This window comes from Streptomyces sp. NPDC002643 (genome assembly GCF_053592555.1).
The window spans coordinates 1-112,150 of record NZ_JBSFVY010000012.1; the positions used below are offsets into that span (position 1 = coordinate 1).

Here is a 112,150-nt window from a genome sequence, read left to right on the forward strand (position 1 = left end):
ACAGCCGGCTCAGCAAAGTTCACGCCATCCAACCCCCGAGCAGTACGTCCGCCTGCGACGGACTGACACACCGGCCCGGCCCCGACCCGCCCCACCCGCAGGCGAACGGCGGCCACCCCCCACCCGCAGGCGCCCGCAGGCGAACGGCGGCCACCCCTCACCCGCAGGCGAACACACCCCTCACCGCGGATCAAGCGTCGCGAAAGCCTCGTCCAGCAGCCCGACGAGATCCAGGCCCCCGTCCGACGCACTCCAGTGATCAATGGCCACGCTCAGACAGTCGATCGCCGCAGCCGCACGCACGGACTCGGCCAGCGTCGGCCCCTCCGCACCACCACCCCGACGCTCGGCCAGCGCCCGAGCCAGCCCCGGCCGCCACCCATGCTGCTTCTCCGCCTGCCGCGCACACAACGCCGGCGTCTCCCGCACCAGCCGCGCCGTGGCCAGCGACCCCACCGGGTCCCGGTGGTACCGCTCGATGACCGTATCGAGCGCCCGCCGCAACGCCGTCCAGTCGTCCTCATCGGCCGGCCGCGCCAGCAACGCCTCCGCCACCCAGTTCCCATGCGTGTCGAAGGCCCCGAGGACGGCGTCCTCCTTGGTGCCGAAATAGCGCAGGAACGTACTCCGTGACACCCCGGCCGCCGCCGCCAGATCGTCCAGCGTCACCTTGTCGAAGCCCTCACGCCGGAACAACTCAAAGGCCACCCGCGCGAGTTGGGCCCGTACGGCGGCCCGCGCGATGTCCCTGGTGTTCGTCCGTGCCGCTTCGCTCACCCCGCGATGCTACCGCCCCTCCCCGACCCTGGCTTGCAGGTGTGGATCTCAGTGGCTAGCGTGACACTCAGTTTCACATACGGCACTTCCTCTCACTAACCCCCCGCCCAAACGCCCTGCCCGCATGGAGCCACCCCCATGACCCAGCCCCACCCCGGCAACCACCCCCACTCACACCCCCACCCCCACACCCACACCCTCGGCCTCATAGGCACCGGCATGATCGGCAGCGCGGTCGCCCGCCTGGCCGTCGCCGCCGGCCTGGACGTCGTACTGAGCAACTCACGCGGCCCGGAAACCCTCACCGACCTGGTAGAAGAACTCGGCGCCCAGGCCCGCGCCGCCACCCCGGCGGAAGCCGCCCGCTCCGCCGACCTGGTCGTGGCCACGATCCCGCTGCACGCGTACGAGCGGCTGCCCGCCGCCGAACTGGCCGGCAAGACGGTGATCGACACGATGAACTACTACCCGGACCGCGACGGCCGCCTCGCCGAACTGGACGCGGGCGGCGTCACGTCGTCCGGGTTGGTGCAGCGGCACCTGGCCGACTCGTACGTGGTGAAGGCGTTCAACAACATCGACTTCCGGCGGCTGTTCACCAGCGCGCGCCCCTCCGGCGCGGCCGACCGCAGCGCCCTGCCGATCGCGGGCGACCACGCGGCGGCCAAGGCGGAGGCGACCCGCTTCCTCGACGCCCTCGGCTACGACGCGGTCGACATCGGCCCGCTCACCGAGAGCTGGCGCGGCGAGCCGGGAACGCCGGTGTACGTCCAGCCGTATCTGGCGCGGCGGCCGGAGGGGCTCAGCCAGGAGGAGGCCGGCCGCTGGTTCTTCGAGACGCCGGGTGTGCCGTTGCCCGCGGCCCGGGTGAGGCAACTGACGGACGAGGCCGACCGCCGCCCACCGGGCAGCACCCCGATGACCTTGACCGACTGACTGACGGACCAGGCCACGCCCTCCCACACACACAAGGAAAGAGCGCTAATGCCGACGACTCCCACCCCCCTCCCCATCCACGCCACCCCTCTCCCCATACACACCACCCCCCTGGACATCCCCACCCCCGACGGAACCGCCGACGCCCACCTCGCGCACCCCGCCGACGGCGCCCCGCACCCGGCCGTACTGCTGTACATGGACGCCTTCGGCGTCCGCCCCCACCTGAAGCACATGGCGGAGCGCCTCGCGGCGGCCGGTTACGTCGTACTGCTGCCGAACGTGATGTACCGCAGCGGTCGGGCGCCCCTGGTGGAGCTGCCCGAGTTCATCAACCCGGCGGAGCGCCCGGAGATCATCGAGCAGATCCGCCCGGCGATGCGGGGGCTGACTCCGCAGGCGGCGATGCGGGACGCCACCGCCTACCTGGACTGGCTGGAGGCCTCGCCGCTGACGAACGGCGGCCCGGTCGGCATCACCGGCTACTGCATGGGCGCGGCCTTGGCACTGCGTACGGCGGGGACGTATCCGGAGCGGGTGGCGGCGGCGGCCGGTTTCCACGGCGCGTACCTCGCGACGGACGCACCGGACAGCCCGCACCTCCTCGCCGACCGCATCACCGCCGAGCTGTACTTCGGGCACGCCGACAACGACGCCACGAACCCGGCCGAGCAGATGGACCGCCTGGACAGGACCCTCACCGCGGCCGGCGTCCGCCACCGGGGCGAGGTCTACGCCGGCGCCCACCACGGTTTCACCCAGGCCGACACCGCGATGCACAGCCCGGAGGCGACGGAACGCCACTGGACGGCCCTGCTGGAGCTGTTGGACCGCAACCTCTGAGGGGCCGGGTGCCAGGCCCTAGCTGCCGCAGGCGGAATCCGATTGCGCGGCGCGACTCGGAGGCCAAGAATCGCCGGATGCGTGAAGTGAGGCTGTCCGACGGGGTGATCACCCTTTCCCCGCTGCGCCTGGACGATGCGGAGGCGCACCTCGCGGGTGAGGACGAGCCGCTGGTTCGCTGGCTCAGCGGCGGTCCCGGCACCCGCGAGGGCGTCGAAACCTACATCCGGCACTGCCGTGAGCAGTGGGACACGGCCGGGCCGCTCCGCGCTTTCGGCATCCGGGTGGGCGCCGCCGAGGTACTCGCGGGGACGATCGACCTGCGCTTCACCGCGGACGGCTTGGCTCCCGGCCAGGTGAATGTCGCCTACGGCCTCTACCCGACGTGGAGGGGGCGCGGCTTGGCCACGCGCGCGGTTCTCCTCGTCTCCCGCTACGCGGCGAGCGAAGGCGGCGAGGAGGCGGTGATCCGGGTGGAGCCGGAGAACGGAGCGTCTGCCGCGGTCGCCCGGCGGGCGGGGTTCGCACCCGCCCGGTACACGGAGGATGAGCACGGGACACGCCACGACTGGTACGTCCGGGACCTGCGCATCGACACTCGATGACGGATGACGACGGCCCGACCGTCGCGGGCCGGGCCCTGACCACGACCGTCACCGCCGGCGTCTCACGGGCGATCAGCCGACGGCGATGGTGAGGCGTACGAGGCGTACGAGACCAACCAGGCCAACCAGACCAACCAGAGCAGCCGGCCCAACGAAACGACCGGACGACTCAGCGCACCCGGTCGATGAACTCCGCCAAGGTCCGTGTCACCGCGTTCCGTTCCGTGGACGCGAACAGCGGGTCCAAGTGGTTCATGCCCTCGTCGGACTCGTAGACCGCGTACGGGATGCGGGACTCGGCGACGACGCGGCGGTTGCTGTCGAGGATGGTGCCGTGGGAGTAGCTGGTGTTGAAGGCGTACAGCGGGACGTTCAGGGCGGGGGCGTGCCAGAGCCGGAGGCCGAGGGAGCGGGTCAGCTCGGTGTCGGTGTAGGCGTCGGCGACGTCAAGGTCCACCGACAGACGCGCCGGCCAGTACCACTCCCACGCGCCGGGCACGGGACCCGCGTACGACTGAGCGACCCGCGCGAGCGGCGTCATCCCCTCGTCGATCCACCCTCGTACGCCACTGTCGCCGGCGGCGTCCGCGATGCGGCCCGAGTGGACGGTGATGTCGTTCGGCCAGCCGAAGGAGGTGTCGACGAGCATGCCCAGCTGGGCCGCGTTGGTGATCGGATACGGCAGCCGCAGCGCGTCCGGCATCCGCTCCTGGAGGACGGAACGGCCCTCGGGGTCGTGGTGGGCGTACCAGCCGGCGAGTTGGTACCAGATCTGGGTGCTCTCGGCGCGGTCGCCGAGGCCGACGGCGCTGAGGGCCATGTCGAAGACCTTGCCGCCGTCGATCGCCGCGAGCCGCTGCCGCACCTCCTCCGGCGAGTCCTGCACCGGAGTCCCGGTCCCCTCGAACGCCCCGAGCACACCGCCGTCGACGACCGCGAGCCCGACGAGGTCCCGGTAACCGGCCTGCCCGTCGAAGTCCCAGGCGGCGTACGTCAGCGCGATGGTCGCGCCCCAGGAGTGCCCGCCGAGGACCACGCGCCGACGCCCGCCGTTCCGTGCGGCCAGCACCACCGTCCGAAGGTCCTCCAGGAGGAGCCGCAGTCCCCAGCCGCCGACGAACCCGGACGCCGCCGGGTCCAGCGACCGGTACCGGCCGTCGAGGTAGTACGCCACCGGATCGGCACCCGTCAGGAACCCGCTGCGGTCGGACAGGTTCTCCTCGCGGCGGTCCAGCGCCCACACCTGCACCCCGGGCACCGCCGCGACCAGGTCCCGCGCCATCAGCCGGAAGTCATTGGCCGCCCCGAACAGCCCCGGCACGAGCACCACCACGGTCCCGGCGTCCTGGGGCCCGACCTTGAGCACATGCACCCGGTCACTCCCGACCGGCCCGCCCCCGGCCCCCACGGCCACCGGAACATACGGCTCCACAACTCCACCGTACGCACCACGCACGCCACCGGAGGCCCCGGGCGCCCGCCCGGTCGCGGCCCAGGCACCGGTGGCTCCCGCCCCGGCTCCGACACCGGCCAGCGCCAGCCCTCCGGCCAGCCCGCCCAATATCGCCCGGCGCGATGGCCCGCTTCCACACATCTTCGTCTTCTTCATCTTCGGTCGTCTCCTAGGGAGTTGGGGGGGGGTACGACACTGCCCCCAGCTTCCACCCGCCCCTCCACGGCCCTCTCGCCGGGGTCGATCAAGAAGGCCCCGGCGCTACGATCGGGCGCGTGAACGGCGGCGGAGGCGGAGAACGGACGGCACCGACCCCGGCGTCGGAGCGGCCGAGGCAGCGGCGGGACGCCCGGCGGAATCGGGAGCTGCTGACGGCGGCGGCCCACGAGGTGTTCGCCGAACAGGGCCTGGACGCCCCGCTGGATGTGATCGCCCGCCGCGCCGGAGTCGGCAACGCGACCCTCTACCGGCACTTCCCCACCCGGGCCGCCCTCATCGACGCCGTCTTCCACGACCAGCTCGCCGACACGATGGCCGTCGGCGAGCGCGTCCGGGACGCCCCCGACGCCTTGTCCGGCCTGACCGAGTATCTGCGGGCCGTCTTCACCACGCTCGCCGCCGACCGGGGCACCAACGACCTCATGACCACCCAGGTGGAGGGCGTGGAGGTGCTGGACGCCGTGCACGCGCACAACCGGCGCACGATGGAGCACCTGTTGGCGCGCGGCCGGGACGAGGGCACCGTGCGCCCCGATATCACCACCGAGGACGTCCTGTTCGCCCTCGCCGCCCTCGGCCGGGCGGTCCCCGCGCTGACGTCCGCGACGCACGCCGACGCCTGGCACCGCCCCCTCACCCTCCTCCTGGACGGCCTGCGGACCGCACCGAGGCCGCCGACGGCTCTCCCCGGCCCCGTCCTGACCGCCGCCCAACTCTCCGATGTACTAAGGGAGTTGGGCCCAACGGCCTAGGCCCCTCGTCCAGGCCCCTGTCCAAGCAGGTCGGGCGAAGTCCGCTGCGGTTCGGCAGCGCCCTGAAGGGGCGCGGGGCTCTGACATATGCGGCGGAGCCGCATATCGGCACGGCCAGCGGAGCGCTCAGGCGTCTTCGTCAACTGTGATCGCGGCCGCCGGGCAGACCGCCGCCGCCTCCCGTACGACCGGCCGCTGACCGGCGTCGGGCTCGGCCTCCAGCAGTACGACGATGCCGTCCTCCTCCCGCTGGTCGAACACCTCGGGCGCGAGCAGCACACACTGCCCGGCACCGCAGCACTTCGCCTCGTCGACATGAACCTTCACGGCCGTACCCTCTCTCCCCGCGCCCGCACGTCGCCCGTCACCACCGCACCGGCACTTCCCGCAGCCCGCCCACCAGCAACCCCTCCACCTTCTTCAACTCCTCAGCGGATACGGCTAGTTCAAGGCCCGGCAGCTTGCGGAGCAGCACCTCCAGGACGACCTGGAGTTCGGTGCGGGCGAGGGCCTGGCCGAGGCAGGAGTGGGGGCCGGCGCCGAAGGTGACATGGGGGTTGGGGCTGCGGGTGAGGTCCATCTCGTCGGCGGCGTCGAAGACCCGTTCGTCGCGGTTGGCGGAGGACATCCCGCAGAAGACGGTGGTGCCGCCGGGCAGGGTCCCGCCGTCGAGGTCGACGTCCTCGCCGACATAGCGGCGGATGCCGAAGCCGCCGAGGTTGGCGTCGAAGCGGAGTACCTCCTCCACGGCCGTACGGATCAACGACCGGTCGGCGAGGAGCTGTTCCCAGCGGCTGCGGTCGGCCAGCAGCAGGGCGACCATCTTGCCGATCATGTTCGCGGTGGTCTCGTGGCCGGCGACCAGCAAACCCATCCCGGTGGCCATGAGTTCGGGCTCGGTGAGCCGCTCCTCCTCGGGGAGGCCGGCGCTCTCCACGATGAGCATGCTGAGCAGGTCCTCGCCCGGTTCGGCGCGCTTGGCGGCGACCAGGTCGGTCATGTACCGGGCGAACTCGGTGTGCGCGGCCCGGGTCTCCTCCTGGGTGAACCGGCTGACGTTGAGGAACGCGTCGGACCAGTGGGAGAAGCGGTAGCGGTCCTCGGCGGGGGCGCCGAGCAACCGGCAGATGACGTACACCGGGAGCGGGAAGCCGAGGGCGGCCTTGAGGTCGCCGGGCGCCCCGCGTTCGACCATCCCGTCGACCAGGGACTCGGCCATCTCCGTCATCCCGGGGCGCAGGGAGGCCATCCGCTTGGCGGTGAAGTACCGGCCGACCTGGCGGCGCCAGCGCTGATGGGGCTCGCCGTTCTCGGGGATGGCCACCTGGTACTCGGGGTCGGCGTCGGCCGCCGCCCCGCCCGCGCCGTCGGCCGCGAGCCTCGGGGCATCGTCCCCGGCGCCCGGACGGGCGAAGCGGGGGTCGGACAGCATCGCCCGCACATCGGCGTACCGGCTGAGGAATGTGGCCCGGTCACCGCTCGGCAGTTCGACCGTCGCCACCGGGCACCGCTCCCGCAGCCGCTCCCATTCGACGGGCGGGTCCAGGGGGCCGGGGGTGGCCATCGGCAGTCGTACGACGTCGAGGGCGGGATCGGGGCCGGGGGTCTGCTGGGCGTCGGGGCTGGTCTCGACCTGGCTCATGGCGACATCTCCTGGTGGGGGTGCGGACCTCGACATGCACGCTACACATGTCGTGCATCATGCATCAACGGTGCATCATGCACTCTCCATGCATGGCGCAATTTCGCCGTATCGCGACGTAGGCTGTGGGGATCGCGGAGGTAAGGCAGGCTTAAGGAGACAGGCGTGGATGCCCGAGAGTCGGGGGAGCGCATCGAGCGGGAGCTGATGATCCTGACGCGCAACCGCGATATGTCGACTCCCCGTGGCGTCCGTGGCGGCGGCGCCCTGGACCGCAGCGCCTATGTCCTGCTCAGCAGGCTGGAGGCGCAAGGGCCCATGTCGATCCCGGACTTCGTGGAGGCGTTCGGCTTCGCGGCGTCCACGTTCACCCGGCAGACCTCGGCGCTCCTCCGCGACGGCCTGGTCGAACGCACCCTCGACCCCGCCGGTGGCGTCGCCCGCAAGTTCCGCATCACCGACGAGGGTGTCGCCCGCCTCGCCGAGCAGCGCGAACTCTTCGTCATGGGCCTCACCGAGGTCCTGGCCGACTGGCCCCGCGCCCGCCTCGAACGCTTCGTCGACGACCTCCTCCAGTTCAACACCGACATCGAACGCGTCAGCGGCCGAGCCTGGCCCCGCCCGGCCGAACAGCGCGAGCGACGGGCCGAGCAGCGCGAGCAAAAGGCCGAGCCCAGGACGTGAAACATCCCGCCGTCCCGGACGTGAAAACCTCCGGCCGCCCCGGACATGAAAACCCCCGCCTGACGGCCCTTCGACGAAGGACCGGGCGGGGGAGTGGGGAGAAGAGAAAGAGCCGCGTGGACGTCAGCTGACGCAGAGGACTCCACCGAGGAGGCACAGGCCCGACGGCGAGGTCGCGTCGGAGGTGTCGCCCGAGCTGTCCGAGCCGCCGGTGTCCGACGAGGAGCCGCTGTCCGACCCCGTGCTCGTGTCGCCGCCGGTCTCCGTGCCCGAGTCCGAACCGGTGTCCGTGCCGCTCTCCGTACCGGAGTCGTCCGTGGCGGGCGGTGTCGTCGCCTCCGTGGACGGGGTACTCGACGCGGAGTCGTCCTCGCTCGTACCGCCGGAGTTCGAGGAGTCGGCGGTGCGGGACTTCTGGGTCGAGGGGGTCGACCCCGACGTCTGGGGCGAAGTGCCGTTGTCCCGGCTGGAGTTGGAGGTCCCGCCGCCCGACTGGTCGTAGCCGTCGTACGCGTAGCCGTCGGTCGTGGGAGACCGGGAGCCCGAGGTGTCCTCGGTGCGGCGTACGTCGTCCGGCTGCGTGGCCGGCGTACGGCCGTACTGCGAGCCCTGCTCCTCCAGCTCGCCCAGGTTGTCGGCGTCGGGGGCGGCGGCCGCCTGGGTGCGGTCGGCGCCCTGGCGGTCCATGCCCATGACGGTCAGCCCACCGCCGACCAGCGCCACCGCCGTGGCGACGACGGCCTTGCGCTGGTTCTTCTTCCAGCGCGCCATCTGACGCCGGCGGGCCGCCCGGCCCTGCGGAGCGACGGGCACGCCCTCCACATCCTCCACGCCGTTTACGCCGTTCACGTCGTTCACGAAATCGCCATCGGCTTCACGGCGGTTGTCGGCGAGGCCGTCGACGTCACCGGCGCCGGGCGTCCAGCGAGCGGTGGCCCCCTCGACCGCAGCCAGGGCCGCCGTCTCCGCCGTCCCAGCCGCCCCCTCCGTCCCCGCCGGAAGGCCCGCGTGCGTCGGCTGTGGCGTGAACTCGCCCATCAGGTCCGACGGCTCCAGCGCCGCGTGGCCGTCGTGCCACATGCCACCCGACGTCTCGTACTCCCAGACCGCCGGGGCCGCGGTTGCGCCCGGAACCGCGGGAAGCATAAGTGAGCCGGTGTCCGTGCCGGTCGCCGCGCCCCTCTCCGGCGGGCCCGCCGCCATGGACCCCGTCGCCATCGCCCCCGGGGCCGTCGGCCTCGTCGCCAGGATGTCGGTCGGGGCTATGTTCGGCGCTATGTCGGGCGCGTAGGCGCCGCAACCGGGGCAGACGAGAGCGCCGTTGAGATGTCGGCGGCATGAGGAGCAGTAGTCCATCGAGGTCTTCCTGTGTCGGCACGCCGTCGACCCGGCGGGCCGCGGCCGCCCGGTCACTGCACGTTCGCACGTGGGATCGAGCGGAATCGAGCGGTCAGCAACGCTAACGAGGCATTCTCAGGGCTGTGTGCAGCCTGTGTGATGCTCCTGCGGGGATTCTCGGGGGACTTCGGGGGCCCGATCCGGCCACCTTTCGGTGATTCCGGCCCCAACAGGCAACCCCCGCACGGAGTTCACCCCTCTCACAGTGTGCTCACAGACCCGGCCGGGCGTTCGTTCGTGGGCTGTCCAGTCCGATGCCGCCGACCACGGCACTCGCAGACGAGGAACAGATGACCAGCCAAGCACGTCACGCAAGTTCAGCGGGTACCCCCGAGACCCCCGAGTCCCCCGCGACTCCCGAAGTACCTGAAGCATCCGCGCCCCCCGTACGCGGACGCCGGTTCAAGCGCCCGGGGCTCGCCGCCCTCGCCTCGCTGACCGTCGTCGCGGCGGTCGCCGGTGCCGCACCGGGCGCGGGGGCCGCCCCGGCCGCGCGCACCACCCCCGGAACACCCCAGCTCAAGCTGATCGCCGCGAGCAACTCGGTCGTCCTCGACCGCTACGACTGGAACAACGGCGTCAGCCTGGAACTGGGCACCTACCTCACGGTGGACGGCGCTCCCCTGGAGTTCCGGGTGACGCGGAAGTCGTACAAGGACCCCGTCGTCGCCCAGCAGATCCTGCGCGACGGGAAGAAGACGAAGACCAGAACCCTGCCGGCCGGCACGGTCACCGACCACGCGGGCCTGCCCGGCTTCCTGGAGATCTCCCTCAAGAACACCGCCGGGGAGGAGGTCGTGAAGAAGGCGGCCGAGTTCTGCCCGAACAACGCCTCGGGCCGTATCCGCCCCGACGCCCCGTCGACCTCGGCGTATCCGCAGAGCTGCTCCAGCAACCCGTGGACGCTGGGCTCGGTATGGGGCGTGGAGAAGGGCTGGGCGGTCAACACCACCCAGTTCCGCTGGGACGACACGGTGGACCTGGCGCCGGGTGAGTACACGGCCGAGGTGGGTGTCGCCAAGAAGTACCGCGATCTGTTCGGCATCCCGGACGACCGGCCGACCATCAAGGTGACGGTACGTCAGTACGACGAGGGTGGCGACGGCGGCGGAGCGGGCCTGGCCGCCGACAAGTCCGCCGCCAAGTCTTCCGCGCACCACGGCTCCGGGCATGGTTCGGGGCACGCCGCCTCGGACCCGTCCCAGCCCCCGATGCACGGCTACGGCCCGCGCGGCGAGGACTTCCCGATGCAGCCGGCCCTCCCCAACGCCCTGGTGGACCGGGGCACGGCCGACCACCTCGGCGACGGCCCCGGCCACACCGACGGCTCCCGGATCGCGCCGGCGCTGCAGCCCGCCGCCAAGCGCCCCTCGGGCAAGGCGGGCGCCCCGGCGAACACCCCCAAGCCGGACCTGCGCTCGCTGCCCGCCTGGGGCATCGCCATCACCGACGGCGAGGACGGCGACGTACCCGGCAAGGACTACCTCGCCTTCAGCGCCAACGTCTGGAACGCGGGCCCCGCCCCCCTCGTCGTCGACGGCTTCCGCAAGCCGGGCGCCGACCTGATGGACTCGTACCAGTACTTCTACGACGCCGACGGCACCCAGGTCGGCTACGCCCCCGCCGGCACCATGGAGTGGGACCCGCGCGACGGCCACGAGCACTGGCACTTCACGGACTTCGCGAGCTACCGCCTGCTGAGCGAGGACCAGGCCAAGGAGGTGCGCTCCGGCAAGGAGGCGTTCTGCCTGGCCAACACCGACGCCATCGACTACACGGTCAAGAACGCCAACTGGCACCCGGAGAACACCGACCTGGGTTCCGCCTGCGGCGAGGAGGACGCCATCTCCGTACGCGAGGTCCTCGACGTCGGCTCCGGCGACACCTACACCCAGGAGCGCCCCGGCCAGTCCTTCGACATCACCGACCTGCCGAACGGCACGTACTACATCAAGGTCATCGCCAACCCCGAGAACCGACTCCAGGAGACCGACACCACCAACAACGTCGCCCTCCGCAAGGTCGTCCTCGGCGGCACCCCCGGCGCCCGTACGGTCCAGGTCCCGCCCCACGACCTGATCGACGCGCCGTAACCCACGGGGTCGGTACCGGGGATCACCGCAACAGGGTGATCCTCGGCGGCCACACCACGTTCCTGGCCTCCAGGAGCGCGGGGCCGAGGTGCAGCGGACAGACGGGCAGCGGAAAGTCCACATGCCGGGCGATCTCGAACCGCGCCTCGGCCTCGCACGACCGCCGCTGCCCGGGGACGGCGATCCTTCCCTGGCACCTCGGCCCGGTGGGGTGGTCATCCATGTCCCGAACGTAGCGATGCGTTCGCGAACCGGAACATTCCATGTCCACTTCTCAGCCGTACGAGACCGCGCCGCACGGCCAGTGCGGCCATTCGGGTGAATTCTGCCGCCCGGGGCCGCGATGCAGTGTTCCCCGCGCCCCAAAGGGGCGCGGGGCTCTGACATTTGCGGCTCCGCCGCGCGGTCGCGACCAGCCACGACGGCGCGACAGCCGACTGACGACCTATCGCGGCCCCGCGGCGGAGCCGCAATCAGACACAGCCAGCGGAGCGCCCAGCGCTCACGCCTTGGCGTCGGCGACCCGCGCCTGCTCGGCGGGCCCCTCGGTGGCCGGGGCCGACGTACCCGGATTCGAGGCGTTCGGCCGGCGCTTCGGGATGAAGGAGGCGACGACGAAGGCCAGCAGCGCGGCGCCGGCGCCGATGGCCATGACGACCTTGAAGCCGTTCTCCGAGGGGAGGGCGTAGCCGCCGAAGTCGGTGGTCATCTGGGCCAGGATGACGCCGGCGAGGGCGCTGGCGAAGCTGGTGCCGAGGGAGCGCATCAGGGTGTTGAGGCTGTTGGCCGCGGCCGTCTCCGACTCGGGCACGGCCCCCATGATCAGCGCGGGCATGGCGCCGTAGGTGAAGCCGACACCGCCGCCGATGATGCAGCTGACCAGGACCAGGTGCCAGACCTCGGACATCAGCACGATGTTCAGCGCGTACCCGGCGGCCACGATCAGCGCACCGATCATCAGCGTGACCTTCGGACCCTTCGCCTTGGTGATCCCGGCGGACACGGCGGACATCGCCATCATCACCAGGCCCTGCGGGGCCAGCACCAGACCGACGGTCAGCATGGACTTGCCGAGGCCGTAGCCGGTCTGCTCCGGCAGCTGGAGCAACTGCGGCAGCACCAGCGACATGGCGAACATCGAGAAGCCGAGCGCGACCGAGGCGAGGTTGGTGAACAGCACCTGCGGGCGTGCGGTCGTACGCAGATCCACCAGCGGCTGCTTGGCGCGCAGCTCGTAGAAGCCCCAGCCGGCCAGGATCACCACGGCGGCGGCGAACAGCCCCAGCGTCGTCCCGCTGGTCCAGCCCCAGTCGGCACCCTTCGACACGGCGAGCAGCAGCGACACCAGCCCGGCCGACAGCCCCAGCGAACCGACGAGATCGAAGCGGCCGCCCGTACGCACCTTCGACTCGGGGATGACGGTCAGGACCAGCAGGAAGGAGACCACGCCGAGGGCGGCGGAGGTCCAGAAGAGGATGTGCCAGTCCCAGTTGTCCGCGATGAACGCGGCGGCCGGCAGCCCGAGCGCACCGCCGACACCGAGGGAGGCGCTCATCAACGCGGTCGACCCGGCGAGCCGCTCGGCGGGCATCACGTCCCGCATGATGCTGATGCCGAGCGGTACGACGGCCGCCGCGAGCCCCTGCATCCCCCGACCGATGATCATCGGTACGAGCGAGTCGGCGAGCGCGCAGACCACCGAACCGGAGACCAGCAGCACGATGCTCACCAGCAGCATCCGCCGCTTGCCGAACATGTCGCCGAGCCGCCCCACGACCGGCGTCGCCACGGCCGCCGCCAGCAGGGTCGCGGTCACCGCCCACGCGGTGTTCGACGCCGACGCGTCCAGCAGCCTCGGCAGCTCCGGAACGATCGGGATGACAAGCGTCTGCATCAGCGAGACGACGATCCCGGCCAGCGCCAGTACCGCCACCACGGCGTTCGGCCGCACGGGGGACGACGCCCCCGTGTCGGCGGGTCGGGCAGGGGTGTGGGACATGGCGATGCCTCCGTCGGGCGGGGTGGGGTGAGTGCGAGATTGCTTGACTTACTCAACGATAAGAAGGTTGGTTGACTTACGCAAGTTAATTCGGTGTGAATCGCTTCACGGGAGCGAGGGGTGGGGGGGTGGTGGGTGTCGGAGGGGGCGGGGGTGGCGCCCGGGAGGTTGGGGCGGAGGGGGAGTGGGGGGTGAGGTGGGGGAGGTGTGGTGGCCATGGTGGGGATTCCTGTCCGAGTCGACGGCGCCCTCTGGGCGCGTCCGTCGGGCGGTCGATATGCCGGAGGCCCGGCGGTGGAAGGGGGGAGTCTCCAGCCGCCGGGCCCGTCGGTCACGCCGTTCCCCGTCCCCACGGGTAGGCGCGCGGGGTCGCCTCCGCTCAAGGCGACCCGCACCAGGTGCCGGCTTCGATTTGCCGGGCTCCCTGTTGCTTGACTTAGGCAATCACATTCGACTTACTTAAGTCAAGCAAGCATCTTGATCTTTCTTGGGTCGGGGGGTGGGCCGGGGTGGGTCAGGGATGGGCCGGCATTGGGTCGGACCGCAGACCGGGCCGGGGTGGGGCGAGTCGGGTCGGGCCAGGCGGGCCGGGATCGGCCCTGAACCGGGCTGGTCCGGGGCGGGGCTGAGGCGGGTCGACTAGGGCGTTTCTGACGAATCTTGAAGCTGCTTCCCGGCTGGAATGGCTGCGCCCTGCGAGGCGATCGCCGCCGCCTCACGAGGCGCCTCGCGCCAGGCCGATCGGTCGTCCAGCTGCCGACCAAGAGCCATCAGAAGCGCCCTGGTCCGGGGCTGGGCCGGAGCGGGCTGGGCTTGGCGGGTGCTGGGTCGGGGCCGGGCGGACCGCCGACCGGGCCGGGGCTGGGCCGGGACTTGGTCGGGCCGGGCCGGGCTGGGCCGGGACTTGGTCGGGCCGGGCTGGGCTGGGCCGGGACTTGGTCGGGCCGGGCTGAGCTGGGCCGGGGCCCCGGGGCGGGGCTGAGGCAGGCCGACTGGGCCGGGTCGGGACTCGGTCAGGGACTGGCCGGGGGCGGGACTGGCTCGGGGCGGGACACGGCCGGGGCCGTGCCGGGGTGGGGCCGAAGCGGGGGCGGCGGGCGGCGTTACTCCGACCGGGTGGCATACGGCGCGCGGCCCCGCACGCAGGGTGACAAAGCGGGCGCAGCCCGGCATCCCGGCAGGGAAGCTGGCGTCATGAAACCCCCCATCACGAGGTGGCTCGCCGTCGCGCTGCTCGTCTGGCTCGCCGTCGTGCCCGGGACGGTCGCGGCGTCCCCGGCCGGCGAGGGGTCCGGGGCCTTGGGCGGGAGACCTGCCCCGACCGCCGACGACCCACTGCCGGCACTTGAGAAGGCCGCCCGCCCCCTGCGCACCGCCGAACCCTCGGGCCCTCTCGACGACCTGCGTCACTTCGGGCGGGCGATCGGCGACGCCGCGCTGGTCGGCATCGGCGAGGCCGCCCACGGCTCCCACGACTTCGTCACCTTCAGACACCGGGTCCTGCGATACCTGGTCAAGGAGAAGGGCTTCCGCTCCTTCGTCCTTGAGGCCAACTGGAGCGCCGGGCTCCGCCTGGACGACTATCTGCGCACCGGTCGCGGCGATCCCGCCCGGATCATGTCCGAGGAGTTCCAGAACGCCTTCCTGCTGCTGCACAGCCAGGAGTACCTGGACATGATCCGCTGGATGCGCGCGTACAACGTCGCCCACCCCGACGACCCGCTCAGATTCGCCGGCAGCGACAACGGCTACGCCGGACCGGAACTGTACGACCGGGTCGTCGACTACGTCCGGCGGGCCCACCCCGACCTGCTGCCCGCCGTCACCGAGCTGTACCGGGGGCTGCGCCCCACCCTGCCCGTCGGCGAGTGGATGCGCACCGCCGCGACCGCGCCGCTGGACGAGCGCCGTGCACGGGCCGAGCGCACCGGCCGCGTCCTGGCGCTGCTCCGTAGCCGCGAACCTGCGAAGACGGACGAACCCGCGAGGACGGACGAACCCACGAGGACGGACGAACCCACGAGGACGGACGAACCCACGAGGACGGACGAACCCACGAGGATGGGTGGACCAGCCAAGCCGGACGATCGCGCCGAGCCCGGTGGACCAGCCAAGCCGGGTGATCGCGCCAAGCCCGGTGATCCCCTCAAGAGGGGTGGACTCGCCGAACCGCATGATCCCCCCAAGACGAGTGGACCCCTCAAGACGAGTGATCCCACCGAGGCGGACGACGATCACGTCTGGGCCGTCCAGCACGCCACGGCCATCGACCAAGTGGCGTGCTTGTATGCCTTCGATCTGGCGGACCCCGCGGTCGCGCCGGAGGCCATGATCTACCGCGACACCGTCATGGCGGAGAACGCCCTGTGGTGGCACCGTCACCTCGGCCACCGGATGGTGCTCGGCGGGCACAACAGCCATCTGTACACCAGCAGTTCCACCCCTCTCCTCCCCGTCACCCAGGGCGAGGTGCTCCGGAAGCGCCTGGGCGAGGGCTACTTGGCGGTGGGGCTCTCCTTCGACCGGGGTGCCGTGCACGCCACCGAACAGGGCTTGCAGAACCCGGTCGACGACGACGTCAAGCGGTTCGAGGTCGCGCCCGCCGCTCCCGGCTCGGTCGAGCACACGCTTGACCGGGTGAGTCACCGCGACTGGTACGCCGACCTGCGCAGCACACCACCCGCCGCCCGCCCCTGGCTGGACACCGCCTGGCCCAAACGGGAGATCGGCACGGACTACCCGCCGCTCGACGACCAGGTCAACCTGCTGAGATCGGCGGATCTGGTGGTGCACCTGCACGAGATCGGACCGAGCCGAAGGCTCGACCGTGACCCGCCCGGCCAGCGGCTTCGCACGCTCGGTCAGCGGCCTCAGGCATCCGAACAGCAGCAGCCCCACACACCCGGCGTGCCGGTCGACCCGCTGCCCGCCCACACCGCCGGCGTCCCCGCCACCCCGCTGCCCGCCATGGCAAACGCGCAGGAAGACGCCCAGCAAGACTCCCAGCAAGACCCCCAAGAAGACACCAAGCAAAGCGCCCAACACAGCTCCCTGGAAAGCGCCCTGCAAAAGGCCGCCCGCCCCCTGCGCACCATGCAGCCCACCGGCCCCTTCAACGACCTGCGCCCCCTGGGAAGGACGGTGGGCGACGCCCAACTGGTCGGTATCGGCCAGGCCGCCCACGGCGGCCACGACTTCCTCGCCTTCCAGCATCGGGCGTTCCGGTACCTGGTCGAGGAGAAGGGCTTCCGCTCCCTCGTCCTCGAAGCACCCTGGAGCGCCGGGCTCCGCCTGGACGACTACGTACGCACGGGTCGCGGCGATCCCGCCCGGATCATGTCCGAGGAGTTCCAGAACGCGTATCTGTTCATGCACACCCGCGAGGTCCTCGGCATGATCCGCTGGATGCGCGCGTTCAATGTCGCCCACCCCGACGACCCGCTCGGATTCGTCGGCAACGACAGCAGTTACGCGAGTCCCGATCTGTACGACAGGGTCGCCGACCACGTCCGCCGGACCCACCCCGACCTGCTGCCCGCCGTCACCGAGTTGTACCGGGGGCTGCGCCCCACCCTGCCCGCCGGCGAGTACATGGTGGCGTACATCAACGAGCCTCTGACCGTACGGCGGGAGAAGGCCGAACGCACCGGCCGCGTCCTCGAACTGCTGCGCGCCCGGAAGCCGGCCGAGCGCACCGAGGCCGGGGACGACCACACGCGGGCGCTGCAGAACGCGGATGTCATCGACCAGGTCGCACGCCAGTACGCCTTCGACTACGACGACCCGGCGGGCGCACGCGAGGCCATGGCCTACCGCGACACCGTGATGACGGAGAACACCCTCTGGTGGCTCCGCCGGACCGGCGACCGGGCGGTGCTGGCCGCCCACAACGGCCATGTGTACCTGGAGGGTTACGACCCGGACTACCCCGTCATCCAGGGCGGCCTGCTCCGCCGCGCGCTCGGGAACGGCTACCGGGTGGTGGGTCTGGCCTTCGGCCGCGGCTCCTTCCACGCCACCGACAAGGGCGTCGGCGATCCCCGCGACGAGGACGTGCAGACGTTCCACTCGGGGCCCATCGCCGCCGGCTCGGTCGAGCGCACCCTGGACCGGGTGAGTCACCCGAACTGGTATCTCGACCTGCGCACCGCGCCGACCACCGTCCGCACCTGGCTGGACGCCGCCCTCCCCAAACGCGAGATCGGCACCCACTGGCCCCGCGACCCGGACCGGGTCAACCTGCTCAGGTCGATGGACGCGTTGGCGTACGTGCACGAGATCCGCCCGAGCGGCCTGCTCCCACGCGCCTGAGACATGCTGACGCCCCGGCGACTGAGAGAGGCCGACCCGACGCGGGATGCGTCGAGTCGGCCTCTTCGGGTGGTGCTCGTGGTGCTCAGCGGTGCCGGGCGGGGAGTCCCGTCGCCCTGGCCGTCGTCGGCCGGTGGTGTCAGGTCCTGCCCGTCCCTGCCCGTCCCTGCCCGTCAGTCCGTGCCCAGCTCCATGGCGGCGCGGTCGAGCAGTTCATCGTCGTCGGACCCGGTGACCTCGCCGCGGGAGGCGATGGCCTCGGCGCCGCCCTCGGGCATCTCGGCCATGGTGCCGATGAGGCCGGTGGCGGCGGCCTGGGCGGCGCCGATCGCGGCGGTGCCGCCGGTGCCGATGAGGCCGATCGCGGCGTACTGCTCCAGCTTGGCGCGGGAGTCGGCGATGTCGAGGTTGCGCATGGTGAGCTGGCCGATGCGGTCGACGGGGCCGAAGGCGGCGTCCTCGGTGCGCTCCATGGACAGCTTGTCCGGGTGGTAGCTGAACGCCGGGCCGGTGGTGTCGAGGATGGAGTAGTCCTCACCGCGCCGCAGCCGCAGGGTCACCTCACCGGTGACGGCGGCGCCGACCCAGCGCTGCAGCGACTCACGGATCATCAGCGCCTGCGGGTCCAGCCAGCGGCCCTCGTACATGAGGCGCCCGAGCCGCCGGCCCTCGTTGTGGTACTGGGCGAGGGTGTCCTCGTTGTGGATGGCGTTGACGAGGCGCTCGTACGCGGTGTGGAGGAGGGCCATGCCGGGGGCCTCGTAGATGCCGCGGCTCTTGGCCTCGATGATCCGGTTCTCGATCTGGTCGGACATACCGAGCCCGTGCCGCCCACCGATGGCGTTGGCCTCCATGACCAACTCGACGGCGGTCTCGAACTCCTTGCCGTTGATGGTGACCGGACGCCCCTGGTCGAAGCCGATGGTCACGTCCTCGGGAAGGATCTCGACCTCGGGGTCCCAGAACCGCACACCCATGATGGGCTCGACGGTCTCGATCCCGGTGTCCAGGTGCTCCAGGGTCTTGGCCTCGTGGGTGGCGCCCCAGATGTTGGCGTCGGTGGAGTACGCCTTCTCCGCGCTGTCCCGGTACGGCAGGCCGTGCGCGACCAGCCACTCGGACATCTCCTTGCGACCACCCAGCTCGGTGACGAAGTCGGCGTCGAGCCAGGGCTTGTAGATGCGCAGATGGGGGTTGGCGAGCAGCCCGTACCGGTAGAACCGCTCGATGTCATTGCCCTTGAAGGTGGACCCGTCGCCCCAGATCTGGACGTCGTCCTCCAGCATGGCCCGCACGAGCAGCGTCCCGGTGACGGCACGACCCAGCGGCGTGGTGTTGAAGTACGCGCGCCCGCCGGACCGAATGTGGAACGCCCCGCAGGTCAGCGCGGCCAGCCCCTCCTCGACCAGCGCGGCCTTGCAGTCGACCGCCCGCGCGATCTCGGCACCGTAGGTCTTCGCACGACCGGGCACCGAGGCGATGTCGGGCTCGTCGTACTGCCCGATGTCGGCGGTGTACGTGCACGGCACGGCACCCTTGTCGCGCATCCACGCGACCGCCACGGACGTGTCAAGCCCGCCCGAGAAGGCGATGCCGACGCGCTCGCCGGCCGGAAGAGAGGTGAGGACCTTGGACATAGAAAGATTATGCATGCCAACGCATGATCATGCAAAGCCGGGTTTACGTGATTCAGGTCCCATCGGGCTCCCAACGGGTATGGGGAGCCCGATCGGGCGTGGTCTGTCACGGCAATGGGCATCCAGGAGCGGCTTGCTGTAGTGAGACGTCCACAAGGGCGGCTCCCGCAACACGTCCGAGTGACGCGGTGTCAGTCGAGTTCAGGGAAAAGGGATGCCGTGGTGGCCTGGCGTGTGGTCTGCGGACGGGGGCTGGCCTGCGCCAGGCCGATGTTCTCCGTCACGATGCGCGGCCAATCGGTGAGGACCTCTTTGCCGACCACCAGTTCGTCCAGCAGGCCCATGTAGAGAAGATCGACTGCTCTCCGGACATCGGCTTTCCTGCACTGCCACTGCTCTTGGCCGTCCATGATCGCGTAATGGTTCACATGGATGTTGAACTCATCCTCGAACATCCTCAATTCGAGTCCCACCAGGTGCAGCTCGTAGATGGCGTCAGACATCTTCGAGCCTCCGCCGGTCTTCCCCCAGTATTCCTTGATCTCCCACAGTGCGACTGGGTTGAGCAAGTCGGGGAGGGCTCCGTCGAGCCGTCTTGGAGACACCCAGATGTGGTCGTCGGCGAGTAGTGTCGCGCGGCTCTGGGGGTTGGTGTTCACCGAGACCCCGGCCTTTTTGCATTCGCGGTATATGATCGCGTCCACCGTGTTGACAAGAACCTTCGGCGACTTGTGGTATCCGTCAAGTTGGACGCCGTAGCTCTGTAGTACCTGATCCGAGATGGTGGCGTAGTCGGATTTCGCCTCCAACTCGGTTCGCATCAGGGAAAATATCGCGTCGGACACCTCCCGCCTCTTGCTCCAGTAGGCGGACAGACGCTGCAGAACATCTTCGCGCTTGTTGAGGTACAGAACCAAGGCGTCCGCTGCGGCCGTCTCCGCGGAACGGAGGAGGTTCATGATTTCCGTCGGCGAGATCTTGTCGGCATATTTGCGTTGCGCTGCCGGCTGATCGGCCAGCATTCGCACTACATGCCAGAACGGGTCATCCCAGCGAGGGGCGGCAAAACCGCTTTCGCGCTTCAATTCGGATTGTCCTCGTTGTTTTCAGGATGGTCGGGCAGGAGACTTCCTGGACTGACATCGAGCGCGCGTGCGATTCGATAGATGTTGATCAGGCTGATATTGCGCTCGCCGCGTTCTACGCTGCCGATGTATGTGCGATGGAGTCGTGCGGCCTCCGCCAACTCCTCCTGTGAAAGTCCGGCCTCTTCGCGAAGCTTCCTTGCGTTACGGCCGAACTTGACCAAGACCAAACGATCATCCACAAGCCCTGTAGACTGCCCGCGTGACGACGATGGGTCTACAGACTATGAGTAGCAATCGCCTCGCAGAAGGGCGATCGTTCCTGAAGTGGGCGGGGGGTAAGACTCGATACGCTGATCAGCTCGTCGCCCTCGCGCCGCCGTTTGAAGGCCGGTACTTCGAGCCTTTCATGGGGAGTGCCGCGGTTTTCTTCGAACTGGGGCCCAATGAGGCGTCTCTGTCTGATGCGAATCAGGAACTCGTTATTTGCTTTCAGCAGGTCGCGCGAGACCCGGAGAAGGTCATGGCGCTTCTTGATGGAATGCCGAACAATCGCGAATACTATAACGATCTCCGAGCCAAGGATGTGGCCGCACTTTCCGAGGCTGAGCGTGCGGCTCGGGTGATCTATCTCAACAAGACCGGCTTCAGAGGTCTTTGGCGAGTCAATCGCAAAGGTCAGTTCAATGTACCGTATGGCGAATACGATCGACCTTACTACAATCGAAAGACTCTACTCGCCGCTGCCGAGTCGCTTCAGGGTGTTGAAATCAAACACCGTGACTTCATACAGGCTCTGAACGAGGCCCAGGCCGGCGATTGGGTCTACCTCGACCCGCCGTATATTCCACTCGGCGGGTGGGCCGACTTCAAGCGATACACCCCCGAACAGTTTGGGGAAGAGGATCAACAACGGCTTGCTGTGGCCATGTCCGAAGCGGCGGGGCGTGGCGTCCATGTGACCCTGTCGAACAGCGAAACGCCGCTGACCAGAGAGATCTTCAAGGACTTCCATGTGACGCGCATGGCCACGCGTCGTGACATCAATCTGCAATCTCAGAAGCGGGCGAGCTGGGACCTCATTTTCACTTCCTACGAGTTGCCGAAAAGCGAAAAGGAGGGAGGAGAGCTCGCGCTGTTCGATTGATTGGGTAACTCCGTTCCTCCAAGGCGAAGACGATCACGGACGGGGACGGGCGGCGCGGGGAGTGCGGGGGGTACGGGACTGGGGACACCGTCACGTACACGAGTTCCCGGCGGTGGCCCGGGACCCGTGGTGCTCGGAGTCGGATCACCGTACGGGTGGGCGAAGTCGTCGATGAGCCAAGCGAGTTGGAGCATTTCCTGACCGCTCGGTGGGGGATGCACGGTGTCTTCTTCGGGCGGTCGATGTTTCTGCCGAACGCCCATCCTCGGTGGCCGTTGCACCGGGCCGAGCTGGTCGGGTGCGAGGAGGATCTGGTGGTCGCGGCGGGGCTTCCGGCGCCCGTGGGGCCGCCGGTGAGTGCGCTGTACTCGCCCGGCGTACCGGCCCGCTTCGGACGCCCTGCCCGGCCGGCGGGCCTTCCGACCCCCTGATTCGACCTCCTGATCCGACGGCCGGACGGCCCTGTCGTCGGCGCGGCCGACAGGGGGCCAGCCATCCTCCCCCTGCTCGCCCGCCATCCCACCCACACGCGCCCACCACCCCCACCCCCACCCCCAGCGCCTACCATCCCCACCCATGGCGATGTTCGTGCATCTCACCTCGGCGGCCAACGCGCCCCGCATACGGCGGGCCGGAGTTCGGGCCGCCTCGCGGCGCGGGGAGCGCGGGGTGTACTGCTTTCCGGTGCTGCCCTCGTACACCCTCACCCACCAGTGGCTGCGGGAGCTGGCCCGGTTCGGCAGCCGGGGTGGGCTGGTGGCTGTGCATGTGCGGCTGGACGACGGCGAGCCGGTGGTCGTCGGACATTACGGCGGGCGGGGGCAGGGCACACCGGCCACCGTCACGGCCGCCGAGGCGGTGCGGCGGATCTCGGCGTTGGAGGACCCCCGGGGGTGGGAGGTCTTCGTACCCCGGGCGATCACGGCGCGCGAGGTGCATCGGATACGGGCGGCGCCGCAGGTCGTCGGGTGGCGGTATCTGCCGGACGCGCACGGCACCCGGCCCTGCACCTGCTACGGCTGCCGGGTACGCGGCGGCTACGGCGCCCGGCGGCTGCGCGAACGCCTGCCGCACCCCCTCGACGGTCCCCCGCCACCCGTCCCGGTCCTGCTCGCCCGGATCGCGGCGGCGGCCGGCGACCCGGGCGACACCGTCGCGCTACGAAACACGCTGCACTGGTTCGGCATGCGCCGCCGGGGCCCGATCGACCGACTCGCCCACCTCGCCGCCCACCCCGACCCCGGCGTACGGGAGGATCTGGTCTGGGCACTCTCCCACTGGACCACCCCCGGCGTCGGCCAGCTCCTGGACCGCCTCGCCGACGACCCCCATCCGGACGTCCGGGAGGCGGTGGAGGCGGTACGGGAGGAGGCGTGAGCCACCGCGTCCCGCCCGCCGACAGGCCCGCCGCCCTCGGCGCTCAGGCCAGCTCCGGTGCCGCCGTACCGACGGTCCCAGACGTGGACGGGGACGTGGACGGGGACGTGGACGGCGGAGCGGGAGCCTCCGAGTCCGGCGGCGGGACGGGGGCCTCCAGGTCCCTCCGCCAGGCCTCCGCCACACTCGCCGGGACCTCTCCCAGCAGGCCGTCCTCCTTCGTGAGGGCGAGGGTGCGGTTGTACGCCCCGCCGCCGCAGCCGTCCGACTGGTGGCGGAGCGGTACGGCGATGGAGGCGTCGACGACCGGGGCGGCGCTGTCGGCCTTGGTGACCCGGAAGCGGACAGGGCCCGTGGCCGGATCGGCGTCCCGGGGGAGGGGGAGGTGCAGACGCGTGACGTTCCCCGGCGGCAGCGTCCCCTCCTCGCACTCGCCCCGCGCGCAGAGTTCGTAGGCCGCGCCGACGAGGTCGCCGTATCCCTCCCGTACGAATATCAGGCTCACCCCGGAGTCGACCCCGTACCCGGCGCACGGTACGACCGATGACGTGCAGGCCGCCAGGACCAGGGTCATGGCGGCCGTGGTCAGGAGCAGGGCAGGTGCCGCGCGGAGCGTCGGGCGCGCGACCGGCCTCGGCCCCGGCCCTGCCCCCGGTCTGTGCGGCACCGGCTGCGGCACCCCACCCCGCTCACCCGGCATCAACTCGTGGCCGTCCAGCTGTGCGCCACGTCGACCACCAGGCGGTCGTCCAACTGCAGGACCCGGAACGGCAGTCGGGCGCGGACGCCCAAACCGACCTGGGTCTCGCCCTCGAAGCTGCCGCCGAAGCGGGTGTCGCGGAAGGTGCTGTACCCGGTGACGTTCACGCCGGGCAGGTTCTCGCCCACGTGGCCGGGGTAGACGACCCCGCCGCCCTCCGGGTCGTAACTCGGTGCCGCCACCCGTATCTCCAGGATCGCGCCGCCGCTGACCGGGATCAGATCACCGGAGCCCATCTGACGGAACTCGTCCACGTACTGGACGTAGTAGCCGATCTCGTCGCCCCCGCCGGGGACGTCGAACACGATGCGGTCGTAGCAGTCGTGCCGGCCCGTCCTGACGTCGTCGAGCGGCACGGCACCGACCCCGGGCGTGCCCTTGACCCCGCTGCCCCAGCCCGTCGGGCAGGCGGCTACGGCCTTCGCCGCCGTACCGCCCGCCGGCGCGGCCCCCGCGCTGCCGGCCGCCGCCACCGACGCCGTGCCCGCGAGCACGAGCACGGCAGCGACCGTTCCCATACGTCGATTGCCTCGCATGATTCCCCCTGTTCCCCCTTGATCGCGTAATTGGGCAACCGGATCAACCAGATCAATCGGTTGCGTAACGCTGATATGGGTGAGACGACCGAGGGTCGTGGAAGGTTGTATGCCGCGTCGCGTGTACTCGTACGGCAATTCACCGGATCGAGTGACAAGGGGCGCCGAAGGGGCACGCCTCCTGGGAAGAATGCCGGGCGTGACGGAAACGGAACAAGACGGCACCCACGCGGATCAACCCGGCGCCCGCTTCGACGGTATGGCGCTGTACGACCTCCAGCACGTCCGTGACGCCCTCGCCCCACTGCTGGACGAGTCCCGATCCGCCTCGGACGGCGCCTCCCTCACCGCCGCCGATCTCGAACCGTACGACCAGATGCACTACCTCGGCCGTCACGCCCTCGACAACGCGGTCGCGCGGCTCGGGATCGTGTCCGGGGCGGAGGTCATGGACATCGGTGCGGGGCTGGGCGGCCCCGCGCGGTATCTCGCCGACCGGTACGGGTGCCGGCTCACGGCGGTCGAGCTGCAACCGGAGCTGCACCGGCTGAGCCGGGAACTCACCGCGCTGTGCGGGCTGTCGGGGCGGGTCAGGACCGTACGGGCGGACGTCCTGACCCTGGGCGGGGAGGAGCGGTCGCGGCGCTACGACCATCTCGTGTCGCTGCTCGCCATCCTCCACATCCCGCGCCGCGACGAACTCTTCGGAGTCTGCCGGGAGTTGCTGCGCCCCGACGGCACCTTCTACATCGAGGACTTCTACGCCCGCCGCCCGCTGACCGAGGACGAGCGCACCGACCTCGCCGGTCTGGTCGCCTGCCCGTACCTGCCGGACGAGGACCGTTACCGTGACGACCTCGCCCGGGCCGGTTTCACGGACGTCGACTGGACCGACGCCACCGGCCTCTGGCGCCCCTGGGTACGCGACCGGGCCGAGGCCTTCCGCGACACCTACGAGGACCGCGTACGCCTCCACGGCGAGCCGCTCGCCGCCCGGCTGCTGCACTTCTACACCACGGTCGGCGAGCTGTTCGCGGGCGGCGGGGTGGGAGGCGTACGGGTCACGGGGCGGCGCCCGGGATGAGCGTCGGCGTCAGCGCGTGGCCGGGGCCGGTGAGGGGACCTTCCTCAACAGTGGTGCCCCCGTGCCCCGTCCCGTTCCCGGTCCTCCGCCGCCCGGCGTCCTGCTGATGAACTGGCTGTTCATGCTGTCGTCGATACGGCACAGGACGCCGGTCGTACGGCCGGGGGCGGCGGCGGGGTCGAGTTTGGCGGTGAGGGCGGCGAGCTTGTCGTAGAGGGTCTTGCAGCGGGCCCCGTCGGCGGAGAGATGGGAGCCGGTGGCCTCGTACAGGGCGTCGAGGATCACGACCAGGTTGTGGCCGGAGAGCAGGACGTCCTGCATACCGGCGTCGCCCTTGATGATCCGGCCGGTCGGCAGATTCGGGTGGGCGGTGAAGCGGCCGGCCCTGGCGGGGCCGGGGCCGATGCGGTCGTAGGGGTCGCGGGTGCTCTGCGTCCACGTCGGCTCCCAGACCCCGAACGCCGTACGGGCCATGAAGGTCCAGGTGTCCTCGTGGCAGCGCAGGGTGATGTAGGAGACGCCCGCCGCGCGTTGGAGGGTGGTGTTGTGGTCGGCCAGGGCGACCCGGTTGGCGGCGAGCGCGGCGAGCAGGACCTCGCGGTCCTCCTCGCGCCACCGCCGCTCCTGCTCCTCGCGCTGGGCTTTCAGGTCTCGCTTGAGCTGCTGGTTCCTCGCGTACTGCTCGGCGAACGTCTTGACCAACGTCATGAACATGGGCGCCTGCTGGGGTCGGGCCGGACATACGGGTGTCGCATACGGGTATCGAGTACGGGTGTCGCAGCGGCCCAACGAGGCCGCACGGAGCTTGGTCACGCCGAGGAGTTCGGGCGGTGCCCCGCCTTCTCGGGCCCGTACGAGGCGCGTTGAGCGTTCCGCTTGTCGACGGCTCGTCAACTCGGCTCGGAAAACGACCTGTTGACGCACGCCCCTTCCAGGTAACCCCCAAGGTCATGAGAATCCGGTGACGCCCTGCCCCGAGTGGGAACGGAACGTTAAGGTCTGCCGTATGAACGCACGGCTGGCCCTGCTCAGCACGGTGGATCGGGGTGTCGCGGAGAGCGAGGTCTTCCGGCTGGCACTTCAGCACGTGGTGGGGGAGTTGGGCGCCCTCGGGGGAATGATCCATCTGCGCGGTCCGAGGTCCGCGCTGAGACTCGTGTCGACGGCCGGCCTACCGCCCGCCATGACCGCTTCCTGGGAGACCGTCGACCAAGGGGGCCCGCTGCCTCCGGCCCGCGTTCTCCACCACGGCCGCCAGAGCCTGTGGACGCCCGTCCACGCCGTCGACATCACCTGGCCCGGCACCGGGCTCGCCGCCCTGCCCCTCTCCACCGGGGCCGACCTCCCGGCCGGTGCGCTCACCGTCCTCATGGGCGACCAGGGGGAACCCACCCGCCGGCAGTGGGAGTTCCTGCGGGCGGTCGTCACCTGGGCCGAGGAGCGGATGGCCGAGGTCTCGTCGGCGCCGGGGCACCGCTTCCCGAGCGGGGCCGGTGCGAAGTCGCCGACCGGGGCCGATGCGGAGTCGTGGAGCGAGGCTGGTCCGCAGCCGTTGACCGAGGCCGGTCCCCAGCCGTCGACCGAGGCTGGTCCGCAGCCGTCGACCGAGGCCGGTCCAAGGGACGCGCTCAGCCGGGCCCTCCGCCACATGACCGACGGGTTCCTCGCCATGGACGACGCCTGGCGGATCACCTACGCCAATCTGGAGGCCGAACGCAAGATCGGCTTCTCGGCGGAGGAGCTGACCGGCCGGGTGCTGTGGGACCTGGCGTACGCTCAGCAGATCCCCGGCATGGAGAGCCGCTGCCGTGCGGCCGCCAGCGAGGGCAGAGCCGCGAGCTTCGACGTGGACATCCCCTCCAGCGGCCGCCGCTGCCACGTCAGGCTCGTCCCCGGCCCCGACGGCTACACCATCTACTGCACCGACGTCACCGACATGCGGCGGCTGGAGGACGCCCGCACGTCCGCCGAGCGCGCCGCGTCCGAACGGGCCGTCCGTATCGCCGCGTTGACGGCCGCGCTCGCCAAGGCGACGACCTCGCAGGAGGTGATCGACGCGGTCGCCGGCCGGGTGCTGCGGCCGTTCGCCGCCACCGGACTCATCGTCCAGGCCTTCGTCGGCGACCGCCTCAAGAACGTGGGAGCCGTCGGCTACACCGATGAGTTCCTCGCCCTCGTCGACGACCGCCTCCGCAGCCCGTCCAGCCCCTGCTGGGAGGTGATCGTCTCCGGTGAGCCGCTGTTCTTCGCCTCCCCGGAGGAGTACCTCGCCTACGCCCCGGGCGACGCCCACCTGGCCGACCACGCCGGCAAACAGTCCTGGGCGTTCCTGCCGCTGACCGCCTACGACCACACCTTCGGGGTGTGCGTCATCGCCTTCGACGACCCCCGCGCCCTCACCGGCGAGGAACGCGCCCTGCTCAACGCGATCAGCGCCCTCCTCGCCCAGTCCCTGGAACGCGCCCGCCTCTACGACGCCGAACGCACCCGCTCCCGCGAACTCCAGCGCGCCCTGCTCCCGCAGGCCCTGCCGAACCTGCCCTCCTGCGAGTCCGCCGCCCGCTATCTGCCCTCCGCCGAGGGCATGGACGTCGGCGGCGACTGGTACGACGTCATCCCGCTCTCCAGCGGCCAGGTCGCCCTCGTCGTCGGCGACGTCATGGGCCATGGCCTGCCCGAGGCCGCCACCATGGGACGGCTGCGCACCGCCGTCCACACCCTCGCCGATCTCGAACTCCCGCCGGACGAGATCATGACCCACCTCAACCACCTCGTCGCCGGCATGGGCGAGGAGTCGTACGTCACCTGCCTGTACGCCCTGTACGACTCCACCACCCAGATCTGCTCCCTGGCCCGCGCCGGACATCCGCCGCCGGCGCTGATCCACCCCGACGGCACCGTCCACTTCCCCGAGATGGCCGCCGACCCGCCCCTCGGTGCCGCCGAACCGCCCTTCGAGACCCTGGAACTGCACGTCCCCGACGGCAGCCTGCTCGTCCTCTACACCGACGGCCTCGTCGAGTCCGCCAAGCGTGAGATCGACGAGGGCATGGCCGCCCTGGCCCGACTGCTGCGCACCGCGCACGCCGACGGCACCACCGTCGACCTGGAGCGCCTGTGCGACACCCTCACCGAGGGGCTGCTCCCCGCCGGGCACCAGGCCGCCGACGACGCCGCGTTCCTCGTGTCCCGGCTGCACGCCCTCACCGACGACCGCATGGCCTCCTGGCCCCTCCTCGACGACCCCCGAGCCGCCGGCCAGGCCCGCCGCCACGTCCGCGAACAGCTCACCGAGTGGGGCCTCGACGACCTCGTCCCCACCACCGAACTCCTCGCCAGCGAACTCGTCGGCAACGTCGTACGCCATGCCAAGGGCCCTGTCCGCCTACGGCTCCTGCACGGCTCCGAGCTGACCTGCGAGGTCTTCGACGGCAGCCTCACGATGCCCCGCATCCGCCGGGCGACCGACACGGACGAGGGCGGCCGGGGGCTTCAGCTGATCACCGCCCTCTCCCAGCGGTGGGGCACCCGTTACACCCCGACGGGCAAGTGCATCTGGACGGAACAGCCCCTCACCGGTCCGGACGCGAGGGGCCACCGCTCCGAGTCCGGCGGTCCGGAGTTCCTGTTCCCCATGGACTTCGACGGCGAGTTGGACGCACTGACGTTCGGCGAACTGTGTGTGGAGCCGGGGTGGAGGGAGGCCGCGGAGCCGAGGGCGGGAGAGGGGCCGGAGGGGGCGGACGGGTGCGAGGGCCGTCGTCGTGGTCGGTAGCCGCCGCTGGGCTTGCGGCTGACGGTGGTGGGGGCGCGGCTACGGGCGCCGTGACCGGGGGCGCTGTGGCCGGGGGCGCTGGGAGCGGCTGGGTCACATGGCGCTCATATCGCCCATATCATCCACATCGCCGATCCGCTCCACGCGCTCGTTGACGCCGTTGCGGAGTTCGCCGAGGGTTGTGCCGGGCGGGGCGACGGTCGGCGGGGTGGTCGGCGGCTGGGTCTCGTCCGCGCAGGTGGTGCCACGGGCCGGGACGGTCAGATCGACGAGGTAACCGGTCACCGCGTCCGTCGCACAGGCGCTGCGCCCGAACGCGGTGTGCCCCTCGGCGTCGAAGGTGAGCAGCCGCCCGTTGTCGAGTTGCCGCGACAGGGCGACCGCGTCCTGGTACGGGGTGTCCGGGTCCCTGGTGGTGCCGATGACGAGGATCGGTTTGGACCCCCTGGCCCGGAACGACCCGTCGTACCGGCTCACCTTCTCGCCCTTCCACTGCGCACACGCGGTGGCGTGCTGATGGTCGTACGTCGGCGGCCCGTACGCCATCGCCGGCCCGAGCAGCGGAGCGTCCGCGGCATTGGCTGCCACATTCCGCCTCAGCAGACGCACGCTCCTCGGATAGTCCTTGTCGACGCACTCGACGGCCACGTTCGGCCCGAGGAAGTCGAAGCTGGCCGGGGACGGCGGACGCAGCAGGAAGGAGGTGTTGTCGCGGAGCCGCGCCTTGCGCAGGGCCTCGCCGAGGGAGGGCCAGATGACCTTGCCCTCGTTGATGTTGAACATCAGCCGGTAGACGAGGGTGTAGCCGTTGGCCTGTCCGCCGCCCGCCGTGGGCACGGGATCGGCGTCGAGATCGGCCTTCAGCTTCTCGAACGCGCCCCTGGGGTCCCCGTCCCCGAACCCACAGGTCGCCTGATCGGCGGCGCACCAGTCGAGGAAGCGGCTCATGGCCCCGTCGAGCGCGAGGTACTGCGGGCGGTCGTAGGCGTAGGGCATGTTGGCGTAGTGCTCCGGGTCGTAGGCCCCGTCGAGGACGAGCGCCCTTACCCGCTGGGGGAAGAGGGCGGCGTACACGGTCCCGATGTACGACCCGAACGACCGTCCGTAGTAGGTCAGTTGCTTCTCGCCGAGCGCCTGTCGCAGCAGATCGATGTCACGGGCGACGTACTCGGTGCCGATGTAGGGGAGGATCTCGCCGGCGTTGTCGACGCAGGCCTGATCGAAGTCGGCGGCCTGGCGCACGGCGGAGCCGAAGAGAGCCGGTGCCGGCCCGGTCGGCACCCCCTTGGCGGCGGTGACAGCGGCGGTGTACCGCTGGTCGTCCCAGCAGGTCAGCGCGGAACTCCGCCCGACGCCGCGTACGTCGTACCCGAACACGTCGAAGGATTCGCGGAGTTCGGCGGGCAGGTCGTCGTAGTTGTTGCGGACGAAGTCCACACCGGAGTTGCCGGGGCCGCCCGGCTGCATGAACAACGTCCCCTTGCGCTTGCCGGGGTCTGCGGCCCTCTTCCGCACGACCGCGAGGGTGATGGTCCTGCCCTCGGGCTCCCGATAGTCGAGCGGCACGACGGCGTCGGCGCACTCGTAACCGCCCTGGCAGTCGGTCCAGATGAGGGTGGGTACGGGCGGGGTGTGCGTGCTCGGGTTGGCGGAGGTGTGCGTGCCCGGCGCGGCCACGGCCTGGGCGCCCGTCCCGGCGATGACGACGGCGGCGAGGGCCGCACCGCCGACGACTCTCAGCCGCCTGGAGCGTCTGCCCCTGCCCCTGCCCCTGTTCCTGCCCCTGCCCCTGTCCCTGTTCCTGTCCCTGTACTTCTCTGTCCCCATTGTCTGCTTCCCCCTGGGCGTGAAGTGGTCCCCAAGTGCCCACTGGTCAAGGTGGGTTGAGGGACTGTCTAGCGCAGAAGAGGGCAAAAAGGCGAGAGTGGTGCCACAGTGGCAGGATTTCCATGAGATTTCCCCGCTACCGCCCGGTACGCGCCCGCTGTCCGGGTCACGGGAGGCGCTGAGTAACCTGGGATCACTCCTGACCGGCCCGGTCCGCCGATCAGCGACCGTCTGCCGAGACAGGACCGGTACTGGTCAGACCCCCCCACCACCGAAGGACCAGCGCAGTGTCATCGCTTTCGAAGAACACCCGCCTCCGCACTCGCCCCCGCCCCCGTCTCCGGATAGCCGTCGCCTCCATCGCGGTGGCGGTGGCCGGCCTCGCCATGGCGGGCCCGGCGGCAGCGGCCACACCGCAGGTGTCGGCGACGGCGTCGGTGACGGCGGAGAACGAGACCGTCGCCGTCCCCACATCATTCGTGGACCTCCCGACGACCGCCCTGGCGTCCGACGCCCAGCCCCAAGAGATCACCCTCACGTACCGCAACGAGTCGACGAAGCCCCGCGAGGTCGCCCCCCAACTCCTCCTCGAATCCCCGGACCAGGGCCCCTTCCTGACCCCGACCGACATCAAGCTGGAACACCGCACGCCCTCCGGCTGCTGGGAGCCGGTCGAACTCGGCACCCAAACGGGCACCCTCTTCACCGACTTGGTTACGTCGAATCGTGAACTGGCCGCCGGCGAAACCCTGACGGAGACGTACCGCGTGACGGTCACCAAGGCGGGGGTAGAGGGCACGGTCCACCCGAGGGTGGCGCTGTTCGACTGACGGGCGTCGCTCGGCGAGCACGGTTATGGGGCGCCCTCCGCTATGGGGGCGCCCCTTTCGCACGCAGGCGTTACGCCCGCCCTTCCCATGCCTGGGGCCGTGCCCGGCGGCAAGGCGGGGAACTGGCGGCGCTGGTGCGGCATCAACATGCCGCCCCCGAACTGGCTCACCACCGAGGTGCGTGCTCACAAGGCACGGTGATGTGGACCGGGTCGAGATCGCGACCCTCCGCGCCTATGTCGAAGCGCTCGGCGGCCGACTGCGTGTATTGCTTTCATCATGGTTCCTCGCTGTTCCTCGCTCGATCTGGTGCGGTTGTGGTGCGACGTGGTTAACGACGGGGGCGGGTATCGGCTCGATGACGTCAGCCCAGACACGGTCGCTCCACGGGTTGCCCTCCACTCCGAGGCGTGCCGCGACGATGTCGTCGAGGAAATGTGCCTGAGCCACCGCGACCGCTTCGTCGGGCAACCACAGCGAGTCGCACTCGGCGCACAACAGGAAGGATGTCCCGTCGGCCTTGAAGCGGTACGGGCGGACCCAGTCCTGTTCACAGCGGGGACAGAGGAGTTGGGCTGGCATGACCAGCACAGTGGGGGCGCCCTCCTGGACAGTGGCTGCTCCACCCGGCCCGCGTGGTCACGGCCGGGCGGAGCGAACCTTCTCATACCGGCTATTCGTCGGCGTTCAAGTCACCCTGGGTGGGCGACATGCCCAGGCGTCCGCCACGCGACTCGGCTACGCGTAAGGCGTCGCTCAGACACTCGGCGAGTCGGACGGCCGTGAACCGCACCTCGGTGTACGGGGGCGAGGGGGCGTCCAGCACCTTCCGCGCGTAACCGAGTACCTCCGTGGCGAGGGTCAGTTGTCCGGCCTCCATCTGGTCCGCGAGGCGGGAGACGTACCCGCCTTCACTGTCCGTCGCGACGTAGCAGGGCTTGCCCTCGGGCGAGGGCCATGGGAGGAGACGGAGGGTGGTGGCGCGTGCGTCCGGTGCCATCGACTCCGTCGTCGCCATCGCCTTCGGCAGCACCGTCGGCGTCGATGGCTTCCTTACCTTCGTCGGCCGCGTCGGCTCCATCAGACGGTCACCTCTCCCATGCCGATGAGGTGGTGGTCGAGGTCGATGCCGAAGTCGGCGGCGAGTACGAGGGCGAGGCGGCGGCGCTGCTGCTGGGCGGCCTCGTGTTCGTGGGCGGCGAGGTAGGGGCGGACGAGACGGTTGGCGGTGCCGTCGAGGGGGTGATCGAGGCCGTAGGGGGAGCGGTGGAGAGGGAGATGTTCGGGGTTGGGTACGGCGGTGGGGTGGGGCGGGCGCGACGGGCGTACGGGATGGTGTCCGGCCCGGCGGGTTCCGGTGCCGGGGGCGAGTAGAAGGCTCAGCCAATGGGCGGTACGGCGGATAAAGTTCCGCATGTCGGTCTGCTCCATTCAGATCGGCCACGCCCCGGGGTCCTGGCAGACCGCCGGGGTCTTCGCTTGCCCTCGACAATAGACCAAGGCATAACGAGTCAGGTAGCGCTATGACTCGGTAGGGAGGGTCAGGACTCTCACCGATCAGTTATGACCAGATGTGACCATCTAGTGTTGCTCTATGGTTGACGATCAGGAGTGGCGCCCAGACCCCGCATCCCGGATCTACGTGTACGTGCAGATCGCGGACCACATCGCAGAGCAGATCCGCTCGGGAAGCCTCGCGGTGGGCGCCCGCTTGGCCTCTGAGCCTGATCTTGCGGCGCAGTTCGGTGTCGGCATCAACACGCTTCGCCGCGCGATCCGAGAACTGCGCGAGCGCGGCATCGCCGACACCGTGCCCGCGAAGGGGACTTACGTCATTGGGACGCCCGAAGCACCCGCCGAAGAGGACGAGGCCGCTGACTGACTCGCTTGTGGACGACCCGGGGTTCATCGCCGGTGATCCGCGACTGGTGAAGCTGTGCGCCGACGCGTTCGAGGCCGCTTGGGAACAGGCCACCCCGCACGAGGAGTACAAGCCCGTCTGACCCATGCCAGCCTCATCATCGTCCAGCGTCCAGGCGGCCCGGCAGGCTCTCGTGGACCGCCTTCGCGAGTTGTGCCGGGACGCCGGGCTGGAAGGCAAGCAACTCGCCGCGGCGTGCGGATGGCACCCCTCCAAGGTGTCCCGGACAGCCACCGCGAAGGCATCACCGTCCGCCGACGACATCCGCGCCTATTCGCCGAACTTCGTGCCCGGCCTGATCCAGACGTACGGCTACACCGAGGACGTGCTGAGGGCCGCCCAACGGCGGCGCGTCGAGATCGATGACGTGGCCGATGCCGTGGCCGCGCGAATGGAACGTCAACGCGTGCTGTACGAGGGCCATCGCCGTTTTCGCGTTCCTGGTCGAACAAACCTGGGCTTCGGGATCAGCTCAGAGCCTTGTTCACCTCGTAGATGGTGGGTCGATCCTCGGGAGTGTGGCTGAGCATCGCGTCGATCAATTCGCCCAGCTCACCAGGCGCCTTCACCGGCCGACGCCGGCCGTTCGCCACGGCCTCTCGCTGCACGGGGCGCGGAGCGTCGTCCGGATACTCGACCGCCCGCCAGCCTGTGGCTGAGATCAGCAAGGAAGCGCCGAGTGCGTAGATATCCGCTTCCGGCGTCGGCTCGGCCTCTCCGGTGTCGAGTACGCTGCGGGCGATCTCCGGCGCCTCGTAGTGGACGAGGCAGCCGCGGAACGGGAAGTCGTACCCCTCGGGTACGCTCTCGCCTCGGGCAAGGGCAAGGTCGATGAGGTACGTCCGCTCCGGCCCGATGATGAAGTGCGCGGGCTGCACATCACCGTGCGCCCAGTCCTTTGCGTGGAGTTCGGCCAGAGCCTCGACGCAGCCCAACGCCACGCTGGTGTGCGGCGCGATGGAGGAGCCCGGCCTACGGCAGGGCTCCCACAGTTGGTACAGGTCCGGCCCCTCACGCCACGGCTGGAAGTTCCAGGTCCCGTCTTCCCACTCGCCGTACGCGAAGTCAGCGAAGCCGAGGCGATGCAGCACAACACCCTCGCGCGCGGGCGCGAGAGCAGTCCAGGGCTGGGCGGGCCAGTCGGCCGTGGCTTCGATCGGATAGCCGACTTTCACGGCGTGGTGGCCCCGAGGACCCTCCACCTCCCAGACCATGGAGCCCCGACGATTGAGGACCAGGCGCTGAGACGTGGGCATGAGCGCGTCGAGTACCACGATCGGCAGTTCAGGGGTTGAGATGGGCAACTCGCCTCTCCTTCCGGGCGAACGCGGCCGACCACGTGTCGAGGTCGGCCGCGTCGCTGCTGTGGTGTGCTACGCCTGTCCGTACGGTCGGCCGCAGTCCGAGTCGCACTGCGCGAGGTTCGAGCCGTCGACGGTCCACAAGTCGTCGAAGACCATGAACCCGGCCGCCTTCATGGCGTGTACCGAGGCTGTCACCATCTCAGGGTCACGGCCTCCCCCGCCCGGCTTCGGGTTGTGGTGCAGGAAGCGGCCCGCGTACCGCTCGCACAGCTCCGCGTACTCCTTCGTGTGCAGGATGAGCGCGTGCAGGCCGAGGTCCACGTCATCCGACGGAACCATGGGGACGGTAGCGGTGGCTGCGGTGACCATGAAGGCAACCGCCTGGTCCGCGATCCGCTCGGCACGCTCGGGCGACTGCCCGTTGTGGACGACCACGAAGTGGGCGAGGCTTTCGAACAACTCCTCACCAGCCACCGCGCGACCGGTCTTCTGATCGTTCGCTGTTGCCGTCATGCGTCTACTCCTTGTGTGTGGCGGTGCGTGGGTTGGATGGCCGGCCCCGAACGGGGAACGTGGGAACCGGGGAATGGCACCCGTCCGGGGCGGCCCGTCTACTGGCCCATGGCGAGAGCCTTGCCGATCACCAGGCCGCACGAGCCGCTGATCGTGATCACGAACAGGACTCCTGCGTACCGGCCGATAGCGCGCATCACAGCCCGTCCCGGCTATTGCCGTTCTTGATGGCCAGGCGTGCGCTCAGTTCCTCTCGCGCACTCGGCGGTTTCACGTCGTCCGGGATGGCGTCCCACTCCGCGCCACCGCCGATCGGCCTTATCCGCACACGGCCGCCGACCTCACCCATGACGACGCCGATGCGGTTCGTGGCGGTGTCCTTCGCCAGTTCACCGATGTCTGGCCTGGTCTGCTGGTTGCTCGCCATGGAAAGGAGCATCGCGATTCGGGGACCGTCAGCAAAAGGCCAGGCTGATTACCCAACTTGGGTAGCATCGCGGCAAGTAGATACCCAACGACGTTGCGTAGCCCTCGCAGTGGGGAGCCACCCAATGCCCGACGCCGACCGGCCGCAAGAACTGCCTGCCAGGCTGCTCACCGATCCCGAGATGATCAATGCGTGCCGGGTACGGGACTTCGCCAGGGTCTTCCGGCTGGTGAAGACCAAGGCGGGCATCTACCCCTCGATGATCGCCAGACGCTGTGAGCTGACCCCCAGCCGTGTCGGCGAAGTGATCGCAGGCCGACGCCAGTTGCAGCACATGGACGTGGTCGAGCGCATCGCGGACGGCTTGCGCATCCCAGGGCACATGCTCGGGCTGGCGCGTCGACCGTGGGAGACGCCTCAGGCTCTCGTCGTAACCGAGCGCGAGGCGCCGGAAGCACCAGAGCCCGAGCAGCAGACACCCATGTCTCTGCCAGGACCCGACGTAGACAGCATCCTGGCCATGGCCACTCGAACGAGCCTCAACGCAGCCACACTTGAAGCCTTCCGCTCCTCCATCGAGGACTACTGGCGACGGGACAACCAGCACGGCGGCGAGGCGCTGAGGCCGGCCATCGTCGGCCAACTCCGCCATGTCGTTGGACTCCTGAAGGAGAACCGGCCCCCTTCCATCCAGAACGGCCTGTACGGAATCGCAGCCGAACTGGCTCGCCTCACCGGCTGGACCTACTTCGACGCCCGCCAGTACAACCAGGCCCGCGCGTACTTCACCGAGGCCCTGCAACTGGCCAAGGAAATCGATGACCGGCAGTTCATGGCCAATGTGCTGGCCTGTATGAGCTTGCAGGCGACCTACCAGGACAAGCCTGCGGATTCGCTGGCACTTGTGACGGCCGCCCAGGACCAGGCCCGCTCAGACCTGGGCACCACCCCACGCGTCCTGTCCATGCTGTCCATGCGCGAAGCTTTCGCTCACGCCACCCTCGGCAACCGGGACTCCACCCACCGGGCGATCGGAGAAGCCCACCGCCATTACGAGCAGATCCAGGCCAGCGACCCCGACCCTTCATGGGTCACCTACGTCGACGAGCCGAAGCTCATCGTGGACACGGGCATCGCGCACGGCCGACTCGGCGAAGCAGCCATCGCTGAACCCTTGATCGCGGACGCTTTGCAGCGCGAAGACCACACCAACCAGCGCGGCCGTGCGTTTCACTCGTTCTGGCTGGCGCGTACGCAGTTGGATCAGGGCAAGCTCGACCAGGCATGTCACACCGCACGAGCACTCGAACCCGCATCAGCGGTGACCTCCGAGCGAGTGTCAGGCCACCTCAGGGAGTTCTACGGTCAGTTGGCCCCGTACAGGCAAGAGCCCGTAGCTCTGGCCTTCGAGGCGAGGCTACGGGAACTCCTGCTACCAGTCAGCGGATCGATTCATCCATGAGCAGGTACAACAGGCCGACGAGTGAGCCGCTGCTCACGACCTCTCGACGGTCGATCATGCCCCGCACCTCCGAGAGGGCGATCCACTCGATGCGGTCGGACTCGTTCTTCTCCGTGGGCGGTCCCGCGTAGGTCGCGCCATCCACGCGGAAAACGTGGTGCTGCGAGTCGGTGATGCCGTTGGCCGGCTCGGCGTAGATCAGGGGCTTGATGGGGCCGGGGCGCCAGCCCGTCTCTTCGAGGACTTCGCGGGCGACCGCCTGTTCCGGGGTCTCGCCCTCCTCGATCAGTCCCATGGGCAGTTCCCAGGCCCACGAGTCGGTGATGAAGCGGTGCCGCCACATCATCAGCACTTCCTGGCGATTGTTGACCACGGCGGCCACGGCCAGGTGCCGGAGGCGAACGACGTGGTATTCCCACCTGCGCCCGTCAGGTTGCTGGACGTCAACCAGACACAGGTTCACCCACTTGTTGGTGTAGATCTGTCGCTCACCGTGGGTCTTCCACTCCATACCTGCGGCCCCTCTCGATCGGTCACCAGGATCTCAGACCGACGGAGCGACGGACACAGGTTGGCTCATTTCACGTCAGCCGGGGATTCCCCCTCTACCGTCGAAACGTGACAATCGGTCGGCCGTCGAAACGGTGACCATCGGCGTTGGCTTCGGCTTCGGTGTCAGCGACGGCTTCGGCGTCAACAGCAACAGCAACAGCGAACAAGGGCAGGCGCGTGTGATTCGGGTCGTGGTGGTGGATGACGAGGCGCTGGTGCGGTCCGGGTTCCGGCTCATCCTCGGTGCGGCGGACGACATCGACGTGGTCGCGACCACCGGCGGCGGCGAAGCCGTCGAGACCGTACGACGGGAGCGGCCCGACGTCGTGCTGCTGGACATCCGGATGCCCGACGTGGACGGGCTCACCGTGCTGCGGCGGGTGCGGGCGCTGCCCGAGCCGCCCGTCGTCGCCATGCTGACCACCTTCGACGCCGACGAGTACATCCTCACCGCCCTCCGCTCGGGCGCCGCCGGCTTCCTGCTCAAGGACACCGAGCCCGATCAACTCGCCCAGCTGGTGCGGTCGTTGGCGGCCGGGGGCGTCGTGATGTCACCCAAGGCATCCCGCGCCGTCTGGCAGAGCCACCCCGGTGCCGCCGATCCCGCCGACGAGGACGAGGACGTCGCCCGGGTGCGGCGGCTCACCGAGCGGGAGCGCGAGGTGCTGGTGCTGATCGCCGAGGGGCTGTCCAACGGGGAGATCGGTGCCCGGATTCATCTCAGTGGGGGGACCGTCAAGGACCACGTCAGCGCGATCCTCACCAAGCTGCGGGTCGCCAGCCGCGTACGCGCCGCACTGCTCGCCCAACGCGCCGGCCTCCTCGACGAGGACCGAGGGCCACACCCTGCGGGCGGACAGTGAGCAGCGCCAAGGCCGGCGCCAACGTCGAAGAACGGCCCGGCGCACGGGCCAGGGCCCGCGTCTGGCGGGCCCGGATTCCGGAACCCGTACTCGACGGCCTCGTCGTCCTCGTCGCGGTCGCCGATCTGTGGATCGGACTGTGGGACGAGTCCCCCCTCGGCGTCGGGCTGGCCCTCGCGGGATGCGTCGGGCTCGCCCTGAGACGCCGAGTCCCCCTCCCCGTCTTCCTCTGCACCCTCCCCGCCGCGCTCATGCAGGACGTCGTCTTCGCCCCGTTCGCCGCCCTGTTCACGCTCGCCGAGCGGTCCCGGAACCGGCGCCTGCTCGCCGTGTGCGCCGTACTGTTCGCCGCCGCCTCCGCCACGCCCTGGCCGGTGAGCGAGTTCAGCTCGCACGAGCGGACCATGACCCTGGTCAACTTCTTCTACACGCTCGCCACCGCCGCCGCACCCGTCCTCCTCGGCCAACTCCTCCAGGCCAGACGGGACTTGGCGCGGCGACTCGTCGAGATCGAGGAAGCCCGCGAGCATGAGCGGGTGCTGCACTCCCAGGCCGTACTCGCCCGCGAACGCGCCCAGCTCGCCCGCGAGATGCACGACGTCGTCTCGCACCAGGTCAGCCTCATCGCCGTACAGGCCGGGGCGCTCCAGGTCGCCGCCAAGGACCCGGACGTCAAGGCGGGGGCCGGCACCATCCGGTCCCTCTCCGTCGACACCCTCGACGAACTGCGGCACATGGTCACGCTGCTGCGCGCCTCCGGCGGCCGGGCCACCGAACTCGCCCCCCAGCCCACCCTCGCCGACCTGCGTCAACTCCTCGACACCAGCGGCATCCCCGCCGAACTCACCGGCGAACTCCCCTCCGACATCGCCACCCCGGCCCAACGCGCCGTCTACCGCACGGTCCAGGAAGCCCTCACCAACGTCCGCAAGCACGCCCCGGGCGCCACCGCGACCGTACGGCTCTGGCACGAGCCCGGCGCGTACGGCGTGACCGTCGCCAACACACCCCCGACCCGCCCCTCCCTCCCCCTCCCCGGCTCCCACCAGGGGCTCATCGGCCTCAAGGAGCGCGCCGAGCTTCTCGACGGCACCCTCACCTCCGGCCCCACGGACGACGGGGGGTACGAGGTGAGCCTGCGGGTCCCGAGGCCCGCCTTCGAGTAGTACCGAGTACCGATCAGTACTGGCCGTGGTACGGAAAGGGCGCGCGCCGATCTCGGCGCGCGCCCTTCTACGAAACGCGCGGCTCAGCGGCGCCTGCCGCACCTGCTCACATCGATCCGCACCACCTGCGGATCGTGATCGCTCGCCTGGTCGGCGAACTCCGCGTTGATGTGGACGACGTCGTAGGCGTAGTGGGTGATGGAGGGGGTGGTGAGGATGTGGTCCAGGGTCTGGGAGTTGCCGTCGAAGACGTAGGTGTAGCGCTCGGCGGCGGGGAGGGTCGAGATCAGCGGGGTCAGGACCTCGCCGTCCGTCAGCGCCGTGGTCGTCTGCGAGAACTCGAAGTCGTTCAGGTCGCCGAGGACGACCGCCTTGGCGTCCTTGTCGGCGGCGAGGAGGGACTTGACGAAGGTGTTCACCTCGGCGGCCTGGGCGTGGCGCTGGGTCTCGGAGCTGCGGGTGGGCTCCTGGTAGCGGCCGTGGAGGGGCTGGTCGCCGCCCTTGGAGGCGAAGTGGTTGGCGATGACGAAGACCGACTCGCCCTGGAACGTGAACTCGCCGACCAGCGGCTTGCGACTGCTGGCCCACGCCTCGCTCGTCGGGTTGATCCGGCCGGGGGAGTGCGTGAGCTTCGCGCCCTTCCTCGTCTTCACGACCTCCGTGGCCGTCGTCGCGTCACCGGCCGCGCGGTCGGTGAACGACACCCGCTTGGGGTTGAAGAGGAAGACCTGACGGATGTTGCCGCCGGGCTCGCCGCCGTCCTTGTTGTTCTCGGGGGAGACATAGCGCCAGCTGTAACGGGGGCCGCCGGCCGCGCGGATGGCGTCGGTGAAGCGGGTGAGGGTGGCCTCGGCGGTGACCGTGCCGTCGTTGGTGGCGCCGTTGTCGTCCTGGATCTCCTCCAGGGCGACGATGTCGGGAGAGCTGAGGTTCTTCGCGACGCCCTCCGCGAGCCGCGCGAACTTCGCCTCGTCGTCGAGGGCGTCCAGGTTCTCCACGTTGTACGTGGCGACCGCCAGCTCGTTGCCCTTCTGCCGGCGGGTGACCTCGGGCGTGAGGCCGCCCGCGACGAGGGTGCCGAGCTGGGTGGCCTGGAGGTTGTAGCCCCCGTACGTCGAGTAGTCGAGCGGGCCGGCCGTCGTGCCGGACAGCGCGTCGCCGACGTTCGCCTGCGGGAAGGCGGTGGCGGTGTCGAGGGACATCACCTTGATACGGCCGGTGTTCTGCTGGTCGTAGGAGGAGTAGAGCGTGCCGCCGCGGGCGCTCGGGCTCTCCTGCGGCTTCACCGTGACCCACACCTCGTCGTACTCGGTGGTCGCGCCGACCACCCGGACGTCGGTCGCCGACACCCGCTCGCCCTCCAGGGACTCGTAGAAGTCCAGCGCGTAGACGGTCGGTTCGAGGGGGAGGGCTTCGATGCTGCCGCCGTCGGCCGTGGGGACGTAGGCGGAGGGTACGGAGCCGGCGTCGAGGGTGACGGCGGGCGGGAGGGCGTTGCCGGAGGAGAGGACCGTCGTGGTCGGGCCGGTGATCTCCGTGAGGGACTGGCTGGTGCCGCTCGGGTGGTACTCCGTCACCTTGCCGGTGACCAGGACCGAGTCGCCGACCGCGACCGTGGGCGTGGTCGAGCCGGTGTAGACGAAGACGCCCTCGCTGGTACGGGCGTCGGTGTCCGGGGCCGTGTCCTGAATCCAGAAGCCCATCGAGCCGGACGTGCGTACGCCGGTGACGATGCCGGGGACGCGCGTGACCGTCTGCCCGGCGAGCGGGGAGAGGCGGGTGGTGCCCTGGATGTCGTGGATACGGGTGGTGCCGGGGGTGGTCGGGTCGTCCCCGCCACCATCCCCATCGCCATCCCCGTCTCCGTCACCCGAACCGGGGGTTTCGCCCGCCGAGTTGACCGGTGACGGCGTACCGGAGGTCAGATCCGTCGCGTTGTCGTCGGTGTCGGCGAGGGAGGCGGCGCGGGCCACGGACGCCGTGTTGGAGGCGCCGGTGACCGGGCCGGTGCCCTCGCGGACGACCGCGCTGCCGTAGCCGACCAGGTCCACGATGCTGCCGTCGGCCGCGCAGTCCGCCGCCGTCTTGCAGGTCAGGGCCGTCGTACCGGTGACCAGGGCGATCGTGCCGCTGGTGGCGCTCATCGCGATCGAGCCGGTGGCGTCGGGGGTCGGCAGGGCCGTCGTACCGCCGCTGCCCGCCGCCTCGGCGACCAGGAAGCGGCCGCCGGGGGCGATCGAGCCGGACAGCTGGGTCACCTGCCACTGCGAGGACGCCGACGGGGAGCCGGGCAGGTACTGCACGCTCAGGCCCGACAGGTCGTAGGCGGCGGAACCGGCGTTGGCGAGTTCGACGAAGTCACGGATCAGGGTGGCGCCCGAGTTGCCTCCGCCGCCGTACACCTCGGCGACGACCGCCGTGGCGGACGGCGCGGCGAACGCGGCGGGCAGCGCGGTGAAGGCGAGCGCGCCCGCCGCCCCCACGGATATCAGCGGGTACGCGATACGGCGGGCGCGGGGTCTGGGCCCTGAGGTTCTGGACAAGTCGGCGGTCTCCTCGTGCTTCCAGGTACTTCGGGTACGTCCCTGTGGAGCGGGTCGTTCTGCGCGTGGGGGAGTCGGCTCAAGTTACGCGCGTAGAGGGGGTGTCGCCAAGAGGTCGCAGGTTAATTCCCGGGAACGACGGGGTGGGAGCGGGGCGTTGGGGTGCCGGTCGGCGTCCGGTGGGTCAGGCGTCCGGCGGTTGGGCGCTCGGCAGCCAGGGGGCGAGGGCGTGGTCGACGGCTCGGACCACCATCTCGTCGTCCAGCCGTACGCCGAGCATGAAGCGCTGGAAGAAGAGCGGGCCGAGGAAGTGGGAGACGATGTCGCGGGCGTTCTCCTCCGCGCCGGGGCGGAGTTCGCCGCGTTCCGCGGCGGTGGCGAGGACGGTCGCGAAGAGTTCGTCGGCGTGGCCGAACATCTCCTCGCGGATGTGCCGTACGTCCTCGTCCCGCTCGGCCCGTTCCATCACGGTGGCGATGACCGATGCGGAGACGGGCTGGTTCAGCCAGTTCGCCTGCTCCTTCAGGTGATCGATCAACACGTCGCGGATCGGGCCGTCGGTCACCGTGAACAGGGGGCGGGCGTCGGAGGTCAGCGCGTCCAGCAGCAGGCTCTGCACATCGGGCCAGTGCCGGTAGAGGGTGGCCCGGCCCACGCCCGCCCGTTCGGCGACGGCGGCGTGGGTGACCGCCGCCGGACCGCCCTCGATGAGGAGCTGGGTGGTGGCGGCCAGGGCGGCGGCACGGCTGCGGCGGGCGCGGGGGTCGTTACTGGTCGCGGGCATCGGAGCGCCTTCCTTCCGGCAACTTGTGAGATGTGTTGCCTCGTAAGTACCACATAAATCTATGAGACATCTTGACTCGCAACTTCAGTGCGATACATACTGTCTCACAGGTGAGGGGCATGGACAGCGCCAAGTCCCTCTGCGCCAAGTCCCTTGGAGCCCGAAGGAGGCACCTTTCATGTCCATGAACGAGAACGTCATCGCCCTCCGTTTCGCCGACCGGGCCACGGCCTACCAGGCGCTCAGCGACCTCAAGCACCTCGACTCCGCGACCACGGAGATCCGTGGCGCCGTACTGATCGAGCGCCTGGACGACGGCAGCGTCCGCGTCCCCGAGGGCCTGGAGACCATGGCCGGGCGGAACACGGCGGTCGGCGGAATCGTCGGCTCACTGGTCGGCATCCTCGGCGGACCGCTGGGCGTGCTGATGGGCTGGGGCATAGGCGCGCTGATCGGCGGGGGCCACGACTACAGGCGGGCCGCCCGTGCGGGCGACGCGGTCGAAGCCTTCTCGCGGCATGTGCCGACGGGCGGTACGGCCATCCTCACGGAGGCCGGGGAGGCCGACACCCAGGCCCTGGACCTGCTGGCCATGCGGTACGACGCGGTTCTGGAGCGCCGCCCCGCCGACGCCGTACGCATCGAGCTGATGGCCATGGAGGAGGCCGCCGAGCGGATCAGGAAGGACGAGCAGAAAGCCGCCGAGCGCATCCGCAAGGACGAGGAGAAGGCCCGGCGCGAGCAGCGGCGGGCGGAGGCGGAGCGGAAGGTCAAGGACGGGGTGGCGTCGCTGAAGCGGAGGATCGCGGCGTAGCCGACGCCACACGGCCCCATGGACGCGGGGCACACTCCCCCCATGCCCCGCACAGGTGAGGGCGGGTCACCCAGAGCCCGCCCTCACCGCCTCTTCGCCGGCGGCCGCCGCCACTCTTCCGTCACCGGCCGCCGTAGCCATCTCCCCGTCACCGGCCGTCGCCGCCACCTCCCCGTGACCGGCCGCCGTCGCCGCCTCCCCGGCGTCGGCGGTCGCGGCCCCCGGCTCCCCGTAGAACTGCGCGTACCAGCGGCGCAGCGCCCTGATGCCCTTCTCGTGCGGGAGCAGGACGGGACGTGGCTGGTGGATCTTGTGGTCCCAGATCTGGACCTCTTCCCGCACCTCCCCCAGGGCCTCCCTGCGGAAGACGACCTTGAGGAGCGGGATCAGGAAGGGGGCGAGGGCCGGCTTGCGGAGGTAGTACAGCATCCGCAGTTCGCTGGTGCGGTCGTCGACGGGCGTGCTGAGGGCGACGGCCGTGACCGACAGCGCCGGCCCGTGCGTACGGACGACCATCACGCCGGGCCCGTACATGAACGCGTCGAAGGTGTTGTCGATGTCCCACCCGAGCACCCGCCGCCGGATACGCCCGCGCACCTCGGCGAACGGCCCGTCCACCGTCCAGTCCTGGACGGGCGGTTCGCTCTGACCGTGGATGAAGTGGAAGTGGGACTCGTCGACGATGTTCTCCCGCATCTCCTGGATGTGGATGCGGGCGGTGCGGACGTCGTCGATGGGGGAGGAGAAGTCCTTGGACGTCGCCTCCGGTACCTCCGGCACCTCCCAGGCCGGTTCACCCGGCCCGGCGTACACGAAGACCAGCCCGCTGTGCTCGCGGACCGGGAAGCCGCCGATCGACACCTTGGGCGTACGGACGGCGAACGGCGCCTCCACGCAGCGCCCGTCCGCCCCGAACCGCCACCCGTGGAACGGGCACTCCACCGTCCCGTCCACGACCTTGCCGCCGACGCCGAGATGGGCGCCGTAGTGGGGGCAGTGCGCGTCCCGTACGGCCGCCCGCCCGTCCGCTCCCCGGAACGCGATCAGCGCCCGCCCGAAGTAGTGCAGACTCACGACCTTCCCCGGCCGCAACTCGCCGCTGCGCAGCACCGCGTACCACCCGTACGGCACGGCCGGCATCGGGTACTCGTCGGCGCGGGGGTCGCGGGGGAGGGCGGTGATGTCGCCCTGCGGGTGATGAGTCCGCGGGTGATGAGCCTGAGGGTGATGAGCCTGAGGGTGCTGATTCCGACGAGGAGTAGGCATGCCGGGATGCTAACCGGAGGGATCTGCTCCCGAAAGGTACTGGAAACGTCAACATCCTCTGGGAGTAGAGGAGTTGGCCGTAGGCCGTCGGTTGTTGAGGTTGGCTACGGCGCCCCGAAGGCCGCGATCAGCACGTTCATGGCGACCTCGTTCATGTCCTGGCCCTTGGCATCGGTGGAGTTGACGCTGTAGACGAGGGTGCGGGAGCCGTCGCGGGTGGCGGCGATGGCGGTGTTGTAGCCCCAGCGGCCACCGGTCTTGCCCCAGACCTCGCGTCCGCCGAGCTTCTTCATGGACAGTCCGACGGAGTACGAGGCGGGGGCGCCGGAGGTGAAGTCGTCCACCTGCGGCAGCGTGAACATCTCCTCCAGCAGCGGCCCGCGCGGCACGATCCGCCCCCGGAACAGGGCGTTCGTGAACCGCTCCAGATCGGAGGTGGTCGAGATGAGGGCCCCGGCGGCCCAACTGTCCGTAGTCCCCCACACGGTGACATCCCGCAGACCGGTGGTGGTGGTCGTCGCTGTGCCGCCGTCGAGGCGCTTGGTTATGGTCATGGTCATGGTCTGGTAGCCGTGGTTGTGGGGGCCGAGTATGCGCGGGTCCTCGCCGGGGAGGTAGGTGTCCCGCAGCCCGAGCGGCTTCGCTATGCGCCGGTCGACCTGGTTCTCGTACGAGTCCCCGGTGATCCGCTCGATGATCAGCCCGGCGATCGTGTACCCGATGTTGAGGTAGTGCTGCGCCTCGCCCGGCGCGAACTCGGGCTCCTTCGACGTCGCCGAGCGGACCATGTCCTCCGGGTCGTGGACGCGGAAGCGGTTCTCGTACGCCCCCTCGACCGTCGTCCAGGGGAAGTCGGGCGCCGGGATACCGGACGTGTGATCGAGCAACTGCCGTACGGTGACGTCCTCGTACGCGGCCGGGATCAGCTCCGGCAGATACGAGCGGGCGGTGCGATCCAGATCGAGCCGGCCCTCGTCGACCAGTTGCAGCGCGACGGCGGCGGTGAACACCTTGGTCACCGAGCCGGTCCGGAACCGCCCGTTCGGATCGGCCGGGCGGTTCGTCTCCAGGTCGTGCACACCGGAAGCACCGCGCCAGGTACCGCCGGTTCCGCCCACCCGAACGAGGGCGGCTGTCGCGTGGGCGGAGGGGAGGCCTGCGATGGCGTCTTCCAGGACGGCTCGGGTGGTGGGGTCGAGGGAGGGGGCGGGGGAGGGAGCCGTTGACGTGGTGGAGGACCCGGTGGCGGATGCGACAGCCGGCAGGGCACCCGAGACCACCGTCACGCCCAGTACGAGCGCGGCGGCCGGCAACGTGCGAGTCGTTCTCTTCATGGTCAACTCCGAGGATGTGAGCCGTGGTTGGGACCGTTCGCGGATGGCTCCATCCTCCTGACCAGCGTCTCTTCACGGATCGCCCGCGCAGGGGGTCTTGCGGGGTGAGGCACGGCCGGTTTCTCACCGCCGCGGGGGAGTCACGGGGCCGGGGCGATCCCCCGTGCGGGGCAGTGGCGGGGGCTGGCACAAGTTCCGTGAATCGGTTGCTGACGTAACGTCAGTGGCATGTACTCAGATGACGGGACTCTGTTCGCCGACTTGCTGGAAGTTGGTCTCGATGTCTGCCGCACACCCCTCCTTGACGCGAGCTCTGGCCGAGACTCTGGTCGATGTCCTCTGGCTCATCGAAGCCTGTGAATGCGAGGAAACGGATCGAGACGATGCCACCAGGGTTCTGGAGGGCGTCGCCCACGTGGTGAGCAGGCTGACACATGAGCAGGAGGACGAGTTCCTCAGCCTGCTCGCCACCATGGCCCGCGAGGAGTCCGATCCGTCGCGGCGGGTGTTTCTGGAAGAGTTCCACGCCGGCTTCGGACTGGTGGAGAACCCGGGCTGATCCCAAGCCTCAGGACAGCAGGACCCGTTCCCCTTCCTCGACGCGAAGGAGCAACAGATCGAACGCCGGGCCGTCAGCCGTGTTCCGGTACTCGCCCGCGTACTGGTAGCCGAGCCGCGCGTACAGGCCCTGGCCGCGCTGGTTGGAGGGCAGCGCGAGCAAGGACGACCACGGATGCCTCACATGGCCCTCGATCTGACGGCGCAGGGCGGGTACGGACAGGCCCGACGCCTCCGCGCCCGGATTGTCGACCAGTTCGGGGTGAGCGTCCGCCCAGATGTCCGCGAGAACGTCGAGCATCGGCGGAACCTTGCCGGGCCCGTAGGTGCGGATCACCACGTCGGTACGTGTGCTCGGGGTGGTCACCGTCACGGGCCGGTCAGGGGGCGGCACCGCTTGGCCGGCCTCCCCTCGGTCAGTTGGCGTCGGCGTCGTGCAGATGGGCGCCCGCCGAGATCAACCCCGTCTCGTACGCGCAGATCACCGCCTGGATGCGGTCTCGGAGGCCGAGTTTGGCGAGGATGTTGCCGACGTGGGTTTTCACGGTGTGGTCGCTTACGGTCAGTTCGGCGGCGATCTCGGCGTTGGAGAGGCCGCGGGCGAGGAGGAGCAGGGTCTCGTGTTCGCGGGTGGTGAGGGTGTTGAGGCGGGGGTGCGGGCGTTGGGGGCGTGTGGGGGTGGGGCGGGTGTACTGCTCGATCAGGCGCCGGGCCACCGACGGGGCCAGCAGGGAATCGCCGTGCGCCACCACCCGTACGCCGTGCACCAGGTCGTCCCGTCTGACGTCCTTCAGCAGGAAGCCGCTCGCGCCCGCGTGCAGCGCCTCGTAGACGTACTCGTCGGAGTCGAAGGTCGTCAGCATCACCGTTCGGCAAGCGATCGGGGTGCCATTGGCGTCGGCCCCGTCGCCCAGCGCGGTGATCGTCCGGCATGCCTCGATGCCGTCCACCCGGGGCATCCGGATGTCCAGCAGGGCTATGTCCGGCGCGTGGCAGCGTACCGCCTCGATCGCCTCCGCGCCGTCGCCCGCCTCCGCGACCACCTCGATGTCCGGCTGGGCGTCGAGGATCATGGCGAAGCCGCTGCGTACCAGTTCCTGGTCATCGGCCACGACTACTCGGATCGTCAACGGGAGACCTCCGGGACAGGAGCCGACGGTCGCGGTGCGGACGGCTGGGGTGCGGATGGCTGGGGTGCCGTCGGTACGGGGATGCGTACCCGGACCTCGAAGCCCCGACCGTCCGGACCCGGCCCGGCGTACGTCGTGCCCCCATGCGCCGCCGCCCGCTCGCGAATCCCGACGAGGCCATGGCCCGACCTGTAGCCAGTTCCTGCCCTGACACCGGCCTGCGGACCACTACCGTCATCCGTGACGCTCACGCTCAAGTCCCCTTTCTCATAAGTGAGTTGAACGGAAACGGTACGGGCACCAGCGTGCTTCACCGTGTTCGTCAGCGCCTCCTGCACGATCCGGAACACCGTCGTGGCGGTCGCGGCGGGCAGCGGTCGTACGGCGTCGCCCACGGTCTCGTACGACACCTGGAGTCCGCTGCCTGCTCGTACCCGGTCGAGTAGCGGTGGCAGGTCCGCAAGCCCCGGCTGCGGCTCACGCGGTTGCTCGCCGCCGGGGCCGCTCGGTTCGGGGGAGGCGTCCGGCTCCCTCAACAACCCCAGCATCCGCCGCAGTTGGACCATGGCGTCCCGTCCCGTCTCGGAGATCGCGTCGAAGGCGGCCTCGGCCTTCTCGGGGGCGGTGCGTACGGCCACCGGGCCGGCCTCCGCCTGCACGATCATCAGGCTCACGGCGTGGGAGAGGATGTCGTGCATCTCCCGGGCGATACGGGCGCGCTCGCGGGCGGCGGCCCGTTCGGCCTCGATGCGATGGGCGCGTTGGCGGGCGGCGGCCAGCCGGCCGAAGGCGTACGCGGCGGCGAACACGAAGTAGGAGAAGGTCAGTTCGCGGGCGGTACGGGAGTTGATCGACACCGCCACCGGTATGGCGATCAGGAGCAGCAGGCCCGCGATCAGGCGTTCGCGGGGTGGGCAGAGTACGGCGATCGTGTACGTGATCACCAGGCCGGTGTACGGCAGCGGCTGGCCGGGGCCGTCGAGAGCCAGCCTGTAGAGGCCGCTGGTCGCGAGGATCGCCAGCAGTACGGCCATGGGTGCGCGCCGCCGCCACACCAGCGGCACCACGGTGAGCGTGGTCAGCCCGTACGCGGCCCAGGTCGCCGGCGGCAACGAGGCCGCACGCGGTACGACGAACGGCATCGTCATCGCGGCCTGCACCAGCAGGGCGATGCCGATGTCGAGGAGGAGGGGATGCGCCGCCTCCAGCTTCTGGCCCCGCTCCCACCAACCCCGCGTCGCACCGCCGAACATGCCCCACGCCGGGGTCCGTGCGCCGCCCGCGCCGCCAGGGCTCCGCGCGCTCCCCGGGTTCCAACCGCTCTCCGTGCTCCCCGTGTTCCCCACCCGCCCCACCGTAACGGCCGTACGGGGGACGCGCGCTGCCCGGGCGGCAACCTCCGGCGGCGTACGACAGCAGGGGCGGGACCCCTCACGGCAACCGGGGCTTCCGCCACGGTCGCCGCCGAGAGATCCCGCCCGGGTCGCTTCAGCGGACGATGCGCGCGGTCAGTCGGCGAGGACGTAGCCGTACCAAAGGCTCCCGATCTTGCGGCAGGTGTAGTCGTAGACGTTGGAGGCCGCCAGGTAGTAGTCCGCGTCGGCCCAGCAGCGGGACGAGGTGGTGTAGGCCTCTCCGGTCTGCTGCCAGGTCGCCGCCACCGCCGAGACGGACGTGTCGGCCGACGTGGCCGCCTGGGCGGTCATCGGGACGGCGAGGGCGGCGGCCGCACCCATCGCGATGGACGCGGCGGCCAGGCTGAGCTTGCGCATGGTGTGCTCCTTTGTCGGAGGGTCCTTTGCTGCCCGTACCTGCGTGGCACCCGACGTACGAGCCCGCCCCCACTCCCCCTCGTTCACGGTGACCGAACCGGTCACCGTGCCCGGCGGGGCCGGGCTCGTCCGCGCGGGACCTTGCGGTAACCACCGTGCCGTCGCCGCCATCGGGAAACCTTCGGAAAGTCTTGAATCCTGCTTGGGCCCGCTGATCAACCGCGGATAGACCAGGGGAGGGGGACGAGACCAGGGGTGGGGTGACCGTGCGCTTCGGTGTTCTGGGTGTGGTCGAGGTGTGGTACGACGGCGGATCACGCGCCGGTAAGCCGTTGGACGTGGGGCACGCCCGGCAGCGCAGGGTGCTGGCGGCGCTGCTCGTCGACGCCGGCCGGGTGGTGCCGTCGGACGCGCTGGTGGAGCGGGTGTGGGGAGAGCGGGCGCCGCGGCGGGGCCGGGAGGCGCTGTACGGGTACATGTCCCGGTTGCGGCAGGCGCTGGCCCCGGCGGGAGCGGACATCGTACGGGAGCACGGGGGCTACCGGGATTCATTCGCAGTGCACCGGCGTTCAGGCCGGTGGTGAAGCGAATCTGTCGTCGTGACGCGGAGCGTCACGGCGTCGTGCCCGCGAAGCGGGGCAGGGCGTGCGACTGGTCAGGCTTCATCACGGAGGGCCGGCGGAAACGGGCCGGGATCACTTCCTCCCGGAACATGGTCACGAAGGCCGCGAAGATGTGCGACAGGGAGCCGATACCGATCAATAGGGATCTTCGCACTGCGGACTCCTGATCCACGCGGGTAGCGTCCTTGCCGTGCAGCTCAGGTACGCCTTCCGTCTCTACCCCACCAGCGGTCAACAGGCCGCGCTGGCACGGGCGTTCGGCTGTGCCCGCGTCGTCTACAACGACGCCGTCCGCGCTCGGCGCGAGGCCCACGCCCAGGACCTTCCGTATCCGAAGCTCGGTCTGCTGTCCCGCCTGCTGATCACCGAGGCGAAGCGGCGGCCCGAGCGGGCCTGGCTGGGCGAAGTCTCCGGTCGTGTTGCAGCAGGCGCTGCGCGACTGCGAGCGCGCCTACACCAACTTCTTCGCCTCCCTCAAGGGTGAGCGCACGGGGGCGTGGGTGGGTGAGCCGCGCATGAAGTCCCGCAAGGACGCACGGCAGTCGATCCGTTTCACCGCGAATGCCCGCTGGTCGCTCACCGCGTGCGGGAAGCTGAATCTGCCCAGGATCGGGGCGGTGCAGGTGAAGTGGTCCCGTGCGCTGCCCGCGGTGCCCTCCAGCGTCACTGTCGTCAAGGACGCGGCCGGAAGGTACTTCGCCTCCTTCGTCGTCAACACCGACCCGGCCGCCGACGCCGCGCGGATGCCGGAGACCGACCACACCATCGGCATCGATCTCGGCCTTGCCCACTTCGCCGTCCTTTCTGACGGCACGAAGATCGGCTCTCCGCGCTTCCTTCGGCGTGCGGAGAAGAAGCTCAAGAAGGCCCAGCGGGAGCTGGCCCGCAAGCAGAAGGGGTCCAAGAACCGTGCCAGGGCCCGGGTGAAGGTGGCCCGTGCCCACGCCAAGGTCACCGACGCACGCCGCGAGTTCCACCACCAGCTCTCCACAAAGCTGATCTCCGAGAACCAAGGGATCGCCGTGGAGGACCTGGCGGTGAAAGGACTCGCGCGCACGAAGCTGGCCAAGTCCGTGCACGACGCCGGATGGGCCTCGTTCCTCAGCATGCTGGAGTACAAAGCCCAGCGGTACGGCCGCACCCTGGTCAGGATCGGCCGGTACGAGCCGACCTCCCAGACCTGTTCCACCTGCGGCGCTGTGGACGGGTCCAAACCCCTGAGCGTCCGGGAATGGACGTGTACCTCCTGCGGCACTGTCCACGACCGGGACCACAACGCCGCGATCAACGTGAAGACGGCCGCCGGACTGGCGGTATCGGCCTGCGGAGCGCTGGTAAGACCAGGAGCGATCCCGGCACAGCGCGAAGAAACAGGAAGCCACGGATTCCCGACCGGACACCGTGCCGCGTAGCGGCACAGCAACGATCGAGAAGGCCAGAATCTCCGGGCTTCAGCCCGGAGAGCAAGTCAACGCATGCACGACCTGGTCCGCCTCTACGCCACCGAACTCGGCCACGACAGGCCCGCCGACCTCCGCCGCACGGCGCAGGAACGCGTACTCGACTTCTACCTCCACACCGCGAGCCGGGCCGTCACCCTCGTCGACCCACGCCGCACCCTGCCCGCGCCCACCACCCAGGCACCGCCCACCACCCTCGACTTCACCGACTACGCCGAGGCCGTCGCCTGGCTGGAGGGCGAACGGGACAACCTCGCCGACGCGGTGCGCCTCGCCCAAGACATCGGTCTGCACGATCACGCCTGGCGACTGCCGGGCGTCCTGTGGCCGTTCTACTTCCTGCGCGGCCACCACACCGACTGGATGTCCACCCATGAGACCGCCCTGTCCGCCGTCGGACATCTCGACCGTCCCGAGGCCCACGCCGAGACGGTCCACAACCTCGCCACCGGCCTGTGGCAGTCCGGGCGGTACGGCGACGCCGCGCAGGCCTTCGAGCAGGCGGTCGAACTGCGCCGGCGGCTGGGCGACGTACCCGGCGAGGCCGCCTCCCTGGGCAACCTCTCCATCGTCTCCTACCTCGGCGGCCGTTACGACGCCGCCCTGACGTACGGCTTCCAGTCGCTGCGGCTCAGGCGCCAGGAGGGCAACACGCACAGCGAGGCGGTGGCCCTGACCCTGCTCGGGGGTGTCCTGACCCGGGTGGGCCGCCCCACCGAGGCCCTGGACTACACCCACCGCGCCCGGACGCTGTTCCACGAGGCCGGGGACCGCCACAGCGAGGCCGGCTGTCTGATCAACCTGGGCATCGTCCACGAACGGCTGGGCCGCTACGACGAAGCCCTCGACCTCGCCCACCAAGGGCTGTCGGCGGTGCGCGAGTTACGTCACCGGGCCCGCGAGGCCATGGCCCTGTGCGTCCTCGGCACCGTCCACACCCGCCTCGGCGCACACCAGCGGGCGCTGGAACACCACCGAGCGGCCCTGGACGCCGCCGACGGTCTCAGCGATCCCGGCCAACTCGCCATGCTCCACAACGAACACGCGCTGAGCTGCCACGCCGCCGGACGCCTCGACGACGCCCTGTTCCACTACCGCACCGGCCTCACCGCCTCCGAACAGGCCCGTGAACCCTACGAACGCGCCCGCGCCCACCAGGGCCTGGCCGACACCCTCAGGGCACTGGACCGCCTCACGGAGAGCCACGACCACCAGCAGAAGGCCCACACCCTCGTCGCCGAACTCGGCATCCCGCCGCTGCGCTCCCCCGCCGCCGAGACCGCCGCCGAGACCGCCGCCGAGACGGACGATCTCCCGGGCTGATCCGGTTCACGGTTCACGGTTCACAACCCCGGAACCGTCCGGCCCGTCGGAGCGGCATCACACCCCGGCCGCCGCCTCGGAGCGCCTTGGAGCGAGGCCGTAAAGGGCGTCTGAACAGCTGCTACGCAGCCGTTCGGCGCCCTTTTCACCGTCTCACTGTGGTTCATCTATGTGAACAGATTCCACGTGCAGATGTATTGACGTGTTCAGGCCACCCTGCCGACACTTCCGGAAGACGTCAAGAAAGCGCTTTCTCGCCGTGCTCCGCCCCACCCGCTCTGGAGATGGAGATCAGTGATGCGCAAAAGACCTGTCGCGGCCGTCGCGGCCCTCGTGGGATGTGCCAGTGGAAGTCTGCTGGCCGGCGCGCTCGTCGCGCTGACCGCCGCCGGTCCGGCACAGGCCGCGACCGCCCGCTATGAGGCGGAGACCTCCCCCGCCGTCTGCACCGGCACGATCGATTCCGACTGGACCGGCTACTCGGGCACCGGTTTCTGCAACGGCACCAACTCCACCGGCGGATACGCCCAGTTCACCGTGACCGCACCCGCATCGGGCACGGCGACCCTGGCGTTCCGCTTCGCCAACGGCACCACCACCGCCCGCCCCGCCGATGTCGTCGTCAACGGCTCCACGGCCACGACGGCGTCGTTCGAGAGCACCAGCACCTGGACCGGCTGGACGACGAAGACACTGACCGTGCCCGTGGTGTCCGGCAGCAACACCATCCGGCTCAACCCGACCACCTCCGCCGGTCTCCCCAACGTCGACTACCTCGACGCGACCGTCCCGGACGGCACCACCACACCCCCGTCCGCCGCCGCCCTCTACGTCGCCCCCAACGGCACCGACAGCGCGGCCGGCACCTCCTCCGACCCCACCACCCTCACCTCGGCGATCAGCCGTGTCACCGCCGGCGGCACGATCTATCTGCGCGGCGGCACCTACGCCTACTCCTCGACGGTCACCATCCCGGTCGGCAACGACGGCACGGCCGCCGCCCGTACGACGCTCGCCGCCTACCCCGGCGAGACCCCGGTGCTCAACTTCTCGGCCCAGAGCGAGAGTTCGTCGAACCGAGGACTTCAGCTCAACGCCTCGTACTGGCACATCAAGGGGCTCGTCGTCGAACGGGCCGGTGACAACGGCATCTACGTCGGCGGCAGCGACAACGTCATCGAGGGCACGGTCACCCGCTTCAACCGCGACACGGGCCTGCAACTCGGCCGTATCGCCTCCAGCACTCCCAGCAGCGAGTGGCCGTCCGACAACCTGATCCTCAGCGCCGAATCGCATGACAACGCCGACTCCGACGGCGAGGACGCGGACGGCTTCGCCGCGAAGCTCACCACCGGCACCGGGAACGTCTTCCGCTACGCCGTCGCCCACAACAACATCGACGACGGCTGGGACCTCTACACCAAGACCGACACCGGAGCCATCGGCCCGGTGACCATCGAGGACTCCCTCGCCTACGAGAACGGCACACTGAGCGACGGCTCCCAGGCCGGCAACGGCGACCGCAACGGCTACAAGCTCGGCGGCGACGACATCGCCGTCGACCACATCGTGCGGCGCAGCATCGCCTACGACAACGGCAAGCATGGTTTCACGTGGAACAGCAACCCCGGCACGATGGCCGTGTCCGGCAATGTGAGCATCGACAACGCCGAACGGAACTTCAACTTCGACGGCGGGACGTCGGTCTTCCGCGACAACACCTCCTGCCGTAGCGGCAGCGGCACCAATGACCGCATCATCGGCGACTCCGACTCCTCCAACCAGTTCTGGTCCGGTACGAACGGGTCGCGCTGCTCGTCGTACTCGGGCGCGCTGGGGTGGTCGTTCGCCTCGGACGGGAAGTTGGTGGTGACGTTCGGGGGCTGATCGGTAGCAGCGGTGACAGCGGCCCGTCGGAGTGTCGTGCGACGGGCCGCTGTTCTGCCCTACGCGTGGTGAGCACGGTGGTCGCGGTGCTCGTCGATGAAGGCGGTCAGGAGGCGGGCGTAGGCGTCGGGGTGGGTGGCGTGCGGGATGTGGCCGGACCCTTCGAAGGTGTACGTGCGGGCCTGGGGGAGGGCTTCGGACAGCCGGGCGACGATCGGGTGCAGCCAGGGTGGGCTGTCGGTGCCCTTGGTGAGGAGGACCGGCCCGGTGTAGTAGCGGGCGAGGCGGGTGAGGTCGAGGCCGGCCCAGTGCGGGTCGCGTTGCTCGTCGAGGAAGGTGGGGGCGTTGAGGAGGAAGGTCTCGCGGACGCGCTCGGGCAGCAGCTCCCAGTTCCCGGGACCGAGGGCGACGTCCTCCACGAACGTACGGGCTCCCGCGAGGGTGTCGCCGGCCCGCAGATGCCCGAGCACGGACGCGAACCGCTCCTCGGTGTCGGCCATCTGCGGCCGGAGCGCGGGGTCGTCGGCGACCACACCGGTGAGCGGTGGTTCATGCGCGGCCAGGCCCAGGAACAGCTCGGGGCGCCGGGCGGCCAGCCCGAGGGCAGTCGCCCCGCCGAAGGAGTTGCCCGCGACGTACGCCGGGGCGAACCCGAGGGTCTCCATCAGCGCCGCCAGATCCTCCTCGTCCTCGTACCGCGACCCCGGCCCCGCCGGGCGCTCGCTGCGGCTGTGTCCGCGCCGGTCGTACACGAGGACGCGGTGGCGCTCGGTGAGGGCGGGCAGGACGGGGACCCAGTTGTAGAGGTCGCCCCAGGAGCCGTGGACCAGGACGAGGGGGGCGCCGTCGCCGCCGCGTATGTCGTAGGCGAGTCGGACGCCGTTCACCTGGACGTGTGCGGTGCCGTAGCGCTCCGCTCGCCCTCCGTCTCGTCCCACCGTGGCGCACCCCCGTTCTTATCGATGGGCCGTCAATCCTGGGCCCCGGCCTGGGTCTGGGCTTTGGCCTGGGCTTGGGTTCAGGCCTTGGCCTCGCTGATGTTGACCATCCACGGGATGCCGAAGCGGTCCGTGCACATGCCGAAGACGTCGCCCCACATCTGCTTCTCCAGCGGGACGGCCACCGAACCGCCCTCGGAGAGCTTCTCCCAGTAGCCGCGCAGCTCGGTGACGTCGTCGCCGCTGAGGCTCACGGAGAAGTTGGTGCCGGGGGTGTGGGACATGCCGGGCGGGGTGTCGGCGCCCATGAGGGTGAAGCCGCTGGGCGTCTCCAGCATCGCGTGCATGATCTTGTCCGCGTGCGGAGCGTCGGCGTCGCCGTACTCCCCGAAGGTGTTCATCGCGAGCGTGCCGCCGAAAACCTCCTGGTAGAACTCCATCGCCTGCCGGGCGTCACCGTTGAAGCTGATGTACGGATTGAGTCGCGAGGCCATCAAAACCTCCCTGAAAGGGACGAAGAGTCATTCCAGCCCGGAGACTAACGGGCCCCACTGACAACGGCATGCGGAGCGCGTCCTCGGCCGGGGTGGGGCGGCTCGGTCAGGACGTGGGCGCGTCCAGGTTCGGCTTTCGCCGTACATCGGTCACCCGTACGTCCTCCGTCTCCGGAGCGCCGAACGCCTCGACGATCACCCCACGGCTGGTGGCGGTGACCTCCAGCGCCAAGTGGCCGCCCATGAAGCGCAGGTCGAGTCTCGCCCTCGGCGCCCCCGCGTGGTCCGGCATCCGGTGAATCCGCGTGGCCGGGTAGTCCAGGCCCGTCAGCTTCTCGCGCATCGCCTCATAACCGGTCGTCTCCGTGTCCCGGAACGCCTCGGTGATGCGCCGCGCGTGCTCGGTGCCGCCGCACTGCTCGACATCGCCCAGGGGCACCTCGGCGACCGGCTCGGTGCCGCTGTCGGCGTCGGCGTCGGCGTCGGCGTCGGTCTCGGTCTCGGGGGAGTCGGAGGGCGGCGTCGGCAGGGCGGTGTGGTCCTCCAGGGGGTCCGCCACTTCTGTCTCCGGCTCGGTCGCGTCGCCGGGGAGGGCCGGCGGGGTCTCGTCCGGCCCGTACAACTCGGTCGGCGCGGGCTCGTAACCCGGCAGGTCCTCGGGCTCGGGCACCTCACCGCTGGCGTTGCCGCCGCCGACGGGGGCGTCCGGGACGCAGTTCTGCGTGATACGGGACGTCAACGCCAGGAACCGGATCTCCGGATCGTCGGAGTCGGCCAGCGGGTCGGGCGAACTCGTCGCCGAGACGGTGCTGTCCGCGTGGGCCGCCTGATCGGCGGTGACACCCGTCCGACCGGCGGAGGCCTTCTGGCCACCGCAGCCGGACAGGACCAGGCAGCCGAGCGTGGCCGCCAGCAGCAACTTCGGCAGGGATATCGATCGCATGCCCGAATCGTGCGGGGCACCGGCCGCCGTCCACATGAGTACGCGTACTCACCGGCCCACCCGTAATTGGCTCGTCCATGATCAATGCTGGGGTTACGGTGCTGCGGGTGTCGCGACCGCCCCACCGGGACGTCCCACATCACCGAAGCCGGACTGGGCGAAGCGCTCCGCCACATCGGGCGCCCGCCCCGCCGAACCGGCCCTGTACGACCATGACCATGACCAGGACCATGACCAGGACATACATTCCGTGACCCGCGAACCCGCACTCTGTGAGGAGGCACCGGCGTGGCCGTTCCCTGGGACGCCATGATCCCCACCACCATCGGCGCCGCCGCGACCGTCGTCGGCATCGTCATCGGCGGTTTTCTGGGGCGCCGCAATCAGAACCAGCAATGGCTGCGGGACACCCAGGCGGTGGCGTACGCGGCGTATCTGCGGGAGTTCACGGCGGTGGAGATCGAGTTGCGGGAGGCGTACGTCGACTCCCGCCCCAACAGGGCGGACTGGGCCCCATTCAACTCGGCCCTGACCTCTCTCAGCCTGGTCGCGACACCCGAAGTCGCCGACGCGGCGGCCGACTTGACCGAGGCGGTGGGCCGCTTCGCCCTGCTGGTCGCCGACCACGACCGCCCCCGTGACCGCGACGCCCTCCGCCGCATCATCTCCGAACTCACCACAGGCCAGACGACATTCGTCAACGCGGCCCGCCACTCCCTCGCCCCCACCCAACACCCCCTCACCCGCCAACTGGGCGGCCCGCCGCCGTGGCGAGAGATCGAGCCGTACGTGCCCTTGTCCCGTCCCGGCGAGTGACGAGGGGCTCCCAGGTCACTGTGTGTTACTGGTAGGTGAATTCGACAGTGTTGCTCTTGTCGCCGCCATCGACCGCGGTGACGAGAACGGTGCCGCTGCCTTCGGGGATGTTGAAGATCAGCGATGTCTCGCCGGGGCCGGAGCCGCTGCCTTCCCAGTCGCTTTCTTCGAGCACCTCGTCCCCCCAGAGGACCTGCCTGGTGCGCAACAGCGTTCCCGTGAGGACGACTTCCTGGAAGGGCTTGCCCTGAGCGGGCTCGATCTTGTCGATCTGCAGCGTCATGTCGAGTCCTTTCGCGTTGTTCGACTCGTTCGTGTTGTACCGGCCCGGTAAGCACGGCTCTCTCCCACGGGCGGCCCTCCCAGCCTGAGCCCCGAACCGCGCGACGGCCCGCCACCATGGGCCACCCAGGTGACCGGCCGGTGCCGCACTCCCGACACCCCACACCGGGCCGCCGGGCCCTCACGGGTGCTCCGGTCGCCCACCGCCCAGTTTCTCCATGTGGCCGAGGAGAAGGTCGACCGAACGGGCGAGGCGCTGGGCGTGGGCCAGGGTGTGGTGCAGACGCCCGCCGAGGGTCAGGTTCAGTCGCCGCCGGGCCTCGTCGACGTCGATCAGGGCATCCGCCGTGAGTGGGTCGTCCTTCGGTCTCCGATGGGAGGCCGTCTCGACTTCCAGTACGAGCAGGGTCAGGTGGCCTCGGCACAGGAGGGTCAGGTCGAGCAGGTCGGCGGGCTGGAGTTGGTGGGCGTGAGGGGGGAGGAGGCGGGCCGTGGTGTCGCGCATCGTCTCGGTGTCGATGGGCAGCGACTCCGTCGGGGTGGCGGTGTCGTCGTCCGGAGGCGCGGCGTTCCCCGGCGCACGGCGGAGTCGCCTGATTCCCTCCGGGCATGCCTGGTCCAGCGGGTTGCTGGCGCACTGATGGCACCGATAGCTGTGGGCCACGAAACCCTCCGGGTCCCAGCCCTTGGGCACGACCGCCTCGGTGGTCTCGTCGTCCTGGGTACTCACAGCCGCTCTCCCTTGGACCGTGCGTTGGCCGCCGCCACCTCCGCGCTCAAGGTCTCGGCCAGCGTGAGCCGCCGGAGCCTGTCCGCGCAGGCGTCCCATTCCCGCCCACCCCCGATGGGCCGGAGCTGTACGTAAGGGCCCTCGAACCCCATGACCTTGCCGACCCGCTTGCGGTCGGTGTCCTCGACGGTGTCGCCGATGACCGGTGTGTGCTTGGCCGTCGTCACCAGGCCCTCCTCGCCGGGGAGGCCGGGCGCCGGGTTCCCGCGTCCTCGGCCGTTACGTAGGCACGTACGAGGTTCAGGGCGAAGGCGTCGGCCAGGGGGATGGGCGGCTCGGGGAGTGGCCACAGGTGCGGGGCGCGTCGGTGGCGGGCCGCCGCGAGGTACGCCCTCAGCATCGAGGGGGACGGGTTGTTTACGGGGAGGTCAGGGGTGGGGGCCAGACCCTCATCGGGCACTCGGTGCCCGGATACGGGCCACCCGAACAGCGGTGTTCTCAGTAGTTCGAGCAGCCGTGGTAGAAGGTTCATTGTCGACTCCGTTTCAGTCGGCCGCGCCCCGGGGTGTTCGCGCACCGCCGGGGTTTGGCGTGGGATAGGGCAAGCCGGTTGGGACAGCCGGGACATCGCCCGGCCGCAAGTCACCACGCTCCCGGCTGAGTTATCGAACCCGCAATAGAATCTGCCAGGGTTCAGCCTTACTTGGAGAAATGGCACATGCCACTGCATCTGAATGGCTTCCGCTGCGCGCACAACTGATGAGAGGCTGAGCACATCACCGTCACGGTGAGCACATGCACGAGAACGGAGAGCACATGGCTGCACGACCACAGCCAACCGCCAGGCGTATCGGACTCGGCCATGAGCTACGGCAGTTGCGCAAGGCGGCCCGCCTGACGATCGCGCAAGCCGTCGACGGCCTGAGCGTGGACGAGAGCACGCTTCAGCGCGTCGAGACCGGCTGGAAGTCCTTCCGGCAGGCCGGTCATCTACGGGAGTTGCTGGAGCGCTACGGCATCACGGACGAGGACCAGGTGGACAGGCTGGTCGCTCTCCAACGCGAGGCGTCCAGCAGGGAATGGTGGTCGGACGGAAGTACGAACATGCTCTCGGGCATGCCGCGCTTCCTGGGCATTGAGGCTGTGGCACGGGAGATCCGGACCTTCCATCCGTCCGTTGTCCCCGGCATTCTCCAGAGCCATGGGTACGCACAGGCCCTGCACGAGCTGCACAAGCCCATCGACGAGACGACGACCGAGTTCATGCAGCAGAGCATGCAACTGCGCATGAAGAGGAAGGAGGCGTTGACGCGCGACGACGACCCCGTGAAGCTCTGGGCGATCCTCAACGAACCAGCCCTGCGCTACCTCATGGGTGGCGCGGGCGTCATGCGCGAGCAGTACGAGGAACTCATCAGGCTCGCTGACTTGGAGAACGTCACGCTCCAGGTTCTCCCCCAAGGAGAAAGCGGATACGTGGCGTTGCACGACATGATCATCATGATCCTGGACGATGGGCTGCCCGCGACCATTCAGAGCGACACGGCGATGCGCACCGTCGCCGTCACCGACAAGCCCCGTGAAGTGGGCCGGTTCTCACGGATGTTCGACGCCATGGTGTCGAACGCCCTTCCCCCTCGGGACACCCCGAAGTTCCTGCATCAACTAGCGCGAGAGATCACGGAATGAACCCTCAGCCCGTTGTGATACAGGCATCTGATCTGGAAGGCGTGGACTGGATCAAGTCCTCCTACAGCGGCAACGGCAATGCCTGCGTCGAAGCCGCCCCCCTCCCCGCAGCCGTCGCAGTCCGCGACTCGAAAACCCCCGACGGCCCCGCCCTGCTGATACCCGCAACCGTCTTCCAGTCCTTCATCGGCGGCGTACGGGACGGACGCTTCGACGTCTGACCCCGTGCGTGAGGATCGCGGCCCGCTCCAGGGCATGTGGAGCGGGCCGCGGTTACGAGGCAATGCGGAGCGTCAGTTCGAGGAGCCGGCGGCCGGTGGTGGTGATGTCGTATCGGCGCGCGTTGTTGAGAGCCGCCTTGGTCAGGGCCCTGTGCCGATGGAAGTCTCGGCCCATCGCGTCCAGGGCAATGGCCAGCGAGCGTGGGTCGCCAGGAGTGTAAGGAACGCCGGCGCTCCCGAGGATCTCCCTCACATCGGGAAGATCGGAGTAGACAACCGGAAGTCCGTGCGCCTGAGCCTCGATGAGGACGAGCCCGAAAGCCTCCAGACCCCTGGTCGTGAAGATGAAGGCGTCGAAGTTCGGCAGGCGGCGCCACAGTTCGGCGCGGGGCAGGAACGGGTCAAAACGAACCCGGTCCCGCAGCCCGAGTTCGACGGCCCGCTGTTCCAGATGCTCCCGTAGGACTCCTTTGCCGATCACGGTCAAGTGGTGCGGCTGACCGGTCAAAGCGAGCGCTTCGACCGCGGTGATCGTGGACTTGTTGTCGTCCAGACGACCGGCGTGCACCAGAGACAGGGGGCCGGTCTCAGGAGGCGATTGATCGCGTACCCGGGCATCGCTCAAGCGGATGCCCCACGGGATGACGGTGAGCCGACCGGTGAATCGGCGTCCTGTGAGACGGTCGATGCGGTCGGCGAGGGCGGAGGTCGGAGCTACGATCGCGGCGCTTGCGGCAGCAACTTCATTCATGACCTCGCGTTCCGATGCGCTGCGCTCGGCCACCATCACCTCGGGACCGTGGGCGATGGCGATGATCGGGACGCTTCCGGCGGTTCGGGTGAAGGCCAGACTGAGAGCGAAGCCCAGGTACTGGGCGTGAATGGCATCCGGCTGGATCTTCTCGATGAGCGCACCGACCTCACGCGTCAACTCGTCAACGTACGGGGCGAAGCCGGGGCCGTGAGGGCGCTTCGTCGTGGAGAGGGGGATCAGCTGATCAAACGTAGCCTTCCAAGCCTGGTCGACCGGTTCCCTGCCCAGGAAGGTCGTGTTGATTTCAGGCATCACGCCGTAGAGATCGTTGACGAGGATCATGCTCCCGGACGAAGGCTCGGAGGCGCGGTTGATACCGGTCAGGATACTCAGAAGTTTGGTGGTCATACGGAAACTCCATTCACCGATGACCGGTGGGTGAGAATCGGAGATCGGGATTCCGGAGTCAACCCGACTTGTGATTCATCGGTGGCGTTCCGTACCTCGCGCTGACGCGGAGGAGCCCACCACGACGCCAGGTGCGGCGTGAAAATGGCTGCGACTTCCTCGGTCGGATGCAAGTAACCCTTGCTGTCCTGTTCTGCTGTCCATGCCCTTACTGTCGATCGTGGGTAGACGGGATTGATTCCAATTTCTCCCTTGGGGAGGATTCCGTTGAAGGGGGTGGGTATTCCCTCGTTGTTCCAGTAGTCCCATGCCTCAAGAGCCTTGGATTTCTCGAAGCAGTGGTACAACTGCCGATAGCGCGGCATGTATCGGATCTCACGGAAGACCATCTGGCCGATCAGTCCAGGCGCGGCTTTCTGGATCGTACTCAGATCGACGCGCTGGAAGGTGACAGATGCCGCATCCTCGGACGGGTGCAGCGCAGTCCGGGCGAACAGGTGGGACAGCCTTCGCCGGACGTACTCGGCGACTCTCGGGGCGAGAGCCGGTTCCATGCCTTCGATCAGCTGGACGAGGCGGTGATGGCGCGGATTGAAACGGGCGAGGTCGAACAACTGGTCCATGCCGTCCACGGCGGCGAAGGCGAGTCGTTTGTAGAGCCAGTTGTTCAGCTCTCCTGCCTGGGCGTAGCTCTTGGTCTCCCGAGTGGCGGAGTGGAGCATCAGGTATTCGGACAGAACCTCGAAGTACAGGTAGCCGAGGAACGGCACGTGGGTCACGGCGTCGGACAGTTGGTCGACGAACTCGGGTGCCGGAGTGGCATGACCGGCGGCGTTGCGCAGGGCGACGTCGAGGAACACGGCCGCTGCGCGCAGCCCCGCCAGCACGACGCGGTCGAGCTGGTCGTTCTCGGCCGGGGCGAGGAAGGACCGGTAGCGCAGGTAGGTACGCAGGTGGATGGCACCGAGATGCAGGTAATCGACACCCTTGGGCCGGATCGGGGCATCCGGGATCACCTCGAAGATCATGGGCGTGGTGGAGGGTTTCGTCCGCATCAAGTAGGCGCCGAGGTTGTGTGGGCGCAGTCCCTCGCGCCGGCGGGCGAGAGGCGAGCAGTACAGGGCTCCGACCAGGCATCCGGTGGAGACGTGCAACTCCCGACTGGCGCGGATGGTGTCGATGTCCTTGGTGGTGTGCAGCAGGTACATCGGCTTTCCGCTGACGAGCGCTTCAGTCATGGCGCTGTTTCGTATCAGCCAGCCGTTGGGAGTTGAGCATTCCAGGTAGCGGCGCCAGTCGCTCTCGCTCTCGGCCAGCGAGGTGGGAATGCTGCGGTGCGCGGGCATGGTGTAGTCCGTGTGGGCGTGTTCCCAATCGTCGCGCAAGAGAACTCCTGGGGATGGAAGATCGGCAGCGGTCCGGGGGATTACGTGGAGCTAAAGAATCTCGATATTTGCTCCGGACATGCGATTTCGGCAGTCGAGAACATAGGCCGCGTATTTCTGGATCATCGCGAGGTCGAATCGGGTGTGGTCCATGAGGAGCACCACGGCATCGGAGGCCGTTATCTCCTCCGGGCTCGCATCGACCCAGGGCACGTTCAGCTTGCTCTCGTTGCCGTCCGGGATGTTGGGGTCGGCGCCACGGACCTCGGCGCCGAGGTCGATCAAGAGTTCGGCGACGCGTGCCGAAGGCGAATTGCGGAGGTCTGTGGCGTTGAACTTGTAGGTCAGGCCGAGCAGCAGGATTCGGGATCTGTTGACAGTCATGCCGCGCTTGCCGAGTGCTTCCACGACACGCCGGACGACGTAGTCGGGCATGTGGCGGTTCACGTCGTCGGCGAGTTCCACGAACCGGAAAGGGACACCAAGCTCCTGCTGGACCTTCCAAGAGAGGAACAACGGGTCGACGGGCAGACAGTGCCCGCCGACTCCTGGCCCCGGGGTGAACCGCGTGAATCCGAAGGGCTTGGTCGCCGCAGCGTCGATCGCCTCCCAGATATTCACGCCGAGGGGAGCCGCCAGCATCGCCATCTCGTTGACCATGGAGATGTTGACGAACCGGAAAGTGTTCTCGATCAGCTTGGCCAACTCGGCGACCTTGGTCCCGGACACCGAAACCGTGGTCTGAAAGATGCTGTCGTAGAAATCCTTGATCACATCGAGAGACTTGGCGTCGATTCCGGACACCAATTTCGGCGTTCGCTCGAATGACCACCGCTTGTTTCCCGGAGCAATACGCTCAGGACTGAATCCGGCCAGGAAGTCAACCCCGCCCTTGAGGCCCGACGCCTTCTCCAGGATCGGAAGCAGCAGTTCCTCGGTGGTGCCGGGATAGGTCGTGGACTCCAGGACAACGGTCGCGCCGGGGTGAAGGTGCTCGCCCAGTGTCCGGGCGCAGGACTCGATGTAGGTCAGGTCGGGCACGCCGTCCCGCAGCGGGGTCGGCACGGTGATCACCGCGATGTCGAAGCCGGCCAGGGAAGCAGCGTCGGCGGTCGCGGCGTAGACCCCGGAGTCCAGCACCGCGCGCAGCCGTGCGGATGCCACGTCCTCCACGTAGGACTGGCCGGCGGTGAGCTGCTGGACACGGTGCGGGTCCACGTCGTAGCCGACGACGTGGTGACCCACCTCTGCGGCGCGTACGGCCAGTGGAAGCCCTACGTAGCCCTGACCTGCGACAACTATCTGCATGGCGGCTCCTACTCGATTGCGGTGCTTGAATGGACCGTCGTTCCTGGTCCGGCAAGGAGAAGCGCTGTGCCCCTGGTGTCCGTCGTGATGCCCGTGTACAACTCGGCAGCCACCCTCGGCGCAGCCGTCCGATCGGTGCTCACGCAGACCCACAGCGACCTGGAGCTGCTGGTCACCGACGACCAGTCCTCCGATGGCTCCATGGACCTGCTCCGCGAGTTCGCCGAGCAGGACGAGCGCGTCCTGCCGGAGTCTGCACCCGACCAAGGCGGTGCGGGCCGGGCCCGCAACCTCGCGATCGAGCGGGCCCGTGGGGACTACATCGCCTTTCTCGACAGCGACGACATGTGGCTTCCGGAGAAGACCGAGAAGCAGCTCGCCTTCGCTGCGGAGGCCACTGCGCCTTTGACGTTCACCTCGTACTTCAAGATGGACGCCGACCACGACGGTGAGAGCACCGACTGGGTCCCGAACGGGCGGGTGATCCGGGCGCGGGAGCACGTGGACTACCGCGCGATGCTGGTCCAGGACCACATCGGTGCTCTCACCGCCATGTACGACCGCAATCTCCTGGGCACGAGGCTTATGCCGGAGATGCGCAAGCGCCAGGACTACGCCCTCTGGCTGTCGATCATGCGGGACGGTGCGGATGCCCGGGGCCTGGCTGAGCCGCTTGCGGTGTACCGGGCCCATCAGGCGGGATCGCTGTCCTCCAACAAGCTGTCGCTCGTGCAATACAACTGGGCCCTGTACCGCGAGCACGAGCATCTGTCGGTCCCGCGTTCGACGCGGGCGCTGGCCGGTGCTGTGTGGCAGTCGCTGCGCAACTCACGCATCTAGGTCTGTGCACGGGCTCGCTCGGGGGCTGGACCCGGGGGCGGGACTCGGTGGGGCACCGGTGCCGTCGGTCGGCTACGCGGCCGAGTCGGCGTCGGTCGGCGCGCGCAGGAACAGCTGGAGGAGCAACCGGCGGTCGGCGACCGGGATGCTCTCCTGGCCGCTGTGGAGTGCCTCCCGACCGTGCAGGAAGCGGCGTTGGTTCACGATGAGGTAGTCCCCGGGGTGGAGCATGAAGGAGACCTGCCCGCGGACGAGTTCCTCTGCGAGTTCCCTGGCGGCGTCGGCGTGCGCCTGGCCGAGTTCCGACCTCTCCAGCATCTTGGCGGTGAACCGGACGAACCCCTCGCCCGGGTCGGAGCCGTCCAGGATCGGAAACGGCTTGTACTCCTCACCCACGCCGAACAGGTCGAAGAAGGTCCCGTAATGGTAGGCCGACTCGGAGAGCAGGGCGCGGCTGCCCTCTGACAGTCGCGCTACCGCCGCGTGGGCGTCGGAGAGGATGCTGGGGCCGCCGCCGAGCGGGTCTGGGCGGACGCACAGGAGCGTGGTGTAGTCCGGGGGCAGGGTCCCGTTCACCAGGTCCATGTGGAACGCGTTGTACCCGATGCCGCTGGACTTGCCGGGGTCTTTGTCGACCTTGACCCCGATGTCCTTCCAGAGGGGCCACCGAGGGAAAGGCGAGAAGGGGACGGCCACCTCGGCCGCGAAGCCCATCGCCAGCCGCAGAAACCGGTCGTCGTCGGTCCCCAGCGCCTTGGCAAGGCTTCCCAGACGCAGCACGGCGTATCCGCCGCCCTCACCGGTCAGCGCGTGGCGCAGTGTCTCGGCGGTCTCCTCGAACCGCGGGGCGGCCGTCAGCTCGGTCCGGTACAGCTCCATGACGGAGGTCGCCAGGAACGAGCCATCCAGTTTCCACGTCGGGAGAGGAAGGTCGATCAGAGCGGCTTCGAGTTCGCACGGGATGTCGATGAACACGCGGAGCTTCCTGTCTCTTGGGTTTTCGGGGGTGTCCTTCAGGTGCCGCTGTCGTTCGGGCGCCCCACGCTCACGCGGAGAAGCCCGCTCGATCCGTCGAAGATCCTGCGGCCAGGAGGCGCGGCGGCGGTCCCGCCGGGGACTTCCCGCCGACGGCGACCTGGGCTCCCATCACAGCCGTCCGGACGGATCGAGGGGAGGGCCCACAAGGGGGCTCACAACTCGCAGCCGCGGTTCACTACGAGCCCGCACGGCAATACCCTCGGTGACCCGGCACGCGGAAGCACGGACGACTGGCAAGGGGGAAGGACGTGGCATCGACCGTTCGCCGGACCCGTCCACCCAACGCGGACCTGGCCCGGCTCATCGAAGCCTGCGGTGCGAGCCACAACTCCCTGGCCCTGCGCGTCAACCAACTGGCGCACCAGGCCGGGTTGGACAGGGACTACTCGCACACTTCCGTGGCGAACTGGGCGCGCCGTGGAATGACGCCGAAATGGCCGGTCCCGAAGCTGTTGGCGCAGGCCATCAGCGAGCGTCTGGGACGACCCGTAACGCTGAGCGAGATGGGTATGGGCGAGGCGGAGACAATCGATGCCTCGGCGGGCTTGGATTACCCGCGAGACCCCGCCGACGCCGTGCGCGCCGCCACTTCGTTCTGGAGCTCCGTGAACCGCCGCGACTTTCTGGCCGGACCCGGCTTTGCCGCCTCCGCCTTCACCACCCCCGTTACCCGATGGCTCGTTGCCCCCGGTGATGAGAACCCTGATCGCCAGGGCGGGAAGCAGGTCGGTCGCGCTGACCTCGCCGAACTCCGCGAGGCCGCCCATGACGCGAGGCGCTGGGACTCCAAGTACGGCGGCGGGAACTGGAAAGCCAACTCCGTCACCGCATGCCTCGACCACCGCGCCGCTCCGCTGCTACAGGGCACGTTCTCCGACGGGATCGGGCGTGAACTGTTCTCGGTGACGGCCGAGTTGTCCCGACTCGCCGGCTGGACGGCGTTCGACGTCGGTCAACACGATGCTGCCCAGCGGCACTTCATCCAGGCCCTGAGCCTCGCCCGCGCCGGCGGCGATGTGCAGCTCGGCTGCTACATCCTGACGACCATGGCCATGCAGTCCCTCATGCGCGGGTTCTCGTCCGAGGCTGTGGACATGGCCCAGGGCGCCTTCAACCGCGCCAAAGGTCAAGCAGCGCCTAGGGTGCTGGCGTTCACCAAGCTCATCGAGGCCCGCGCGCACGCCCGCGACAACGCTCCCCGGGCTGCCTCGCGTGCCCTGGCCGCATCGGAGCACCTCCTTGACCAGGCCAGGACCCACAGCGGCGACGAACCCGCCTGGATCGACTTTTACTCGCATTCCCGCCTCTCTGCGGACGCCACCGAGATCTTCCGCGACCTGAAGAACCCCAAGGCGGCCCTCGCCTGGAACAAGCAAGCCGCAGCCATGGCACCCGGGGCTTTCACCCGATCCGTTGGCATGCGCCTCGCCATCGTCGGGACGGCCCACCTTCAGGCACGTGACCTGGCCCATGGCTTGGCCATGGGCCACCGGTCCGTCGACATCCTCGCCCGCGTCCAGTCCACCCGCGCCCAGGACTACGTCCGCGAATTCAACACCGCTCTTGCCCCTTGGCGGCGTGAGAAGACCGTCCGTGAATTCGTCCAGCGGACCCGTACGGAACTCGGTATCGCGGCCTGACGCACGAGGCCGCCCCACTCCTCCGGTCTCCCGTCCCTTGGGGCAAGGCATTGTCGGTGGGGTGCGCAATGCTGGGCGAATGAGAAATGGCCCTGCGGGCCCTGTAGACGCCTCCTCCAACGGCCGGGCGACTTCGGCGCAATCGACTCCGTCCGCCCCGCCGACCCCGCAAGGATGGGGCGGGTGACCGACTCCTCACCCGCCCCGAAAGCCCCCGCCGCACCGGTGCAGCAGGTCGGCTTCCGCGCCGACCCGCACGCCGAGGACATCGCGAGTGCCACGTGGTAGCGGATGGCCGCCCGCCTCCCCCGTACCCTCGCCGCCGCTGTGCGGCTCGGCTGGGCCGCCGATCGGCCCGCGATGCTGTGGCTGGGCCTGTGCCAGCTCGTCGTCGCGGCCTCCGCCGCCGTTGCCCTCGCCGCCCTGCCCGGCGCGATGAATCACCTGTTCAGCGGCGGGGACGTCGCCGCGCGCGTGACGGCCGCGACGCCCGCGCTCGTCGTCGCCGGCCTGGCCACCGCCGTACGGGCCGGGGCCGACGCGTTCGCGGTCTACGCCGCCGCGCGCCTGGCCCCCGAGGTCGCCACCGAGGCCGACCTCCAGATCCTCGCAGTCGCCCCGCAGGTGGAGCTGGAGGCGTACGACCGGCCCGGCTTCACCGACCGCCTCCAGGCCGCGGGCAAGGGCGCGGAGGCCACCGAGGACCTGATCGGCGACGCCCAGGGCATGGTCTCCGCACTCGCCCAACTCGTCGCCGCCGCCTCGGTGCTGACGGTGTTGCACCCGCTTCTTCTCCCGCTGCTCCTGCTCGCCGTCGTGCCCAAGGGCGCCGCCGCGGTGACCACCGCGCGCATCAAGCACCGCGCCGACTTCCAGAACATCTCCGACAACCACCTGCGCTACCTGCTGCGGTACTACTCCACCGACCGTCGCACCGCCGCCGAGGTCCGCGCCGCCACCATGTCCGGTTTCCTGACGACCTGGTACCGGGAGATCACCGACCGGATCAAGGCCACCCACCGGGCGGTGGCCCCCCGCGTGCTGCGGGTCACCCTGGCCGGTTCCGCAGTCGGCGGGCTCATGCTCGCCGCGACCTGGGCGGCGCTCGGATGGCTCGCCGCGACCGGGCGGATGGACCTCGCGGTCGCCGCGACCGCCGTGGTCGCCGTACGGACGTCGACCGGGGCGCTGACCTCGCTGGTGATGGCAGCCGCCCGCACCTTCCGCACCAGTCTCTATCTGGAGGACTGGCAGAGCTTCCTGCGCCGTGCGAAGGCCCTGTGTGCCGAGCGCGGCACCGAGGCGATCCCGGCCGGGGCTCCCGCCGAGATCAAGGCGAGAGACGTCACGTACGCCTACCCGGGCGCCGACGCCCCGGCGGTCGACGGCGTCAGCCTCACCCTGCGCCAGGGCGAACTGATCGCCCTGGTCGGCGAGAACGGCTCCGGCAAGACCACCCTCTCCCGCCTCCTCACCGGCTTGTACCTGCCCGGCTCCGGCACGGTGACCTGGGATGGAATCAACCTGGCCGAGGCCGAACCGACGAGCGTGTGGTCGAAGGTCGGGCTTGTGCCGCAGGACTACACCCGCTGGCCCATGGACCTGCGCGCCAACATCCACCTCGGCCGGCCCCGCGCCGACGACGACACCCCGCTGCTCCAAGCCGCGCGCGCGGCCGGCGCGGACAGCGTCATCGACAAGGCCCCGTACGGGCTCGACACCCTGGTCGCCGGCTCCAACTGGGGCGGCACCGACCTGTCCGGCGGGCAGTGGCAGCGCATCGCGGTCGCCCGCGCGTTTTACCGCGACGCCGCCGTGCTGATGCTCGACGAACCCACGTCCGCGATGGACCCCCGCGCCGAGCACCTGGTGATCCGCCGGTTCAAGGAGCTCGCAGAGGGCAAGGCCGCCGTGTTCGTGACCCACAACCTGGAGAACGCCCGCATCGCGGACCGCATCGTCGTCCTCGACGGCGGCCGAATCGTGGAGACGGGGACGTTCGAATCCCTGCTCCATAGGGCGGGCCTGTTCGCCGAGCTGTACAAGCTTTCCCAGGACCGGTGAAAACCGCTGATCAGAGCGCCCGGGGTACCTGGCACGTTCCCCCAACCCACTGTCCGACCTCGGTCCTCGGGCGCGGCGCATGCCGAACGAGGCGCACGCCTGGGTGTGGGTTCCCGGACATGGAGCGTTCGGTCTGTCCGGGCGGGACGCCGACGACCCGCGCCGCCCGTGGACCGGCGTCACCTCCGCACCTTTTATTCACTCACAAGGGTGAATTGCCGGGCGTGGAACTGACCTACCCCTCGGTTCACCTGCCCATCTGCGGCAGGTGAACCGCAAAAACCTGTGCTCCGGGTCCGTAGGGGCCTCTACACCAGACCCGTGACCGCAGACCCCTTGTCCGCCGCTGTCGGCCCCGCGCCGGTCATGCGGTACGTCGACGACCAACGCGAAGGCACCTTGGGCCTGGCCGCCACCGCCCGCCGCCTGCCCACCGTCCTCGCCCGCGCCGTACGTCTGGCCTGGCACACCGACCGCCGCGCCCTGATCGGCATGCTCGCCGCCCAGATCACAGCCGCCGCCCTGGCCGCGCTTGCCCTCACCACGACCACCACCCTGATCGCCGTGGTCCTGGAAGCAGCCGCCGTCTACGGCCGGGGCGAACCTGTCGGTCCCGTCCTGCCCGACGCCATGGCACCGGCGGCGTGGGTGGCCGGCGCGTTCGCCGGGTCCGCGCTCGCCGACACCGCCGCCCGGACAGCCGCGGCCCGCCTCAGCCCCCGCGTCTTCAGAGAAGCCGACCTGCGCGTCCTTGACGCGGCGGCCTCGGCCGAGCTGATCGCCTACGAACACCCCGGCTTCGAGGACCGGCTCGAAGCAGCGGGCAAGGGCGCCGAGTCGGCCCGCGACCTCATCCTGGACATCCAGAGCGCCGTCTCCGTCCTCGCCCAGCTGATCGCCGTCACCGCCGTGGTCGCCACCCTTGACCCGCTCCTCATGGGCCTGCTGCTGCTCACCGCCGCGCCCCGCGCGTACGCCTCCCTGCGGGCCGCACGCCTGGAACACTCGGCAGCCACCGCCGCCCGCTCCGACAGCCGTCTGCGCGCGACCCTGCGCGGCTACAGCACCGACCGCAACACCGCGGCCGAGATCCGCGTCGCCGGCATGGGCCGCTTCCTGTCCATCCGCTACCGACAGGTCTCCGACCGGCTGGAGAACGAGGCGTTGGCAGCCGCGGTGCGCGGCCTGCGCGTCCAACTCGCGGGAGACGCCGTATCAGCGCTCGTGCTCCTCACCACGTTCGCCGCGCTCGCCGGACTGGTCGCCGCCGGACACCTGGAAGCGGCGGCCGCCGGCACCGCCCTGTTCGCGCTGCGCACCGCGACGGCGTCCCTGACCACGCTGACCCGGGCATCGGCCCGCGTCTTCCGCACTGGCCTCTACCTGGACGACTGGGCGGACTTCCTCGACGAGGCGGCCCGCCACCGTACCCACCGGGGCACCCGCCTCCTGCCCGACAGCGGCCCGGACGTCATCAGCGCCCGCGGCCTGACCTTCTCCTACCCCGGCGGCGATCGGCCCGCCGTCGACCAAGTCGACCTGGACCTCAAGCGAGGAGAGATCGTCGCCCTCGTCGGAGAGAACGGCTCGGGCAAGACCACGCTGGTCCATCTCCTCACCGGCTTGTATCTGCCCAACGCCGGAGAAGTGACCTGGGACGGGGTGAACGTGGTCGAGGTCCCGTCGGCCGAAGTGTGGCGGCATGTCGCCATGACCCCTCAGGAGTACACCCGCTGGCCGCTGACCGCGCGGGAGAATATCACCCTCGGCACCCCGAATCCCCAGGGCGACCATGCCGTCCACGAGGCCGCCCGCGCAGGCGGAGCCGATCACGTCCTGGACCGCCTCCCCAACGGCCTGGACACCTCACTCGCGCGCTCCTGGTGGGGTGGACACGACCTCTCCGGCGGCCAGTGGCAGCGCATCGCACTCGCCCGATCGTTCCACGCTCAGGCAGCCGTGCACATCCTGGACGAGCCCACAGCCGCGCTCGACGCACGCGCCGAGCGCCAGGTGTTCGACCACTTCCGCCGACTCGCCGCCGGGCGCACCGCACTGGTCATCACCCACCGCCTCGCCAACTGCCGCATCGCCGACCGGATCATCGTCATGTCGGGCGGCCGAATCACCGAAACCGGCACCTATCACGAACTGCTTGAGCGCCCTGGAGGACTGTTCGCCGAACTCCACAGGCTGCAGGAGGGCATCCCAGAATGAGGGGTCCTCTGCCTTGGGACACGGACAGGACTCCGGTGCCGACGACAACGGGTGTTGACCGTGAGTCGGTCTAGCGGCCCGGAGGCGGTGCCGTGCTGTGCCGCCGAACGAGCCGGGTCGGGACCAGTGTGGTGCCGTGCGCGACGGTTTCATGACCGGCGGGTTCGTGTCCGGCGGTCTCCCCGCGCATCTGTCCCAGCACCCCCTCCACACACAACCGCCCCACCTCCGCGAAGTCCTGGTGGATCGTGGTGAGCGGGGGCAGGAAGGACGACGTCTCCGGGATGTCGTCGAAGCCGATGACGCTCACGTCGTCCGGGACGTGGCGGCCGCGTTCGTGCAGGGCCCGCAGCAGGCCCAGGGCCATCTGGTCGTTCGCGGTGAAGACGGCCGTGCAGGACGGTTCGTCGGCCAGTCCCAGGCCCGCCCGGTAGCCCGAGTCCGCCGACCAGTCGCCGCGTACCAGGGGCGGAGGGGTCAGTCCGGCCTCGGTGAGCGTTTCCCGCCAGGCGTTGGCGCGGCGTTGGGCGGCGAAGGAGTCCTCGGGGCCGGCCAGATGCCAGACCGTCGCGTGGCCGAGGTCCAGCAGGTGCCGTACGGCCTCGCGGGCGCCGCCCGCCTGGTCGGTGTCCACGACGGTGTAGCGGTCGCCCGCGTCCGAGTCGGCGACCACGACCGGCACGCCCGGCGGCAGCGAGACCGTCGCCGCGTCCAGGAGGTGGGTCTCCAGGATGACGATCACGGCGTCGACCGCCAGTTCGCCGAGGCGTGAGAACGCGCCGTTCACCTCGTCCTGGGTGGGGACGGCGACGGGGAGGAGGGTGACGGCGTAGCCCTCGCGGGCGGCGGAGGTGGCGATGGCGTCGAGGGTGCGGATGTTGCCCATCGTGGAGAGGGAGAACGTGATCACGCCGAGCGTGCGGAACTCGCCCCGGCGCAGCGCCCGGGCCGCGCTGTTGGGCCGGTAGCCCAACTCCCGCATCGCGGCGAGCACATGCTGCCGGGTCTCCTCGGTCACTCCGGGGAAGCCGTTGGAGACGCGGGAGACGGTCTGCGCCGATACCCCGGCCAGCCGCGCCACGTCGCCCATGGACGGGCCCTGCCGCGGCCGGGACGCGGTGCGTCTCGTCGTACGACCGTCCCCATTGCGGTCACCCTTCATCGGCCCACCACTCCACACACCTTCGGCCAGAACCGACCTCTTGACCGCCGAGATTCGGACAGTGTAGACATCCCGGCGAGAGATGTTTACGTAAACATTACGGCCCTGAAGCGGCGCCGAACCATACGAGATCGCATCAAAACCGAACAAAAACAGAGCAGGACCAAAGCAGAGCCCGAGCAGAACCCGAGCAACGCCCCGATCTTTCGTGTCGCGATGGGACGCGCGGCACGCGGAAGAGTTGGAGTAACCGAGATGGCACACCGCACCCGCACGAGACGGCTCCTCGGAGCCATCGGCGTCACCGCTCTCGCCACCGGGACCGCCATGGCCACCACCTCCCTGCCGATCGCGTACGCCGACACCGCCGCCGCGAACGCCTCGGTCACGGTCCGGCCGGACCCCTCGTACAAGGCGGAGCAGCAGTTCGAGGGCTGGGGCACCAGCCTGGTGTGGTTCGCCAACGCGACCGGTGATTACCCCAAGGACGTACGGGAGAAGCTCGCCCGGCTGGTCTTCGGGAAGGACGGGCTCAATCTCAACATCGCCCGTTACAACATCGGCGGCGGCAACGCCCCCGACGTCAAGGACTACCTCCGGGCCGGCGGTGCGGTCGAGGGCTGGTGGAAGGCGCCGGAGGGGACGACCCGCGAGGACGTCGACTGGTGGAGCGCCGACGACGAGGCCGACTGGAACGACAACGCCGACGCCACCCAGCGCTGGTGGGTCGACCGCATCAAGAAGGACATCACCCACTGGGAGACCTTCAGCAACTCCCCGCCGTGGTTCATGACGGTCAGCGGCTATGTCTCCGGCGGCTTCGACTCCTCGAAGGACCAGCTGAAGGAGGAGTCGGTCGAGGACTTCGCCAAGTATCTGGTGGGCGCCACCGAGCGGCTGGAGAAGGCGCACGGCATCAAGGTCGACACCCTCGACCCGTTCAACGAGCCGAACACCAACTACTGGGGTACGCGGCTGGGCGAGGACGGTGAGCCGGTCGGCGGCCGTCAGGAGGGCGCCCACATCGGGCCCGAGCTCCAGCAGAAGGTCATCAAGGCGCTCGGCCCGGTCCTGGAGGACTCCCGTACGCACGCGGAGATCTCCGCGATGGACGAGACCAACCCCGGCACCTTCGCCACCAACTGGAACTCGTACCCCCAGGAAGTGCGCGACCTCGTCGGCCAGATGAACGTCCACACCTACGGCACCGGCCAGCGCACCACCGTCCGCGACCTCGCCAAGGCCGCCGACAAGCCGCTGTGGATGAGCGAGGTCGAGGGCGACTGGGGCGACGGGCAGAGCTTCACCGATATGCGGCCCGGTCTCGGTCTCGCCCAGCGCATGGTCGACGACCTGCGCGAACTGGAGCCCTCCGCCTGGGTGTTCTGGCAGCCGGTCGAGGACTACGACAACATGAAGCCGGGCGGTGAGTCCGCCAAGGGCGGCAACTGGGGTGAGATCCAGCTCCCGTTCAGCTGCACGTCCGAGGACACCCTCGAATCCTGCCCGATCTACACCAACACCAAGTTCGACACCGCCCGCAACTTCACGCACTACATCAAGCCGGGCGACCGTCTGATCAAGACGGACGACACCTCCAGCACGGCCGCGGTCGCGAAGAAGGGCGACAAGGCGACCGTCGTCCACGTCAACAGCACCACCGCCGCGCGTGACGTCACCCTCGACCTGTCGAAGTTCGGCAAGGTCTCGTCCCACGCCACCGTCACCCCGGTGGTGACCGACGCCGCCGGCAAGCTGATCAAGCAGAGCCCGATCCGGGTCAGCGACAAGCAGGCGACCATCACGGTCCCCGCCCAGTCCGTGACCACCTTCCTCGTGAAGGGCGTCTCCGGCGTCGCCAAGGACCAGGCCGAACTGCAGGACGAGCACACCTACCGGCTGACCGGCGTCCAGAGCGGCAAGGACCTCAGCATCGGCGCCGACGGCAAGAGCCTGGTCATCAAGTCCGCCGCCAACGGGGGCCAGCAGTGGACGCTGGACCGCGTCGGCCGCGACGCCGCCGACAACCGCTCCCGGTACGTCCTCACCAACGCCACCGAGGGCAAGCGCCTCGCCATCCGTGACGGTTCGCTGGTCGCCGAGGCCGCCGAGGGCCGCCCCGACACCGCCGCCCAGTGGATTCTCTCCACCACCGGCGACAGCACCTGGACCCTCGTCAACGCCGGCACCGGCCAACTCCCGGACGTCTACGGCCAGTCGACGAACGAGGGCGCGGGCGTGGGCGTCTGGACACCCAACTCGGGCTCCAACCAGCGCTGGAAGCTGACGGATGTGACACCGGCGGAGGGCTGACGGAGGTGACACCGGTCGAGAGCTTGACGGCTGTGGCTGTGGCTGCGGCTACGATCACGCCGTAGGGCCACCGGCCTGAGCTACGCCCGGGAGCGCCCCCGGCCCGATCACCGTGAACGCGCGGCCGGGCCGGGGGCGTTGGTGTTGGTGTGGGTGCCGACAGGGGCGAGCCAAGGCGTCAGGAGTCGCGCGGCGCTCAGCCGCCCGCCGACAGCCTCCGCAGGAGTGGCTTGGTCAGGATGGTCAACTCGGCCGGTGTGCCCGGGCATCCGCGCCGCAGCCAGTCGGTGGCCACACCGAGGAGCGCGCCGGCGACGAAGGCCGCGGGGACGTCGTGCGGGATGCCGGACGGGACGTCGGACGAGGTGCCGGACCGGAGGTCGGACGGCGTGCCGGACTGGCGGTCGGACGGGGACGCGGTGTCCGGCGGCGGCGCGGCGTTCGTGTCGGGCAGTTGCCCGGAGGAGTGGGCGGCCGCCGTGGTGCGCAGGCGTACGTGCTCGATGACGCGGGCGCTTCCCGTCGGGCCGAGCAGGCTGCGGTAGAGCCCGGCGTGCTCGGCGAAGTGCGCGAAGAAGGCCGTCAGCGGCGGGTCGGGATCTTCGGCAGGGCCGTGATCCCCTGCGGGGCCGGGAGCTTCCGAAGGGCCCTGGTCGCCCGAGGAGCTGGGTGCGTCTGACGGATCTGGCGGGATCGGCAGGGCCGGGTCGAGGGTGAGGACCACCCCGATCAGGTCGTCGATCATCGAGGTGCAGGCGGCCTCGGCCAGTTCGTGTACGTCCTGGTAGTGGGCGTAGAACGTCGAGCGGTTCACATCGGCCCGCTCGACGACGTCGGCGACGCTGATGTGCGCCAGGTCCCGCTCCTCGACGAGGTCGATCAGGGCGCGCTGCAGGGCCGCCCGGGTGCGCCGCACGCGTCGATCGCCCGACAGGGCGCCACTGCTCTTGGTCATGGCCATCTTCCAGAGCCTACCTCCTTCGGTGGCAAAATATCCAACGGATGTATGGTTTTCGTTAACTGTTGGAAAACCGACAACTGTGGTCTAACGTGGGTCCGGAACGGTACGTAGCCGCTGTGGGCAAACTTTTGGAGTGTCGTGAACCTCAACCTGACCGCCAAGACAGCCGTCGTCACCGGTGCCGGCCGCGGTATCGGACTCGCCACCGTGCGGACCCTGGTCGGCGAAGGCGTCCGTGTCGTGGGCGCCGCCCGCACCATCACGCCGGAGCTGAAGGAGACCGGCGCGTACGCGGTGTCGGCCGACCTGAGCACCCCGGAAGGGGTCTCCGCCCTCTTCGACAGCGCGCTCGCCGAACTGGGCGGCATCGACCTGCTGGTGAACAACGTGGGAGGCGGCGACAGCGCGACCGTCGGCTTCCTCGATGCCGATGACGCCGAGTGGACCAGCGCGTTCGACATCAACCTGCTCAGCACCGTCCGCGCGACCCGCGCCGCCCTGCCCAGCCTGATCGAACGTCAGGGCGCGATCGTCAACGTCTCGTCCATACTCGGCCGGATGCCCGGAGGCTTCCCGGTCGCCATGAGTTCGGCCAAGGCGGCGCTCAACGCGCTCGGCAAGTCCCTGGCCGAGGAGTTCGGCCCCCGGGGCGTACGCGTGAACACCGTGTCGCCCGGTCTGGTCCGCACCTCCGTCTACCAGGACCCCGACGGCCAGGTCGCCCAGTGGGCCACCGCGGCCGGCATGAGCCTTGCCGAATTCGTCCAGCAGATGGCGAAGAGCCAGAACGTCACGACCGGCCGCATGGCCGAAGCCGAGGAGGTGGCGGCCCTGATCGCGTTCCTCCTGTCCGACGTGGCCGGCAACATCACCGGCGCCGACTACGTCATCGACGGCGGCACGATCAAGACGGTCTGAAGCAGAGGCAAGCAAGACGGACTGACGGGGGCGCGCCGCCGCCGGCCCGGCTGGAACGGAGAGGCGCCATCAGCCCGGCCGGGGCGGCCCGACCGGGTCGGACGGGGCTACGCCCGGCAGAGGGGGGCTCGTCTGGCGGACGGGCCTACGCCCAGCGGACGGGGCTTTGCCCGCCAGCCGTGGCCCGCCCAGCGGACGGGCCTACGCCCAGCACCCGTTGACCGTGGCGGCCAAGCCGTCGAGCGCGTCCTTGATGTCGTTCGGGTTGGCGGTGGAGCCGTTCTCGATGAAGGAGAACACCTTCCAGTTGCCGTCGGCGGCCTTGGTGAGGCCGCTGAGGGCGATGGCGCCGGTGAGGGTGCCGGTCTTGGCCTTGACCTGGCCCACGGCGCAGGACGAGTCGGCGGTGTCGAAGCGGCCCCACTCCGGGCCGAGCGTGGCGCCCGCCTCGCCCGAGACGGGCAGCCCGTCCACGATGTACTTCAGCGTCTGCGCGTGGCGCGGATCGGCGGCGAGGTCGAGGATGTCCGCGATGGTCTGCGCCGGGATCGCGTTGGAGCGGGACAGCCCGCTGCCGTCGTGGATCGCGAAGTTGTCGAGGGAGACGCCGTACCGGGTGAGGACCTCGCGTACGACGGCGGTGCCGTCCTCGAAGGTGGCCGAGCGGCCGGCGCCGAGCGCGGTCATCCTCAGCAGGGTCTCGGCGTCGTCGTTGTCGCTCACCTTGAGCATGTGCTTGACCAGGGTCGACAGCTTGTCGGAGGTGTGCGTGGCGACGGGTACGTACCCCTTGCCGACGACACCCCGGGTGACGTCGCCGTCGACCGTGACGCCGCGCTCGGCGAGGAGCTTGGCGAACACACCGCCGGCGTCGAGGGAGGTGTCGTCGACGTTGTGGGAGTCGACGACGAGGGCGCGTACGGGGGCGACGGAGTCCGGGTAGTAGCCGGTGTTCCAGCCGGTGGCGAGCGTCGGCTCGGGGAACAGGCTGTCGTCGATGCGGACCTTCACCGAGGTCAGGCCCGCGCTCTTCAGGCCCGCGACGGCGGTCTTGGCGAGCGCGTCGAGGTCGTCGGTGGTGAGGCTGCGGTCGCCGCCGCCGACGAGGGTGAGCGTGCCGTCGCCGTACACGACCTTCGTGGTGAACCGGTGGTTCGGGCCCAGCACCGTCAGGGCGGCGGTCGCGGTGGCGAGTTTGGTGTTGGAGGCCGGCATCAGCGCGGTCGTCGCGTTGTGGCCCCAGACGACCTTGTCGGACTTGGCGTCGATCACGACACCGCTGAGGCTGCTGCCGAGACGGGTGTCCTGGCTGCGGGTGTTCAGATTGTCCGCGATCTGCTGTTCGGCGGCGTTCAGTTCGGTGACGTCGCCCTGGGAGACGGTCTTCGCCGCCGTCTTCGACACGGCCTTGTCGGCGGCGAAGGCGGACGGCGCCGCCAGGATCGTTCCCGCGACCGGCGCGGTCACCGCGAGCACGGCCATGCGACGCAGCGAGGGATTCGCCGGCTTGGCCTTGCGGTGCCGGCCGGCGGGGCGGGCGGCGGTGGGCAGATGGAGCATGGGGTACCTCGGTGCGCGGTGGCGCGGGTGGGGGGCGGATGGCTGGGCGCTCTACAGCAATCTTGAAAATGAAAGTAACAGGAGCGTCCCGTGCTACTGATGGGTATTTTGTGAAGGCTTGGCGCTAGGGGTTTACCTGGTGGTAGAGGGGTTCTAGGGGCGTACGGGTTCCAGGGGTTCGAGGAGTTCCAGGGGTTCCAGGGGTTTGGGTGGGTTTGGGTGACGCCAGGGCCGGGCGGGTGGGGCGAGAGGTTGGACCTCCGAGGGCCGTCCGGGGGCCATTCCAGGGTTTACGCCTCGGGCGTTGCGTCGCGAACCGACGGATCGCCCGCGAGACGCTGGCCCGAACCCGCAGAGCAAGGGAGCCCCCATGGCAGCGTCGCCCTCACCGTCCCCGTCGCCCGGCGAGCCGTACCGCTTCGACGACCTCACCGCCCTCTACGTCAACTGCACCCTCAAACCCTCCCCCCGACTCAGCCACACCCAGGGGCTCATCGACAGAAGCCGGGCGATCATGGACGGGCGCGGAGTGCGTACGGAAGTGATCAGAGCCGTCGATCACGAGATCGCTCCCGGTGTCTATCCGGACATGACCGAACACGGCTTCGCCGTCGACGCGTGGCCGGGGCTGTACGAGCGGGTGATGGCCGCCGACATCCTCGTGCTGGCCGGGCCGATCTGGCTCGGCGACAACAGCTCGGTGACGAAGAAGGTCATCGAGCGGCTGTACGGCTGCTCCGCCCTCCTCAACCCCCAGGGGCAGTACGCCTATTACGGCCGCGTCGGCGGTTGTCTGATCACCGGCAACGAGGACGGGGTGAAGCACTGCGCGATGAACGTCCTCTACAGCCTCCAGCATCTCGGCTACACGGTCCCCCCGCAGGCGGACGCCGGCTGGATCGGGCCGGCCGGTCCCGGGCCGTCGTATCTCGACCCCGGCTCCGGCGGCCCGGAGAACGACTTCACCAACCGCAACACCGCCTTCATGACCTGGAACCTGATGCACCTCGCCGCCCTCCTCAAACGCTCCGGAGGCATCCCCGCCCACGGCAACCAGCGCTCGCAATGGGACGCCGGCTGCCACCTCGACGCCCCCAACCCCGACTACCGCTGAACCCGTCGCCAGAGGGCGAGGACCCGTGCCGCGATGACCGCCGTGGACGCCAGGGCGGCCGCCGCTGTGCAGATGACCAGGGCCGGCCAGGCGTAGGCGGTCTGGGAGAGCGTGCCCACGCGGTTCATCAACAGGCCCACGAGGGTGGCCAGTTGGGAGAGGAGGAGGATCGGGAGGAGGTGGGGGAGCAGCCGGAGGAGCGCGCGCCACCGGGGGCGGCCGGGCTCGCGGTCGGCCCAGCGGCGGGCCCGTACGACTCCTCTCGTGCCCAGGGCCAGGGCCAGCAGCGTGAGCGCGGCCAGGAACCAGTCGGCCGTCATCGAGAAGGGCGCAGCCACCTCCGGGTCCTCGCCCTCGGCCAGGGCGACCAGGCCGTCGGTGAGCTGGGCAGCGTCGTCGCCGGAGATCAGGCCGGTGTTGGTGACCACCGCGATACCGATGCGGGAGTCGGGGAGAAGGGTCGCCATGGAGTTGTGGGTGAGGAGCTGGCCGCTGTGCTGGATGACCCGGGCGCGGCCGTCGTCCTGCCGCTCCGTCCACCAGCCCATCGCGTAGTCACTGGACTTCGTCGCGCGCGGGGGCGTATGCGTCGCCTCGATGGTCTTCGCGGTGGCGATACGCCGGCCCTCGGCGCTCACACCCCCGTTGTTCTGGACGATCAGCCAACGGGCCAGATCGTCCGCCGTGGTGACCACACCATGGCCGCCCGCCGTGAACCAGCGGGGGTGGGGGCGCGAGAACGTCGTGCCGTACGCCCGGACATAGCCGCGCGCCCCGTCCGGCATCTGTGTCGTCGAGTCGACCGAGGCCGTGCGCGTCATGCCCAGCGGCTCGAAGAGCCCGGCCGACATCTGCTCCGCGAAGGGCCGGCCTGCGACCGCCTCCACCAGGCGGGCCGCGACGAAGTAGTTGGGGTTGTGGTAGCGGTACCGGGCGCCCGGGGCGGTGTCCAGCCGCGCCCCGCGCATCGCGGCCACCGCCTGCTTCAGGGTGTGGGGCTGGGGGCGGGTCAGGTCCGGGTACGTGGTGTCCGCCATGCCCGAGGTCTGGGTCAGGAGCTGGCGGACGGTGATGTCCCGCGCCCGCCGGTCCGCCATCGTGAACTCGGGAAGGTAGTCCCGCACCGGCCGGTCCAGGTCCACCTCGCCCTCCTCCACCAGCCGCATCACGGCCAGCGCGGTCATCGCCTTGGAGAGCGAGGCCACGGGGACGCGGGTACCGGCCGTCATGGTCTCGCCGGACGCGGTGTGCCCGTACCCCGCCGTGTGGATGACCCGGTCACCTCGGGTCACGGCCACCACCGCACCCGGCAGCCGCGTCCGCTCCACGTAGTCGCGTACGAAGCGGTCGATGGACGCGGAGGTGAGGGTGGCCGTGGGGCGGGTCGCGGGGCGTTCGGCGGACAGTGCGTACGAGGGCGTGGCCGGTACGGCGGTGGCCGCCGACGAGGCCGTCGGCACGGCGGCCGTCATGGCGAACGCCGCCACCAGGACGCCCAGTCGGCGCCCCGCACCCCGGCGACCGGCGTCGAACACGGCGCGTACGTCGAACAGTTTCATGGTCATGGCACCCAGTGCACCGGCCCGACCCCGCCCGCGCACTGGCGTACGGGGGAGTGCGGAGGTAGTGCCCGCACTACCGTCCGGCGGTGTCCCGCTGGCTAGGGTCGGGGGATGCGCCATCGACATCGCACCGCCTGGCAGGCGCTGGGCCAGAACCCGTTGAAGGTGCTCGGTTCCAGCTGGCCCTGGCGGTCGCTCGCCTATCTGCTGTCCGGTGTCGTGTCCGGGTCCGTCGTCACGGTGGTCCTCGTGCTCGCCCTGGCCGCCGGGCTGGTGGGGCTGGTGGTGCTGGTGGGGGCTGTGATCCTGCTCGGGGTGGCGCTGTCCGGGGTCGCCGTCACCCGGTTCGAGCGGTGGCGGCTGCGGCTGGTGGACCTGGACCCCGTACCCGATCCGCATCGCAGGCCCGACCGGCCCGGACCCGTCGCATGGGTACGGACCCGGCTTTGGGAGCCCGCCACCTGGCGGGAGCTGGGGTTCACGGCGGTGTCGGCGGCCGCGCTGTGGTGGATGGACCTCCTCGTGCTCGCCTTCGCCCTGGGGCTCCCCGTCACGGTGATGACCTCGCCCCTCGACGACCCCGGCGCCTGGCCCCTCGTCGTCGTGGGCCTCTGTCTGCTCGCCGCCGCGCCCTACACCGTCACCGCGTGGGCCGGTGCCCGCGCCGCCGTCACCCGGCTGATGCTCGCGCCCCGCGACAGCGAACTCGGCCGTGAACTCACCGATGTCCGCGCCTCACGCGCCCGGCTGGTCGACGCCTTCGACGCCGAGCGGCGCCGCATCGAACGCGACCTCCACGACGGCGCCCAGCAACGGCTGGTCTCCCTCAACGTCCTGCTCGGCCTCGCCCGCCTCGACACCGAACCGGACTCCCCGCTCGCCGAACAGCTCGCCCGGGCCCAGGAGCAAGTCACCCTCGCCGTAGACGAGTTGCGCGAACTCAGCCGGGGCGTCCATCCGAAGGCCCTGACCGACCACGGCCTGACGGCGGCCGTCGAGAACCTCGCGGCCCGCTCGGTACTACCGGTCACGGTCGACATCCGACTGCCGGCCAGCCGCCTCTCCGTCCCGGTCGAGACCACCGCGTACTTCGTCGTCGCCGAGGCCCTCACCAACGCCGTCAAGCACAGCCGCGCCGACCGCGCCGAGGTCCACGCCCGGCTCCACACCGACCTCCTCACCCTCACGATCACCGACAATGGCATCGGCGGCGCCGAACACCACATGACCACCGGCACCGGACTCATCGGCCTCGCCGACCGCGTCGCCACCGCCGACGGCCGCCTCCGCCTGTCCAGCCCACCGGGCGGCCCCACCTCCCTGCATGTGGAGCTGCCATGCCGCTGACGACCGCCGTACCCGGAGACGGACACGGAGACCCCGCGGCTGCCGTGTCGCTGACCGTCGTACTCGCCGAGGACTCACCGCTGATGCGGGACGGGCTGGTCGGGGTGCTCGGCCGCTTCGGGCACCGGGTGGCGGCCGCCGTCGGGGACGCGGGCGAACTGATCGCCGCCGTACGGGAGTACGAGCCCGACATCGTCGTCACCGATGTGCGGATGCCGCCGGACAACACCGACGACGGGTTGCGGGCCGCCGTCGCCCTGCGCCGCGAACGGCCGACGCTCCCCGTCCTCGTCCTCAGCCAGTACATCGAGCAGTCCTACGCCGCCCATCTCCTCGACCTCGGCAGTGACACCGGGGTCGGCTATCTGCTGAAGGACCGGGTGAGCGCGGTCGGGGAGTTCGTCGACGCGGTCGTACAGGTGGCGGCCGGGGCGACGGTCGTGGACCCCGAGGTCGTACGCCAACTCCTCAACCGGCGGCGAGATCCCCTCGCCCGGCTCACCCCGCGCGAGCGCGAGGTGCTCGCCCTCATGGCCGAGGGGCGTGCCAACGCCGAGATCGCCCGTGAGCTGTACGTCACCGAGGCCGCCGTCAACAAGCACATCGGCAACATCCTGCAGAAACTCGAACTCCACCTCGACGGCGAGGGCCACCGCAGGGTCCTCGCCGTGCTGACGTATCTACGGGCGTGAGGGGCGGGCCGGCCCCACGGCCATGGCCACCGGCATGACCACGGCCACGGCCCACGGCTATGGCCACAGCTGTGCCCATGGGCCGCCCGCCCCGGGCGCTACGGCGTCACCGTCACCACCGTCGTCCCCTCGGTCCGCGTCCCGTCGCCGTACCGGACCAGCCCGAGGTATGTACCGCCGGACGCGAGCCCGCTCCAGCCCAACTCCACCTCGGTGGCCGTGCCCATGGACGCCGGCTGTTCCGCCGGGTTCACGGTGGCCGGGCGGTCCGGGCGGGTGTCGTCGCCGATCAGCCAGGTGTGCAGGGTGTACGGCTGGCTGTCGGTGCCCGGCGGCAGCCGGTACTGGACGACGTAGACGGTGTACGTGCCGGGCTCGGTGAGGTCGAGGTGTTCGTCGTTGCCGCTGGAGGGGTCGGAGAGCAGGTCGCCGTTCTCGTCGAGGACCCAGAGGTCGAGGTCGCCGTCGGCGAGGTGCTCGGAGGAGCGGATCGCGATCCGGGCGAGGTCGGTGCCCTCGGGCACGGTGATCTCGGTCCGGGCCACGGCCTCCGGCAGCGGTGACTGCGCGGGGTCGAAGTCGGGGGCGGCACCGGTCAGCGTGCCCGTCTTCACCGTCCCCTCGTACAGCCCGTCGACGGTGGTGGTGAGGGTGCCGTCCCAGCCGGGCGTCGCCGGGAGCGCGAGCGAACCGGTGGAGCCCTGCCCCGCGATCTCCTTCGGCACGGTCAGCGGCGCGGCCCGCAGCGCGACGGCACTGCGCACCCGGTGCCCGTCCCGGTCGCTCCAACTCACCGAGCCGTACGACCAGTCGCCGTAGGCGGCGGACGTCCGCGTGAACGTCACCTTGTACGTCGCCGACCCGCCCGCCGCCACGGTGAACCGCTTCGGCGAGACCTCGGCCCGGTACCCGGGCGGCGTCCGGAGCGTCGCGGAGTAAGTGGCCCGCTCGCCCCCGATGTTCGTCACCGTACGCGTGACCGTCTGCTTCCCGGCGAGGTCGCCCACGGCGATCGTCGGGTTGTTGAAGTCGCTCGCGTCGATCTTCCGGGCCCCGGCACAGACGTCACCGCCGTCACTTCCGTCACCACTGTCCTCGGTGACCGGCCGACCGCCGACGGCACAGATGTACGAGGTCCAGTCGGCGGAGGTGGAGTCGTAGACCAGGCCGGGGTCGTCGGCGGAGTTGGGGACGACATGTCCGGCGCCGTAGTCGAGCGGGGTGGCGGGGGCGGAGGTGTTGGAACGTGCGATGGCCTTGCCCGCGTTGTCCTTGGTGGTCGCGGTGGTCATCAGCGCCGACTTGACCTCCATCGGCGACCAGTCGGGATGCAGCGACCGCAGCAGCGCGGCGAGCCCGGCCACGTGTGGGGCCGACATCGACGTACCGGACATGACGCCCTGCCGCCCCTTGAAGATCCCATGGCCACCGGCGACCGTACCGGCGACGACGTCCACGCCGGGCGCGGTGAGATCGGGCTTCAGCAGATCACCGCCGCTCGCCACCTCCGGGCCACTCGACGAGAACCCGGCGACCCTCGGCGCCCGCTGCTCAACGGCCCGCCCAGCGCCGAGCGATGCCGTCGCGGCGCCGCCCGCCTTCTCGGCGTACGCCTTCACGGCCTCCCCCGCGGCACGGTCGAGGTAGCTGGCGGGGATCGTATGGGCGTCGACGATCGCCTCGTCGCCCGCGCCGGTGTAGTACAGCACCATGTCGGCGCCGCCCGCGGCCCGTACGGCGTCGCTCTTGGCGGTACGGCCGTTGCCGCCGCGCGCACAGATCACCACGGCGCCCTCGACCTTCGCCGGGTCGAGGCTGTCGGCCATGCAGCGGGCGGCCTGGACGGCGTCCACGCCTTGCCGGGCGGCCTTCGCCCCGTCGACCAGCGGCGCCGACGGCAGGCCGCTCGCGCCGGCGCCGACCCCGTCGTACGAGGTGCCGTCGCCGAGGGTGAGGGTCGTGCGGTAGCCGAGGTCATGGGTGGAGGCGGCCACCGTGGTCACCCAGGGGAGGCCGTTGTCCATGACACCGGGGCCGGAGTTGCCCGCCGAGGCCGCGATGAACACGCCCGCCTTCGCCGCGTTGAACATGGCCACATGGTCGGGGGCGGTGGTGGACCCGACGGCGCCGGTGCCCATGGAGTAGTTGATGACGTCCACACCGTCGGCCACGGCCTTGTCGTACGCGGCGACGATGTCGGCGGTCGAACAGCCCGCCGCCCAGCACACCTTGTACCCGGCGACACGCGCGCCCGGCGCCACACCGGATATCCGGGCGTCGACGATGCCGGTGTCCGGCACGGTCGCGGGGACGTCCATGTTCCCGGCGGCGGTCGTGGCGGTGTGGGTGCCGTGGGAGTTGGAGTCGAGCGGGGACACGACGTCCTCGCCGGTGTCCCCGAGCCCCTTGGCGAAGTACTGGGCCCCGATCACCTTGTTGTTGCACACGACCTGCCCCGGCGCGGCCTCGCCCGGGTCACAACTGCCCTTCCACTTCTTCTCGATGACCTCGGCGTCGGGGCGGGGCTCGGGCAGCGCGGCGAGCGAGGGGCTGGCCGTGTCGATCCCGGAGTCGATGACCCCGACGATCACCCCCTGCCCGGCATTCCGCTGCCCGCCCCGGAACTTGGAGTACAGCCCGCGCTTTGTCTTGAGGCCGAGGAACTCGGCGGTGTCGGGGGCGGGGAGAGCGCCTGGGGTGGAGGCGGAGGCGGGGGAGGAGGTGCCGGTGGTGGGGGAGGGGGTGGTGGGGGCCGTGGTGTCGCCGTCGGCCCTGGGTATCAGCTGCCGGATCTCGTTCCGTACGACCGAGGCGACGCCCGGCGTACGGGCCAGCTCCTTTGCCTGCCCCGCCGTCAACCTCGCGGCGAACCCGTTGAGCACGTACTGATAGCCGTACAGCGGCTTGACGCCCGGCACCTCGGCGAGCACGTCGTCGCGCTCCCGCTTCAGCCGCCCGACGTACTCGCGCACCGCCTTGTCCCCCGTGTCCAGCCGCTCGCCCTGCGCGGGCGCGGTACCGGGGGCCGTGGCGACGGGCGCGTCGGCGAGCGTCACGAGATAGGTACCGGCGGTGTACGACGTCGAGTCGGCCGGTGCGGCTCGCGTGGCCGTCGGTGCGGCCAGGGCCGGTGGGCCGTAGGCGATGAGGAGACCGCCGGCGAGGACCGGGGCGAGGAACGAGGCGGCTCCACGACTGACGCGACGACGTCGCCGGCCGGGATGTTGCTGGGACAAGGTGGTGCCTTCCTTCAAGCCCCCGAGACCGCAGCCATCCTGTTGCCCATGAGCCGTCTGTGAGAAGAGTGAACTGCTTGAAACCTGCGGAACTCCACGTCTTCTTCACGGAGTTGGGTTACTGGTTCGTGTAACTCGCCGGTAGGTGGGCGGAGTTGGCGCTGGCCGACGTCTGCCCGGACTGCCCTCACCCCCCGGTCCCCTGTTGTTCAAATTTGAAGGCGGCGCTATGGTCGACTGGCGAGCTTCAAATTTGAAGCAGTAGATTCGAAGCAGACCGGAACGCACCCATGCCCCGGAGGCCCCCATGCCCAGCTCTCACGCCCGAGTCACCACCGACGCGGCGCCCCGCTACGCCAAGCAGTTCGCCTCGCACTTCGGCCGCAAGATCCCGGTCGAGGAGACCCCCGAGGGCACCCACCGTCTGACCTTCGACAAGACGGTGGTCGTCCTCCACCCCGCGGACGACCACCTCCTCATCACGGTCACGGCCCCCGACTCCTCGACCCTCATCGCCATCCAGGATGTGGTCGGCTCCCACCTGGAACGCTTCGGCCGGCGCAACGAGTTGACGGTCGCGTGGGGGGAGCCGGCCGAGTAGCCCCTCAGCCGGCCGTGACCGGCCGCAGGCTCTCCGGCGTCAGGTCCGCCAAGGTCGGGTAGCCGTCGACCGCCATGATCAGGTCGGTCTCGGCGAGGAGGGAGCGCAGGACGTGGACGGCGCCGTCGGTGCCGCCGAGGGCGAGACCGTAGACGTACGGGCGGCCGATCCCCACCGCCGTGGCGCCGAGGGCGAGGGCCTTCACCACGTCCGCGCCGGAGCGGACGCCGGAGTCGAAGAGAACGGGCAGGTCGCCGTCGGCGGCGGCCACGACGCCGGGGAGACAGTCCAGCGCGGGCAGCCCTCCGTTGGCCTGACGGCCCCCGTGGTTGGAGCAGTAGACGCCGTCCACCCCGTGGTCCTTGGCGCGGCGGACGTCCTCGGGGTCGCAGATGCCCTTGAGGATGAGGGGGAGGTCGGTGAGGGAGCGCAGCCAGGGAAGGTCGTCCCAGGTCAGAGGGTTGGAGACGATCTGGGTCCAGTGCAGGACCGCCGCGCCCGGGTCCTGCTCCGGTGGCACGGCGAGCCGGGAGCGGAACACCGGGTCGGAGAAGTAGTTCGCCAGGCAGTGACCGCGTAGCTGGGGGAAGTTGCTCACGGCCAGGTCGCGCGGGCGCCAGCCGACCACCCATGTGTCCAGGGTGACCACGAGCGCCCGGAAACCCGCCGCCTCCGCCCGCTTGACCAGGCTCTCCGCCAGCTCGCGGTCGTTGGGGGTGTAGAGCTGGAACAGGCCGGGGGTTTCGCCGAGTTCGGGGACGACCTTCTCCACCGGGTCGACACTGAGGGTGGAGGCGACCATCGGTACGCCGGTCCGCGCGGCGGCCCTGGCGGTCGCCAGATCACCGTGCCCGTCCTGCGTACACAGCCCGAGAACACCCACCGGGGCCATGAACAGCGGCGACGGCCACCGCATCCCGAACAACTCCACGGACAGCTCCCGCCGCGCCGCCCCGACGAGCATGCGCGGCATCAGCCCCCACCTCTCGAACGCGGTCACATTGACCCGCTGAGTCCGCTCGTCACCGGCCCCGCACGCGACATATCCGCCCACCGACGCCGGCAACGCGGCCAGCCCCAGCCGCTCCAACTCCGCGTACGCCATCGGAAAACGCGGTACGACCCCGCCCAGTCCCTCGAAGTAGATCTCGTTCTGGAAATCCCCGAACGCCATGACTGCCCCTTCCCGTAATCACTCCGGACAAGTGCAGAGTGCTGCCAACGCCGGGGGAGCGCCACACCCCGAATGGCTGAACCGCGAATTGCTGAACCCTGAATGGCTGCACCCTGGATGGGTGATCCGGTGGTGACCGAAAAGGCCGCCGTCCCGGCCGGGCACCTCGGGGGCAGGTGCGCCCGGCCGGGACGGCGGCGGGGGAAGGTCTCGGCGGCGGATGATCCCAGAGTGCGCCGCCGAGACCCGCGTGGTCTGAGCCGGTCCTGTCGGCCTCAGCAGGTCCTGCCGTCTGGCGTGTCCTGTCGGCCTCAGCAGGTCCTGCGGTCTGAGCCGGTCCTCTGGTCTCAGCCGGCCATGTCGAAGGTGGCGACCTTGGGTGCGAACACGGTGTCCCCGTCCTCGGCGGTGGCCAGCGCGGAGATGTACCAGGTGCCCTCGTCGGCCTCGGCGGCGTCTTCCTTCGTGACGGCCAGCTCGTAGGTGCAGCGGGCGGACCGGTCCGAGGTGCTCTCGCAGGTGGCGCTCTCGACGTGCGCGAGGTCCTTCTCGGTCGGGTCGAGCTTCGAACTCGCCGGCCAGGCGATCACCTTCAGCCCGAGCACACCGGAGTCGTCCCGCACATCCGTGGTGAAGGTGAGCGACCCGTCCTTGTCACCGCTCGGGGCGACGTACCGAACCGAACTGTTCTCCAGTATCGGCTGCTCCACACCACGTGCTACGGCGATACCGCCGGCGGTGAATCCACCGACGACGAGAAGGCCGATGAGGGTGGAGACAAGAGCGCGCTTGGACATGGTGGAACCCCCTGGATTCAGAGTGACGAAGCTTGATTGGATGAGTAATTCGGTTCGGCTCGACGAATTCTTCGAAACCGTTGGTGGAGCGTCTTTCGGGATATTTCCCGGTCGCTTTCTCGATGCTCAAAGACTATGGCGGGGAGTGGGGTTCGGACCTCGGGCCGGCGGATGATTACCGACTCGAACCAGAGGTAGAGAGCACCGGCCCACCCGGCCGGTCGCGGTAGGCCTTATGGCCGATCCGCCCCGCCCCGCACCCGGCAAACGCTGACCATTCGGCCGAGGTGGACGCCTCTGGCCAGGCACGAGATTGGGATACGGCTCCCAGCCCGCCCATCCCAGGAGCGCACCCATGCCACCCGTGTCCTCACCCACCGCACCCCCACGACAGCCGCAGCAGCGGTCGCAGTCGCAGGCCCTGTCGCACTCACCGGCCGGGACGCCGATCCCGACCGCATCGCGCCCTGGTGCGGCGGGGCGCTTTGGTACGGCACGGCGTGCTGGTGTCGCGGGGCGTCCTCGTGGGGCGGGGCGTCCTCGTACGGTGGCGTGGCTCGACCGGAGCGGTTGGTCGGCCCGGCTGCGGAGGCTGGAGGACCTGACCTGGCTCTACTGGCTGACCTGCGCGGTGTTCGCCCTGCTGCTCTCCCTGGTCACGACACTCACGCCCCACCGAATCTGGGGCGCCTGCGCGGCCCTCGGCTACGGGTTGGCGGCCTGGCACACGCGTAGGACGGCGAGGCCACGCGCACGCGCACGAACCGTTGGCGGAGCACCGGCGACGCATCGCCCACGGACCGGCCGGGCGGCGTTGCCGGTGGTGGGTTCGGTGGCGGCAGGGGCGGCGGTGGCGGGTTCGGTGGTCCTCCCTCTGCTGCTCCTCATGACCCTGGGCGCAGCCCAGTCGGAGGTCCATGTGGTCGAGGACTCGGCCACCCACCTCCTGTCCTCCGGCACCCCGTACACCCCCCACCCCCACGAGGTGGACGACTACAACCCGTACCTCCCCGGCATGGCCCTCTTCGGCCTCCCGCGCGCCCTCTTCGGCGACACCCCGCTGTCGGCCCTGTCCGACGCCCGCCTGTGGTTCACGGCGACTTTCCTGATCAGCATGTACGTAGCCGGTCGCGGGGCCACCGCAGGCGCATTGCCGAGGCCGACCGATGACCCGACAGAGGCACACCGGACCGACACCCACCGGACCGAAACCCGCCGCACGCACATCGACTGGACCCCCGCCGTACTGCTCCTCGCCTCCTTCCCGGCGGTGGCGTTGCCGTTGGCGGTCGGCGGTGTCGATCTGCCGGTGATCGGGCTGATGTGTCTGGGCCTGGCGCTGGCGGGCCGGGGCGGTTCCGGTACGGCGGCGGGGCTGGCGATGGGTGCGGCGGCGGCACTGAAGTGGACGGCCTGGCCGCTGCTGCCGGTGGGTTTGACACTGCTGGCTGCGACGGCGGGGCGCAGGGCCGCCGTACGGGCGGGATGGGTGTCCGTGACGATGGCCGCCGTAACCGTCCTACCAGCGGTCTTCGTCGCCCCTCACGCCTTCATCGAACATGTGATCCGCTTCCCGCTGGGCGAGGCAGGTGTGGAGTCCCCGGCGACAAGCCCCCTCCCCGGCCACCTCCTGGCGGCATACGTCCCCGGCGGCGCGACCCTGGCGAAGACCGCGCTGGTACTGGCGGCCATAGGGGTCGCGGCGTCCCTCGTGACCCGCCCACCCCGAACGGTCCTGGCGGCAGCGGATCGACTGTCCATAGGCCTGGCCCTGGCGATGTGCCTGATGCCGGCCACCCGCTTCGGTTACTTGGCCTACCCCCTGGTCCTGGCCCTCTCGTTCCGAGCGGCACCGGCCCTCACGGCGGGCGGAAACAACAAAGGCAAGGAGTCCCTCAACTCCCTGCCGTACTCAACGTATAGCGCACGGGGGGCCTTGCGGCAAGGCCCCACCGTTACCGCAGAATCACCGGCCGAAGCCCACAACCTGTGGACGACCGAAGCCCCAACCGGCGGAAACGGATACTGCGATGACCCCCGCGAGCGACAGGCCCTCCGTGAACGAACCGATCGACGTGATCATCGCCGGCGGCGGTCCCACCGGCCTGATGCTGGCCGCTGAACTGCGCCTGCACGGCGTACGCGTACTCGTCCTGGAGAAGGAACCACAGCCACCCACCTACGTTCGCGCCCTCGGCCTCCACGTGCGCAGCATCGAGGTGATGGACCAACGAGGTCTGCTGGACCGCTTCTTGGAGAACGGCAAGAAGTACCCCCTCGGCGGCTTCTTCGCGGCCATTCCCAAACCCACACCCCCCGGCCTGGACACCGCACACGGCTATGTCCTCGGTATCCCCCAACCCACCACCGACCGCCTGCTCGCCGAACGAGCCACCGAACTGGGCGCCGAGATCCGACGCGGCAGCGAACTGACCGCCCTGACCCAGGACGAAGACGGAGTGACGGCCGAACTGGCCGACGGCACCCACCTCCGCTCCCGCTACCTGATCGGCTGCGACGGCGGCCGCAGCACGGTCCGCAAACTGCTGGGCATCGCCTTCCCCGGCGAACCGTCCACGACAGAGACCCTGCTGGGCGAGATGGAGGCGTCCATGCCGCCGGAGGAGGTGGCGGCGGTGGTGGCGGAGGTCAACAAAACCCAGAAACGCTTCGGCCTGTCACCCTTCGGGGCCCCGGGGGTCTACCGAGTCGTGGTCCCCGCCGAAGGCGTCTCTTCAGACCGCACAACCCCACCCACCCTCGACGAGTTCAAAACCCGACTACGAGCGATCTCCGGCACGGACTTCGGCGTCCACTCCCCGCGCTGGCTCTCCCGCTTCGGCAACGCCACCCGCCAGGCCGAGCGCTACCGGGTAGACCGTGTCTTCCTGGCCGGCGACGCGGCCCACATCCACCCCCCGACCGGCGGCCAGGGCCTCAACCTCGGCCTCCAGGACGCGTTCAACCTCGGCTGGAAACTGGCCGCCGCCCTGAACGGCTGGGCCCCGGCAGACCTCCTGGACACCTACCACTCCGAACGCCACCCGGTGGCCGAAGAGGTCCTGAACAACACCCGAGCCCAAATGGAACTGATGTCCACCGACCCGGGCCCCCAAGCGGTCCGCCGCCTCCTCTCCCAGCTGATGGACATCGACGAGGTAAACCGCCTCCTCATCGAAAAACTCACCGCGATCTCCATCCGCTACGACTTCGACAACACCCACCCCCTCCAGGGCCGCCGCCTACGAGACCTCCCCCTGAAGCAGAACGGCCGCCTCTACACCCTGACGCACTCAGGCCGAGGCCTCCTCCTTGACCAGGCAGGCCAACTTTCGTTGGAGGGCTGGACGGACAGGGTCGACCACGTCGTGGACACCGCCGAGGACTTGGACGTGCCCGCCGTACTCCTCCGCCCCGACGGCCACGTGGCGTGGGTGGGGGAGGACCAGCGCGACCTGATGGGCCACTTGGCCAAGTGGTTCGGCACCGCTGCCTGTTGAGTAGCCCCTGGGTGATTGAGCGTGACTACGGCTTCGGTGGTTCGGAGGACTCGGGGGAGGGCGGAAGAGGGTCGCTTACGAAGGAGCCTCGGGCGCGTACGGTCACCACGAGTCCTCGGTCTCTGAGGATGTCCAGGGCCCGGCGGACAGTGCCCGGGCCGACTTTGTAGTCGTGCGTCATGGTCAGTTCGCCCGGCAGCCGGGTGCCGGGCGCGTATTCGCCGGAGCGGATCTTCCGCTCGATGATCGCGGCCAGCTGTTCATACACGTACTGCGGCGAGTCCGGGCTGATCGTGTCCACGTTTTGACCGTAGACCGCCACCCCCTACCACGCATCACCTAGTACTACTACCAACCACTACCCATCACTACCGTTCTCGGCTAAGGTCGCAGCACACAGAGACGCCCCGGCCGGAAGGGTGAGAGCTTCCATGCCGGGGCTGAGCCGACTGAACAGGAGTCGACCATGCGCAGCCTACTGGCGGCGTTCCTGAGCCTCTTCCTCGCTCCCCGCGGAGCCCACCGCTCCGCAGCACCGTCACCACTGCCCCTCATTGCCTGTCCACCTGTTCCGGAGCCCCCACCCATGATCACGTGTCCGCACCCGGAGGACGTCATCACCGCCGATGGCACGCTCCTGGTCCGCCCGTACGTCGTCGAGTGGGAACGCGAGCTTGACGAACGTGATCGGCGCCGGGTGGCGGTCCTGGCGACGCTGGGGCAGGACTGTGTTCCGTGGGAGGTGGCTGTATGAGTACGAGTACGTCCCGTATGCGCAGCCTCGGCGTAGACCCGGCCACCGGCAAGGAGGCCCTGGCGGTCACGCGCCCCGGCGGTCTTCTTGAGGAGCTGGCCGACGTGCGTGCGCTCAAGGCCGCCGCCGTCCTGGTGGCGGTCGTCGGCGCGGTGCTGGAGGTGGGGAAGGCGTCGGATGCCGAACTCGCCGCATTCGTAACGCCGTTGCATGCCGCGCTCGAAGAATGCGTCGGCGTCATGGCGGCGGACAGGGAGTGACGGCGTAGGCGCATTCGGACGTGGGCCGGTGGTGCGCTGGGTGCCCGGGGTTTGTCCTGGGTGCCCACTGTCCACCGGCCGCAGCATGGGCAGGGATCTCTCGGTGAGGCCACCCACCGCAGGCTCGACCAGCCTCGTCGGTATCCGGACCGTAGACCGTCCCGCCCAGGGGTGGTGGGCCTGGATCAGGCGGCCATCTCGCCGCGTATCCGGTCCAGTGACCGCGAAGCGGCGGCCTGCTGAGCGGGCAGCCGTGACCCCGCGGTTCGCATGATCCGCTGTAGCTGGTGGGGGAGGCGCTGCACAACGGCCTCCTGGGTGGCGGTATCGAGCGACTGGGCGGCGCCTGCCGTGTCGTCGGCGAGTAGTTGGACGTGCGCGACAGTGATCAGTTCGATGACGCGCCACTGTGGAGCCACGACAGTCGTGGGCACTGGGGGACTGTGTTCCACCAGCCGCATGGCCAGGTCGGTGCGCCCGGTTGAGACGAGACCGCGCAGGCGGATTTCGTGGAGGGAGAAGGGGTTGAACAGGCTGGTGTGGTCGACGCGGTCGAGCAAGGCGTCGGTCTCCCGCATCACCCGGGCGAACAGGTCGCCGTTGCCCAGCGTGCCGACGGCTCGGGCGAGCAGCGGCAGCACGGCGGCACGGGCGTTGTCGTCGGGCGCCGTGGCGGCAGCGCGGCACAACCGCTGGACCGCCGCACCCCGTAGGCCGGCCTTGCGCAGTTCGTTGCCGTGCATGCGCAGCACATACGAAGTCATGCCCGGGTCCCCGAAGTACTCGGCGACCTCCAGGCTCTTGGCCGTCCAGCGGGCGGCGGTGGCCAGGCGTTCCTCCGGCAGCACGTTGCCCAGGGCCACACCGAGGCCGACGCGGGCCCGGGCGAGCAGGTGCAGGACGTCCCGCTCGGTGTGACCGTCGTCGACGCGGGCTTCGAGACGGACGACGAGCGGCCACAGCTCCGAGACGGCTTCGGAGGCGTGGCCGGACTGGCGGGCGATCTCTGCGAGCCGGACGGTCGACTCACCGAACTGCACCATCGCCCGGTGGTCGGTGTCGGAGGGGTCGGTGACGCCGAGGATGTGGGGCGGCAGTCGCAGAGCCTCGCAGACGCGGCGCCGGGAGCCGACGTCGTCGAGGGCGCGCTTCCCCAGCTCCAAGGCGGAGATGTAGGTCTTGTCGTAACCGAGGAGGTCAGCGAGCGAGGCCTGGTTCAGACCGTGCCCCGTCGGTAGAAGCGCAGGATGCCTGCCAGGTCCCCTGCGGCCAGGACGAGTTGGGCCTGCGGTGTCGCCCAGTGCCACTGGGCATGCCGTGCCGAGGGCCGTGGAAGCGGGAGCCCGCTGTCCCGCGTCCGTGTCACGCTCTCTCCCCCGGCCATCGTCGGCTACGTCCGCTCGTGGTCGCCCAAGGCTGCCGGTGCGGGATGGCGCAGGCCGTACCAGGCGGCGATGGCCTGTTTGTAGCCGTCCGGTATGTTCAGCTCCGGTACCTCGTCGGCGGTGAACATGCCGAGCTGCTTGTGCTCGTGGCTGACGACCGGGGGCCGGTCGGGAGTCAGCACGGTGCAGCCGTAGGTCACGATCAGCACGCGCCGTCCGGGGATGGGCTGGTAGATCCACACGCCGCTGTTGATGAGCGGGCCGGCCTTGACGTCCCAGCCGGTCTCCTCCTGGATCTCACGCTCCAGCGCCGCCTCCGGGCTGCTGTCCGGCAGTTGTGCGCCATCGGGGCTGCCGACCTCCAGGCGTCCGCCAGGCAGCTCCCATTCATCGCGCTCGTTCCGCAGCAGCAGCACGCGATCACGCGCGTCGAGCGCGACACCTTTTACGGAGACGGGCCAGAGCGGCGGCGTGTACGTCATGACGTCCTCGTCCTGCGGTGTGCGAGCCGGGCCTTCGGAACGTAGCACGCCCCCCTCGACCCACCCCTAAGACGACCGATTTGTCCTAGTCGACAATCAGTCGCTTTACCCGGACCACCAGACCTCCCCACTCTGATCACACCGACCCCGATCGAAGGAGTACGGCGATGCTCGACGCCTCCGCAGGCTCCGAGACGCTCTTCGCCGGCCACTACGTCGACCTCCGCGCCCCGCACGCCAGCGACGTGATCGCCGCACAGCTTCGTGAGACCGGCCTGGTCACCCTCGACGGACTGACAACCCGGCCGGAGATCCTGGCGTTCGCCTCCCGGCTGATGGCGCTCACGCCCCACCCGCACGGTGCCCCCGACGGCTTGACCCTGATCCACGACACCGGCAGCCAAGCCCGCGGAGTCGGCTTCGCCGGATTCGGCAACGGCGAACTACAGGCCCACACCGAACGGTCGGGCATCCCCACGCCTCCGCGTCTGATCCTCCTGGTGTGCCTGCAGCCGGCGTCAGCGGGTGGTGAGACCCTCCTCGCCGACGGACGCGACGTCCACGCCCGCCTCGTCGACGAGAACCGAGAAGCAGCGGTCGCGCTCTGTCAGCCCCGAACCGCCTACTTCGGCGCTGGCTCCGGCCATGCCACCCAGGTCTTCACCGTTCAGGCCGACGGCCGTCTCTCCATACGGCTGCGCCAGGACTGTCTGGCCCGCTGGAGCCCCATCGTCCGCCCCTACTTGCCCGACCTCCGCAGCGCCATCGCCACCAGCCAGCACCGCCTCCTGCTACACGCCGGACAGGGCTGTCTGCTGGACAACCACCGCTGGCTGCACGCCCGCACGCGCTTCACCGGGAACCGGCAGCTCCTGCGCAGCCTGGGCGACCCTCATTTCGCCCTCCCCAGCGGATTCGCCCCGCACCCGACAGCCGCCGTCCTTCCCAAGACCAGCGAGCCCGTCTCATGGGTCCACGCCGCGAGGAGGTGACCGATGTGACGGACGCCGAACAGGCCGATGTGGGGACGCTGATGGTCGACAAGCGCAACGACCAGGTGGGCGTGGTCATGGGGCACGCCGGGCCCTACGTCCAGCTCCGCCCGCTGAAGGGCGGCAGGGAGTGGGACGTTCCCCCAGCGGAACTTCGCCGCCCCACCCAGGCCGAGGAGCTGAGCGCCAAGGTGGCCGTAGCGAACGGGCGGTGGGGACGATGAAGCCCACGGCGTCGCTCTTCGGCTCTGCGCACGGCAGCCGTATGCCGGATGCGGCATCACTCGGCCATGGCGTACGTGACAGCGGCGGCCGGTGGCCCGGCTGAGTCGTTTCTCGAAGGACCACTGCCGATCATCGCGCTTGCCGCTTCGTGCGGCGTCGTGATCGGCGTCGCGGTCTCCACCGCCCCGGCCGCCCCTTGAGTTCCCGTCCCTGCCGGACGTAGCCGATCGACAGGTTCCCCCGCTTCGGGAAGCCCGGCAGGGACGGGCCGCAAACCCCGCTCCGGACGGATCAATTGCCCGAACCCATGGACAGGTCGAGCGCCGTCGGAAGCGGGTCCGCAACGCCACTTCGCCCCCAACTCCAAGGAGGAGCAATGCCGAACGACACCGCCACCAGCCCGACGACCGATCCGGCCCGGTCCGGCCTGGTCAAGGCCCGCCGCCGCATCCAGGCCGCCCGCGAACGCGGCGTCACCCCGTCCGACGGCGGCAGCACCGGCCGTACCGACAGCAACGACTGATCCAGGAGGAGAAGCCTTGTCGCCGCTGAACCTGGCGGCCCACCTGGGCCAGGACGAGTTCCTGGCCCAGGTGCTCCACCGCCACCACCGCCACGTCCCCGCAGCCCTCACCAACCCCGGCAGCCTGATCACTTGGGACGACGTCAACACCATCCTGGCCACCCACCGCCTGGAACCGCCCCGCTTCCGCCTGTCCGCAGACGGCGAGATGCTGCCGGCCTACCGCTACACGGCCCCGGTCACCACCCGTCGGCACACGGTCTGGCATCGTCTGCACCCCGCCGAGCTGCACGCCTGTCTCGCCGAGGGCGCCTCCCTGGTGATCGACGCCGTCGACGAACTCCACCCGCCCGTGGGCCGCGCGGCGATGGAGCTGGAGCGGTGGCTGCGCACCGGCGTGCAGACCAACCTGTACGCCTCCTGGACCGCCCGCGAAGGCTTCGGTGTGCACTGGGACGACCACGACGTCGTCGTCATCCAGATCGACGGCGCCAAACGCTGGAAGCTGTACGGCCCCACGCGCACCGCCCCCATGTACAAGGACACCGACGAGCCGGAGCCCCCACCGGAGGAGCCGATCGCGGAACTGGTCCTGCGCCCCGGAGACGTGCTGTATCTCCCGCGTGGCTGGTGGCACTCGGTGGCTGCCTCCGAGGGGGAGCACTCCCTCCACCTCACCTTCGGCATCCAGACCACCACCGGCGCCCAGCTCCTGTCCTGGCTCGCCGACGACCTGCGTCGCCACGACGTCCTGCGCGAAGACCTGCCCGTTCATGCCACCGCCGCGCACCAGGCCACCTATCTGGAACGACTACGCAAGGAAGTCACCGCCGCTCTGGAAGATCCGGCTCTCATCGGCCGGTACACGGCGACGCGCGACGGAACCGACCTCACCCGCCTGCGGCCGAGCCTGCCCCACATCGCCGGTGTCCCTGCCGACCCAGAGGTGCACGTCAGGCTCGCCACCGCACGAGGCCACCTGGAGCCCGCGGCGACCGGGGACGGAGTGGTCTTCCGGGCCTGTGACAACGAGTGGGAGATGGCAGAGGAAGCGCAGCCGCTGTTCCAGCGCCTGATGCGCGCCGCGCCCAGCACCGTGTCGCTCGGTGAGCTGGCCGCTGCGGCTCGCATCCCGGTCGCGGAGGTGGCAGCCGTCGTCTCCGAGCTGATGAACGGCCAAGCGATCACAGTGGAGGGGAGCGAGCGATGACGACGGCAGCCTTGGGTCTGGGCACCTACCGCGTCCGCCCTTCCGGACTGAAGGACGCCGCCGTTCGCGCGGCCGCCGACTCCGCCACCGCATGGATCGATACCGCGCCCAACTACCTCAATGGGCACGCCCAGTTGCTGCTTGCCCCCACGCTTGCCCGGCATCCGATCCCGGTTTCGACCAAAGTCGGATTCCTGACAGATCACGCCGCCGAGGACGCCCTCCCCGACGGAGCCCTCACCGCCGAGGACGCGGAACACGGACACTGCCTGAGCAGCCCATACATCCACTGGCAGTGCGCACGCAACCGCACCGAACTCCGCCGCGACCACCTGGACCTCGTCTTCGCCCACAACCCCGAGCACACCGCCGGCGACCCGTACGACGCCCTGCGCGACGCCTTCACCGCCCTTGAAGCAGAAGCAGTGGCCGGAACCCTGACCGCATACGGCGTCGCCACCTGGGACGGCTTCGACACCGGCAAACTGAGCGTCCCCGCCCTGCACCAACTGGCCACCGAAGCCGCCGGCACGGAACACCACCACCTGCGAGCCGTCCAACTGCCCGTCTCCCTCGTCACCGCCACCGCGTTCGCCCAAGCCCTGGACGGGGAGGGCCCCATCGCTCAGGCGGCCGACCTCGGCTGGCAGGTCTACGCCTCGGCACCCCTGTTCGGCGGTGAACTGCCCCAACTGGCCACCCCGGACCTGACCGCACTGCTAGCCCCGGACCTGACCACCGCGCAGGCATGCCTGCTGGCGGCAGCCTCCTGCCCCGGGGTGACACGGATTCTGCTCTCCACGTCTGCCCCGGCACACTGGGCCGAAGCCCAAGCCGCCCTGCGAAGCCCGGCCATCCCGGTCCCCACGCTACGAAAGGTGCTGGATGTACTCGCCGCCGACTGACCCCACAGACCGGCAGCGCATGCGCCGGGCGTTCGCGGGGTCCGCCGAGTCGCTGAGCGTCAGGATCACCGGCCCCGAGGTCTGGGGCTGGCACGGCCGCACTCTCAGCAGCCGCGTCGAACGCCGAGACGGAGGCGCCTGCTGGCTGAGACTGCTCTCCGCGCCGCAGGACAGAGCAGCGGGAAAGATCTGGGACGGCAACCGCCAGGCCGCCGCGCTGTTCGACGGACGTATCCGCAAGCCCCTGCTGTACGACACCACGGAGTCGAGCAGCGACGGCCACACGTTCCAGGCAGAGCTGCACCAGTACGTCTCCGAGCCCATCGCCTCCCCCAGCCCCGTCCTGCGCACCGAACTCGACCCGCCTACCGGATGGTGGGCTTCCCTCCGCGCGGACCTGGCATACGTCAACACCGTCCCCACGGACCGCGTAGCCGTACGACAGGAGTGGGTGGACCGCAGCGTCCCACGCTTCCTGAACATGCCCGGCCCCCGGGTCACGGACTGGGCGACGGCCCACGGAGACCTGCACGCCGCCAATCTCACGAGCAGCACCCCCTATCTGCTCGACTGGGAGGGCTTCGGCCTGGCACCGACCGGTTACGACGCCGCCATGCTGCTGACGTACTCCCTGCTCGTCCCCGAATTCGCCCACCGTATCCGCGACACCTTCCCCGTGCTCAAGACAGAGCCCGGACGCGTCGCGCAGATTATCGTCATCACCGAGCTACTGCAGTCGGCCTCACGCGGCGACCATCCCGAACTCGTCCCAGCACTTCACACCCTGGCCGCAGAACTGGGTTGACCGTAAGAACTGCACAACGACGTAAGCGTAAGGAGAACCTGTTGTGTCCGCGACACACGATGACGCAAAAAAGCTCGTACGGACGCAAGTCTGGGATGCCCTCGACGCGGTCGGCGCGGTGCACGACGACACGGCTCACGGCCGCATACCCAACTTCAGAGGCTCCGAAGAAGCCGCTGCACGGCTGGCCGGGCTTGAGGCGTGGAAGAACGCCACGGTCATCAAGGCGGTACCGGACAAGGCGCAACTCCCTGTGCGCGCACGGGCTTTGGAGGATGGCAAACTCCTCTACACGGCCGTCCCGAAGCTGGCCACGCTCAAGCCCTCTACCTCCTCGGCAGCGTGGCGGTCAACCGCTCCGGCGTGCGGATCGGCAAAGGAGCCGGGTACTCCGACCTGGAGTTCGCGTTGCTCACCGAGGCCGGACTCGTCGGGCCCGAGACGCTCGTCGTCACGACCGTGCATTCCCTCCAGGTGATCGACACCCCCATTCCATCCACGGCGCATGACGTGAACGTCGACGTGATCGTCACGCCCGACGAGGTCATTAACAGCGTCAAATCGGCGTCCGTCATCAGGTCGTCATGGCGGCGCAGCCACCCCTCACGACGTGGCTGCCGACTCCGCCACATAAGCCTCCGGATCGAATCGCCCCAAGCGCCTGCGCATTCTGCCCGTCGACCAAGGCCAGCTGAAGCTGTTCACGCCGTTGGGGTCCAGGTAGTAGCTGGAGCAGCCGCCTGAGTTGTAGACGGTGGTGGGGAGGGAGTGTTGGATTTCGGCGTTGAAGGCTGCTTGGACTTCTGGGCGGACCGTCATGGTGGTCCAGGCGGAGGTCTGGGCGTGGCGTATCGCGGCGGTCACGTAGGTGAGTTGGGATTCCAGGACCGTGTACGCCGAGGTGTGGCCCGTGCCCAGGTGGGGGCCCAGGAGGATGAAGGCGTTGGGGAAGCCGGTGACCGTGGTGCCGAGGTAGGCGTCGGGGCTGCCTTTCCAGTGGGCGGCCAGGGAGGCGCCGGTCGCGTCGAAGACTCGTTGGGCGATCGGCAGGTCGAGGATGTGGAAGCCGGTGCCGAGGATGATCGTGTCGACTTCCGCCGTCCGGCCGTCGGTTCCGGTGAGTTGGTTGCCTTTCACCGTTTTCAGGGCTGCGGCGTGTACGTGGACATTTGGTCTCGTCAGGGACTGGTAATAGGTGTTGGAGAAGAGGAGGCGTTTGCAGCCCAGGGTGTAGGTCGGGGTCAAGGATCGTCTGAGGGCTGGGTTTTTGACCGTTGTGCGGAGGTGCAGGGCGCCTATGCGTTCGACGGCTCGTAGCAGTGTTGGGTGGCGGAAACCTATGCCCAGGGTTTCCAGGGCCGCGTATTCAGCGGCTCGCAGAGCCCGTTGGGACGTCGGGAAGTGACGCATCAGCCAGCGTTCCGCGCGTGGGACGTGGTGGTCCGCCTTCGGTAGGACCCACTGCGCCGTGCGTTGGAAGAGGTGCAGGCGGCCGACCTTCGGTTGTATCGCCGGTACGAATTGCACGGCCGACGCTCCGCTGCCTATGACGGCCACCCTGCGGTCGGTCAGGTCGTGGTCGTGGCGCCAGCGGGAGGAGTGGAAGACCGTGCCGGGGAAGTCGTTCAGGCCGGGGATGTCGTCGGGGACGCGTGGCTCGTGCCAGGGGCCGGCCGCCGAGATCAGGAAACGGGCGGTGTAGTCGTCCCGGGTCGTCGAGACGCGCCAGCGCGAAGCCGCCGGGTCCCATCGCGCCCGTACCACCTCCGTGCCGTAGTGGATGAGGGGCGGGAGGTCGTACCGCGTCGCCGTGGCCCGGAGGTACGCGCGGATCTCCGGCTGTCCCGCGAACGCCCTTGTCCACTCCGGGTTCGGGGCGAAGGAGTACGAGTACAGGGCGGACGGTACGTCGCACGCGCACCCCGGGTACGTGTTGTCCCGCCATGTGCCGCCCAGGTCGTCGGCCTTCTCGACGATCACCAGGTCCCGTACGCCGGCCTCGCGCAGTTTGATCGCGGCGCCGATGCCGGACAGACCGCTGCCGATGATCAGTACCTCGACGTCATGGCTCTCCCGGACGACGACGGTGGTCGCCCGGGGGCCGGTGCGCGGTGGCTGCTGCGGCATGTCAGGCTCCTGGACCGGTGGGCTTCGGGAGGGGGTGGGCGGGGAGGGCGGTGGGTGGGCGGCAGAGGGCCCGGACCACGGCTCGCGTCGTGCGCAGTGAGGTCTCCAGTACGGTCAGTCTGCGGCGGCCGTCCATGAAGTTGCCGCCCATCACCTCCAGGTCGGCGGCGGTGGGCTCGATGCGGACGACCTCGGTGCCCGTTGCCCGGAGGGCCGCGCACTCGGCGTCCAGGGTTCGGGTCATGGGGCGGCGCAACAGGGCCTCCGCTCGGCCAAGGCCCTTGCGGGGGTGGGGAGTTACGGAACTCATCGGAGCGATGACGTACACCTCGTCGAGTCTCTCGGGTACGAGGAGGTCGGCCGAGGCGGTGGACAGGACGCCCCCGTCCACGTACCGGCGCCCGTCGATCCGTACCGGGCGGAACCAACCCGGCACCGCCCATGACGCCCGTAGCGCGTCCCGCAGCGCCACCGGTCGGCTGTCGGGGTGGCCGAAGACGGTACGGCGTCCTGAGTCGAAGTCGGCCGCGATCAGCCAGGTGGCGCGGTGGCGGACCCATTGCCCTGGCCGGGGTGCGCCGCCGGGCTTGACGTCGCCCCCGCCCCGGCCCTCGGCCCTGGCGTCGCCCCCGCCCCAGTCCTCGGCCCCACCCCCGCCCTGGCCCCTGCTCCCGCCCCCGTCAGACGTCAGGAAGTCGGCCAGGTCCGCCAACCACCCCGCCTCGCCCCGCCCTTGGGGCAACAGCCCCGAGAGGCCGGCCAGTACCGGCACCCGATGGCTCGGCAGTCGAGGGCTGCTCGGCACTCGGGCTCCCTCTGCTCGGCGGCCCCTCACCCCGTCGGCCAGCGCTCGGCCGGCCAGCCCCGGTGAGCCGAGGAACGCCGCCGGCCGGGGCGGCAGCGGACGCGGTGGGCTCGCGAAGTGCCGGATCAGTTCCGCGCGGGCCTCGCCCTCCCGCCCCAACTGCGCGGCCAGCAGCTCCTCCACCCCCACCCCGCTGCCCAACATCGCCGCCAGCTCGGCCCCGGCCGATGTGCCGACCAGCACCTCGGCGTCGCGGGGGTCCCAGTCGAGGGCCCGGCCCAGTGAGTGCAGGGCGCCGATCGTCCAGGCCGCGCCCAGGGTTCCGCCGCAGCCGAGGACCAGACCCCGGGACGGGGGCGTCGGCGCGGTGGGCCCTCGTAAGGAGTCCGCGTCCGTTCGTACGCCTGTCGCGTCCATCGAAGCCCTCCGGTCCTCGGGATACCAATGAGATCCGGATACTAGCGGTATCGGAAATCAAATGGGCGCCCCCTGGAGGGAGTTAAGATCCGAGGGCTCTGTGGAGATACAGATGGATCAGCGAGGGAGCGCGAGGTATGGCCCGTCTCAGTCGCGTCGAGAGTCAGGTGCGCACCCGCGAGCAACTGATCGCGACCGCTCGCCGGCTGTTTCTCCGCAACGGTTACGCCGCCACCTCCCTCACCGACATCGCCGAGACGGCCGGTTACTCCAAGGGGGCCGTCTACTCCAACTTCCGTGGCAAGGACCGTCTCTGTCTCGCCGTCCTGGACCAGATCCGCGCCGAGCAACTGGCCCTGCTGACGGACTCGCTGACGCGTGACGCGGCCACGGCCGGGGTCGACGAGCGGCTGGCCTCCTTCGCCGCCTGGGCCGAGGCGAACATCGGGGACGAGGACTGGACGTCCCTGGAGGTCGAGTTCCTCACCAGCACCCGGCACGACGCCGGGCTGCGGGAGGAGACCGCGAGCCGGGTGACGGCGATCCGGGAGGCGATCGCCCTCCTCCTCGTCTCGCTCTCCGCCGACCTCCGCACCCCTCTCGCCATGCCCCCGGACGCCGCCGCGACGGCCCTGTTGAGCCTCGGCATCGGCATCGCCGTCCAGCGGATCGCCGACCCGACCACCTCCACCGCCGTCCTGACCGACACCCTCCGCCTCGTCCTCGGCGTCGGTATCGGCCCGACGGTACCGGTTACGGCTCAGTCAACCCCTGGTGGCGGCGAGGTGATGGGGCGACCATGAAGGCATGACTCTCGCCCAGCGCGCGCTGCGACAACTGGAGACCTGGTCCGACCTCTCGGTGGGACCGGCCAGTTGCGGCACGGGCCGGGCGTTGCGGTCCCGGCACGACGAGATCGTGCACTTTCACCTCGACCACGATGTGGACCTCCATCTCACTCCGGGGCTGATCCAGCGCATGGCGGCGGACCTCGGTGAGTCCTCCGCCGTCCGTCTGGTGCCGGGCTCCCGCTGGGTGACGGTCCACCTCGACTGCGAGGCCGACGTCGACCTCCTGCTGAGCCTGGTGAGCGTCGCACTCAAGGCCCACCAGGCCCATCACCCCCACGCGGACCACCAGGCATCGCTACCGGCCGCCACCACGGCACCCACCAACCCACCCGCAGGCTGCAACTTCCGCCGCGTGACCGTGCTGCCGCGCGTCGACTGAGCTGATGACCGGCGATTTCAGTCCGGCAACTCCTCCTTCAGCGCCTCGTGCAGCCGCTTCGCCAGTTCGCCCGCCCTCGGCCGTTCCCCGTCCTCGCCCCGCGACCGTTCCTCGTACAGCGGCCCCAGTTCGTTGATCAGCACCTGGGTGACCGCGCCGTACAGCGGGGTCCGGGGCCGGTGCACAGCGGTCTTCAGCGCGGACAGCAGGGTGCCCCGCCAGTGGCCGAGCCTGGCGGTCTCGGCGGGTGTACGACGGCCGGTGCCCTCCCCGGTCGGGGACGCCGAGGGGGTGTCGGCGTACGCGGGCGCGTGGGTGCAGCGGGCATCGTCCTCGTAGGCCGAGGCCCGCGTCGCGGCGAAGCCGGCGTTCAGCAGGCAGCGCTCGCTGTCGGGGTCGGTGAGGAAGCGGATCAGCTCGGCGGCCTTGGCCGCCCTGTCGTCGGACGTGGTCCGGGTCACCGCGAGGTTCTGGCCGCCGAGCACGGCTCTGCCGGGCAGCCGCGTCACACCGAGGTCGGCCCCGAACGTCTCGTCCAGGCCGGGGTAGGCGTACGGCCAGTGCCGCAGGAAGGTGGTGCGGCCCTGGGCGAAGTCGCTGAGCGAGGCGGCCTCGTCGGACTCGTAGGCGTCCTCCAGGGTGTACGCGGTCACCGTGCGTTCGCGCAGCTCGGTGATGCCCTCGGCCAGCTGTTCCTCGGTGGCCCGGTAGCGGCCGTCGTCGTCCGTGAGCGCGAAGTCCTCGACAGCGGAGGCGAAGGCCTCGATCGCGTTGACCGTACGGCCCTCGTAGGCGTCCAGCTGGGTGGTCCAGCCCTTCTCGTAGCGGGCGGGACGCTTGTCGTTCAGGGCCTCCACATCGTCGATCATTTCCCGTAGCCCGTCCCAGGTGCCGTCGTCGTCCAGGTCGGGGTCGGTGTCGGCCGCCCGGAGGTGGTCGCGCCGGTAGTACAGCAGTCCGACGTCGCTGTTGAACGGCACCGCGTACCGTTCGCCGTCCCAGAAGGACGACTTGTCCACCGGGTCGACGAAGTCGCCGAAGTCGTCCTCGGACTGCTCGGCCGCCTCGACCACGTCGTCCGGGAACGGTCGGATGAGCCGCGCCGCGGCGAACTCCGGCACCCAGGTGATGTCGAGGTTGACCACGTCGTAGGAGGCGCTGCCCGACTGGAGGGCGCCCAGCAGCTGGCTGCGCTGCTGGTCGGCCGAGCCGGGCAGTTCGACCAGGCGGGCCTTGTAGCCGTCCGAGTCCGACGACTTGTTCCACTCCTCGATGAGCTGCTGGCGGACGCCGCCCTTGCCGGTGACGTCCCGGCCGCTGGCGACGACGATGGTGTGGTCCGAAGAGGGGGACTCGGAGTCGTCGGTCTCGCCGTCGCCGTCGCCACCACCGGTGCAGGCGGCGAGGACGAGCACCACGGAACAGGACAGCACCCGCACTCGCGCCAGTGCCCGAACCCTCGCCGGGCCGTGCGCCCGGGCCCGGCCCCGCGCCCGCGTCCCCACCCCTACCCCCACCCGCGCCCGCAGTCGTCCTCCCATCACTCCTCCCCTGTCCCGGTGCGCGCCACCTCGTCGTGCAGGGCGGCGCCCAGCTTGTCGTCCGGGGGCAGGCAGCGCCCGGCGCTCGCCGCGGCGATCCTGGCGTCGGCGCGGTCCGGCGCACAGCCGCCGTCGGCCAGGGACACCATGACGATCGGGACGCGCGAGGTGCGGGCGGCCTCGACGACCTCGTCCAGATCGCGGCCGGTGAGCCGGGTGTTGTCCTCGCCGTCGCTGACATGGACGATCAGCTGCGGCCGTCCCTGGTCGTCCGCGCCCCGCATGAAGTCGAGGGCGGCCAGCAGTGCGGCGTGCGGATCGGCCTCGGCGTTCCGTACGCCCGCGCCGCGCTCGGTGTCCAGCGCCCTGTCGGCCTCGGTCCGCCGGTGCCGTCCGAAGGGCAGCAGGTCGGTGTGGTCGCGGCCGGATGTGCCGTACACCGCCCACACGCCGTACTCGTCCTCCTCGCCGAGCCCGCCCAGCGACTGCTTGATCAGGGCGGGGGCGCCGCTGCCCCCGTCCCACAGGCCGTCCATGGACTTGGAGCTGTCGAGGAGGAACAGCACCTGGCCCGGGCCGTGGGCGCCGCCGTACCGCTTCAGCGCCGAGTTCATCTGCTCCGGGTCGGCGGACGTGTGGAGGCTGTCGAGTGTCTCGGGCCAGTTGTCGGGTGCCCCCTTGCCGAGCGGGCGGTGGTCCTCGTCCGGGGAGCGGAATCCGTGCTCGCCGAGTACGGCGCGCCCGCCCTCGCCGGTCAGCCAGACGCGGAACCGGTCCACCGCGTCGGCGCGGTCGTCGTCGTCCCCGCCGTCGTCCCGGTCGTCGTCCTCGCTCCAGGTCACGGGGATGAACGTGGGCTCAAGGCCCGGTACGTCGTCGGGGTACAGGGGGGTCCGTGCGGCCCGTCTCGTCCTGTCGCAGCCGACGCCGCTCTTGAGCAGGAACTCCGGGACGAGCACCGCGGTGCTGTCGTCCACAGGGCCGTCGTCGGGCAGTGTGCACAGCAGGTCGGCGGCCGTGGGCGAGGGCGGTCCGGTCTGCGTGATGCCGCGCTCAACGGTGCGGACGTCGGCCCCGTCGGCGTACAGGCCCATCGTGGCCAGCAGGGCGCTGTCGGTGAACTCCGGGTCGGTACGGCGTACTTCGGGTCTGCGGCCGCCGGGCTCGACGGGGTCACCGGACTCGTACACGGTGATCATCTCGCGCAGTGACCGCCGCCCGGCGAGCGCGTCCGTCGCCTCGTCGCCGTCCGGGACGGCGAGTACGACCGGCGAGTAGGCGAACGGCTCGGTGTCCGGGCCGAGATGGGCGACCTCGCCGTCCTGCCCCTGGGTGACCCGGTCGTGGTCGGCGCGGGTGGCGGGAATCCACACGTCCGGTTGGGGGCCGACGTCGCGCTGCGGATTCTCGTCGGCGCGTCGCGGATCGTCGTCGGAGGTCTGGGCGTTCTGCGGGTCGTCGGCGTCGGAGGTCTGGGCGGTCTGGGGACCGTCGGCGGCGGCGCTCTGGTCATCGTCCTCGTCGGGCGGCCGCTGCCAGGCGTCGGTCTGCACCCGCAGGGCGCGGACGGCGTCGGCGGCACCGGCGCTGTAGACGCCGATGCCGGTGCGGCGGCAGCCGTCGTCGGTGGTGTTGGCCGGCGAGGTGAAGTACTCGCCCGCGGCGGCGGTGAGCACCCGCTCCAGGTCGGGGTCGGTCAGGACGCGCAGATGCAGGGGCGGGGCGCAGGTGGGGGAGGAGCCGGGCCAGAGGGTGATGCCGACGACCAGGGACACGAGCACGGCGACGCCGAGCAGGACGCCGAGGGCGGCCCGGACCCGGCGCCGTAACCAGGCGGTGACGGCCCGGGCGGGTGCGAGCACGGCGCCGCGAACGGCCCGCCGCAGCGTGGCCCGCCACGCACGCGGCGCCGGGTGCGGGCCGCCGGGGGGCAGGCGTTTCCCGGCGGGCCGGGGCTCGCCGGGCGGCGGAGGCGGGGCGCCCACGGCCCGCAGCAGCACGTCCTCGCCCGGCTCCCATGACGCCTGCGGCGCCTGCGGGTCTCCTTCGACGGTGGGCGTCCTCGCCTGCCGCAGGCGTTCCCGCAGCGCGGGATACAGCTCCGAGAGCGACAACTCCCCGCGTCCGTCGAGGAGTTGGATCAGTTCACGGGTGAAGGGCGTGGCTCTGCCGCCGTCGCGGGCGTCGATGCGCCGGTTGGGCTGCGCGCTCATCAGCAGCAGGATCTTGCGCTTCTTGTGCGGGTCCCGCATCTTCTGCCAGGCCTCGGCCGCGTTGCCCGCGTAGCAGCAGTCGAGGATCACCACGACCCGGTCGGCGCCGCTGCCCGCCAGCTCGGCGAGCACATGGGTGAACTGGGCGGCGCCCAGGAGCACATCGCGCCCGGCGGGCACCACGCGGGCGTTGCGCATCTGCAGGAACAGCTCGTCGCCCGGGGTGGTCACGATGCCGTGCCCGGCGAAGTAGAACAGCAGCAGCCCCTCGGCCTCCTGGGCGGCCCGGTGCAGAGCGTCCCAGAAGCCGTCGTACGCCGGCGACGGGCACACGGTGATCTGGCCCTCGTCGAACACGGCGCCGCGGTGCAGCACCTCGCTGAGTCCGGTGCGGTTGTGGTGGACCGCCGGCAGATGTCCGGGCACGCCGTCGGGGGGCCTGGTGTGGTCGTACTCGGACACGCCGACGAGCAGCGCCCGGTTCGCCTTCCCGCGCGGGTCGAAGCGGCTCACCGGTTATCCCTCGTCGGAGTCCCGCGGTGGTTCGCCGGACCGGCGTGATGGCTCGTCGGAGTCGCGCGGTGGTTCGATCCGGGGTGTGGGCGGCTCTCCCCGCTCCACCCGGCTGCGGTTGGTGCGCCAGGCGTCGGCCGCGCGCTTCGTCTGCTCCACCAACTGCGCCACGGCGGCGAATCCCTGGACGACATGGAGGACGATCTCCCAGTCGGGCCCCATCCGGCCCGGGGGCGTGTCCTCCCTGGCCCGCTCCTCGATGCGCAACGTACGGTCGCGCACCAGCTCGTCCAGCGGTTTCTCCCGCTCCAGCCAGGCTTTGAGCGCACTCACATCGCTTCTGCCGGCGTTCCCGTCCAGCCAGACCCGAATGACTAAATCGGCCACTGCGTCCCCCTTGGCATACGACCATCATGACACCGGGTCAGGTCGGAAGGGAGACCTCCGACAACAGCCGGGAAAGGGCTTGCACGACAGCCTCACGGTTCGGTCACCGGGTCTGCGACAGCCTCGCGGTCAGGCCGGGTACGCGTGGGTCTGCGTCGCTTTGACGGTCGCCCAGACCTCCGCGCCGGGGTGGAGGTCGAGTTCGGCGGCGGCGACGGTGGTGACGTCGGCGGCGAGGGGGAGTTCGCCGGTGAGGGCCGCGCGGATCTGGTCGCCGTGGATCTCCAGGCCGGCCACCTCGCAGCGCCAGAGGTTGCGGGCGCTGGAGCCGGTGGGCCGGTCCCGGTGCAGGGTGACCGCGCCGGGCGGGAAGGCGACGAAGACGGGGCCGGTGAGGTGTTCCGTGGTGGTGATCGTGGGGCCGCCGGAGCCCCGGGTGACGACATCGGTGACGTGGCCCGTGGAGTCGTCGGGGACGCGGACGGTGTGGCCGTCGGCCTCGCCCCGGTAGAGGTTGAGGCCGACCAGGTGGGCGATGTAGTCGGTGCGGGGGTGGCGGGCGATGTCGGAGGGGGTGCCCTCCTGTACGACCCGGCCCTCCTCGATGACGACGAGACGGTCGGCCAGCACCATCGCGTCCAGCGGATCGTGGGTGACGAGTACGGCGACGGCCTCGAAGCCGGCCAGATGGCGCCGGAGTTGGGCGCGTACGTCGAGGCGGGTACGGGCGTCCAGGGCGGCCAGCGGCTCGTCGAGCAGGAGCAGCCGGGGGTGGACGGCCAGGGCGCGGGCGAGCGCGACGCGTTGGGCCTGGCCGCCGGAGAGCCGCCGGGGTTTGGCCGACGCGTGCTCGGCGAGGCCCATCCGCTCCAGCCACTCGGCGGCCCGCGCCCGCGCCCGCGCCTTGCCCGCGCCGTGGCAGCGGGGGCCGAACGCCACGTTGTCGAGCGCCGAGAGATGGGGGAAGAGGAGGTAGTCCTGGAAGACGACCCCGACCGGGCGGGACTCCGGCGGCGTACGGTCCAACTCCGCGCCGTCCAGGCGCAGATGGCCCTCGGCCGACAGGGGGACGAGGCCCGCGAGCGCCCGGAGCGCCGTCGTCTTGCCGGCGCCGTTCGGCCCGAGGAGCGCGACCACGTCACCGGGGGCGGCGGCCAGCGTCACGTCGAGGCGGAAGGAGGGGCCGCGCTGGACGACCAG

Annotated in this window: 105 protein-coding genes and 3 pseudogenes (1 of these 108 cut by a window edge); 51 read left to right on the plus strand and 57 right to left on the minus strand. The window is 70.1% G+C overall.

The annotated features are described in order from the left end of the window. Positions 1–180: 180 nt before the first annotated feature. A complete protein-coding gene (locus tag ACWD4G_RS19290) occupies positions 181–777 on the minus strand; it encodes a TetR family transcriptional regulator (RefSeq protein WP_451294882.1) in 597 nt (198 codons plus the stop codon). Positions 778–915: 138 nt separating this feature from the next. On the opposite strand from ACWD4G_RS19290, the gene ACWD4G_RS19295 reads away from it, so the two are divergent. From ACWD4G_RS19295 to ACWD4G_RS19305, 3 genes are all read left to right on the plus strand, one after another. Beyond that, positions 916–1,713 carry an NADPH-dependent F420 reductase gene (locus ACWD4G_RS19295; protein ID WP_451294884.1) on the plus strand — a complete coding sequence of 266 codons (798 nt, stop codon included), beginning with the start codon at positions 916–918 and terminating at the stop codon, positions 1,711–1,713. A gap of 48 nt (positions 1,714–1,761) precedes the next feature. Next, positions 1,762–2,556: a dienelactone hydrolase family protein gene (locus tag ACWD4G_RS19300; protein WP_451294886.1), complete on the plus strand. Its 795-nt coding sequence runs from the start codon at positions 1,762–1,764 to the stop codon at positions 2,554–2,556. A 77-nt stretch (positions 2,557–2,633) separates the two neighbouring features. After that, the gene (locus ACWD4G_RS19305; RefSeq protein ID WP_451294888.1) at positions 2,634–3,161 is read left to right on the plus strand and encodes a GNAT family N-acetyltransferase; all 528 of its coding nucleotides are present in this window, start codon (positions 2,634–2,636) and stop codon (positions 3,159–3,161) included. A 169-nt stretch (positions 3,162–3,330) separates the two neighbouring features. Here ACWD4G_RS19305 and ACWD4G_RS19310 read toward each other — a convergent pair whose 3' ends face one another. After that, positions 3,331–4,593, minus strand: coding sequence for an alpha/beta hydrolase (locus ACWD4G_RS19310; protein WP_451294890.1), 1,263 nt, complete (start codon positions 4,591–4,593; stop codon positions 3,331–3,333). A gap of 296 nt (positions 4,594–4,889) precedes the next feature. Here ACWD4G_RS19310 and ACWD4G_RS19315 point away from each other — a divergent pair, with 296 nt between their 5' ends. Beyond that, positions 4,890–5,585, plus strand: a complete 696-nt coding sequence (locus ACWD4G_RS19315) for a TetR/AcrR family transcriptional regulator (RefSeq protein WP_451294892.1) — start codon at positions 4,890–4,892, stop codon at positions 5,583–5,585. A gap of 126 nt (positions 5,586–5,711) precedes the next feature. Here ACWD4G_RS19315 and ACWD4G_RS19320 read toward each other — a convergent pair whose 3' ends face one another. Then, positions 5,712–5,912 (minus strand): ferredoxin, encoded by a 201-nt coding sequence (locus tag ACWD4G_RS19320; protein WP_451294893.1) that lies wholly within the window; start codon positions 5,910–5,912, stop codon positions 5,712–5,714. A 37-nt stretch (positions 5,913–5,949) separates the two neighbouring features. Then, positions 5,950–7,227 (minus strand): cytochrome P450, encoded by a 1,278-nt coding sequence (locus ACWD4G_RS19325; RefSeq protein ID WP_451294895.1) that lies wholly within the window; start codon positions 7,225–7,227, stop codon positions 5,950–5,952. Positions 7,228–7,392: 165 nt separating this feature from the next. On the opposite strand from ACWD4G_RS19325, the gene ACWD4G_RS19330 reads away from it, so the two are divergent. Next, positions 7,393–7,911, plus strand: coding sequence for a MarR family winged helix-turn-helix transcriptional regulator (locus ACWD4G_RS19330; protein ID WP_451294897.1), 519 nt, complete (start codon positions 7,393–7,395; stop codon positions 7,909–7,911). 123 nt (positions 7,912–8,034) lie between these two features. Here the strand turns inward: ACWD4G_RS19330 and ACWD4G_RS19335 are convergent, their stop codons facing one another. After that, positions 8,035–9,267: an SCO2400 family protein gene (locus ACWD4G_RS19335; protein ID WP_451294899.1), complete on the minus strand. Its 1,233-nt coding sequence runs from the start codon at positions 9,265–9,267 to the stop codon at positions 8,035–8,037. A 332-nt stretch (positions 9,268–9,599) separates the two neighbouring features. Between ACWD4G_RS19335 and ACWD4G_RS19340 the strand changes: the two genes are divergently transcribed. Beyond that, complete coding sequence (locus ACWD4G_RS19340; protein ID WP_451294901.1) at positions 9,600–11,402, plus strand: lysyl oxidase family protein; 1,803 nt, start codon at positions 9,600–9,602, stop codon at positions 11,400–11,402. Positions 11,403–11,424: 22 nt separating this feature from the next. Here ACWD4G_RS19340 and ACWD4G_RS19345 read toward each other — a convergent pair whose 3' ends face one another. Continuing rightward, the gene (locus ACWD4G_RS19345) at positions 11,425–11,625 is read right to left on the minus strand and encodes a hypothetical protein (protein ID WP_451294903.1); all 201 of its coding nucleotides are present in this window, start codon (positions 11,623–11,625) and stop codon (positions 11,425–11,427) included. A gap of 279 nt (positions 11,626–11,904) precedes the next feature. Next, positions 11,905–13,401: an MFS transporter gene (locus ACWD4G_RS19350; RefSeq protein ID WP_451294905.1), complete on the minus strand. Its 1,497-nt coding sequence runs from the start codon at positions 13,399–13,401 to the stop codon at positions 11,905–11,907. Between the two features lie 1,194 nt (positions 13,402–14,595). On the opposite strand from ACWD4G_RS19350, the gene ACWD4G_RS19355 reads away from it, so the two are divergent. Then, on the plus strand, positions 14,596–17,712 hold the full coding sequence (locus ACWD4G_RS19355; protein ID WP_451294907.1) for an erythromycin esterase family protein: 3,117 nt from the start codon (positions 14,596–14,598) through the stop codon (positions 17,710–17,712). Positions 17,713–17,885: 173 nt separating this feature from the next. Here ACWD4G_RS19355 and argG read toward each other — a convergent pair whose 3' ends face one another. The 3 genes from argG to ACWD4G_RS19370 all read right to left on the minus strand — a co-directional run bounded on the left by argG (position 17,886) and on the right by ACWD4G_RS19370 (position 20,658). After that, complete coding sequence (argG, locus tag ACWD4G_RS19360; RefSeq protein WP_451294909.1) at positions 17,886–19,349, minus strand: argininosuccinate synthase; 1,464 nt, start codon at positions 19,347–19,349, stop codon at positions 17,886–17,888. A 191-nt stretch (positions 19,350–19,540) separates the two neighbouring features. After that, on the minus strand, positions 19,541–20,434 hold the full coding sequence (locus tag ACWD4G_RS19365; RefSeq protein WP_451294911.1) for a DUF7687 domain-containing protein: 894 nt from the start codon (positions 20,432–20,434) through the stop codon (positions 19,541–19,543). Continuing rightward, on the minus strand, positions 20,431–20,658 hold the full coding sequence (locus tag ACWD4G_RS19370) for a helix-turn-helix domain-containing protein (protein ID WP_451294913.1): 228 nt from the start codon (positions 20,656–20,658) through the stop codon (positions 20,431–20,433). The genes ACWD4G_RS19365 and ACWD4G_RS19370 overlap by 4 nt, the downstream gene beginning before the upstream one ends. Positions 20,659–20,705: 47 nt before the next feature. On the opposite strand from ACWD4G_RS19370, the gene ACWD4G_RS19375 reads away from it, so the two are divergent. From ACWD4G_RS19375 to ACWD4G_RS19385, 3 genes and pseudogenes are all read left to right on the plus strand, one after another. Further along, the gene (locus ACWD4G_RS19375) at positions 20,706–21,581 is read left to right on the plus strand and encodes a DNA adenine methylase (protein WP_451295348.1); all 876 of its coding nucleotides are present in this window, start codon (positions 20,706–20,708) and stop codon (positions 21,579–21,581) included. Between the two features lie 80 nt (positions 21,582–21,661). Beyond that, positions 21,662–22,012: pseudogene (locus ACWD4G_RS19380) on the plus strand (DUF2071 domain-containing protein); the annotation flags it as partial. 145 nt (positions 22,013–22,157) lie between these two features. Further along, the gene (locus tag ACWD4G_RS19385) at positions 22,158–22,958 is read left to right on the plus strand and encodes a HEAT repeat domain-containing protein (RefSeq protein WP_451294915.1); all 801 of its coding nucleotides are present in this window, start codon (positions 22,158–22,160) and stop codon (positions 22,956–22,958) included. Between the two features lie 43 nt (positions 22,959–23,001). Here ACWD4G_RS19385 and ACWD4G_RS19390 read toward each other — a convergent pair whose 3' ends face one another. Both ACWD4G_RS19390 and ACWD4G_RS19395 read right to left on the minus strand, forming a co-directional pair. Further along, on the minus strand, positions 23,002–23,532 hold the full coding sequence (locus ACWD4G_RS19390) for a hypothetical protein (RefSeq protein ID WP_451294917.1): 531 nt from the start codon (positions 23,530–23,532) through the stop codon (positions 23,002–23,004). Positions 23,533–23,657: 125 nt separating this feature from the next. Continuing rightward, positions 23,658–24,254, minus strand: a complete 597-nt coding sequence (locus tag ACWD4G_RS19395; protein ID WP_451294919.1) for an AMIN-like domain-containing (lipo)protein — start codon at positions 24,252–24,254, stop codon at positions 23,658–23,660. A 199-nt stretch (positions 24,255–24,453) separates the two neighbouring features. Between ACWD4G_RS19395 and ACWD4G_RS19400 the strand changes: the two genes are divergently transcribed. After that, a complete protein-coding gene (locus ACWD4G_RS19400; protein WP_451294921.1) occupies positions 24,454–25,338 on the plus strand; it encodes a methyltransferase domain-containing protein in 885 nt (294 codons plus the stop codon). Positions 25,339–25,347: 9 nt separating this feature from the next. On the opposite strand, the gene ACWD4G_RS19405 is transcribed toward ACWD4G_RS19400, so the two are convergent. After that, on the minus strand, positions 25,348–26,046 hold the full coding sequence (locus tag ACWD4G_RS19405; RefSeq protein WP_451294923.1) for a hypothetical protein: 699 nt from the start codon (positions 26,044–26,046) through the stop codon (positions 25,348–25,350). 298 nt (positions 26,047–26,344) lie between these two features. On the opposite strand from ACWD4G_RS19405, the gene ACWD4G_RS19410 reads away from it, so the two are divergent. Continuing rightward, entirely contained in the window at positions 26,345–29,113 is a 2,769-nt protein-coding gene (locus ACWD4G_RS19410; RefSeq protein ID WP_451294925.1) for a SpoIIE family protein phosphatase, read from the plus strand. A 93-nt stretch (positions 29,114–29,206) separates the two neighbouring features. On the opposite strand, the gene ACWD4G_RS19415 is transcribed toward ACWD4G_RS19410, so the two are convergent. Continuing rightward, the gene (locus tag ACWD4G_RS19415; protein ID WP_451294927.1) at positions 29,207–30,940 is read right to left on the minus strand and encodes an alpha/beta hydrolase; all 1,734 of its coding nucleotides are present in this window, start codon (positions 30,938–30,940) and stop codon (positions 29,207–29,209) included. A 287-nt stretch (positions 30,941–31,227) separates the two neighbouring features. Between ACWD4G_RS19415 and ACWD4G_RS19420 the strand changes: the two genes are divergently transcribed. Then, positions 31,228–31,770 carry a signal peptide protein gene (locus tag ACWD4G_RS19420; protein ID WP_451294929.1) on the plus strand — a complete coding sequence of 181 codons (543 nt, stop codon included), beginning with the start codon at positions 31,228–31,230 and terminating at the stop codon, positions 31,768–31,770. A 673-nt stretch (positions 31,771–32,443) separates the two neighbouring features. Here ACWD4G_RS19420 and ACWD4G_RS19425 read toward each other — a convergent pair. Both ACWD4G_RS19425 and ACWD4G_RS19430 read right to left on the minus strand, forming a co-directional pair. After that, complete coding sequence (locus ACWD4G_RS19425) at positions 32,444–32,851, minus strand: hypothetical protein (protein ID WP_451294931.1); 408 nt, start codon at positions 32,849–32,851, stop codon at positions 32,444–32,446. After that, the gene (locus ACWD4G_RS19430) at positions 32,851–33,186 is read right to left on the minus strand and encodes a hypothetical protein (RefSeq protein ID WP_451294933.1); all 336 of its coding nucleotides are present in this window, start codon (positions 33,184–33,186) and stop codon (positions 32,851–32,853) included. Before ACWD4G_RS19430 ends, ACWD4G_RS19425 begins: the two co-directional genes overlap by 1 nt. A 178-nt stretch (positions 33,187–33,364) precedes the next feature. Between ACWD4G_RS19430 and ACWD4G_RS19435 the strand changes: the two genes are divergently transcribed. Genes ACWD4G_RS19435 through ACWD4G_RS19445 form a run of 3 tightly spaced genes read left to right on the plus strand, consistent with a single transcriptional unit; the run spans position 33,365 to position 34,217 of the window. Beyond that, entirely contained in the window at positions 33,365–33,652 is a 288-nt protein-coding gene (locus ACWD4G_RS19435) for a winged helix-turn-helix domain-containing protein (protein ID WP_451294935.1), read from the plus strand. A 7-nt stretch (positions 33,653–33,659) separates the two neighbouring features. Next, entirely contained in the window at positions 33,660–33,773 is a 114-nt protein-coding gene (locus tag ACWD4G_RS19440) for a DUF6879 family protein (RefSeq protein ID WP_451294937.1), read from the plus strand. Between the two features lie 3 nt (positions 33,774–33,776). Further along, positions 33,777–34,217, plus strand: coding sequence for a Scr1 family TA system antitoxin-like transcriptional regulator (locus ACWD4G_RS19445; protein WP_451294939.1), 441 nt, complete (start codon positions 33,777–33,779; stop codon positions 34,215–34,217). Here the strand turns inward: ACWD4G_RS19445 and ACWD4G_RS19450 are convergent. From ACWD4G_RS19450 to ACWD4G_RS19460, 3 genes are all read right to left on the minus strand, one after another. Further along, entirely contained in the window at positions 34,159–34,947 is a 789-nt protein-coding gene (locus ACWD4G_RS19450) for a protein kinase (RefSeq protein WP_451295350.1), read from the minus strand. The genes ACWD4G_RS19445 and ACWD4G_RS19450 overlap by 59 nt on opposite strands. 117 nt (positions 34,948–35,064) lie before the next feature. Then, entirely contained in the window at positions 35,065–35,508 is a 444-nt protein-coding gene (locus ACWD4G_RS19455) for a glycine-rich domain-containing protein (protein ID WP_451294941.1), read from the minus strand. Positions 35,509–35,704: 196 nt separating this feature from the next. Further along, complete coding sequence (locus ACWD4G_RS19460; protein ID WP_451294943.1) at positions 35,705–35,947, minus strand: hypothetical protein; 243 nt, start codon at positions 35,945–35,947, stop codon at positions 35,705–35,707. 112 nt (positions 35,948–36,059) lie between these two features. Here ACWD4G_RS19460 and ACWD4G_RS19465 point away from each other — a divergent pair, with 112 nt between their 5' ends. After that, the gene (locus ACWD4G_RS19465; protein ID WP_451294944.1) at positions 36,060–37,397 is read left to right on the plus strand and encodes a helix-turn-helix domain-containing protein; all 1,338 of its coding nucleotides are present in this window, start codon (positions 36,060–36,062) and stop codon (positions 37,395–37,397) included. Here ACWD4G_RS19465 and ACWD4G_RS19470 read toward each other — a convergent pair. Continuing rightward, complete coding sequence (locus ACWD4G_RS19470) at positions 37,375–37,908, minus strand: NUDIX hydrolase (protein WP_451294946.1); 534 nt, start codon at positions 37,906–37,908, stop codon at positions 37,375–37,377. The two genes, ACWD4G_RS19465 and ACWD4G_RS19470, sit on opposite strands and share 23 nt — an antisense overlap. 220 nt (positions 37,909–38,128) lie before the next feature. Between ACWD4G_RS19470 and ACWD4G_RS19475 the strand changes: the two genes are divergently transcribed. Together ACWD4G_RS19475 and ACWD4G_RS19480 are read left to right on the plus strand one after the other, a co-directional pair. Then, complete coding sequence (locus ACWD4G_RS19475; protein WP_451295352.1) at positions 38,129–38,812, plus strand: response regulator; 684 nt, start codon at positions 38,129–38,131, stop codon at positions 38,810–38,812. 74 nt (positions 38,813–38,886) lie between these two features. Beyond that, positions 38,887–39,978, plus strand: a complete 1,092-nt coding sequence (locus ACWD4G_RS19480) for a sensor histidine kinase (RefSeq protein WP_451295354.1) — start codon at positions 38,887–38,889, stop codon at positions 39,976–39,978. A gap of 83 nt (positions 39,979–40,061) precedes the next feature. Here the strand turns inward: ACWD4G_RS19480 and ACWD4G_RS19485 are convergent, their stop codons facing one another. Continuing rightward, positions 40,062–42,482 (minus strand): lamin tail domain-containing protein, encoded by a 2,421-nt coding sequence (locus ACWD4G_RS19485; protein WP_451295356.1) that lies wholly within the window; start codon positions 42,480–42,482, stop codon positions 40,062–40,064. 223 nt (positions 42,483–42,705) lie between these two features. Continuing rightward, complete coding sequence (locus ACWD4G_RS19490; protein ID WP_451294948.1) at positions 42,706–43,305, minus strand: TetR/AcrR family transcriptional regulator; 600 nt, start codon at positions 43,303–43,305, stop codon at positions 42,706–42,708. Between the two features lie 178 nt (positions 43,306–43,483). On the opposite strand from ACWD4G_RS19490, the gene ACWD4G_RS19495 reads away from it, so the two are divergent. Then, a complete protein-coding gene (locus ACWD4G_RS19495; protein WP_451294950.1) occupies positions 43,484–44,119 on the plus strand; it encodes a hypothetical protein in 636 nt (211 codons plus the stop codon). Positions 44,120–44,185: 66 nt separating this feature from the next. On the opposite strand, the gene ACWD4G_RS19500 is transcribed toward ACWD4G_RS19495, so the two are convergent. Beyond that, positions 44,186–45,385, minus strand: coding sequence for a Rieske 2Fe-2S domain-containing protein (locus ACWD4G_RS19500; RefSeq protein WP_451294952.1), 1,200 nt, complete (start codon positions 45,383–45,385; stop codon positions 44,186–44,188). Positions 45,386–45,489: 104 nt separating this feature from the next. Then, on the minus strand, positions 45,490–46,719 hold the full coding sequence (locus ACWD4G_RS19505) for a serine hydrolase domain-containing protein (protein ID WP_451294954.1): 1,230 nt from the start codon (positions 46,717–46,719) through the stop codon (positions 45,490–45,492). A gap of 280 nt (positions 46,720–46,999) precedes the next feature. On the opposite strand from ACWD4G_RS19505, the gene ACWD4G_RS19510 reads away from it, so the two are divergent. Beyond that, complete coding sequence (locus ACWD4G_RS19510) at positions 47,000–47,278, plus strand: hypothetical protein (protein ID WP_451294956.1); 279 nt, start codon at positions 47,000–47,002, stop codon at positions 47,276–47,278. A gap of 9 nt (positions 47,279–47,287) precedes the next feature. On the opposite strand, the gene ACWD4G_RS19515 is transcribed toward ACWD4G_RS19510, so the two are convergent. The 4 genes from ACWD4G_RS19515 to ACWD4G_RS19530 all read right to left on the minus strand — a co-directional run bounded on the left by ACWD4G_RS19515 (position 47,288) and on the right by ACWD4G_RS19530 (position 50,179). Further along, the gene (locus ACWD4G_RS19515) at positions 47,288–47,650 is read right to left on the minus strand and encodes a hypothetical protein (protein ID WP_451294958.1); all 363 of its coding nucleotides are present in this window, start codon (positions 47,648–47,650) and stop codon (positions 47,288–47,290) included. 43 nt (positions 47,651–47,693) lie between these two features. Further along, positions 47,694–48,407 (minus strand): response regulator, encoded by a 714-nt coding sequence (locus tag ACWD4G_RS19520; protein WP_451294960.1) that lies wholly within the window; start codon positions 48,405–48,407, stop codon positions 47,694–47,696. After that, entirely contained in the window at positions 48,404–49,660 is a 1,257-nt protein-coding gene (locus ACWD4G_RS19525; RefSeq protein ID WP_451295358.1) for a sensor histidine kinase, read from the minus strand. The genes ACWD4G_RS19520 and ACWD4G_RS19525 overlap by 4 nt, the downstream gene beginning before the upstream one ends. A 255-nt stretch (positions 49,661–49,915) precedes the next feature. Next, on the minus strand, positions 49,916–50,179 hold the full coding sequence (locus tag ACWD4G_RS19530; RefSeq protein ID WP_451294962.1) for a hypothetical protein: 264 nt from the start codon (positions 50,177–50,179) through the stop codon (positions 49,916–49,918). A 266-nt stretch (positions 50,180–50,445) separates the two neighbouring features. Here ACWD4G_RS19530 and ACWD4G_RS19535 point away from each other — a divergent pair, with 266 nt between their 5' ends. Then, on the plus strand, positions 50,446–50,763 hold the full coding sequence (locus ACWD4G_RS19535; RefSeq protein WP_451294964.1) for an AfsR/SARP family transcriptional regulator: 318 nt from the start codon (positions 50,446–50,448) through the stop codon (positions 50,761–50,763). Between the two features lie 28 nt (positions 50,764–50,791). Here ACWD4G_RS19535 and ACWD4G_RS19540 read toward each other — a convergent pair whose 3' ends face one another. Beyond that, complete coding sequence (locus tag ACWD4G_RS19540; protein ID WP_451294966.1) at positions 50,792–50,974, minus strand: hypothetical protein; 183 nt, start codon at positions 50,972–50,974, stop codon at positions 50,792–50,794. A gap of 18 nt (positions 50,975–50,992) precedes the next feature. Between ACWD4G_RS19540 and ACWD4G_RS19545 the strand changes: the two are divergent. The 3 genes and pseudogenes from ACWD4G_RS19545 to ACWD4G_RS19555 all read left to right on the plus strand — a co-directional run bounded on the left by ACWD4G_RS19545 (position 50,993) and on the right by ACWD4G_RS19555 (position 55,472). Beyond that, positions 50,993–52,214 (plus strand): annotated as a pseudogene (locus tag ACWD4G_RS19545) (RNA-guided endonuclease InsQ/TnpB family protein). Positions 52,215–52,277: 63 nt separating this feature from the next. After that, entirely contained in the window at positions 52,278–53,585 is a 1,308-nt protein-coding gene (locus ACWD4G_RS19550) for a tetratricopeptide repeat protein (RefSeq protein WP_451294968.1), read from the plus strand. 297 nt (positions 53,586–53,882) lie between these two features. Next, entirely contained in the window at positions 53,883–55,472 is a 1,590-nt protein-coding gene (locus tag ACWD4G_RS19555; protein WP_451294970.1) for a carbohydrate-binding protein, read from the plus strand. A 59-nt stretch (positions 55,473–55,531) separates the two neighbouring features. On the opposite strand, the gene ACWD4G_RS19560 is transcribed toward ACWD4G_RS19555, so the two are convergent. The 3 genes from ACWD4G_RS19560 to ACWD4G_RS19570 form a co-directional block, all read right to left on the minus strand. Then, a complete protein-coding gene (locus tag ACWD4G_RS19560; RefSeq protein ID WP_451294972.1) occupies positions 55,532–56,410 on the minus strand; it encodes an alpha/beta fold hydrolase in 879 nt (292 codons plus the stop codon). An 80-nt stretch (positions 56,411–56,490) separates the two neighbouring features. Continuing rightward, positions 56,491–56,904 (minus strand): VOC family protein, encoded by a 414-nt coding sequence (locus ACWD4G_RS19565; protein WP_451294973.1) that lies wholly within the window; start codon positions 56,902–56,904, stop codon positions 56,491–56,493. Between the two features lie 106 nt (positions 56,905–57,010). After that, entirely contained in the window at positions 57,011–57,847 is an 837-nt protein-coding gene (locus ACWD4G_RS19570; RefSeq protein ID WP_451294975.1) for a hypothetical protein, read from the minus strand. A 288-nt stretch (positions 57,848–58,135) separates the two neighbouring features. Here ACWD4G_RS19570 and ACWD4G_RS19575 point away from each other — a divergent pair, with 288 nt between their 5' ends. Further along, positions 58,136–58,663, plus strand: coding sequence for a hypothetical protein (locus ACWD4G_RS19575; protein WP_451294977.1), 528 nt, complete (start codon positions 58,136–58,138; stop codon positions 58,661–58,663). A 25-nt stretch (positions 58,664–58,688) separates the two neighbouring features. On the opposite strand, the gene ACWD4G_RS19580 is transcribed toward ACWD4G_RS19575, so the two are convergent. From ACWD4G_RS19580 to ACWD4G_RS19595, 4 genes are all read right to left on the minus strand, one after another. Continuing rightward, positions 58,689–58,946: a hypothetical protein gene (locus tag ACWD4G_RS19580; RefSeq protein ID WP_451294979.1), complete on the minus strand. Its 258-nt coding sequence runs from the start codon at positions 58,944–58,946 to the stop codon at positions 58,689–58,691. A 180-nt stretch (positions 58,947–59,126) separates the two neighbouring features. Next, positions 59,127–59,675 carry a DUF6415 family natural product biosynthesis protein gene (locus tag ACWD4G_RS19585; RefSeq protein ID WP_451294981.1) on the minus strand — a complete coding sequence of 183 codons (549 nt, stop codon included), beginning with the start codon at positions 59,673–59,675 and terminating at the stop codon, positions 59,127–59,129. Further along, positions 59,672–59,902: a hypothetical protein gene (locus ACWD4G_RS19590; RefSeq protein WP_451295388.1), complete on the minus strand. Its 231-nt coding sequence runs from the start codon at positions 59,900–59,902 to the stop codon at positions 59,672–59,674. Before ACWD4G_RS19590 ends, ACWD4G_RS19585 begins: the two co-directional genes overlap by 4 nt. After that, on the minus strand, positions 59,899–60,207 hold the full coding sequence (locus ACWD4G_RS19595) for a hypothetical protein (RefSeq protein WP_451294983.1): 309 nt from the start codon (positions 60,205–60,207) through the stop codon (positions 59,899–59,901). The genes ACWD4G_RS19590 and ACWD4G_RS19595 overlap by 4 nt, the downstream gene beginning before the upstream one ends. A gap of 284 nt (positions 60,208–60,491) precedes the next feature. Here ACWD4G_RS19595 and ACWD4G_RS19600 point away from each other — a divergent pair, with 284 nt between their 5' ends. Together ACWD4G_RS19600 and ACWD4G_RS19605 are read left to right on the plus strand one after the other, a co-directional pair. Further along, positions 60,492–61,364, plus strand: coding sequence for a helix-turn-helix domain-containing protein (locus tag ACWD4G_RS19600; protein WP_451294985.1), 873 nt, complete (start codon positions 60,492–60,494; stop codon positions 61,362–61,364). A 41-nt stretch (positions 61,365–61,405) separates the two neighbouring features. Further along, the gene (locus ACWD4G_RS19605) at positions 61,406–61,585 is read left to right on the plus strand and encodes a DUF397 domain-containing protein (RefSeq protein WP_451294987.1); all 180 of its coding nucleotides are present in this window, start codon (positions 61,406–61,408) and stop codon (positions 61,583–61,585) included. A 52-nt stretch (positions 61,586–61,637) separates the two neighbouring features. Here ACWD4G_RS19605 and ACWD4G_RS19610 read toward each other — a convergent pair whose 3' ends face one another. From ACWD4G_RS19610 to ACWD4G_RS19620, 3 genes are read right to left on the minus strand one after another with little or no spacing between them, the layout of a single operon-like run. Then, positions 61,638–62,747 (minus strand): glycosyltransferase family 4 protein, encoded by a 1,110-nt coding sequence (locus ACWD4G_RS19610; protein ID WP_451294989.1) that lies wholly within the window; start codon positions 62,745–62,747, stop codon positions 61,638–61,640. Then, positions 62,744–64,132 carry a hypothetical protein gene (locus ACWD4G_RS19615; protein WP_451294991.1) on the minus strand — a complete coding sequence of 463 codons (1,389 nt, stop codon included), beginning with the start codon at positions 64,130–64,132 and terminating at the stop codon, positions 62,744–62,746. Before ACWD4G_RS19615 ends, ACWD4G_RS19610 begins: the two co-directional genes overlap by 4 nt. A gap of 51 nt (positions 64,133–64,183) precedes the next feature. After that, the gene (locus ACWD4G_RS19620; RefSeq protein WP_451294993.1) at positions 64,184–65,440 is read right to left on the minus strand and encodes a nucleotide sugar dehydrogenase; all 1,257 of its coding nucleotides are present in this window, start codon (positions 65,438–65,440) and stop codon (positions 64,184–64,186) included. Between the two features lie 66 nt (positions 65,441–65,506). On the opposite strand from ACWD4G_RS19620, the gene ACWD4G_RS19625 reads away from it, so the two are divergent. Beyond that, complete coding sequence (locus ACWD4G_RS19625; protein ID WP_451294995.1) at positions 65,507–66,280, plus strand: glycosyltransferase family 2 protein; 774 nt, start codon at positions 65,507–65,509, stop codon at positions 66,278–66,280. 72 nt (positions 66,281–66,352) lie between these two features. Here ACWD4G_RS19625 and ACWD4G_RS19630 read toward each other — a convergent pair whose 3' ends face one another. After that, positions 66,353–67,255, minus strand: coding sequence for a TauD/TfdA family dioxygenase (locus tag ACWD4G_RS19630; protein ID WP_451294997.1), 903 nt, complete (start codon positions 67,253–67,255; stop codon positions 66,353–66,355). Positions 67,256–67,566: 311 nt separating this feature from the next. Here ACWD4G_RS19630 and ACWD4G_RS19635 point away from each other — a divergent pair, with 311 nt between their 5' ends. The 3 genes from ACWD4G_RS19635 to ACWD4G_RS19645 all read left to right on the plus strand — a co-directional run bounded on the left by ACWD4G_RS19635 (position 67,567) and on the right by ACWD4G_RS19645 (position 73,239). Continuing rightward, a complete protein-coding gene (locus ACWD4G_RS19635) occupies positions 67,567–68,958 on the plus strand; it encodes a sporulation protein (protein WP_451294999.1) in 1,392 nt (463 codons plus the stop codon). A 291-nt stretch (positions 68,959–69,249) separates the two neighbouring features. Then, positions 69,250–71,022: an ABC transporter ATP-binding protein gene (locus ACWD4G_RS19640; protein ID WP_451295001.1), complete on the plus strand. Its 1,773-nt coding sequence runs from the start codon at positions 69,250–69,252 to the stop codon at positions 71,020–71,022. Between the two features lie 321 nt (positions 71,023–71,343). Beyond that, positions 71,344–73,239 (plus strand): ABC transporter ATP-binding protein, encoded by a 1,896-nt coding sequence (locus tag ACWD4G_RS19645; protein WP_451295003.1) that lies wholly within the window; start codon positions 71,344–71,346, stop codon positions 73,237–73,239. Between the two features lie 70 nt (positions 73,240–73,309). Here the strand turns inward: ACWD4G_RS19645 and ACWD4G_RS19650 are convergent, their stop codons facing one another. Beyond that, on the minus strand, positions 73,310–74,329 hold the full coding sequence (locus tag ACWD4G_RS19650) for a LacI family DNA-binding transcriptional regulator (RefSeq protein WP_451295360.1): 1,020 nt from the start codon (positions 74,327–74,329) through the stop codon (positions 73,310–73,312). A 327-nt stretch (positions 74,330–74,656) separates the two neighbouring features. Here ACWD4G_RS19650 and ACWD4G_RS19655 point away from each other — a divergent pair, with 327 nt between their 5' ends. Next, positions 74,657–76,714 (plus strand): glycoside hydrolase, encoded by a 2,058-nt coding sequence (locus ACWD4G_RS19655; RefSeq protein ID WP_451295005.1) that lies wholly within the window; start codon positions 74,657–74,659, stop codon positions 76,712–76,714. Between the two features lie 196 nt (positions 76,715–76,910). On the opposite strand, the gene ACWD4G_RS19660 is transcribed toward ACWD4G_RS19655, so the two are convergent. Then, entirely contained in the window at positions 76,911–77,675 is a 765-nt protein-coding gene (locus ACWD4G_RS19660) for a TetR/AcrR family transcriptional regulator (RefSeq protein WP_451295007.1), read from the minus strand. A 138-nt stretch (positions 77,676–77,813) separates the two neighbouring features. On the opposite strand from ACWD4G_RS19660, the gene ACWD4G_RS19665 reads away from it, so the two are divergent. Next, positions 77,814–78,593 (plus strand): oxidoreductase, encoded by a 780-nt coding sequence (locus tag ACWD4G_RS19665; RefSeq protein ID WP_451295009.1) that lies wholly within the window; start codon positions 77,814–77,816, stop codon positions 78,591–78,593. A 201-nt stretch (positions 78,594–78,794) separates the two neighbouring features. On the opposite strand, the gene dacB is transcribed toward ACWD4G_RS19665, so the two are convergent. Next, complete coding sequence (gene dacB / locus ACWD4G_RS19670) at positions 78,795–80,153, minus strand: D-alanyl-D-alanine carboxypeptidase/D-alanyl-D-alanine endopeptidase (protein ID WP_451295011.1); 1,359 nt, start codon at positions 80,151–80,153, stop codon at positions 78,795–78,797. A 370-nt stretch (positions 80,154–80,523) separates the two neighbouring features. Here dacB and ACWD4G_RS19675 point away from each other — a divergent pair, with 370 nt between their 5' ends. Next, entirely contained in the window at positions 80,524–81,267 is a 744-nt protein-coding gene (locus tag ACWD4G_RS19675; protein ID WP_451295013.1) for a flavodoxin family protein, read from the plus strand. Here ACWD4G_RS19675 and ACWD4G_RS19680 read toward each other — a convergent pair. Continuing rightward, positions 81,258–82,832 carry a serine hydrolase domain-containing protein gene (locus ACWD4G_RS19680; RefSeq protein WP_451295015.1) on the minus strand — a complete coding sequence of 525 codons (1,575 nt, stop codon included), beginning with the start codon at positions 82,830–82,832 and terminating at the stop codon, positions 81,258–81,260. The two genes, ACWD4G_RS19675 and ACWD4G_RS19680, sit on opposite strands and share 10 nt — an antisense overlap. A 108-nt stretch (positions 82,833–82,940) precedes the next feature. On the opposite strand from ACWD4G_RS19680, the gene ACWD4G_RS19685 reads away from it, so the two are divergent. Together ACWD4G_RS19685 and ACWD4G_RS19690 are read left to right on the plus strand one after the other, a co-directional pair. Further along, a complete protein-coding gene (locus tag ACWD4G_RS19685; RefSeq protein WP_451295017.1) occupies positions 82,941–84,176 on the plus strand; it encodes a sensor histidine kinase in 1,236 nt (411 codons plus the stop codon). Positions 84,177–84,220: 44 nt separating this feature from the next. Further along, positions 84,221–84,868, plus strand: a complete 648-nt coding sequence (locus ACWD4G_RS19690; RefSeq protein ID WP_451295362.1) for a response regulator — start codon at positions 84,221–84,223, stop codon at positions 84,866–84,868. Between the two features lie 98 nt (positions 84,869–84,966). Here ACWD4G_RS19690 and ACWD4G_RS19695 read toward each other — a convergent pair whose 3' ends face one another. Further along, positions 84,967–88,104, minus strand: a complete 3,138-nt coding sequence (locus ACWD4G_RS19695; RefSeq protein WP_451295019.1) for a S8 family serine peptidase — start codon at positions 88,102–88,104, stop codon at positions 84,967–84,969. A gap of 307 nt (positions 88,105–88,411) precedes the next feature. On the opposite strand from ACWD4G_RS19695, the gene ACWD4G_RS19700 reads away from it, so the two are divergent. Further along, on the plus strand, positions 88,412–88,705 hold the full coding sequence (locus tag ACWD4G_RS19700) for a DUF2218 domain-containing protein (RefSeq protein ID WP_451295021.1): 294 nt from the start codon (positions 88,412–88,414) through the stop codon (positions 88,703–88,705). A 4-nt stretch (positions 88,706–88,709) separates the two neighbouring features. Here the strand turns inward: ACWD4G_RS19700 and ACWD4G_RS19705 are convergent, their stop codons facing one another. Together ACWD4G_RS19705 and ACWD4G_RS19710 are read right to left on the minus strand one after the other, a co-directional pair. Next, positions 88,710–89,879 carry an alpha-hydroxy-acid oxidizing protein gene (locus ACWD4G_RS19705; RefSeq protein WP_451295023.1) on the minus strand — a complete coding sequence of 390 codons (1,170 nt, stop codon included), beginning with the start codon at positions 89,877–89,879 and terminating at the stop codon, positions 88,710–88,712. Between the two features lie 347 nt (positions 89,880–90,226). Continuing rightward, on the minus strand, positions 90,227–90,676 hold the full coding sequence (locus ACWD4G_RS19710; RefSeq protein WP_451295025.1) for a DUF5707 domain-containing protein: 450 nt from the start codon (positions 90,674–90,676) through the stop codon (positions 90,227–90,229). A gap of 547 nt (positions 90,677–91,223) precedes the next feature. Between ACWD4G_RS19710 and ACWD4G_RS19715 the strand changes: the two genes are divergently transcribed. Both ACWD4G_RS19715 and rox read left to right on the plus strand, forming a co-directional pair. Further along, positions 91,224–92,798 carry a glycosyltransferase 87 family protein gene (locus ACWD4G_RS19715; RefSeq protein ID WP_451295027.1) on the plus strand — a complete coding sequence of 525 codons (1,575 nt, stop codon included), beginning with the start codon at positions 91,224–91,226 and terminating at the stop codon, positions 92,796–92,798. Beyond that, positions 92,785–94,176, plus strand: coding sequence for a rifampin monooxygenase (gene rox, locus ACWD4G_RS19720; protein WP_451295364.1), 1,392 nt, complete (start codon positions 92,785–92,787; stop codon positions 94,174–94,176). The genes ACWD4G_RS19715 and rox overlap by 14 nt, the downstream gene beginning before the upstream one ends. Before the next feature lie 25 nt (positions 94,177–94,201). On the opposite strand, the gene ACWD4G_RS19725 is transcribed toward rox, so the two are convergent. Then, complete coding sequence (locus ACWD4G_RS19725; protein ID WP_451295029.1) at positions 94,202–94,477, minus strand: GntR family transcriptional regulator; 276 nt, start codon at positions 94,475–94,477, stop codon at positions 94,202–94,204. A gap of 285 nt (positions 94,478–94,762) precedes the next feature. On the opposite strand from ACWD4G_RS19725, the gene ACWD4G_RS19730 reads away from it, so the two are divergent. Further along, positions 94,763–94,930 (plus strand): hypothetical protein, encoded by a 168-nt coding sequence (locus ACWD4G_RS19730; protein WP_451295031.1) that lies wholly within the window; start codon positions 94,763–94,765, stop codon positions 94,928–94,930. Beyond that, a complete protein-coding gene (locus tag ACWD4G_RS19735) occupies positions 94,927–95,190 on the plus strand; it encodes a hypothetical protein (RefSeq protein ID WP_451295033.1) in 264 nt (87 codons plus the stop codon). Before ACWD4G_RS19730 ends, ACWD4G_RS19735 begins: the two co-directional genes overlap by 4 nt. Positions 95,191–95,375: 185 nt before the next feature. On the opposite strand, the gene ACWD4G_RS19740 is transcribed toward ACWD4G_RS19735, so the two are convergent. The 3 genes from ACWD4G_RS19740 to ACWD4G_RS19750 are packed head-to-tail and all read right to left on the minus strand — an operon-like array spanning position 95,376 to position 97,057. Further along, positions 95,376–96,353 carry a hypothetical protein gene (locus tag ACWD4G_RS19740; protein WP_451295035.1) on the minus strand — a complete coding sequence of 326 codons (978 nt, stop codon included), beginning with the start codon at positions 96,351–96,353 and terminating at the stop codon, positions 95,376–95,378. A gap of 53 nt (positions 96,354–96,406) precedes the next feature. Further along, complete coding sequence (locus ACWD4G_RS19745; protein ID WP_451295037.1) at positions 96,407–96,556, minus strand: hypothetical protein; 150 nt, start codon at positions 96,554–96,556, stop codon at positions 96,407–96,409. 24 nt (positions 96,557–96,580) lie between these two features. Further along, positions 96,581–97,057 carry an NUDIX hydrolase gene (locus tag ACWD4G_RS19750; RefSeq protein WP_451295038.1) on the minus strand — a complete coding sequence of 159 codons (477 nt, stop codon included), beginning with the start codon at positions 97,055–97,057 and terminating at the stop codon, positions 96,581–96,583. A 167-nt stretch (positions 97,058–97,224) separates the two neighbouring features. Between ACWD4G_RS19750 and ACWD4G_RS19755 the strand changes: the two genes are divergently transcribed. The 7 genes and pseudogenes from ACWD4G_RS19755 to ACWD4G_RS19785 form a co-directional block, all read left to right on the plus strand. Then, on the plus strand, positions 97,225–98,049 hold the full coding sequence (locus ACWD4G_RS19755; protein WP_451295040.1) for a TauD/TfdA family dioxygenase: 825 nt from the start codon (positions 97,225–97,227) through the stop codon (positions 98,047–98,049). After that, on the plus strand, positions 98,025–98,273 hold the full coding sequence (locus ACWD4G_RS19760) for a hypothetical protein (protein ID WP_451295042.1): 249 nt from the start codon (positions 98,025–98,027) through the stop codon (positions 98,271–98,273). The genes ACWD4G_RS19755 and ACWD4G_RS19760 overlap by 25 nt, the downstream gene beginning before the upstream one ends. 377 nt (positions 98,274–98,650) lie before the next feature. Continuing rightward, complete coding sequence (locus ACWD4G_RS19765) at positions 98,651–98,797, plus strand: hypothetical protein (RefSeq protein WP_451295044.1); 147 nt, start codon at positions 98,651–98,653, stop codon at positions 98,795–98,797. A gap of 16 nt (positions 98,798–98,813) precedes the next feature. Continuing rightward, positions 98,814–100,007: a cupin domain-containing protein gene (locus ACWD4G_RS19770; protein WP_451295046.1), complete on the plus strand. Its 1,194-nt coding sequence runs from the start codon at positions 98,814–98,816 to the stop codon at positions 100,005–100,007. Then, complete coding sequence (locus ACWD4G_RS19775; protein ID WP_451295048.1) at positions 100,004–100,912, plus strand: aldo/keto reductase; 909 nt, start codon at positions 100,004–100,006, stop codon at positions 100,910–100,912. Before ACWD4G_RS19770 ends, ACWD4G_RS19775 begins: the two co-directional genes overlap by 4 nt. Next, positions 100,893–101,717, plus strand: coding sequence for a phosphotransferase (locus tag ACWD4G_RS19780; protein WP_451295050.1), 825 nt, complete (start codon positions 100,893–100,895; stop codon positions 101,715–101,717). Before ACWD4G_RS19775 ends, ACWD4G_RS19780 begins: the two co-directional genes overlap by 20 nt. A gap of 363 nt (positions 101,718–102,080) precedes the next feature. Then, positions 102,081–102,194, plus strand: a pseudogene (locus tag ACWD4G_RS19785) (5-formyltetrahydrofolate cyclo-ligase); the annotation flags it as partial. A gap of 126 nt (positions 102,195–102,320) precedes the next feature. On the opposite strand, the gene ACWD4G_RS19790 reads toward ACWD4G_RS19785, so the two are convergent. Both ACWD4G_RS19790 and ACWD4G_RS19795 read right to left on the minus strand, forming a co-directional pair. Beyond that, the gene (locus ACWD4G_RS19790) at positions 102,321–103,844 is read right to left on the minus strand and encodes a flavin-containing monooxygenase (RefSeq protein ID WP_451295052.1); all 1,524 of its coding nucleotides are present in this window, start codon (positions 103,842–103,844) and stop codon (positions 102,321–102,323) included. Position 103,845: 1 nt separating this feature from the next. Continuing rightward, the gene (locus tag ACWD4G_RS19795; protein WP_451295054.1) at positions 103,846–105,066 is read right to left on the minus strand and encodes a patatin-like phospholipase family protein; all 1,221 of its coding nucleotides are present in this window, start codon (positions 105,064–105,066) and stop codon (positions 103,846–103,848) included. 137 nt (positions 105,067–105,203) lie between these two features. Here ACWD4G_RS19795 and ACWD4G_RS19800 point away from each other — a divergent pair, with 137 nt between their 5' ends. Beyond that, on the plus strand, positions 105,204–105,869 hold the full coding sequence (locus tag ACWD4G_RS19800; RefSeq protein WP_451295056.1) for a TetR/AcrR family transcriptional regulator: 666 nt from the start codon (positions 105,204–105,206) through the stop codon (positions 105,867–105,869). Between the two features lie 4 nt (positions 105,870–105,873). After that, on the plus strand, positions 105,874–106,296 hold the full coding sequence (locus ACWD4G_RS19805; RefSeq protein WP_451295058.1) for a luciferase domain-containing protein: 423 nt from the start codon (positions 105,874–105,876) through the stop codon (positions 106,294–106,296). Positions 106,297–106,313: 17 nt separating this feature from the next. Here ACWD4G_RS19805 and ACWD4G_RS19810 read toward each other — a convergent pair whose 3' ends face one another. From ACWD4G_RS19810 to ACWD4G_RS19825, 4 genes are all read right to left on the minus strand, one after another. After that, on the minus strand, positions 106,314–107,837 hold the full coding sequence (locus ACWD4G_RS19810) for an extracellular solute-binding protein (protein WP_451295060.1): 1,524 nt from the start codon (positions 107,835–107,837) through the stop codon (positions 106,314–106,316). Further along, positions 107,837–110,563 (minus strand): caspase family protein, encoded by a 2,727-nt coding sequence (locus tag ACWD4G_RS19815; protein WP_451295062.1) that lies wholly within the window; start codon positions 110,561–110,563, stop codon positions 107,837–107,839. Before ACWD4G_RS19815 ends, ACWD4G_RS19810 begins: the two co-directional genes overlap by 1 nt. Before the next feature lie 3 nt (positions 110,564–110,566). Continuing rightward, positions 110,567–110,950: a hypothetical protein gene (locus ACWD4G_RS19820; RefSeq protein WP_451295064.1), complete on the minus strand. Its 384-nt coding sequence runs from the start codon at positions 110,948–110,950 to the stop codon at positions 110,567–110,569. 129 nt (positions 110,951–111,079) lie between these two features. Further along, positions 111,080–112,150, minus strand: the 3' portion of a protein-coding gene (locus tag ACWD4G_RS19825; RefSeq protein WP_451295066.1) for an ABC transporter ATP-binding protein. The gene runs 66 nt beyond the window's last position; only the last 1,071 of its 1,137 coding nucleotides appear in the window; the start codon falls outside the window, past its right edge; it ends in the stop codon at positions 111,080–111,082.

Bases quoted from the DNA above. Each gene is read 5' to 3' on its own strand.
- ACWD4G_RS19505 (WP_451294954.1), bottom strand. From the start codon at position 46,719: ATGAAGAGAACGACTCGCACGTTGCCGGCCGCCGCGCTCGTACTGGGC.
- ACWD4G_RS19295 (WP_451294884.1), top strand. From the start codon at position 916: ATGACCCAGCCCCACCCCGGCAACCACCCCCACTCACACCCCCACCCC.
- ACWD4G_RS19465 (WP_451294944.1), top strand. From the start codon at position 36,060: ATGCCCGACGCCGACCGGCCGCAAGAACTGCCTGCCAGGCTGCTCACC.
- ACWD4G_RS19435 (WP_451294935.1), top strand. From the start codon at position 33,365: ATGGTTGACGATCAGGAGTGGCGCCCAGACCCCGCATCCCGGATCTAC.
- ACWD4G_RS19685 (WP_451295017.1), top strand. From the start codon at position 82,941: ATGCGCCATCGACATCGCACCGCCTGGCAGGCGCTGGGCCAGAACCCG.
- ACWD4G_RS19445 (WP_451294939.1), top strand. From the start codon at position 33,777: ATGCCAGCCTCATCATCGTCCAGCGTCCAGGCGGCCCGGCAGGCTCTC.
- ACWD4G_RS19675 (WP_451295013.1), top strand. From the start codon at position 80,524: ATGGCAGCGTCGCCCTCACCGTCCCCGTCGCCCGGCGAGCCGTACCGC.
- ACWD4G_RS19340 (WP_451294901.1), top strand. From the start codon at position 9,600: ATGACCAGCCAAGCACGTCACGCAAGTTCAGCGGGTACCCCCGAGACC.
- ACWD4G_RS19610 (WP_451294989.1), bottom strand. From the start codon at position 62,747: ATGACCACCAAACTTCTGAGTATCCTGACCGGTATCAACCGCGCCTCC.
- ACWD4G_RS19460 (WP_451294943.1), bottom strand. From the start codon at position 35,947: ATGCTCCTTTCCATGGCGAGCAACCAGCAGACCAGGCCAGACATCGGT.
- ACWD4G_RS19325 (WP_451294895.1), bottom strand. From the start codon at position 7,227: ATGAGCCAGGTCGAGACCAGCCCCGACGCCCAGCAGACCCCCGGCCCC.
- ACWD4G_RS19430 (WP_451294933.1), bottom strand. From the start codon at position 33,186: ATGCGGAACTTTATCCGCCGTACCGCCCATTGGCTGAGCCTTCTACTC.
- ACWD4G_RS19375 (WP_451295348.1), top strand. From the start codon at position 20,706: ATGGGTCTACAGACTATGAGTAGCAATCGCCTCGCAGAAGGGCGATCG.
- ACWD4G_RS19300 (WP_451294886.1), top strand. From the start codon at position 1,762: ATGCCGACGACTCCCACCCCCCTCCCCATCCACGCCACCCCTCTCCCC.
- ACWD4G_RS19510 (WP_451294956.1), top strand. From the start codon at position 47,000: ATGTCTGCCGCACACCCCTCCTTGACGCGAGCTCTGGCCGAGACTCTG.
- ACWD4G_RS19455 (WP_451294941.1), bottom strand. From the start codon at position 35,508: ATGACGGCAACAGCGAACGATCAGAAGACCGGTCGCGCGGTGGCTGGT.
- ACWD4G_RS19490 (WP_451294948.1), bottom strand. From the start codon at position 43,305: ATGCCCGCGACCAGTAACGACCCCCGCGCCCGCCGCAGCCGTGCCGCC.
- ACWD4G_RS19780 (WP_451295050.1), top strand. From the start codon at position 100,893: ATGTACTCGCCGCCGACTGACCCCACAGACCGGCAGCGCATGCGCCGG.
- ACWD4G_RS19500 (WP_451294952.1), bottom strand. From the start codon at position 45,385: ATGCCTACTCCTCGTCGGAATCAGCACCCTCAGGCTCATCACCCTCAG.
- ACWD4G_RS19495 (WP_451294950.1), top strand. From the start codon at position 43,484: ATGTCCATGAACGAGAACGTCATCGCCCTCCGTTTCGCCGACCGGGCC.
- ACWD4G_RS19390 (WP_451294917.1), bottom strand. From the start codon at position 23,532: ATGACCCTGGTCCTGGCGGCCTGCACGTCATCGGTCGTACCGTGCGCC.
- ACWD4G_RS19680 (WP_451295015.1), bottom strand. From the start codon at position 82,832: ATGACCATGAAACTGTTCGACGTACGCGCCGTGTTCGACGCCGGTCGC.
- ACWD4G_RS19470 (WP_451294946.1), bottom strand. From the start codon at position 37,908: ATGGAGTGGAAGACCCACGGTGAGCGACAGATCTACACCAACAAGTGG.
- ACWD4G_RS19405 (WP_451294923.1), bottom strand. From the start codon at position 26,046: ATGACGTTGGTCAAGACGTTCGCCGAGCAGTACGCGAGGAACCAGCAG.
- ACWD4G_RS19355 (WP_451294907.1), top strand. From the start codon at position 14,596: ATGAAACCCCCCATCACGAGGTGGCTCGCCGTCGCGCTGCTCGTCTGG.
- ACWD4G_RS19775 (WP_451295048.1), top strand. From the start codon at position 100,004: ATGACGACGGCAGCCTTGGGTCTGGGCACCTACCGCGTCCGCCCTTCC.
- ACWD4G_RS19345 (WP_451294903.1), bottom strand. From the start codon at position 11,625: ATGGATGACCACCCCACCGGGCCGAGGTGCCAGGGAAGGATCGCCGTC.
- ACWD4G_RS19705 (WP_451295023.1), bottom strand. From the start codon at position 89,879: ATGGCGTTCGGGGATTTCCAGAACGAGATCTACTTCGAGGGACTGGGC.
- ACWD4G_RS19600 (WP_451294985.1), top strand. From the start codon at position 60,492: ATGGCTGCACGACCACAGCCAACCGCCAGGCGTATCGGACTCGGCCAT.
- ACWD4G_RS19790 (WP_451295052.1), bottom strand. From the start codon at position 103,844: ATGCCGCAGCAGCCACCGCGCACCGGCCCCCGGGCGACCACCGTCGTC.
- ACWD4G_RS19805 (WP_451295058.1), top strand. From the start codon at position 105,874: ATGACTCTCGCCCAGCGCGCGCTGCGACAACTGGAGACCTGGTCCGAC.
- ACWD4G_RS19305 (WP_451294888.1), top strand. From the start codon at position 2,634: ATGCGTGAAGTGAGGCTGTCCGACGGGGTGATCACCCTTTCCCCGCTG.
- ACWD4G_RS19335 (WP_451294899.1), bottom strand. From the start codon at position 9,267: ATGGACTACTGCTCCTCATGCCGCCGACATCTCAACGGCGCTCTCGTC.
- ACWD4G_RS19395 (WP_451294919.1), bottom strand. From the start codon at position 24,254: ATGCGAGGCAATCGACGTATGGGAACGGTCGCTGCCGTGCTCGTGCTC.
- ACWD4G_RS19580 (WP_451294979.1), bottom strand. From the start codon at position 58,946: ATGACGCTGCAGATCGACAAGATCGAGCCCGCTCAGGGCAAGCCCTTC.
- ACWD4G_RS19525 (WP_451295358.1), bottom strand. From the start codon at position 49,660: ATGTTCGGCGGTGCGACGCGGGGTTGGTGGGAGCGGGGCCAGAAGCTG.
- rox (WP_451295364.1), top strand. From the start codon at position 92,785: ATGCTGGCCGCTGAACTGCGCCTGCACGGCGTACGCGTACTCGTCCTG.
- ACWD4G_RS19565 (WP_451294973.1), bottom strand. From the start codon at position 56,904: ATGGCCTCGCGACTCAATCCGTACATCAGCTTCAACGGTGACGCCCGG.
- dacB (WP_451295011.1), bottom strand. From the start codon at position 80,153: ATGCTCCATCTGCCCACCGCCGCCCGCCCCGCCGGCCGGCACCGCAAG.
- ACWD4G_RS19640 (WP_451295001.1), top strand. From the start codon at position 69,250: ATGGCCGCCCGCCTCCCCCGTACCCTCGCCGCCGCTGTGCGGCTCGGC.
- ACWD4G_RS19595 (WP_451294983.1), bottom strand. From the start codon at position 60,207: ATGAACCTTCTACCACGGCTGCTCGAACTACTGAGAACACCGCTGTTC.
- ACWD4G_RS19765 (WP_451295044.1), top strand. From the start codon at position 98,651: ATGCCGAACGACACCGCCACCAGCCCGACGACCGATCCGGCCCGGTCC.
- ACWD4G_RS19730 (WP_451295031.1), top strand. From the start codon at position 94,763: ATGATCACGTGTCCGCACCCGGAGGACGTCATCACCGCCGATGGCACG.
- ACWD4G_RS19795 (WP_451295054.1), bottom strand. From the start codon at position 105,066: ATGGACGCGACAGGCGTACGAACGGACGCGGACTCCTTACGAGGGCCC.
- ACWD4G_RS19800 (WP_451295056.1), top strand. From the start codon at position 105,204: ATGGCCCGTCTCAGTCGCGTCGAGAGTCAGGTGCGCACCCGCGAGCAA.
- ACWD4G_RS19350 (WP_451294905.1), bottom strand. From the start codon at position 13,401: ATGTCCCACACCCCTGCCCGACCCGCCGACACGGGGGCGTCGTCCCCC.
- ACWD4G_RS19700 (WP_451295021.1), top strand. From the start codon at position 88,412: ATGCCCAGCTCTCACGCCCGAGTCACCACCGACGCGGCGCCCCGCTAC.
- ACWD4G_RS19810 (WP_451295060.1), bottom strand. From the start codon at position 107,837: ATGGGAGGACGACTGCGGGCGCGGGTGGGGGTAGGGGTGGGGACGCGG.
- ACWD4G_RS19735 (WP_451295033.1), top strand. From the start codon at position 94,927: ATGAGTACGAGTACGTCCCGTATGCGCAGCCTCGGCGTAGACCCGGCC.
- ACWD4G_RS19425 (WP_451294931.1), bottom strand. From the start codon at position 32,851: ATGGAGCCGACGCGGCCGACGAAGGTAAGGAAGCCATCGACGCCGACG.
- ACWD4G_RS19410 (WP_451294925.1), top strand. From the start codon at position 26,345: ATGAACGCACGGCTGGCCCTGCTCAGCACGGTGGATCGGGGTGTCGCG.
- ACWD4G_RS19450 (WP_451295350.1), bottom strand. From the start codon at position 34,947: ATGCCCACGTCTCAGCGCCTGGTCCTCAATCGTCGGGGCTCCATGGTC.
- ACWD4G_RS19415 (WP_451294927.1), bottom strand. From the start codon at position 30,940: ATGGGGACAGAGAAGTACAGGGACAGGAACAGGGACAGGGGCAGGGGC.
- ACWD4G_RS19650 (WP_451295360.1), bottom strand. From the start codon at position 74,329: ATGGGCGACGTGGCGCGGCTGGCCGGGGTATCGGCGCAGACCGTCTCC.
- ACWD4G_RS19750 (WP_451295038.1), bottom strand. From the start codon at position 97,057: ATGACGTACACGCCGCCGCTCTGGCCCGTCTCCGTAAAAGGTGTCGCG.
- ACWD4G_RS19755 (WP_451295040.1), top strand. From the start codon at position 97,225: ATGCTCGACGCCTCCGCAGGCTCCGAGACGCTCTTCGCCGGCCACTAC.
- ACWD4G_RS19760 (WP_451295042.1), top strand. From the start codon at position 98,025: ATGGGTCCACGCCGCGAGGAGGTGACCGATGTGACGGACGCCGAACAG.
- ACWD4G_RS19530 (WP_451294962.1), bottom strand. From the start codon at position 50,179: ATGCGCAAGCTCAGCCTGGCCGCCGCGTCCATCGCGATGGGTGCGGCC.
- ACWD4G_RS19655 (WP_451295005.1), top strand. From the start codon at position 74,657: ATGGCACACCGCACCCGCACGAGACGGCTCCTCGGAGCCATCGGCGTC.
- ACWD4G_RS19710 (WP_451295025.1), bottom strand. From the start codon at position 90,676: ATGTCCAAGCGCGCTCTTGTCTCCACCCTCATCGGCCTTCTCGTCGTC.
- ACWD4G_RS19660 (WP_451295007.1), bottom strand. From the start codon at position 77,675: ATGGCCATGACCAAGAGCAGTGGCGCCCTGTCGGGCGATCGACGCGTG.
- ACWD4G_RS19620 (WP_451294993.1), bottom strand. From the start codon at position 65,440: ATGCAGATAGTTGTCGCAGGTCAGGGCTACGTAGGGCTTCCACTGGCC.
- ACWD4G_RS19570 (WP_451294975.1), bottom strand. From the start codon at position 57,847: ATGCGATCGATATCCCTGCCGAAGTTGCTGCTGGCGGCCACGCTCGGC.
- ACWD4G_RS19550 (WP_451294968.1), top strand. From the start codon at position 52,278: ATGCACGACCTGGTCCGCCTCTACGCCACCGAACTCGGCCACGACAGG.
- ACWD4G_RS19555 (WP_451294970.1), top strand. From the start codon at position 53,883: ATGCGCAAAAGACCTGTCGCGGCCGTCGCGGCCCTCGTGGGATGTGCC.
- ACWD4G_RS19385 (WP_451294915.1), top strand. From the start codon at position 22,158: ATGGCGATGTTCGTGCATCTCACCTCGGCGGCCAACGCGCCCCGCATA.
- argG (WP_451294909.1), bottom strand. From the start codon at position 19,349: ATGTCCAAGGTCCTCACCTCTCTTCCGGCCGGCGAGCGCGTCGGCATC.